The organism is Streptomyces sp. NPDC005820 (assembly GCF_040630255.1).
Taxonomy (GTDB): Bacteria; Actinomycetota; Actinomycetes; order Streptomycetales; family Streptomycetaceae; genus Streptomyces.
Genome location: NZ_JBEXXE010000035.1, coordinates 1 through 114,554, shown reverse-complemented (window position 1 = coordinate 114,554; position 114,554 = coordinate 1). Strand labels below are relative to the sequence as shown.

Sequence of the window (114,554 nt, the reverse complement as noted above, 5' to 3'; positions counted from 1 at the left end):
CTCAAGCTCATCCATGTGCAGCCGGTTCCCGGGCGGGACGACCTCGCTCCGGGCGCGCTGGCCGTCGGCAAGAACAGCGTCCACGTGGGGACGGGCTCGTACGCCGTCGAGCTGCTGTGGGTGCAGGCCCAGGGCAAGAAGCCGATGCGGGCCGCCGACTGGGCGCGCGGGGTGCGCATCGGCGAGGGCGAGCGGGTCGGGGCGTAACGCTCCTGCACCGGCCCGGCGCGCACGTCGTACGCTGGACGCGACTTCCATCCTGCAATCCGGAGCACCTTTTTCGTGAGCGACCAGCCCAGCCGTCCCCGCAAGCCCGCCCGGCCCTACCGCAGGCCCCAGAAGGACCCGGTCCGCATGCTCGCCTTCGAGGCGCTGCGGGCCGTGGACGAGCGGGACGCCTACGCCAACCTGGTGCTGCCGCCGCTGCTGCGCAAGGCGCGGGAGAAGGAGGGACCCGACAAGTTCGACTCGCGGGACGCGGCGCTCGCCACCGAGCTGGTGTACGGCACGCTGCGGCGGCAGGGGACGTACGACGCCGTCATCTCCGCCTGTGTGGACCGGCCGCTCCGGGACGTCGATCCCCCCGTGCTCGATGTGCTCAGCCTCGGGGCGCACCAGCTGCTCGGGACGCGGATCCCGACGCATGCCGCCGTGTCCTCCGCCGTCGAACTGGCACGGGTCGTGCTCGGGGACGGGCGGGCCAAGTTCGTCAACGCCGTGCTGCGGAAGATCGCCCAGCACGATCTCGACGGATGGCTGGAGCAGGTCGCCCCGCCCTACGACGACGATCCCGAGGAGTATCTCGCCGTCGTGCACTCGCATCCGCGCTGGATCGTCTCCGCGCTGTGGGACTCGCTCGGCGGCGGGCGGGCCGGGATCGAGGACCTGCTCGAAGCCGACAACGAGCGGCCCGAGGTGACCCTCGTCGCCCGGCCCGGCCGGGCCACGGCCGAGGAACTGCTCCGAGAGGAGGCCGCCGTACCGGGGCGCTGGTCGCCGTACGCCGTGCGGCTCACCGAGGGCGGGGAGCCCGGGGCCGTCGACGCCGTACGGGAGGGGCGTGCCGGTGTGCAGGACGAGGGGAGCCAGCTCGTCGCGCTCGCCCTCGCCGCCGCGCCGGTGGACGGGCGGGACGAGAAGTGGCTCGACGGGTGTGCCGGGCCCGGCGGCAAGGCCGCGCTGCTCGCCGCCCTCGCTGCCGAGCGCGGGGCCGTGCTGCTCGCCTCCGAGAAGCAGCCGCACCGGGCGGGCCTCGTGGCCAAGGCGCTGCACGGCAATCCCGGGCCCTACCAGGTCATCGCCGCCGACGGGACCCGGCCGCCGTGGCGCCCCGGCTCCTTCGACCGGGTGCTGATGGACGTGCCGTGCACGGGCCTCGGTGCCCTGCGGCGGCGGCCCGAGGCACGCTGGCGGCGCCGGCCCGAGGACCTCGAAGGGTTCGGGCCGTTGCAGCGCAGGCTGCTCGGGACCGCCCTGGAGGCCGTGCGGGTCGGGGGTGTCGTCGGGTACGCCACCTGCTCACCGCATCTCGCGGAGACGCGGGCGGTCGTCGCCGACGTGCTCAAGCAGTACCCGCAGACCGACCTCGTCGACGCGCGGCCGCTGCTGCCGGGCGTATCGGCCCTGGGCGACGGGCCCGACATCCAGCTGTGGCCGCATGTGCACGGCACCGACGCCATGTATCTGGCACTCATCCGCCGGACCGGCTGAGGCCGACATGACGGCACGTCATATCCCAAGCCGGACAACGGAGTTGAAGTCGGGAACCTTAAGCCGATGACCCTCGGGCACAGCATCGCATAGGCAAACCCGATTGTTTCTTGATGTCGGCCACAGTGGTGGCTGGTTGCCTTTATCTCACCAAAACAACGGCGCGGAATCCGGGAAATCCAATTCCTCCGGAATGGATTTCCGGAGTTCCGCGAAGCTTCTTTGGAAGGGATCGAAAAGGTGCCAGAGAACAACACTCACCGCAGGTCGAAGAATCGGTGGAAGAAGGCCGGTGCAGCTTTCACCGCGGGAGCGGCTCTGCTCTTCGGGGCGGTGTACGTCAACGCCAATGCCGCGTCCGTCCCGGGCGGCCCCTCCGCCGGCGGGGCGGCGACCGCGAAGGCCTCGTCCGCCGCCTCGTCCGCCGCCGCCTCGGACGTGGTCACCGCGGCCGACACCTTCCTGGACACCCTCGACGACGACCAGCAGTCGTCCGTGCTCCTCGACTTCACCCAGGCGAACGCCACCGCCTGGTCGAACCTCCCGTGCGGTTCGACCTGCCGGGTCGGCATCGCGTTCAGCTCGCTCAGCGACACACAGCTGACCGCCGCCAAGGCGGTGATCGAGGCGGCGACCGGCACCGGCACCAAGACGGGCTACGACCAGATCACGCAGATCCTGGCCGCCGACGACTACCTCGGCGAGTCCGCCAGCGGCTACGGCAGCGGCAACTACTACCTGGCGTTCCTCGGCACCCCGAGCACGGACGGCACCTGGCAGCTGCACTTCGGCGGTCACCACCTCGCCCTGAACCTCACCTACAAGGACGGCGAGGTCGAGGGCTCCACGCCGTACTTCGTCGGGGTGGAGCCGACCAGCTGGACCGAGGACGGCACCTCGTACGCGCCGATGTCCGGGATGTACGACGCGATGTCCGCCATGGTCGCCGGCCTGAGCACCGACGAACTCACGCAGGCGAAGCTCTCCGAGTCGTTCAGCGACGTGCTGCTCGGTCCGGACGACGACGGCGACTTCCCGACGACGAAGGAGGGCCTCAAGGTCGGCGAACTCACCGACGACCAGCAGGAGCTGGTCCTGAACGCCATCGAACCGTGGGTGGACGTGGCGGACGACACCGCCGCCGCCTCCGTGCTGAGCACCTACGAGTCGGAACTGGACGAGACCTACATCTCGTACTCCGGCTCGACCGATCTGAGCGCCCAGGGCGACTACGTGCGCATCGACGGACCGGGTGTCTGGATCGAGTTCGTCTGCCAGGACGGCGTGGTGTACTCGGACCAGATCCACTACCACACCGTCTACCGGGACCACACCACCGACTACGGTGGAGAGTTCTCGTTCTGATGAACCGCCAGCCGATCTCACTGTCACATGTGCTGCGCATGCTGGCCGGGATCGCGGTGACGGTGACGGCGGCGCTGCTTCTGGCAGCGCCGCCTGCCGCCGCCCATCCCATGCCCCACTCGGTGCTGCTGCTCGACGTGCACGAGACGTCGGTGACGGCCGAACTGCAGCTTCCGGTCGGCGACTTCTCCCGGGCCAGCGGCATCGCCCTGGACGACTCGACCACGGCGAAGCAGCTGTCGGCGCGCAGCGCCGCGATCCGCCGCTACCTCGCGGCCCATCTGCACCCCACCACCGGCCGGGGCACGGCCTGGACCGTCACCTTCGGCGGCCCGGCCCTCGGCCGGGCGGAGCAGACCTCCACCGGCACCTACCGCGAACTGACCGTCCGGGCCACGCTCACCCCGCCGGCCGGCGGGGACCCGCGCCGGTTCGTCCTCGACTACGACGCGATCGTCCACCAGGTCGTCACCCACACCGTCATGGTGTCCGTCCGGCAGGACTGGGCCACCGGCCGGGTGGCCCAGGAAGGGCAGGCCGACGCCACCGAGGTCGGGGTCATCCGGATCGACACCCGGACCATGACCGTCGCCCCCCTCACCGTCGACCTGGAGAGCGGAAGCGTCTGGAGCGGGACGTACGCCATGTTCCGGCTCGGCGCCGATCACATTCTCGAAGGCACCGACCATCTGCTGTTCCTGCTCATTCTTCTGCTGCCCGCTCCCCTTCAGGCAGTCGGAAAGCGCTGGCGCGGAACGGTGAACAATCGGGCCGCGATCGGCAGAATCGGCCGGACGACCCTCGCTTTCACCATCGGGCATTCCCTCGCGCTCGCCCTGAGTGCTTTCGGCCGTCTCGACATTCCGGCCCAGCCGGTCGAGGCCTTTATCGCCTTCAGCATTCTCGTCGGTGCCGTCCATGCCATGCGCCCGCTCTTCCCCGGACGGGAAGCCCTCGTCGCCGGCGTCTTCGGCCTCGGGCACGGACTGGCCTTCTCGCTCACGCTCGCCGAGATGAACCTCTCCACCACCCAACTGGCCCTCAGCCTCGCGGGATTCAACCTCGGCATCGAGTGCATGCAACTCGTCCTCGTCCTGCTCGCGCTGCCGGGCCTGATCTGTCTGACCCGGCTGCGCAGGCACGCCGCCCTGAGGGGCGCGTGCGCGGCGCTGACCGCCGGCGCGGCCCTCGGCTGGCTGCTGGACCGGCTCGGCCTGCCCAACCCCGTCGCCCGCGCCGCGGACAGTGCCGGGACGCACACCTCCCAACTGCTCCTCGTCCTCGTCGCCACGGCTCTGCCGGCCACCCTCCGGCTGATCACCGCCCACCGCCGCGACCGGGGTCCCGGGAAAGCCGCCGGTCCGAGCCCTGTACTCACCACCAGACTCGAGTAGGGGGCGTGGCCGTCCGTCGAGGGGCGTGGCCTCCTGCGGTCATCGACCCTCGGCGGCCGGGCACAGCTCTTCGACCGCCGGTCACCCACCCTCGACGGCCGTGAGCAGCCGTCGTATCGCCTCGTCGACCGTGGCACGCGGGCATCCCAGGTTCACCCGCATGTAGCCGTGGCCCTCGAGACCGAACTTCTGGCCCCTGTCCAGCCACAGGCGGGCCGTGGTGAGCAGGAACCTGTCGAGGTTCTCCGCGTCCATCCCGAGGCCCCGGCAGTCCATCCACGCCAGGTAGAGCGAGTCGGCCGGGAGGACCCGCACCTTCGAGGTGGCGGCGTTGACGGTCTGCGCGAAGTGCGCGTGGTTGGCGCGCAGGTAGGTGAGCAGTTCCTCGAGCCACGGTTCGCCCTGTGTGTAGGCCGCCTCGGCGGCGACCATCCCCAGCACGTTGACCAGGGGGAACACATTGCGGTCGTACTGGCGGGCCAGCTCCTCGCGCAGCCTGCGGTCGGGGACGAAGACGTTCGCGCACTGCAGGCCCGGGAGGTTGAAGGTCTTGCTCGGGGCCGTGCAGGTGATGCTGTTCCGCGCGAACTCCGCGCCGAGGGAGGCGAACGGGATGTGCTTCTTCGTGGGGTCGATGACCAGGTCCTGATGGATCTCGTCGGAGACGACCAGGACGCCGTGCCGGGCGCAGATCTCGCCCATGGTCCTGAGCTCGTCCTCGGACCAGACGTTGCCGGTCGGGTTGTGGGGGTGGCTCAGGATGAACAGCTTGGTGTCCGGGCGGATGGCGGCCTCGAACACGCGCGCGTCGAAGCGGTAGCCGTCCTCGGTGCGTGCCAGGGGAGCGAGGGCGAGGCGGCGCCCGTTGAGCAGGACGTCGTCGTGGAAGTGCGCGTACACGGGCGGCTGGATCAGGACCGAGTCGCCGGGTGCGGAGAAGGCCTGCACCGCCGTCTTGAGCGTGGTGATGATGCCGGCGGTCTGGAGCACCCACTCCCGCGACGGCTCCCAGCCGAAGCGCCGCGCCTGCCAGCCGGTGACGGCGTCGAGGTAGCTGTCGGTCGCGCCGCCGGGGTATCCGAAGACGCCGTGGTCCACGGCTTCGTGGAGCGCGTCGAGCACCGGCCGGGGCGCCTTGAAGTCGGTGTCGGCGACCCACATCGGGAGCGGGTCGGCCGCGGCCTCGTCCGGAGCCAGGTAGTCCTCGGCGAAGGTCCACTTCATGGAGTTCGAGCGCGTCCGGTCGACGGGTTCGTCGAAGTGCGAGCGCCGCGGGCCGTGCGGCGCGGTGCGGAAGGGGGTGTCGTCGCTTGCCATGCCGGGAGGCTAGCCACGATACGGGGCAAAGTGTTCGCGAACTTTGCCCGGAATCAGGCTTGCGGCGCTAATATTCCAGGTATGGACGCCGTGGACCGCCAAATTGTTGCCATCCTGCAGGCGGAGGGGCGCATCACCTTCACGGAACTGGCCGACCGGGTCCGGCTGAGCATGTCCAGATGCCAGCGGCGCGTGCGGGAGCTGGAGGCGGAGGGCACCATCCGCGGCTACAGCGCGCTGGTCGACGGCGCGTCCCTGGGATACGGCTTCGAGGTCCTCCTCTTCGCCACCCTCACCCGACCCGACGCGGTGGAGGACTTCGACACCGCGCTCGCCGGGATCCCCGAGGTCGTCGAGGCCCAGCGGCTGTTCGGTGAACCGGACTACCTGATCCGGGTGGTCAGCGCCGACCTGCCCGCGTACCAGCACCTCTACGAGACCGTCCTCGTCCGGCTCCCCGGCGTCCGCGGCCTCAACTCGACCATCGTCATGAAGCAGGCGGTCGGGCCCCGCCCGTTCCCCGGCCGGTCGCCCCGCGAGCGCTCGCCCAAGGGGTCCGCCGGCGGGACACGGCGAGCCGGGGGCGGTGCGGCGAGGGCCTCGGACGCTTCGTAGGGTGGCCCCATGCCTCGGACCTCCCCCGCAGTCGCCCTCGACGCTCTCCTCTCCGGGAACGAGCGCTTCGTCGCGGGCGCGCCCAGCCATCCCAACCAGGACGCCGCCCGCCGGGCCGAGCTCGCGCCCGGCCAGGAGCCCTTCGCAGTCATCCTGGGGTGCTCGGACTCCCGGCTGGCCGCGGAGATCATCTTCGACCAGGGGCTCGGCGACCTCTTCGTGGTCCGGACCGCCGGGCATGTGCTCGGGGCGGAGGTGCTGGGCAGCGTGGAGTACGCCACGGCCGTGCTCGGCTGCCGGCTGGTCGTCGTCCTGGGGCACGACTCCTGCGGAGCCGTGGCGGCGGCCCGCGACGCCGTGGAGAACGGACTGCCCTCGAAGGGATTCGTCCGGGACGTGGTCGAGCGCGTCACCCCCAGCGTGCTGGCCGCCCGCGCGGCCGGCCTGACCTCCGCCGACGACATCGTCGACGAGCACATAAGGCACACCGTGCATCTGCTCCTCGACCGCTCCCGCACCCTCTCGGACCAGGTGGACGCGGGTGAGGTGGCGGTCGTGGGCATGGCGTACCGGCTGGCCGAGGGCAGCGCCCGCATCCTGATCTCAGGGGGGACCACCGGGAGCCCGGTCGCGGCCACGGGCAGTACCAGCGCCCCCGCCGCGGCCACCGGCACCTCCGGCGCCCCGGTGTCGGTCATGGGCGGCGACCAGGACTCCTGACGGGCGGGTCCCGGCGGGCGTCGGCTCAGCCGCCCGACCGCGTGGCGGGTTCCGGTGCGCTCTCGGGCAGCGCCCGGCCGTCTTCCCGGGCCAGCCGGTGCGGCCACCACACCTTCGGTCCCACGTCCAGGAACAGCGCCGTGACCAGCACCGACCGTACGACGAAGGTGTCCAGGAGGACGCCCAGGGCGACCGCGAAGCCGATCTCGGCGAAGCCGACCATGGGGAGTGTGCCGAGGGCGGCGAAGGTGCCCGCGAGCACCAGGCCCGCGGAGGTGATGACCGAGCCCGTCGCGGCGAGGCCCGTCACCACGCCCGCACGGGTGCCCTGCCGCAGCGCCTCCTCGCGGACACGGGTGGTCAGGAAGATGTTGTAGTCGATGCCGAGGGCCACCAGGAACACGAAGACGAACAGCGGGAAGTCGGTGGACTCACCCGCGTAGTCGAACACGTGCCGGAAGGCCAGCGCGCTGATGCCGAGGGCCGCCGCGAAGGACAGGATCACCGTCCCGACCAGCAGCAGCGGGGCGATCAGGGCGCGCAGCAGACCGCACAGGATCAGCAGGACCACGCCCAGCACCAACGGGATGATCAGGATGTTGTCGTGGGTGGTGGCCCGGTCCGCGTCCAGCAGGGCCGCCGTTCCGCCGCCCACCTGCGCGTCGGCGTCGGGCACCGCGTGCACCGCGTCCCGGACCCGGTCCACCGTCTGTTTGGCGGCCTCGCTGTCGGACGGGGCGGTCATCGTCGCCTCGAACAGCACCTTGCCGTCGTGGAGGGGTTTCGTACCCGGTGGCAGACCGAGCGAGGTCGGTACGACGCCGTCCGTGGCGGCCACCGTCGCGCCCACCTGACGGGCCTGGGCCTGGTTGGAGACGATCACCAGCGGATCGCCGCTGCCCGCCGGGAAGTACTTCTCGGACACCTCCTGGCCCGTGATCGAGTCCGGTTTCCCGGTGAAGGCGTCGGCGTTGCCGATGCCCGCCGCGCGCAGCTGGATCAGCCCGAGCGAGCACACCGCCAGGACCAGCGCGGTCACGATCCAGATCATGCGCGGGCGGCGGGCGATGCCACGGCCGGTGCGGGCCCAGAACCCGTTCCCGGTCGGATCGGGGGAGCCGTAGTGGGGGATCACCGGCCAGAAGATCCAGCGGCCGCAGATCACCAGCAGGGCCGGGAACAGGGTCATCATCGCGAGCAGCGCGACCGCCACGCCGATGGCCGCCACCGGCCCCAGACCGGCGGTGGAGTTCATCTCGGCGGCCGTCAGGACCAGCATGCTCAGCACCACCGTGGCGCCCGAGGCCAGCACCGCCGGGCCCGCCCGGTGCAGGGCCAGGGCCATCGCCTCGTGCCGGTCCTCGTGTCTGCGCAACTCCTCCCGGTAGCGGGCCACGAGCAGCAGGGCGTAGTCCGTCCCGGCGCCGAAGACGAGGACCGTGAGAATGCCCGCGCTCTGACCGTTCACGGTCAGCCCCGCGTAGTGGGCCAGGAAGTAGATCAGCGCCTGTGCCGTGAACAGCGCGACCACCACACCGATCAGCGGGACCAGCAGCAGGGTCGGACTGCGGTAGGTGATCAGGAGCATCACGATGACGACACCCATCGCCGCCACCAGCAGCGTCGAGTCGATGCCCTCGAAGGCCTTGGCGAAGTCCGCGGAGGTGCCGCCGGGGCCGGTGATGTGCACGGCCGGCCCCGCGTCGCCCTTGCCGACGACGTCACGGATCGAGTCGACGGCCGGCGAGATCCGCGACCAGCCCTTCTCGTCCATGGTGATCGGCACGTAGATCTGCGCGGCGCGCGGATCCACCGGCCGGTCGTACACCGGCCCGCGCGTCTCGGCCCCCCGGATCCCATGGTCCGTGAGCCGTCCGAGTTGCACCGCGTCCGCCGTGATCTGCGCCCGGTCCCGCGCCGTCAGCCCGTCGTCCCGGGCGTACACCACGACCGCGGGAATCTGCTCCGGCCGGAACCCCTTCGAGATCTCCAGCACCTGCGTCGACTCGGCCGACCCCGGCAGCCAGGACGCCGCGTCGTTGTCCTGGGCCCCGGTGAGCTTGGAGGCGAAGGGCGCCATCACGAACAGCACGGCCACCCACAGCACAAGCACCAGCCACTTGGCCCGCCGCCCACAGACAAGATGCGCGGTGCTCTTCATACCGACCCCGGCTGTCCGGGGGCGCGGGGAACTGCGCGATCAGCCCACCACGCACCCGCACCCGACAACGAAAGGGGACCAATGCGGCTCACCCCCGGAGGGCATGGCACGCTTGGGGCATGGCCGCGCAGATCAACCCCAGCATTCTGTCCGCCGACTTCGCCCGCCTCGCGGACGAGGCGAAGGCGGTCGAAGGAGCCGACTGGCTCCATGTCGACGTCATGGACAACCATTTCGTCCCGAACCTCACGCTCGGTGTGCCGGTCGTAGAGTCCCTGGCCCGTGCGACGGACACTCCGCTGGACTGCCATCTGATGATCGAGGCCCCCGATCGCTGGGCCCCGCAGTACGTCGAGGCGGGTGCCTCGTCCGTCACTTTCCACGTCGAGGCGGCCGCCGCGCCGGTGCGACTCGCCCGCGAGATCCGCGCGAAGGGCGCCCGTGCCTCCATGGCGCTCAAGCCCGCGACGCCCATCGAGCCGTACGAGGACCTGCTGCCCGAACTCGACATGCTGCTGATCATGACGGTCGAGCCGGGCTTCGGGGGCCAGGCGTTCCTCGACATCATGCTCCCGAAGATCCGCCGTACCCGCGAGTTGATCAGCAAGCACGGCCTCGAGCTGTGGCTCCAGGTCGACGGCGGCGTCTCGGCGTCGACGATCGAGCGGTGCGCGGAGGCCGGCGCGGACGTGTTCGTCGCCGGATCCGCGGTGTACGGCGCCGAGGACCCCGCCGAGGCGGTCCGCGCCCTGCGCGCCCAGGCGGAGGCGGAGACCGCGAGGGCGAGCTGGGCCTGCGCCCACTGAGCTGCGGCCCGCTGAACAGCGGGCTGACGCGCTGCGTAACCCACTGAACACGCAGCTCGTGCGGACACTGGGCCACAGGAACGTGAACGGCTCCCATCAGGGCTGATCAAGTGCGCCGGATCTGCAAGGATGAACCGCGTATCCAGAGTGTGAACAGCAGTGAGGAGATCGCCGTGTCGGGTATGTCGGCGGGCCGGTCAGCCATGCGGATGGGACCCGCAGAGCTGGTGCAGGCGGCGGCCATGGCCCGCCGCTTCTACCTTGAGGGCAAGTCCAAGATCCAGATCGCGGAGGAGTTCGGCGTCAGCCGCTTCAAGGTGGCCAGGGTCCTGGAGACCGCCCTCGAACGGGATCTCGTACGGATCGAGATCCGCGTGCCGGCCGAGCTGGACGCCGAGCGCTCCGACGCGCTCCGCGCCCGCTACGGCCTCAGGCACGCCGTGGTCGTCGAGTCCCCGGCGGAGGCCGAGGACTCGCCCGACCCCGAGAACCTGGGAGAGGTGGCCGCCGACCTGCTCGGCGAGCTGGTGAACGAAGGGGACGTCCTGGGCCTTGCCTGGGGCCGCTCCACCATCCACATGGCGGCGGCCCTGGACCGGCTGCCGCCCTGCACGGTGGTGCAGCTGACGGGCGTGTACGACGCGGGGACCGCCGAGCGCGGCTCCGTCGAGGCCGTCCGCCGCGCCGCCCAGGTGTCCGGCGGCGACGCGCACCCCATCTACGCGCCGATGCTGCTCCCGGACGCGGCCACCGCGGCCGCGCTGCGCCACCAGACCGGGATCGCCCGGGCCTTCGAGTACTTCGACAAGGTCACGGTCGCCTGTGTCTCCATCGGCTCCTGGGAGCCCGGCATCTCGACGGTGCACGACATGCTCAGCGACGAGGAGCGGGCCCACTACGCCTCGCTCGGTGTCGCCGCCGAGATGTCCGCGCACCTCTTCGACGCCGACGGCCGCCGGGTCGGACGGGACCTGGGCGAGCGGTGCATCACGGTCAAGGCCGACCAGCTCCGCCGGGTCCCCGAGGTCGTCGCGATCGCGGGCGGGCAGCGCAAGGCGGCCGCGATCGACGCGGTGCTGCGGTCCGGACTCGTCACCAGTCTGGTCACGGACACCTCCGCGGCCGACTATCTGATGACGGCGGGACCGACGCCGAAGCCCGCCCTCAACCGGGCGGACCCGGACGGGATCTGAGAGAAGATCAGAAGGGGGCGGTCCTCTCGGCCGCCCCTTTCCGCAATCACGACTGCTCAGGACGGTGCCTGGATGACGGAGCACGTGCTCACGCTGGATCTCGACGGGGTCATGGACAAGGCGGCCCTGATGGACCGCTGTGTACGGGACCTCGAACTGCCCGACTGGTTCGGCCGCAACTGGGACGCCCTCGCCGACAGCCTCACCGATCTGCCGGACCGGCCCGAGTCCGGGCCGGTGCTGGTCGTCGTACGGAACTGGCAGTCGTACGCGAAGGCGCGTCCGGAGGAGTGGGAGATCGCGCAGGAGGTGTTCTCCTCGGCGGTGAACCATGTGCCGGAGCTCTCCGTGGTGCTGGCCCTCGGAGGATCCTCCTAACCGCCTCTGAGCTGCTTGGACGTTCTGTCCGGGCCCCGCGTCGCGGTCGTCATGGGACAATGAAGTACGTGCTCTTCCCCCTGGCTGACCTGTCAGGGGGTCACCTCTGAACGACTGGGATGTGCAGCACGTGCGTTTCCTCAACGACATCCAGCCCGCGTACGACCTCACCTACGACGACGTCTTCATGGTGCCGAGCCGCAGCGCGGTCGGGTCGCGGCAGGGGGTGGACCTCTCCTCCCCGGACGGCACGGGCACCACGATCCCGCTGGTCGTCGCCAACATGACGGCCGTCGCCGGACGCCGGATGGCCGAGACGATGGCGCGGCGCGGCGGACTCGTCGTGATCCCGCAGGACATCCCGAACGACGTCGTCACCGATGTGATCACCTGGGTCAAGAGCCGCCACCTCGTGCTGGACACGCCGATCGTGCTCGCCCCGCACCAGACCGTCGCGGACGCCCTCGCCCTGCTGCCCAAGCGGGCGCACAACGCGGGCGTCGTCGTCGACGAGGACCACCGGCCGGTCGGTGTCGTCACCGACCAGGACCTCAGCGGCGTCGACCGCTTCACCCAGCTCGAGGTCGTCATGTCCCGCGACCTGCTCCTCCTCGACGCCGCCATCGACCCCCGCGAGGCCTTCAACATCCTCGACGCGGCCAACCGGCGCTACGCGCCCGCCGTGGACGGGAACGGCCGCCTCGCCGGCATCCTCACCCGCAAGGGCGCCCTGCGCGCCACGCTGTACACGCCGGCCGTCGACGCGCGCGGCAGGCTGCGCATCGCCGCCGCCGTCGGAATCAACGGCGATGTCGCGGGCAAGGCCAAGGAACTGCTCGACGCGGGCGTCGACACGCTCGTCATCGACACCGCGCACGGCCACCAGGAGTCGATGATCAGCGCCATCCGCACCGTGCGCGCGCTCGACCCGCAGGTGCCGATCGCGGCGGGCAACATCGTCTCCGCCGAGGGCGTCAAGGACCTGATCGAGGCGGGCGCGGACATCATCAAGGTCGGCGTCGGCCCGGGCGCCATGTGCACCACCCGGATGATGACCGGCGTGGGCCGGCCGCAGTTCTCGGCGGTGCTGGAGTGTGCCGCCGAGGCGAGGAAGTACGGCAAGCACGTCTGGGCCGACGGCGGGGTCCGGCACCCGCGTGACGTCGCCATGGCGCTGGCCGCCGGTGCGTCCAATGTGATGATCGGGTCGTGGTTCGCGGGGACGTACGAGTCGCCGGGCGACCTTCAGCACGACGCCAACGGGCGGCCGTACAAGGAGTCCTTCGGGATGGCCTCGGCGCGGGCCGTGCGCAACCGTACGGCCGAGGAGTCGGCCTACGACCGGGCCCGCAAGGCGCTGTTCGAGGAGGGCATCTCGACGTCGCGGATGTTCCTCGACGCGGCGCGGCCGGGGGTGGAGGATCTGGTGGACTCGATCATCGCGGGTGTGCGGTCTTCGTGCACCTACGCGGGTGCGGGGTCTCTGGAGGAGTTCGCCGAGAAGGCCGTGGTGGGTGTGCAGAGCGCTGCCGGTTATGCGGAGGGGAAGCCGTTGCACGCCAGCTGGTAGGCCGGATGACGGGTGCGGGTGCTGGGGCGAGTACCTGAACGAGCTGCTCGACGGGACCCTCGGGGTGACCAACTACGCGCACTTCATGCCGCTGGGCATGGCGGGCGTCAGCGCGGCCGGGGCCACGCTGTTCTTCTCGTACATCGGCTTCGACGCCGCCTCCACCTTCGGCGAGGAGGCGATACCCTCCGGGTGCCGCTGTCGCCGGGGCTGCCCGCCCTGGGCCTCGCCTTCTGCGTCTGGATGGCCGTCGGGCTCGTGTTCTACTTCGTGTACGGCCAACGCCGCTCCCGACTCGCCACACCCGCACCAGCTGAGAAGTGAACCACCCATCGTGCTGAACGATCTCGACGAACGCATCGTGCACGCCCTCGCCGAGGACGCCCGCCGTTCCTACGCGGACATCGGCAACCTGGTCGGTCTGTCCGCGCCCGCCGTGAAGCGGCGCGTGGACCGGCTGCGGGCGACCGGCGCCATCACCGGCTTCACCGTGCGGGTGGATCCGGCGGCGCTCGGCTGGGAAACCGAGGGGTTCGTCGAGATCTACTGCCGGCGCAACACCTCGCCGGAGACGATCCAGCGGGGCCTGGAGCGCTACCAGGAGGTCGTGGCCGCCTCCACGGTCACCGGTGAGGCCGACGCGGTCGCCCAGGTCTTCGCCGCCGACATGCGCCACTTCGAGCGGGTCCTGGAGCGGATCGCGGGGGAGCCGTTCGTGGAACGGACGAAGTCCGTGCTGGTGCTGTCCCCCCTGCTGCGCCGCTTCTCCTCCGGCTCGCCCACCTGAGCCCTTCAGCCGGCCGTCTTGCGCGCCAGCGCGTTGTTGCCGATCGAGTTGTGGACGCTGAAGCTCACCGCGTCCGAGCGGTAGCGGTCGTCGGACCATTCCACGGGGCGGCCCTCGTGGGTCGTGGTGACCCGGCGGACCCGCAGCAGCGGGCTGGTGCGGCGGACGCCGAGGAGTTCCGCGTCCTGGGCGCCCGCCGCCACCGCGTCGATGACGTGCTCGCCGTAGGCGAAGACCAGCCCGGTGTCGTCCAGCAGCCGCTGGGTCACCGAGGGGCAGTCCGGCTCGATCGGCTCGACGGCGGGGGAGATCCAGTCGGCGTAGACGGTCCGCTCGAGGAGGACCGGTTCGCCGTCCAGACCGCGTACCCGTAGGACGTGCAACACCTGTGTGCCGAGGGGGAGCTGGAGGCGGACGGCGTCCTCGTGGGTGGCCGGGTGGTACTGCTGGACCACCACCTGGCCGGTCGCCTCGCGGCCCATGGCCCGCGCCCACTGGGCGAAGCTGCGCAGTTCCGCGAAGCTCTGGCTGCGGCGGCTGGCCAGCACCACCCGCCGGGCGCCCTGGCGGGAGCCGATGAGCCCCTCGGCGGTCAGCGCCGCCACGGCCTGGCGGACCGTCCCGCGCGAGACTCCGTAGCGGGCCGCGAGGTCGGTCTCGGCGGGCAGCCGGGCGCCCACCGTGTACTCCTCGCGGTCGATCGCCCGACGCAGCTCGTCGGCGATCTCCTCGTGTCGGGCCGCCATGCTTCCCCTTCGCTCTCAGCTGCTGTGCACAGCTTGACCAGCCTAGTCGACATCGAAACGTGATGAAGAGCAGCCCGGAGTGTGCGCGAAATAAGGGACCAGGGTTTCGCCGGAGTTAACCGGGGGGACATCAGCGGCGTGGTTACTGAGGCCAACTTGTTCAGACAAGTTTGCCCCGTCTCCTGATCTCCCGCACCCTCGCGCGTCCCCTGGAGAAGCCGTGACCGTGTCCCTGCCGAGAACCGCCGCCCTCGGTGTCATCGCCACCCTCGCCCTGAGCGCCTGTGGCGCCGCCCCCGACAACTCCACCACCACCGCCGACGGCAAGAACGCCGCCACGGCCACCTCCGCCGCCGACTTCGGGGGCCTCGACGCCCTGGTGAAGGCCGCGAAGAAGGAGGGCAAGCTCAACGCCATCGCGCTGCCCCGCGACTGGGCCAACTACGGCGCCCTCATCGACGGCTTCGAGAAGAAGTACGGCATCAAGATCGCCGTCGAGAACCCGGACGGCTCCAGCCAGGACGAGATCAACGCCGTGACCTCCCGCAAGGGCCAGGACCGCGCGCCGGACGTCCTCGACCTCGGCAGCTCCTTCGCCCTCAGCGCCGCCCAGCAGGGGCTGCTCGCGCCGTACAAGGTCGCCTCGTACGCCGACATCCCCGAGGGCCAGAAGGACGCGCAGGCCCGCTGGTACAACGACTACGGCGGCTACATCTCCATCGGCTGCGACGCCAAGCGCGTCAAGACCTGCCCGACCACCTTCGCCGACCTGCTCAAGCCGCAGTACAAGGGCCAGGTCGCCCTCAACGGCAACCCCACCAAGTCCGGCTCCGCCTTCGGCGGCGTCTACGCGGCGGCGCTCGCGAGCGGCGGCTCCTTCGACGACATCCAGCCCGGCCTCGACTTCTTCGCCAAGCTGAAGAAGAACGGCAACTACACGCCCGTCGAGTCCACCCCGGCCACCGTCGAGAAGGGCGAGACCCCGATCAGCATCGACTGGGACTACCTCAACGCCGGGTACGCCGACGAGTTCAAGTCCAAGGGCGTCGACTGGAAGGTCGCCGTCCCGACCGACGGCCAGTTCTCCCAGTTCTACTCCCAGGCCATCAACAAGGACGCCCCGCACCCGGCGGCCGCCCGCCTGTGGCAGGAGTACCTCTACAGCGCCGAGGGCCAGAACCTGTGGCTCAAGGGCTACGCCCGCCCGGTCCTGATGACCGCCATGGAGAAGGCCGGCACCCTCGACAAGACGGCCGCCGCCAAGCTGCCCCAGGTCTCCGGCACGCCGACCTTCCCGACCGAGGACCAGCAGAGCAAGGCCAAGACGGTGCTCGGCCAGGGCTGGGCGAAGGCCGTCTCCGGATGACGGCCACCGCCGTACGGGTCGACTCGGCGCCCGCCGCTGCGGTGAAGCGGCGGCGCCGGTCGCTCGGCTGGCTCGCGGTCGTCCCGCTGCTCGCCTTCACCGCGCTCGCCTTCGGGCTGCCCGCCCTGGCCATGCTCGACGGCGCGTTCACCGCCAAGGACCCGGCCACCGGCGCCACCTCCTACACCACCGGCAATCTGACGGCCTCGCTGCAGGGGGCGTATCTGACCGCCCTGCTCGGCAGCGTGAAGCTGTCGGCCGTCTCCGCCGCCCTCGGCACGCTGCTCGGGCTGCCGCTCGCCCAGGCCGTCGTCACCTCCCGCTTCCGCGCCCTGCGCGAGGCCGTGCTCACCGCGTCCGGGGTCCTCGCCAACTTCGGCGGCGTCCCGCTGGCCTTCGCCTTCGTCGCCACCCTCGGCAACGCGGGCGTGCTCACCCGCCACCTGGGCCTCACCGACAAGGGCTGGGACCTCTACAGCTTCTGGGGCCTGGTGATCGTCTACCTGTACTTCCTGATCCCGCTGATGGTCCTCACCATCACCCCGGCCCTGGAGGGCCTGCGCACCCAGTGGCGCGAAGCCGCCCAGAACAACGGCGCGACCCCCGTGCAGTACTGGCGGCACGTGGCCCTGCCCGTGCTGCTGCCCTCGCTGCTCGGCGGGCTCGTGCTGCTGTTCGGCAGCGCCTTCGCCGCGTACGCCACCGCCGCCGCGATGGTCGGCAGCTCCATCCCGCTGGTCACCCTCCAGATCGCCGACGCCATCTCCGGCAACGTCCTGGTCGGCCAGGAGAACGTGGCGCTCGCCCTCAGCCTCGACATGGTCCTGGTCGCCGGCCTGGTCATGGCCGTGTACCTGCCCCTGCAACGGAGGAGCGCGCGATGGCTCGCCTGACCCTGTGGCGGTGGGGCGTCCTCGGCCTCGCCGGGCTGTACTTCCTGGTCCCGCTCGCCGCGTCCGTCGTCTTCACCGTCGACGTGCCCGGCCAGGGGGTCACCTTCGACGCCTACACCCAGATCTTCTCCACCGACGGCTTCACCTCCAGCCTGCTGCTCTCGCTGGAACTGGCCGCCGCCACCATCGCCGTCGTCCTGCTGCTGATGGTGCCCGCCATGGTCGCGCTCCGGCTCGGCGCGCCCCGGCTGCGGCCGGTCGTCGAAGTGGTGTGCTCGCTGCCGCTGGTCGTCCCGCCGATCGCGTTCGTCGCCGGCATCGGGACCGTGCTCAAGTGGGGGCCCGAACACCTCTCCCGCACCCCGCTGTTCCAGACCTTCGTGGCGATCCAGAACCCGGACTTCCCCGTCGTGCTCGTCCTCGCGTACGTCGTGATGGCGCTGCCGTTCGTGTACCGGGCCCTGGACGCCGGTCTGCGCGCGGTCGACGTCCGCACCCTCGTCGAGGCCGCCCGCAGCTGCGGCGCCGGCTGGCCGCAGGCGCTGCTCCAGGCCGTGCTGCCCAATCTGCGCGGGGCCCTGCTCAACGCCTCCTTCCTCACCCTGGCCCTGGTGCTCGGCGAGTTCACCGTGGCCCAGCTGCTGGGCTTCCAGCCCTTCGCCGTGTGGATCGTGAACGTCAGCGGGTCGCAGGCCCAGCTGTCCGTCGCCGTGTCCGTGCTGAGCCTGCTCGTGACATGGGTCCTGCTCCTCGCGCTCGCCGGTGCCGGCGGGCGTACCCGAACCGCATCCCGGGGATGAACCATGACCGTGACCGCGCCCGACAAGACGGCGACGACCGCAGCCACCGTGGAATTCCGGGGCCTGCGCAGGGAGTTCGGGGCCACCGTCGCCCTCGACGGACTCGACCTGACCGTCCGCCCCGGTGAACTCCTCGCCCTGCTCGGCCCCTCCGGCTGCGGCAAGACCACCGCGCTGCGCATGCTCGCCGGGTTCGAACACCCCGACTCCGGCGAGGTGCTGATCGACGGCGAGGACGTCACCCGGGTCCCGGCGCACCGCCGCGACGCCGGGATGGTCTTCCAGTCGTACAGCCTCTTCCCGCACCTCGACGCGCTCGACAACGTGGCCTTCGGACTGCGCATGCGCAAGGTCCGCACCGCCGAACGACGGGCGCGCGCAGCCGAGTTGCTGGAGCTGGTGGGTCTCACCGACAAGGGCGGCCGGTTCCCGCACCAGCTCTCCGGCGGCCAGCAGCAGCGCGTCGCCCTGGCCCGCGCCCTCGCCCTGCGCCCGCGCGTGCTGCTCCTCGACGAGCCGCTGTCCGCGCTCGACGCCAAGGTGCGGCTCAGCCTGCGCGAGGAGATCCGCCGACTCCAGCAGGACCTCGGCATCACCACCCTCTTCGTCACCCACGACCAGGAGGAGGCCCTGTCCATGGCGGACCGGGTCGCCGTGATGCACGCCGGACGGCTCGAACAGTGCGCGCCGCCCGCCGAGCTGTACGGCCGGCCCGCCACCGCCTTCGTCGCCGAGTTCGTCGGCACGATGAGCCGCATACCCGGGCGGCTCGCCGACGGCCGGGTCGAGGTGCTCGGGCAGCGGCTGCCCGTCGACGGACCCGTGCCGGCCGACCCGGACGTCGACGTACTGGTACGGCCCGAGGCGGTCGGCGTGCGCGCCGACGGCGACGGGGACGCCCGCATCGTCGCCACGTCCTTCCTGGGCGCCGCCGTCCGCGTCACCGTCCGGCTCGCCGACGGCACCGAGGTGAAGGCCGACCTGCCCGCCCACGAGGCCGGCGGCCTCGGCGCCGGGACCGCCGTCACCGTGTCACTGCCCGAGCGGCCGGTCCTGGTCGCCGAACGTACCCCCTGATCCCCCCTCCTGTTTCCCCCCACTGCGCAGAAAGAGAGTGACCGTGACGCGACTCCCGCTCCAGGCCGTCCTGTTCGACATGGACGGCACGCTCGTCGACACCGAGCGGCTGTGGTGGGAGGCGGTGGAACAGGTGGCCGGCCGGGCCCTGACCGAGGCGGACCAGCCGGAGGTGCTCGGCCGGGCGGTGGAGCACACCGCCGACTGGCTGGCCACGACCACGGGCCGAACGGCCGCGGACCTCGCCGACACCCTCCACCGGGAGTTCGCCGACCGGGTGCGCACCGGCATCGTGCCCCGCCCCGGCGCGCTCGCCCTGCTCGACGCCCTGGCCCGCGACGGCGTGCCCACCGCCCTGGTCACCGCCTCCCCCCGCACCGTCGCCGACACCGTCCTCGAAGCACTCGGCGCCCACCGCTTCGCGATCTCCGTGACCGCCGACGACACCGAGCGCACCAAGCCCGCCCCCGACCCCTACCTCGCCGCCTGCCGCGCCCTCGGCGTCCACCCCTCGGCCTGCGTGGCCGTCGAGGACACCGAGACCGGGGTCGCCTCCGCCGAGGCGGCGGGCTGCGCGGTCCTCGCGGTCCCCTCGCTCGCACCCATCGGCCCCGCCCCCGGCCGGACCGTGCTGACCAGCCTGGAGGGCGTGACCCCCGAGCGGCTGCGCACGCTGACTCCGCCCCGGCTGCGGGTCATGACCTGGAACCTCTGGTACGGCGGCACCAAGGTCCACGACCACCGGGCCAAGCAGCTCAAGGTCATCACCGAGACCGAGGTGGACGTGGTCGGGCTGCAGGAGACGTACGGCACCGCCGCCGAGGAGCTCGCCGAGGCGCTCGGCTGGCACCACCACCGGGCCGGGGGGAACCTCGGTGTGATCAGCCGCCACCCGATCACCGCCGTCCTCGGCGACCCGGACGTGGGCTTCTACGGGGCGGCCGGGGTCCGGCTCGACGTGGCCGGCACCGAGGTCGACGTCTGGACGGTCCACCTCGACTACACGCCCTACGGGCCCTACGAGGCGGCCTTCGACGGGCTGCCGGCCACCGAGCTGATCGCGCACGAGGAGGTGCGGCTCGCCCAGCTGCGGGACGCCCTGCGCCGGCTCGACCCGGCGCTGCCGGTCGTCCTCGTCGGCGACTTCAACAGCCCCTCCCACCTCGACCGGCCGGACGTGGCCTGGCCGGTGACCGGCGCGGCCGAACGCGCCGGCCTCGCCGACTCCTACCGCGAGGCCCACCCCGACCCGGCACGGGAACCCGGACACACCTGGTCCCCGGTGCACACCGAGCACGAGGACGGCAGCGGCCGCCCCGAACCCCAGGACCGGATCGACTTCGTACTCCACCGGGGCGGCCTGCGGGTACTGGACTCCCGGACGTACGTCAGCGGCGACCCCCGGCCCTGGCCGGACGTCGAGGACAACGACTGGCCCTCCGACCACGCGGCGGTGATCACCACCTTCGCGGTCCCCGGAAACCCGCTGGGCACCGAGCCGGACGGTGTCTAACATCGGTGGCATGACCTGGCGACATTGATCCACGACCGCCCCCGGCACCCGTCGACTGACCGCCACGCTCTACGCGTACGCGTTCCTCGACGAGTTCGTGCTGCTCTACCCGGTGTACGCGCTGCTGTTCGCGGACACCGGGCTGTCCGTCGGACAGATCTCCTCCCTCTTCGTCCTGTGGTCGCTGACCGGCGTCCTGCTGGAGGTGCCCTCCGGCGCCTGGGCGGACGCCGTCTCCCGCCGACTGCTGCTCTGGCTGGGCCCGCTGCTGGGCGGCGCCGGCTTCGCCCTCTGGGTGCTCGTCCCGTCGTACTGGGCCTTCGCCGCCGGATTCGTCCTGTGGGGCGTGCGCGGGGCGCTGGGCTCCGGCGCGCTGGAGGCGCTGGTCTACGAGGAGCTGGACCGGCTCGGCGCGGCCGACCGGTACGCGCGCGTGATGGGCCGCTCCCACGCGGCCGGCCAGGTGGCCGTGACGGCGGCGACGGGCCTGGCCGGACCGGCCCTCGCGGCCGGCGGCTACCCGGCGGTCGGCGCGGCGAGCGTGCTGGCCTGTCTGCTGTGCGCCGCGACGGCGACCCGCTTCCCCGAGCACCGGACGGCCCCGGACCACGGCGAGAGCTGGGCCACGACCCTGCGGACCGGACTCGGCGACGCCCGCCGCGACCGCTCGGTGCGGGGCGCCCTGCTGCTCGTCCCGGCCGTGGCGGCGGTGTGGGGCGCGCTCGACGAGTACACACCCCTGCTGGTGCGGGACACCGGAGTGCCCGAGCCGGCCGTCCCGTACTGGCTGATGCTGATCTGGGCCGGAGTCACGGCCGGCAGCCTGCTGTCGGGCCCCGCGGAACGCCTCGGCCCGACCGGACTCGCCACCCTCCTCACCGGTTCCGCGCTCGCCCTGGCCCTCGGCGGGCTCACCGGCGCCCCCGCCGGCATCGCCCTCGTCGCCCTGGCCTTCGGCGGCTTCCAGCTGGCGACCGTCGTCGCCGACGCCCGCCTCCAGCGGCGCATCGAGGGCACCGGCCGGGCCACCCTCACCTCCGTCGCGGGCCTCGGCACCGAGGTCCTGACCATCGGCGTCTACGGCGCGTACGGCGCCCTCGGCTCGGCATTCCCGCACGGCACGGTGTTCGCGCTGTGCGCGGGGCCGTACCTGGTGACGGCGGTGGTGGTGGCCCGGGGGAGCCGTCGGTGAGGGAGCGGCGCCGGTGTGGGGGAGGCGCTGTTGGGGGCGCGCAACGATTCGCCGCGCCGCCGCCGTCGTACGCAACGATTCGCTCACCGGCGCGCAACGGCTCCTCCTTGTCCGGCCGGAGCGCCCGACCGTACCGTCTAGTAGGCGCCCCCGAAACCGTCCGGGAGGCCCCCCAACCCCCCCTTCGCCAGGTGAGGACCCCGCATGCGCACAGCCCTGCTCCAGAGCTCCGGCCGCCCCGGCTCGGTCGTCGAGAACCTCAAGGTCCTCGACGAGGCCGCGGGCCGGGCCGCCGCCGCGGGCGCCGGGCTGCTGGTCGCGCCGGAGCTGTTCCTCACCGGATACGCGATCGGCGACGACATCGCGCGCCTCGCCGAGCCCGCCGACGGCGACTCCGCGGAGGCGATCGCCGAGCTGGCCGCCCGGCACGGGGTCGCGGTCGCCTACGGCTACCCGGAGCGGGCCGACGGGACGGTGTACAACGCGGCGCAGCTGATCTCCGCCGACGGCACCCGGCTCGCCGGCTACCGCAAGACCCACCTGTTCGGCTGCTTCGAGCGCGACCACTTCACCCCGGGCGAGCAGCCGGTCGTCCAGGCCGAGCTGGGCGGGCTCACCGTCGGCCTCATGATCTGCTACGACGTCGAGTTCCCGGAGAACGTCCGCGCCCACGCCCTGGCCGGCACGGACCTCCTGCTCGTCCCGACCGCGCAGATGCACCCGTTCCAGTTCGTCGCCGAGACGATGATCCCGGTGCGCGCCTTCGAGAACCAGATGTACGTCGCCTACGTCAACCGGGTCGGCCGGGAGGGCGAGTTCGAGTTCGTCGGGCTCTCCACCCTCGCCGGTCCCGACGGGGTGGCCCGGGCCCGCGCCGGACGCGCCGAGGAACTGGTCCTCGCCGACACCGACCCCGTCGCCCTCGCCGCCTCCCGCGAGGCCAACCCGTATCTGCGGGACCGGCGTCCCGAGCTCTACGTCTGAGCCCCCCCGAACCTTCCCGTCGTACGTCGTAAGCCGCAAGGAGCCCCTACCCCATGACGTCCATGGTGCCCAACGCCGTCGAGCACACCGACGAGCCGCAGCAGCCCCCGATCACCATGTTCGGCCCGGACTTCCCGTACGCCTACGACGACTTCCTCGCCCACCCGGCGGGCCTCGGCCAGGTCCCCGCGACCGAGCACGGCACCGAGGTCGCCGTCATCGGCGGCGGACTGTCGGGCATCGTGGCCGCGTACGAGCTGATGAAGATGGGCCTCAAGCCGGTCGTGTACGAGGCCGACCGGATCGGCGGTCGGCTGCGGACCGTCGGCTTCGACGGCGCCGGGGCCGAGGGGCTCACCGCCGAGATGGGCGCGATGCGCTTCCCGCCCTCCTCCACCGCCCTGCAGCACTACATCGACCTGGTGGGCCTCGAGACCAGCCCCTTCCCCAACCCCCTTGCCGAGGCGACCCCTTCGACGGTCGTCGACCTCAAGGGCGAGTCCCACTACGCCGAGACGATCGACGACCTCCCGCAGGTCTACCGCGATGTCGCCGAGGCCTGGAACAAGTGCCTCGAAGAAGGCGCCGACTTCTCCGACATGAACCGCGCGATGCGCGAACGCGACGTGCCGCGCATCCGGGAGATCTGGGCGAAGCTCGTCGAGAAGCTCGACAACCAGACCTTCTACGGCTTCCTCTGCGACTCCGAGGCCTTCAGGTCGTTCCGGCACCGGGAGATCTTCGGCCAGGTCGGCTTCGGCACCGGCGGCTGGGACACCGACTTCCCCCACTCCATCCTGGAGATCCTCCGCGTCGTCTACACCGAGGCCGACGACCACCACCGCGGCATCGTCGGCGGCTCCCAGCAGCTGCCGGTACGGCTGTGGCAGCGCGAGCCGGAGAAGATCGTCCACTGGGCGTACGGCACCTCGCTGGCGAGCCTGCACGAGAGCGGCGAGCCCCGCCCGGCCGTGACCCGGCTGCACCGCACGGCCGGCGACCGGATCACGGTGACCGACGCGAACGGCGACATCCGCACCTATCGGGCGGCGATCTTCACCGCCCAGTCCTGGATGCTCCTGTCGAAGATCGACTGCGACGACTCCCTCTTCCCGATCGACCACTGGACGGCGATCGAGCGCACCCACTACATGGAGTCGAGCAAGCTCTTCGTCCCCGTCGACCGGCCGTTCTGGCTGGACAAGGCCGTCGACGACAAGGGAAATCCGACGGGCCGGGACGTGATGTCGATGACGCTCACCGACCGTATGACGCGCGGCACTTACCTCCTCGACGACGGTCCGGACAAGCCCGCCGTCATCTGCCTCTCCTACACCTGGTGCGACGACAGCCTGAAGTGGCTGCCGCTGTCCGCGAACGAGCGGATGGAGGTCATGCTGAAGTCGCTCGGCGAGATCTACCCGAAGGTCGACATCAGGAAGCACGTCATCGGCAACCCGGTGACCGTCTCCTGGGAGAACGAGCCCTACTTCATGGGCGCGTTCAAGGCCAACCTGCCCGGCCACTACCGCTACCAGCGGCGCCTGTTCACCCACTTCATGCAGGACCGGCTGCCCGCGGAGAAGCGGGGCATCTTCCTCGCCGGCGACGACATCTCCTGGACGGCGGGCTGGGCCGAGGGCGCCGTCCAGACCGCGCTCAACGCGGTCTGGGGCGTGATGCACCACTTCGGCGGCGCGACCGACGCGACCAACCCGGGCCCGGGTGACGTGTACGACGAGATCGCCCCGGTCGAGCTGCCGGAGGACTGAACGCGAGGGCTGACCTCTCAGTCCCGCAGGGGCGTGAGCAGCATGCGCCCCGCGAACCCCACCGCCGTGTCCAGGCGTTCGCCGAACTCCTCGGCGACATCGGGGAGCCGGCGCAGCGCCCACAGCGCCCGGGCCGCCGTCCAGGTGGCGTCCCGGGCCCGCTCCAGGCTCCAGGAGCCCAGCAGATGGGTGAGCGGATCGGCGATCTGGAGGAGGTCGGGGCCCGGCATCAGCTCCTCGCGGATGCGTTCCTCCAGCGCGATGAGCAGGTCTCCCACCTGCTCGTACTCGTCCACCAGATCGGCGGGTTCGCAGCCGAGGTCACGGCAGGCGTCCACGACGGCGAGCGCCAGGTCGTGCCCGATGTGCGCGTTGATCCCGGCGAGCGCGAACTGCAGCGGCCGTACGCCGGGATGGCGGCGCATCTGGAACAGCGGACGCCAGCAGGCGGGCGGGCGCCGGTCGGCCACGGCCGCGTCCACCGCGGCCAGATAGCGCTCCGCGAACCGCACGTCCAGCGTGCGGGCGGCCTCCGCGTCCGGGAAACGGCCCGTGTCGATCCGCCGGTCGACCTCCTGGGTCACGGTGAGGTACACCCGGTTGAAGACCGCGAGCCCGTCAGCGACCGGCAGAGCCGCGTCCAGGGCCCGCATCCGGGCGATCACGTCGTGCACGGTCGCGTCGAGAGCCACGTCGACGGCCGGGTCCACGGATGGGATGAACTGCTCCAATTGCGGCATGGGGGAAGGGTCGCAGCCCTGGACCACCCCGCACGTCGACGAGCCGGGCGCTTCCCCGGAACGGGGGAACGGGGCCGCCGCGCGGGTGCCGGGACGAGGCCGACAGGGCACAGGCCGCGCACCGCCGGGGCTACCAACCGGCCTCGTCGTAGGAGCTGCTGCGCTGGGCGACCTCGCCCAGGCCGAGGAACGCGGTGGCGACGCCTACGAGGGCCTCCCACGGGACGCCGGGGAATCGCGCTACGAGGACGGGAGCGACGTAGCCGAGCAGACCAAGCAGGCGGACATCATGACGGGAAACCAATTCCTTCATGAGGACTCCTAAGGGATCGCTCGCAGGTGGACTTGGCGGCGGTGACCTTCGGCCGGATTGGCCGGAACGGTGATGGTCTGGCCGGGGTGGATGGTGTCCGGGCCCTTGATGCTCGGGTTGGCGGTGAGGACCGCAGCTACTGAACCTGAACGAGTGATGTCGGGGCGTTCGGCAGATCCGGGACTTCGGGTCCGGTACTGCTGGGGCTGTGAGGTACGCGCAAGGTGGGGCTGCTCTGCCGCGGAAAGGTCCGCCCGCGAGCGGGTGCGTCTGGATGCGGTAGCCCGGTTCGAGGCTGGGCAGACGAGCAGAGCTATCGCGACCGCGCTCAGGGTGTCGGAGCGGTCGGTGGAGCGATGGCGACCTCGGTGGCGCGAGTAAGGGCTTCGGCTGGCGCGACTTCCGCGACCTGCTGATCCGCGCCCGCGTCCAGCTCGGCGGCCCGATCGTCCTTGTCTGGGACAACGTCCGCTTGCACCTGACCAAGTCCCTGCGGGAGCTCATCGAAACCAACGCGGACTGGCTCACGGTCTTCCAACTGCCCACCTACGCCCCTGACCTGAACCCGCAAGAAGGTATCTGGTCTCTGGTCAAGCGCGACATCGGCAACCTCGCCGCCGCTGACCTCAGCCAGATCACCCGCGCTGTGAAGCGCAAGCTCAAGATGTTGCAGTACCGACCGGAGGTCATCGACGGCTGCCTCGCCGGCACCACCCTCGTCCTGGACGATTGAGCCGGCCGGCCGAACGGTGCTGGGCTGGGCACAGTCGTCATCTAAGGCCGCTGGTCAGATACGGTGACGGGATGATCGAGAGCCTGCCTGCCGACCTGGCCGACGTGCTTGCGCTGGTCCTGAACAGGGAGGATCCGGTTCATGTCGCGCTCCGAAGGCAGGTTCCGTACCTCAGCGTGCGGGCGCGCTGCACATGCGGGTGCGGTACTGCCTACTTCGAACTCGACACCAGCGAGGTGGAGCCCGCGCCCGCTGGCCCCGGCACCGTCGTGGCGGCCGAAGCGCAGGTGGTCGTCGAAACCGGCGAGTGCCCCGGTGAGGTCCTGGTCTTCACGCAGGGCGGCTACCTGTCGTGGCTGGAAGTCTGCTCATGGAGCGACGACGTCGAGGTGACACTGTCCGCCGCACGTCACTGGCTCCAGCCCCGCTCTTGATCCCGACCGGCGAGTGTCCAGCGGTCTCCGATCGTCACGGCACCACGAGCCGACCGACATCACGAGTTCAAGTTCAGTGGCGACCTTGGCCTGATCGCTGTCCCGGCCGTGGATCCGCCCCCCACTGCCATCAGGGATCCGGCTGGCCTTCTTCATATCCAGGTGCACCATGTGTCCGGGCCAGCGGGCGGTGATCTTCCCCGGCTTCCGGTTGTTCTCGCCGCCTGGGTCGATGAAGCGGCGTTTGCCGAGGCTGAGCCGGGTCAGGTGTCGGCTGACAGTCCGCCGGTCGGTCACAAAACCGATGCTCACAAGTTCGTCGGTGATCCGTTGCGCGGACCACTTGTGCTCGCGGCGCCAGGACTCGATCTGCTCGATGCCCCATGCAGGTGTCGCGTTCGGACTCCGGTGCGGGCTCCACGGCCGGTCTTGCAGTCCCGCATCACCGTGTAACCGCCAGCGATTTACCCACTTGCTGGCGCATGCACGGGATGCCCATTTCAGCGGCGACGTGGGCGATGGGATGTGTCTGGCACCGCTTCACGAGCCGCCTACGGCCCTCGACGCTCAGGGGCGCGTTCGCGTGTGGTACTCGTCGTCCTCTCGAAGTCAGACGACGGCAGGCGCGACACCTGTCGTTGGCGCCTGCCGCGTTGTGGACTTTCAGCCCTTCGGTGCGACGCGGATACGGTTCCCGTCAGGATCGGCTGCGAGGAAGGTCAGCCCGAACCCTGCGTCATGAGGCTCGTGCAGGATCGTGACGTCCTTGGACTGCCACTGCTCGAAGATCGCGTTGATCTCGTCGGGCCCACCGTCGATGGCCAGGCAAACCTCACTGGTACGCGGGACGTCCGGTGACAGATCCTCGAACTGGCCAGACCACACAGCGAGGTCGGCGCCTGGCCCGAGGCCGAAGGTGATGTATCCCGGAGTCTCGAACGAAGGGCTCATGCCGAGGAGGCCGCCGTAGAAACGAGCTGCGGCGGGCGCGTCGTTCACGTAGACGATGGACACGACGGATGTGGTCATGGTTGTTCCTTCTCACAGGTCGTAGGTACGCATCCACCAGCCTGATCCGAATATGCGCCGCATCGTGTCGTAATTTCCTGAAAAACTTGGGGCGTGACGCCAGACCGCTTTTTCACCCTGATGCTGCTCCTCGAATCGAGGGATGCAGTGACCACACAGGAACTTGCCTCGGCGCTCGGGGTGTCCCTTCGAACCATCACCCGGGACCTGAACTGGCTCCGCGACGCCGGTCTGCCGGTGACGGCACACCGGGGCCGCCTCGGAGGCGTGACCATGCTGCCCGGGTCCGGGCTCGATCTCACGCGACTCACGCCTGGCGAGCGTGATCATCTCTCGCTGACCGGGCTGGATGAGAAGCAACGTGCGGAGCTCAACGCATCGGTCGAAAGCCGGCGCGCGCTCTCCAAGATCGCCGATACACAGTCACGTCGAGTTCATGAGCTCCTCCCGCTCACCGACGTAGTGCACGTGGACAGCCGCCCCTGGCTCCAGACACGAGCTTCCGGCACGACTCCGGCTTCGCTGATCGCCTCGGTGCGGCGAGGTCGCCGGCTACGGATCGCGTACGACAGCCCACGCGAGTCATGCCCACGCGACCTGGTCGTGGATCCGTACGGGCTGTTCGCCAAGGCCGGCATCTGGTATCTCGTCGCCGACTGTGCCCAAGTGCCACAGATTTACCGACTCGAACGGATCACGACGTGGAAAGAAGTCGACCAGCCACGACGGACCCGCGAGAACCAAACCCTGGCCACCGTCGCTGCAGCGCTCATTGATCAGTGGGAACACAGCCATGCGATAGAGGTCAGCGTCACCATCGACCAAACCCAGATCGAGCGAGCGCGACGGATCTTTGGCCAACGACTCGTCCGGGACGACCATGGGGCATCCGCCACCGGCCACAACGTGACGATCCGATTCCTGCATCTGGAGGACGTGCGAGCACTACTGCCGTTCGGGAGCGCCATCACTGTGCACGGCCCCACCGAAGCCAGGGCTCACCTCCGCGCCCTCGCCACCAACCTCGCCCACCACTATGCGCCGTCACCAACGTCCTGACCCGCAACAACTAGAGGTACGACTACGACCACCTGGGTCGGTGGCTCAGTCGGCGAGGCATCCCCCACCGCATCGCCCGCAAGGGCATCGAATCCTCCACACGACTGGGCCGTCACCGCTGGGTTGTCGAACGGACGGTCTCCTGGCTGGCCGGCTGCCGACGTCTGCACCGCCCCTACGAACGCAAGGCCGAGCCTCCTGGCCTTCGTCGGCATCGCCGCAGCCCTCATCAGTTACCGCCGCATGACAGGGCGGCTCAGGGCCTGAGCCCGTTTTCCTGTATGTCGAAGCAGACCAGACCCATCGAATTCGCCATGGAAGCCACATGGACGGAGGCTTCCTCGGCCCTGTCCCACCGCAATGGCAAGTAGACCAGCGGACCGCCGGCCCCATGGATCAAGGGCCCTGCGGCCCAGGGCGAGGATTCCTCCACGTCCTCCGTCGCATCACACCACCGCCCGAGAAGCGCCCCTACGAAAGCCGCTATCCGCTCGGTTGGAGGATGCTCCGCATGTTCATCGTCCAGGAAGCGCTCGTAAAGATCCTCGAAGACACGGCCAGCGGACCTGTTATCCACCGGCCGCTGCCCTTCCCATACAGCCATGTCGTAGCTCACGCGAAGAGGCTCTCACGAGGCGATAACACGCCAACGCTGCTAGCCGAGTGAGCCAAAAGAAGCGCTGTCCAAAAGGGGGAGCGACACGGGCCCGTCGCCGGTCGATCGGGGCCGGGCCGGCTCAAAGCGCCACTTGATCACCGACGGGCACGGCACCTCGCTCGCGGCCCTGCTGACCGCTGGCAACCGCAGCGACGTCACCCAGCTGCTGCCCTGCTCGACGCCATCCCACCGGTCCGCAGCCGTGTCGGCCGTCCCCGCCGGAAACCCGACTCTGTGTTCGCCGACCGTGGCTATGACCACGACGTCCACCGCGACCAGGTCCGCGATCGCGGCATCGTGCCGGCGATTGCCCGCCGTGGCCCGCGCCCCGGCACAGGCTAGGCACCTACCGGTGGGTGATCAAGCGGAGTTTTCGCGTGGCTGCACGGTTTCCGACGCCTGCGGATCCGCCGGGAACGTCGGGCCGACATCCATGAGGCCTTCCTCAGACTGGCCTGCTGCCTCATCACCTACCGACAAGTGAAATCCTTGTGTTAGCCGTTGTGCGCTGCCCGACGGAGTTCAAGCATCTCGGACCGCAGCCGCCCGGTGCCCATGTTTGACCTCTCGAGGCGGTCGCCGAGGCCGGCCACCCGCGGCGACAAGGAAGGAACTCCGATATGGCTCAGCTTGCTGTCGCTCGCCTGCGTCAGCTACTCCCGCCACCTGTCTCCGGAGGGGACGTGGCGGACTGGGAAGGGCTCACCGGCGCGGCCCAGTTGCAACTCCCGGCGGACTACCGTGAGTTCGTGGAGCTGTACGGCGGGGGAGAGATCGACGAGTACCTGTCCATCAGTACTCCTCCCATCCAAGGTTCGCCCTACGGGGATCTCCTCGCCGGAGTCGAACCCGCACTCTCAGACCGGGACTGCCAGGAACTGAGCGCTCTTCTTGGAGGGCAAGACTTGCCGCTCATGTTGCCCTTCGCGGACTCGGCGAGCAGCGATGTCACCTTCTGGCTACGGAAGGGCGCACCCGACAGTTGGAAGGTGGCCACCTTTCGAAGGCAGGCACAGCACGGGGCGAACCGCTGGACGATCTTCAACGGTGGCATGGCACAGTTCTGCCCGGCCGTCCTGACCGGCGTAGTGGATCCGTTCAGCGAGCAGATCGCGGGACCAGGCTCGCACACCTTCGTGAACTGGCGCGAGATGTAACCACGAGACCCGCACGACCACCCGAACGTACTGCTGTGCTTGCAGGCGCCGGTAGGCGACTCACCTCATTGTGTTAGCCGTTGCCAGAGGAAGGACCGCTCGGGCCGTGATGTCTGGGGATCCTGACGCTAGTGACGCACGCTCGGGGTGACGAACGAGGCGCCGAACATCGCCACCACGTGCTGGGCGCCGAGCCCGATCGTGCGGGGCCAGGAGAGCCGCTCGTCGGGCCGGACCACCGCGCCGGGCGCCGGGGTGCGTCCGTCGCCGTGCAGTTTCCAGCGGACGCCAAGATCCATGGTGCGGTATCGCTCTCGCTCGTACGGGTGCTGAGGTCCGGATCATTCTCACCTGCGAACGGAAGGTGAGCGACCGCTTAGCGACCCCGTACGATGGTGTCGTTGCCCCATACATGCACAGGAGCCCCGCCCGTGACCGCCGAAGCCCCGATCGCCCCCGCCCTGTCGTACGGCCGGCTGATCCCCGTCAGCGTCCATTTCGACGACCTGGACGCGCTCGGCATGCTGCACAACGCCCGTTACCCACTGCTGGTCGAGCGCGCGTGGACCGAGTTCTGGGAGGCCAACGGCGTCCGCTTCGAGGGCGACTGGGCGAGCGCCGGCGACGCCTGCAACGTGGTCAGGGAACTGCTCATCGGCTACGAGGCCCCGGTCACCCGCACCGGCACGTACGCCGTCCACCTCTGGCTGGAGCGGCTCGGCACCACCGGGCTGACATACGGCTTCCGCCTCTGCTCGGTCGACGGGGCCACGACGTACGCGCGCGGCACCCGGGTCCTCGTCCGGCTCGACGCGGCCACCCTGCGGCCCGCGCCGTGGAGCGAGGGCTTCAGGGCCGCGGGTCGGGCACTGCTGCGGCCCGCGGACTGACCTTCGCACCGGTCCGCTCGCCGGTGCGCAGCACCCCCGCGAACGCCGCGAGCCCGCACGCCAGCACCGTCACCACGCCGAACGACACCACCAGGCTCGTCGCCTGCGCCACCCCGCCGATCAGGCTCGGCGCGATCAGCCCGGAGGTGTACGTGATCGTCGCGACGCCCGCGATGGCCTGACTGGGGTTCGGCCCGCTGTGCCCGGCCGCGGCGAAGCACAGCGGTACGACGACGGCGATCCCCAGGCCCATCAGCCCGAAGCCGGTCATCGCCACCGCCGGATGCCCGGCGAGGACGATCAGCAGCCCGCCCAGCGCGGCCAGCACCCCGCCCGCCCGTACGGTCCGCACCGCGCCGAAGCGGTTCACCACCGCGTCGCCCACGAGCCGGGCCGCCGCCATGGTCAGCATGAACCCGGTGGTGCAGGCCGCCGCGAGCCCCGCCGAGGTCTCCAGCTGATCGCGCAGATAGACGGCCGACCAGTCCAGGCTCGCGCCCTCGGCGAACACCGCGCAGAACCCCACCGCGCCGATCAGCAGGGCCGAGCGGGGCGGCAGCGCGAAGCGCGGCGGCGGCTCCTCGTCGTCCTGCGGACGCAGATCCGGCACCCAGTGGCAGGCCAGCAGACCGAGCGCGGTGAGGACGGCGGCCGCCAGCGCGTGATGCACGCGCGCGTCCGCGCCCAGGTGTGCCGCGAGCGTCCCGCCCGCCGAGCCGATCAGCGCCCCGGCGCTCCACATGCCGTGCAGCCCGGACATGATCGACTTCTCGAGCAGCCGCTCCACCTCCACGCCGAGCGCGTTCATCACCACGTCGGCCATGCCCGAGGTCGCGCCATAGGCGAACATCGCCAGGCACAGCGTCAGCAGGTTCGGCGCGAGCGACGGCAGGGTGAGGGAGAGCGTCCACAGGGAGATCAGCAGGCTCAGGGCCGTCCGGGTGCCGAGGCTGTGCGCGATCCGGCCGGCCAGCGGCATCGAACACGAGGCGCCGAACGCCGTGAAGGCGAGGGCGAAGCCCAGCTGGCCCGCGCTCACCCCCGCGTGGTCCTGGATCCACGGCACCCGGGTGGCGAACGAACCGGTGACCGCGCCGTGCACGGTGAACACGGCCGCCACGGCGTACCGGGCGCGCCGCACCTGAGACGGTACGTGGACCACTTCGCTCATTCTTCCGCCCCTTCCGGCCGCGCACCGCTCCGGCGCGATGCGCGTCGTAAACTATCAGGAACCCTGCCTGATAAAAAGAGAGCGCTCTCGGACCGGCGCTCGTCCGGCCCGTGGGAGGATTCCCCGCATGCCCGCATCCCCTCGCACCGCCCGGGCCATCAACGACCGGCTGGCCCTGCAACTGCTGCAGGACGAAGGCCCGTTGACAGCCGGACGGTTGAAGGAACTCACCGGCCTGTCCCGGCCGACGGTCGCCGACCTCGTCGAACGCCTCACCGTCGCCGGACTGATCGAGGTCGCCGGGGAGGCGGGGGAGCAGCGGCGCGGCCCCAACGCCAAGCTGTACGGCCTGGTCGCCGACCGCGCTCAGCTGGCGGCGCTGGACGTGCGCACCGAGGGGGTCGCCGTGCGGGTGTCCGACCTGGTGGGCCGGGTCCTGGCGGAGGCGTCCGTGCCGATCGCCGGTGACATCGGCACCGGCCCGGCCGTGGAGCAGGCGGTGACGCTGGTCGAGCGGACCGTGAAGGAGGCCGGCGTCGAGCGGCTGCACACCGTCGGCATCGGCGCGCCCGGGCTGATCGACCCGGCCGGGGGAGAACTGCGCAACTCCATCGGCCTGCCCGAATGGCACCGCCGTCTGGTGGCGGCCCTTCAGGAACGGTTCCCGTACGCGCGCGTGAGCGTCGAGAACGAGACCAACCTCGCCGCCCTCGCCGAACAGCGGGAGGGCGCCGCCCGGGACCGCGACACCTTCGTCCTGCTCTGGCTCGGCCACGGCACCGGCGCCGCCGTCGTCCTCGACGGCACCCTGCGCCGCGGCGCCTCCGGCGGTACCGGAGAGATAGGTTTCCTTCCGGTCCCGGGCACGGCCGGGCTCCCCTCCGCCGCGGACTGTGAGGGAGGTTTCCATTCCCTGGCCGGTTCGGCGGCGATCACCGCACTGGCCGCGGAGCACGGGCTGACGGCCCGCGCGGAGGGGGAGGAGCCGTCCGGGGCGGCCGTGGTGCGGGCGGCGCTGGAGCAGGGCGACTTCGGGGGGCCTTTCCTCGCCGCTCTCGCCGACCGCGTCGCGATCGGCGTCGCCTCGGTCGTCGCCGTCCTCGACCCCGGGTGTGTGGTCCTCGGGGGCGAGATCGGGCAGGCGGGCGGGCCGGAGCTGGCCGGGCGGGTGGCGGAGCGGCTCCGCAGGATGACGCCCCTGCCGACCGAGGTCCGGCCGAGCGCGCTCGGCGGCGCGGCGGTCCTGCGCGGCGCCCTGCTCACCGCCAGGGAGTCCGCGCAGGAGGAACTCTTCGGGACGCTCTGAGCACGCGGGCCCCCGCGCCGCACCGACCTCCGCACGCCGCTTACCGAAGGCCTGCGGCGCCGCGCCACCCGGCACACCATTACGCGCGCGTGCCGCTCGTCGGTCCTTGCGCGCCCGTGCCGCTCATCGAGCCTTGCGCGCCCGTGCCGGTCACCGTGTCCCACGGGCGCGTGCCGTTCGTCGAGCCTTGCGCGCCCGTGCCGCTCATCGCGTCCTACGCGCCCGTGCGGTTCGTCGGGCATTGCGCGCCCGTGCCGGTCACCGTGTCCCCCGGGCGCGTGCCGTTCGTCGAGCCTTGCGTGCCCGTGCCGCTCATCGCGTCCTACGCGCCCGTGCGGTTCGTCGGGCATTGCGCGCCCGTGCCGGTCACCGTGTCCCCCGGGCGCGTGCCGTTCGTCGAGCCTTGCGTGCCCGTGCCGCTCATCGCGTCCTACGCGCCCGTGCGGTTCGTCGGGCATTGCGCGCCCGTGCCGGTCACCGTGTCCCCCGCGTGTGTGCCGCTCACCGCGTCCTACGCGCGCCCGTGCCGCTCACCGTGTCCTACGCGCCCGTGCCGCTCATCGGGCCCCGCGCGCGTGCCGTCAGGTACTCCTCGAACGTCCCCTTCCCCACGGCCCGTTCCGGTGCCAGGTGGCCGCCCTCGCGGAACGCCCGGTAGGCCGCGCCGAACAGCGGCACGTTCACCACCCGGCGCCGCTTGCCGCTCGCCTTCAGATACGCGCGGGCCAGCGACTCGAACGTACGGACCTCGGGTCCCGCCATGTCCTCGACGCGCCCCGCCGGAGCCCCGGCCGCCAGCTCCGCGAGCCGGTCGGCGACCTCGGCCACCTCCACCGGCTGGTCGCTCACCCCGGCCGGCAGCACCAGCACCGGCACCCTGGCCAGCGCCTCGAACATCTGGAGCAGCAGATCGTGGAACTGCGTCGCGCGCAGCACGGTCCAGCCGAGCCCCGAGTCCGCGACCAGCCGCTCCACGGCCAGCTTCGCCCGGTAGTAGCCGAACGGCACCCGGTCCACCCCGACGATCGAGATGTACACGAGGTGCCGTACCCCCGCCTTCCGGGCCGCCGCGATCAGCCGGTCGGCCGCCTTCTCGTCGCCCCCGCGCGGGGTGCTCGCGCAGTGCACGACGGTGTCCACGCCGGCCAGGGCCGTGTCCAGCCCCGGCCCGCCCTCCCGCAGATCGACGGCGTACGGCCGGCTGTGCCGGCTCAGCACCCGCACCTCGTGCCCGTCCGCCCGCAGCCGCTCGGTGACGAGCCTGCCGAGGGTTCCGGTACCGCCGGTCACCAGGATCGTGGTCATGCTCTTCAGCTCCTTCGGACACCTGGGCGCTCCCGTGCGGAACGCCCTTTCGCCCGCTGGGACCGAGCGGTGCCCGCCGTATGTGACAGAGCTCCGCGATCACGCGAGCTGACGCCGTACGAAGTCCAGCTTGTCCGGGTTGAGCACCGCGCGCAGGCCGGTGATCCCGTCGGGGCCGCAGTCGAAGCCGATCGCGGCCACCAGCGTGCCGCCGTCCCGGGCGAGCAGCGCCGGCGCGCCGTTGAGCTCGACGGCGGTGTACGTGAACCCGGCCGCGAAGCTCCGGGACCCGCCGGCCAGGAACCGCAGTACCTTCTCGCGCCCCTCGATCGGCCGCAGCGCCGCGCCGACCCTGCCCCCGCCGTCGCTCCACCACGTCACATCGGCCGCGAGGATCCGCTCCAGCCCGGCGAGGTCACCGTCCCGGGCCGCCGTGAGGAACGAGGCCACCAGTTCCTCCCGCCGCCGGGCGGGGACCTCGAAGCGCCCTTCCCCGGCCGCCAGCCGCCGCTCCGCGCGCCGGTACAGCTGGCGGCAGTTGGCCTCGCTCAGATCCAGCGTCCCGGCGATCTCCCGGTGGCTGTAGGCGAACGCCTCCCGCAGCACGTACACCGCCCGCTCGGTCGGCGTCAGCCGCTCCAGCAGCACCAGCATCGCGAGCGACACGGCCTCCCGTTGCTCGGCGGAGTCCAGCGGGCCGAGGGTGCCGTCGGAGGTGACCACGGGCTCGGGCAGCCAGGGTCCGGTATAGCGCTCGCGCCGCGCCCGTGCCGAGGTCAGCCGGGTGAGGCAGAGGTTGGTGACGGTTTTCGCGAGCCAGGCCGCCGGATGGGTGATCGCGGTGCGGTCGGCCCCGCTGAACCGCAGATACGCGTCCTGGACCGTGTCCTCGGCCTCCTCGGCCGAACCGAGCATCCGGTACGCGAGCCCGAACAACCGGGGGCGGTGCGTCTCGAACTCGTCGGCGGTCGCGGGCGTCGTCATGGGGCCACCCTGTCAGAGCCCCACGGAGGGAGGTCCGGCGACGGGCAAGGGCCGTCGTCACCGCCGCCGGACCGTACCCGTATGACCCTAAGAGGACTAGACCAGTGGGTCAATAGGTCTGGACCAGCCGTCAGATGCGCTCCGCGTGCCGTCAGTTGGGGTGGCCGAATCCATGCGACAAGTCCAGGGATGCATCCTGTGAGCGAGCCCACACACTTCGCTCGTATGGACGACCATCGGGCGTGGCACACTGGCCCTGTACCTAAAGCAGCGCACTCCGGGGTCGGTGAAAGTCCGAACCGGCGGTTACAGTCCGCGACCCGGTCACTTCCAGTGGCCGGTTGACCAGGTGAAATTCCTGGACCGACGGTTAAAGTCCGGATGGGAGGCAGTGCGCGGCGGGCGGGCATTCGTGCGCGCCGCCGTATGTGTACTCGTCCAGGCGGACGAGTCTGTCGGCGTCGCCCCCCGATGTCCCCGCTCGTGTCTGCTGTCGTCATCGACAGGCCCCGGAGTCCGTGCCCGAATGAGGCAGGAGGACCCGGGAAGTGTTCACCGGAATCGTCGAAGAACTGGGTGAGGTCACCGCCGTCGAGAATCTCGGCGACGCCTCCCGCTTCCGGCTGCGCGGCCCCGTCGTCACCGACGGCGCGAAGCACGGCGACTCCATCGCCGTGAACGGGGTCTGTCTCACCGTCGTCGAACACGAGGGCGACGAGTTCACCGCCGACGTCATGGCCGAGACCCTCGACCGCTCCAGCCTCGGTGCCCTCGCCGTCGGCTCCCGCGTCAACCTCGAACGGCCCACCGCCGTCGGCGCGCGCCTCGGCGGGCACATCGTGCAGGGACACGTGGACGGCACCGGGCAGGTCCTGGAGCGCAGGCCCTCGGAGAACTGGGAGATCGTCAAGGTCTCCCTCCCCGCCGACCTCGCTCGCTACGTCGTCGAGAAGGGCTCCATCACGGTCGACGGCATCAGCCTCACGGTCGTCGAGGCCGGCCCCGACTTCTTCACCGTCAGCCTCATCCCCACCACCCTCGCGCTGACCACGCTCGGCCTCAAGCAGCCCGGCGACCCGGTCAACCTCGAGGTCGACATCGTCGCCAAGTACGTCGAGCGCCTGCTGACCACGACCCAGCAGGGAGCAGCCCGGTGAACTGGCTGAACTCCGAGGCGTTCGTCGCCTTCGACCAGCACATCATCTGGTCGGACATGATCGGCAACATCCTCGGCCTGATCACGCTCGCCCTCGGCTGGCGCCGCTCCCTGATGACCTGGCCGGTCCAGTTCCTCTCCGGCCTGGTCCTGTTCATCGCCTTCTACGGCCACCTGGCGGGCAGCGCCGGCAAGCAGGTCGTCGTCATGGTCGTCGCCCTGTACGGCTGGTGGCAGTGGAACCGCAACAAGGGCCAGTCGGGGGACGGGCACATCGTCCCGCGCTTCGCCACCTGGACCGAGCGCGCGGCCATGCTCGGCGCCGCCGCCCTCGGCACGGTCGCCGTGGCCCTGCTCTTCAAGGCCTACCCGTCCCTGTCCTGGGACCCCTGGCCCGACGCCTACATCTTCGTCGGCACCATCGTCGCCATGTACGCCCAGGCGCGCGGCATGGTCGAGTTCTGGATCGCCTGGCTGCTCGTCGACCTGGTCGGCGTCCCCCTCAACTTCGCCAACGGCTACGCCTTCTCCGGCTTCGTCTACGTCATCTACGGCGCGCTCGTCCTGTGGGGCATGCGCGACTGGTGGCTGCGCTCCCGCAAGGCCGCGCGGCCCACCCTGGAAGGAGCGCCGGCATGAGCACGGCACCGATCCTGTACAGCACCGACGGCCTCGACGACCTCAGCCTCGACCCCGTCGAGCAGGCCATCGCCGACATCGCGGCCGGCCGGCCGATCGTCGTCGTCGACGACGAGGACCGCGAGAACGAGGGCGACCTCGTCATCGCCGCCGAGAAGGCCACCCCCGAGATCATCGCCTTCATGATGAGCGAGTGCCGCGGCCTGATCTGCGCCCCCATGGAGAGCGACGAACTCGACCGGCTGAAGCTCCCTCAGATGGTCGAGGACAACACCGAGTCGATGAAGACCGCCTTCACCGTCTCCGTGGACGCCTCCGGCGCGCACGGCGTGACCACCGGCATCTCCGCCGCCGACCGCGCCGCCACCCTCCGGCTCCTGGCGAGCGGCGACTCCGAGCCGACGGACTTCGTCCGCCCGGGCCACATCTTCCCCCTGCGCGCCCGGTCCGGCGGGGTCCTGACCCGCAACGGCCACACCGAGGCCGCCGTCGACCTCGCCCGCCTCGCGGGGCTGCGCCCGGCCGGCGCGATCGTCGAGATCGCCGGCGAGGACGGCCGGATGCTCCGGCTGCCCGAACTGATCCCGTTCGCCCGCAAGCACGGCCTGACGATCATCTCCATCGAGGACCTGATCGCCTACCGCCGCAGCGCCGAGCCGACCGTCCGCCGCGAGGCCGAGACCCGGCTGCCCACCGTCCACGGCACCTTCACCGCGTACGGCTACCGCTCCACCGCCGACGGCGTCGAGCACGTCGCCCTCGTCCACGGCGAACTCGGCGACGGCGAGGACGTCCTGGTCCGGGTCCACTCCGAATGCCTCACCGGCGACATCTTCGCCTCCCAGCGCTGCGACTGCGGCCCCCAGCTCGACGCCTCCCTCCGGCGCATCCAGGACGAGGGCCGGGGAGTCGTCGTCTACCTGCGCGGACACGAGGGCCGCGGCATCGGCCTGCTGTCCAAGCTGCGGGCGTACGAGCTCCAGGAGCAGGGCCACGACACCCTCGACGCCAACCTGGAGCTGGGCCTGCCCGCCGACGCCCGGGACTACGGGGCGGGCGCGCAGATCCTCGCCGACCTCGGCGTGCACAGCGTCCGGCTGATGACCAACAACCCCGACAAGAGCGACGCGCTCGTCCGGCACGGCATCGAGGTCACGGACCGCGTGCCGATGCCCGTCCAGGCGGGCGAGCACAACATCCGCTACCTGCGCACCAAGCGGGACCGGATGGGACACGACCTGCCCTGGCTGGACACGGCCCCCGTGTCCCCCTGCGGCAACCAGTAAGCAAGAAACACCTCTAGGAGAGACGTGAGCGGCAAGGGCGCACCGGAACTGTCCGTACGCAATGTGGGTGACCTCAGGGTCGCCGTCATCGCGGCCCAGTGGCACGAGAAGGTGATGGACGGTCTGGTCGACGGCGCGCTGCGCGCCCTGCACGACCTGGGCATCGACGAGCCGACCCTGCACAGGGTCCCCGGCAGCTGGGAGCTCCCGGTCGTCGCCAAGGTCCTCGCGGGCCGCGGCTACGACGCGATCGTCGCCCTCGGGGTCGTCATCCGCGGCGGCACCCCCCACTTCGAGTACGTGTGCCAGGGCGTCACCCAGGGCCTGACCCAGGTGTCGGTCGAGACGGGCGTCCCCGTCGGCTTCGGCCTCCTCACCTGCGACACCGAGGAGCAGGCCCTCGACCGGGCCGGTCTGGAGGGCTCCAACGAGGACAAGGGGCACGAGGCGGTGACCGCCGCCGTGGCCACCGCGGCCACCCTCCGCTCAGTATCTGAACCCTGGAGGTAGGCGGCCCGGCATTACGGCTAGGGTGGGACGCACCATGTCCAAGAAGACGTTCGAGGAGCTCTTCGCCGAGCTCCAGCAGAAGGCCGCCACCGGCGACCCCGCCACCTCCCGCACCGCCGAACTCGTCGGCAAGGGCGTCCATGCCATCGGCAAGAAGGTCGTCGAAGAGGCCGCCGAGGTCTGGATGGCCGCCGAGTACGAGGGCAAGGAGGCGGCCGCCGAGGAGATCTCGCAGCTGCTCTACCACGTCCAGGTGATGATGGTCGCCCGCGGAATCTCGCTGGACGACGTCTACGCCCACCTGTAACACCTGATTCCGACCGACACCCACTTCTCACGCGAAGGAAGCCGACCTCATGCTGCGCATCGCCGTCCCCAACAAGGGTTCCCTGTCAGGCCCTGCGGCGGAGATGCTGCATGAGGCCGGCTACCGGCAGCGCCGCGAGTCCAAGGAACTGCGGATCGTCGACCCGGTCAACGAGGTCGAGTTCTTCTACCTCCGCCCCCGCGACATCGCGATCTACGTCTCCTCCGGCAAGCTCGACATCGGCATCACCGGCCGCGACCTGCTGATCGACTCCGGTGCGAAGGCCGAGGAGATCCTCCCGCTCGGCTTCGCCCGCTCCACGTTCCGCTTCGCCGCCAAGCCGGGCACGGCAGGCGGCGTCGAGGACCTCAAGGGCCGCACGGTCGCCACCTCGTACGAGGGCATCGTCGAGGGCCACCTCGCCGAGCACGGCATCGACGCCTCCGTCGTCCACCTCGACGGCGCCGTCGAGACCGCCATCGAACTGGGCGTCGCCGAGGTCATCGCCGACGTCGTCGAGACCGGCACCTCGCTGCGCAACGCGGGCCTGGAGGTCTTCGGCGAGCCCATCATGAAGTCCGAGGCCGTCGTGATCCGCCGCACCGACGCGGAGTCCGACGAGGCCGAGCCCAAGGTGCAGCAGTTCCTGCGCCGCCTTCAGGGCGTCCTGGTCGCCCGGACCTACGTGATGATGGACTACGACTGCCGGGTCGAGCAGCTCGAGAAGGCCGTCGCGCTGACCCCGGGCCTGGAGTCGCCGACCGTCTCCCCGCTGCACAACGAGGGCTGGGTCGCCGTCCGCGCCATGGTCCCCGCCAAGGAGGCCCAGCGGATCATGGACGACCTGTACGACATCGGCGCCCGCGCCATCCTCACCACGGCCATCCACGCCTGCCGCCTCTGACCTCGACCTCGACCACGACCTCCACCGGGAACATGTCCGATCTTCCGGGCAGCGAGCTGCCCACCCTCCCCGTCACCTTCCGGCCGGGCCGCACCCGCGCGGTGCTGCTCTCGGCCGGGGTGGCGATCTTCCTCGTCATCTCCGGCGTCGCCATGCTGCTGGAGAAGCTCGGCCCGGGGGAGCGGCTCAGCTTCGTCGTCACCGGCGCCCTCATCTTCTGGGCGCTGGCCCAGCTCGCCCGGGTCCGGGTCGTCGCCGACGACAGCGGAGTCACCGTCGTGAACATCGCGAGCAGGCGGCGGCTCGACTGGGCCGAGATCATCCAGGTGAACCTCCGTCCGGGCGACCCCTGGGTGTTCCTCAACCTCACCGACGGCACCAGCCTGCCCGCGCTCGGCATCCAGCCCGGCATCAACAAGCAGCAGGCCATCACGGACGCCCGGGCCCTGCGCGGACTCGTCGAGGCCCGCTCGGTCCGGGACCCCGAGACCTCCACCGAGCAAGATCAGGGCTGACTCGGGGGCGCCGCCCCTGCCGCTCAAGGCCCTGTCTTGATTAATCTGGTGACGGAGGCGTTCCCTTTGTGCCTCCACCCCTGTGGTGCCCTGCCGGTGCACAGGGGTTTCCTGCTACCCGAGGAGTGACCCTCTCCGGCGATGGACGGTTCGTCCTGTAGTACCTGCGCCGCCCCCATCCGGCATGTTCCGGAGGCGGCGGCATCATGACCATCCCCTTGCTGCTCCTGGCAGCCGCGTTCCTGCTCATCCTGGCCAACGGCTTCTTCGTGGCCGCCGAGTTCGGCCTCGTCACGGTCGAGCGGCCGGAAGCGGAGAAGGCCGCCGCCGAAGGCGACAAACGAGCCCATACGGTCGTGGAGTCGCTCAAGGAACTGTCCTTCCAGCTCTCCGGCACCCAGCTCGGCATCACCATCACCTCGCTCGTCGTCGGCATGCTCGCCGAACCGGCGCTCGCGGAGCTACTGCACACCCCGTTCACCGCGATCGGCATCCCCGAGGGTGCCGTCTCCGGTGTCGCCGTGGTCGTCGGCATGCTGCTCGCCTCCGCCGTCCAGATGGTGGTCGGCGAACTCGTGCCCAAGAACTGGGCGGTGTCCAAGCCCCTGCAGGTCGCGCGGTTCGTGGCCGGCCCGCAGCACGCCTTCTCCCGGCTGTTCCGGCCGGTGATCTCGGCACTCAACACCGTCGCCAACCGGCTGGTGCGCGCCCTGGGCGTCGAGCCCACCGAGGAGCTGGCCTCCGCCCGCACCCCCGGCGAACTCGTCTCCCTGGCCCGCCACTCGGCCCAGGCCGGCGCCCTCGAGCAGGACACGGCGGATCTCTTCGTCCGGACCCTGTCCCTGGCCGAGCTCACCGCGCAGCATGTGATGACCCCGCGCGTGAAGGTCAGCGCCCTGCAGTCCTCGGCCACCGCCGAGGACGTGGTCAATCTGACCCGGGCCACCGGCCTGTCCCGCTTCCCCGTCTACCGCGAGAAGATCGACGAGATCGTCGGCATGGCCCATCTCAAGGACGCCCTGGCCGTCCCCGTCCAGGACCGGCTGCGCACCCCGGTCGCCCGCATCGCCCGCCCGGCGCTGCTGGTGCCCGAGACCCTGCCCGTCCAGCCGCTGCTGGCCCGGCTGCGCAGCGAGCAGCCCATCGCCGTCGTCGTCGACGAGTACGGCGGCACCGCGGGCGTGGTCACCCTGGAGGACATCGTCGAGGAGATCGTCGGCGAGGTCCGCGACGAACACGACGGCCACGACACCCCCGAACTGGCCGCCGCCCCGCCCGAGGAGGGCAAGCCCGCCTGGGACGTCGACGGCAGCTGCCGGGTCGACACCCTCCAGCGGATAGGCCTGGAGGTGCCCGAGGGGCCGTACGAGACGGTCGCGGGCCTCGTCGCCGACCTGCTCGGACGGATCCCCGCCGTCGGCGACCGGGCGGAACTGCCCGGCTGGCGGCTGTCGGTGCGCCGGGTCGGCCACTACCGGGCCGAACGGATCCGGCTGGTCCACGTCGGCCGGCTCGGTCAGGCCGCGGCGGCCCAGGTCGCGGAGGTCGCCCGATGAGCGTCGTCCAACTCGTCTTCGCCGCGCTGCTCGTCCTGGCCAACGGCTTCTTCGTGGGCGCCGAGTTCGCACTCGTCTCCGTGCGCCGCAGCCAGATCGAGCCCCTGGGCACCGCGCGCGCCCGCCAGGTCCTCCACGGCCTGGAGCGCCTGCCGCAGATGATGGCCGCCGCCCAGTTCGGCATCACGCTGTGCTCCCTGACCCTCGGCGCGGTCGCCGAACCGACCGTCGCCGAGCTGCTGGAACCGTTCTTCGAGTGGATCCACCTCCCGCACGGCATGATCCACCCGCTGGGTTATGTCATCGCCCTGGCCGCCGTGGTCTTCTTCCACCTCGTCATCGGCGAGATGGTCCCGAAGAACCTCGCGATGGCCGCCCCCGAGAAGGCGGCCCTCTGGCTCAGCCCGGGGCTGGTCGCCTTCGCGCGGCTCTGCCGGCCGATCACGGTCGCGCTCGGCGCCTGCGCCCAGGCCATCCTGCGGCTCTTCCGGGTCGAGCCCAAGGACGAGGTGGAGGCCGTCGTCACCAGCGAGCAGCTCAACCGGCTGCTGGAGGACTCCGGCCAGGCGGGTCTCCTCGACCCCGAGGAGCAGGAGCGCCTGGAGGACGCGCTGGAACTGGGCTCGCGTCCGGTGACCGACGTCCTCCTCAAGCGCGAGTCGCTGATCACGGTGCCCCCGTCGGTCACGCCCGGCCAGATCGTCGAGCTCACCGCCCGCACCGGGTACTCCCGCTTCCCCGTCGCCGCCGAGAACGGCGCCTTCATGGGCTATGTCCATGTGAAGGACGTCCTCGACGTGGAGGACTCCGAGCGGGCGGTGCCCCAGCAGCTGTGGCGCCCGATGACGACCCTGCGCTCCGACCTCCCCCTGGACGACGCCCTGACGGTGATGCGCCGCGCGGCCACCCACCTCGCCCAGGTCGCGGACGTCTCCGGCAAGGTCCTGGGCCTGGCCGCCCTGGAGGACGTCCTGGAACTCCTGGTCGGTGAGGTCACCGACCCGGCGCACCGGGAAGTCCCGGAGGTCCGACTGACGGAGCCACGGGCGAGCGGCGAGCCGGAAGAGGCGCTGGCCGGCTAGCCCGGTCAGGTCTCTGGCCGGCGGGGCTGGTCGTCCCCCGGTCGGCAACGCGTACCAGCCGTCGATGAGCTCAGGCGGCGACAGTGAACCCGTGCCGGCTGCCGAGCTCAGTGAGGGTGGACTCGCCCGGGATGCCGTCGGCGTTCGCTCCGGTGAACCCCTGGCGACGCTGGAAAGCCGCGTAGGCGTCGACGGTACGGGACCCGAAGGATCCGTCATCGCCGAACGTCGGGTCCAGCAGCCCCTCCGCGACCAGGGCGGCCTCCACGGGTCTGACGTCCGCCGGGAAGGTCGTGTGCCCCTGGACGGCACCCGGGTCGGTGCGTGCGGCAGTGACGACGTGCGAGAGGCTGACACGGACACCGGTGGGTGCGGCACCAGGCCGTGGAGCGCCCTTCTTCACCCACTCCTGGAGCGGGTCGCCGGGGCAGGCGGTGGCGAAGCCGTCGCGGTGGCCTTTGACTTCCGCTCCGGCGCCGCCCTTCGCCCGCAGCAGGTCGATGGCGTCGCGCATGCCCGCCAATTGAGCTCTGGTCGGACGGGTGAGTCCGGAGTCGCCCACCATGGCGCACACCGAGTAGTGGTTCACGTTCAGTTGGTGGTTGCCATTCGCGGCTTGCAGTTTGTGCAGGCCACGCCCTTCGAAAACATGTCCGTGCGGACAGACCACGAAGCTGTAGGCGATGTCGGAGTAATTCTCCTTGCGGTCCGCCAGATGGTCAGCCTGGATCGCCCGCACTCGGCCGGTGCACTTGGTGTGGTTTTCCGGCTTGGCGAGATCGGACGGTACACGAGTGCCCTCATAGTGGACCTTCACGCCACGAGTGGACGCGATGTGCACGAGGGGTGATCGGGGCGGTTTGGCCCCCCAAACGGCGCGAGTGACGAGATGCATTCCTCACTCCCTTGCGAGTGGAAAAGCGCGGTGGCGCCGAGAACCTGCGGTTCTTGGCGCATATGTATCGTCTTTTTCAGAGTGCATCTGCACACTGGGACAAGTCAAGCAATGCGCCCCGTTTGCCCCGTTGGCGACACGGTCATACGGTCGAAGTAGCGAATCCTCCGCGAGACACCGCGATTCGTCATTTGTATATGCGTCAATAAAGTGAGAAGGCATCGGAATGGCAATGAAACTGGCCGAGCTGCGATCCCTCGCCACACAGGTGGGGTTCACCGGCAACGACATCAACATCGCGGCGGCCGTCGCCATGGCGGAATCCCGAGGTGACCCGGCCGCCGTCGGGGACCAGAAGCTGGCCGACAACAAATGGGGGCCGTCCTTCGGCCTCTTCCAGATACGCTCCCTCAGACACCCGGAGCAGTTCTCCCCACCGGACACGCTCAGGATCGCCGGAAAGCTCAAGGACCCGCGTTACAACGCCAGGACGGCAAAGGCCATCAAGGACGCGCACGGCTGGAATCAGTGGTCCACGTTCAGGAACGGGGCCTACCGCAAGCACATGGACGGCGGCACCGCCACATTCGAGCCCTTCCCCGGTGCTTCGTTCTTCCACACCGGGCAGAAATCACCGGTCATCACCGCGATGCACAAGAGGCTCGTCAGCGAAGGATGCAACCGATACGAGTCCAGCCACGGCACCGACGTGTGGGGGTCGGGGGATGTGAAGTCCTATGCCGCCTGGCAGCGGAAGCTCCACCTGGCAGGCGGCGACGCCGACGGCATCCCCGGCAGGTTCAGCTGGGACATGCTGCACGTCCCCAACGTCTGATCCTGCGAGTGGCCGGTGGTCACCCCCGCTACAGGGCCGACGGATCCTGCGGCCCCCTACCCGACAGCACCTCGCCGTACGCCTGCATGAGATCCGGGAGCCGCAGGGTCGACAGGTCGTCCCGGGTCAGTGCCGTCGGGTAGGTCGACAGCCGCAGATCCCGGTACGCGCAGCTCTTCTCGTACAGGGTCCGCAGAAACCGCCCGTTGCCCAGTTCGTCGATCCATCCCTGGTCGACGACGTGCCCGGCGATCGAGCGCAGCTCGTCCAGTGCCTCCTCGTCCCACACGTCACCGTTCTCGGCGGCCAGCACCTCGCCGATGGAGGTGAGTTCGAGAGGCCGGTACGAGGGGAAGTCGACGCGGGTCGTGAAGCGGGAGGACAGCCCGGGGTTGGCGGCGAGGAGGCGGTCCATGCCCTCCGGATAGCCGGCCAGGATCACCACCAGATGGTCCCGGTTGTCCTCGGCCCGCTTCAGCAGCACCTGGAGGGCCTCGTCGCCGTACGCGTCGCCCTTGCCGTACCCGGAGTTGGAGAGCGAGTACGCCTCGTCGACGAAGAGGACGCCGCCGAGGGCGGAGTCGATCAGTTCATTGGCCTTGACGGCGGTCTGGCCGAGATATTCGCCGACCAGGTCGGCCCGCTGGGCCTCCACCAGATGGTCGCCGCCGAGCAGACCGAGGGCGTAGAAGACCCGGCCGAGGATGCGGGCCACCGTGGTCTTGCCGGTGCCGGAGGGGCCGGAGAAGACGAAATGCCGTTTGGGCGGCTGGACCGGGAGGCCCTGCCCGGCCCGCAGCCGGGCCATGTTGAGCTGCGCCGACAGCGCCTTGACCTGGCGTTTCACGGGTTCCAGGCCCACCATGCGCTCCAGTTCGGCGAGCGCCTCCTCGAGTAAGCCGGGGTCGGTGGGCCCGGCCGGCAGCGGGGAGCCCACGACCGTCTTCGCGCGGACCGCCGGATCGGTGACCGACGGCAGCGGCCCCACGGGCGGCAGATCGGACGGCTCGGTGAGCTTCAGATCCCGGCCCTCGGTGCCGAACAGCGGATCGAGGGCGTCCGGGCCGTCCCCCACGTCCTGCCCGATCCCGGTGAGGGTGATCGCCGCGAGGTCGGCGGGGTCGTCGTAGCCGTCGCCCTCGGCGATCGCGGCGAGCCGGGCCGAGGTGTCCATGAAGGCGGGGTCGACCCGGTGCACCGCCCGGTACAGGGGGAGCGCGGCGGCCGAGCGGCCGGTGCCCTCGTGGGCCCGGGCCAGCCAGTACCGCAACTCCTTGCGCTGGGGCTGCTCGCTGCGGCAGCGCATCAGGGCGGCGGAGAGGAGTGGTTCGGCCTGGCCGTACATCTCCAGCCGGACGCGGGCCATCCCGCCGAACAGCCCGGCCTCGATACCGAGGAGCGGGTCGTCGAGCAGCGGGTCGGTGTGCCGGACGAGCTGTTCCCAGTCCTTGACCAGATAGGCGCGGCAGGCGTGCAGAAAGCGGACCTGGTGGTCGGTGTCGACGGGCGGGAGCCCGGCGAGCGCCCGGTCCAGCTCGGGCACATGCCGCCCGTCCAGCCAGTGCGAGGCGTGCGCGAGCAGCAGATCGCGCGGGCTCTCCAGCACGGGCTGCACCCACCAGCCAAGCCAGTACCAGGAGTTGAGCGTCCGGCGGTGCCGGGTGCGCTGTTCGCCGAACCGGTCCCGGTGCCGGTACATCCGCAACAGCGCGGTCGTCGTGTCCACCCGCAGCGCGTGCAGCCCGAGCCAGCCGTCGGCCATCCCGGGATCGATCCGTACCGCGGTGCGGAACTCCTCTTCCGCCTGCGGATACGCGCCCATGGTGTAGGCGTCCACGCCTCGTAGCCAGGCGAGGTCGGCCGGGGCCTCCAGGCCCTGCGTGCCGAAATCCATCACGTCCCCCACAAACCGTGCCCCCGTCGGTTTGCCACCGGGCCCTCGCCCGCCGGCTGCCTTGGTCGAACCGCTGTGCCGCGGACCGGAGTTGCAAGGTGCGCGAAGCAGCTGTCCGTAGGTCGCACCGAGGGCATCGTACCTGCGGAGGAGTGCCTGCCGAAGGGTGCCGCCCAGGCCGTTTGACGAGGTGGGAGCGGATGGGGCGCATCCCGGCACGGTGACCCTCGGTGAGCGGATGGCGCCGTGGCGCGTCCGGGAAGAGGGGTGCGGAGCGGCACGAGGGCAGAACGAAGCCCCCGATCACGGGGGAACAACCGGGGGCTTCGCGACTTGGGGCGGCTGCGATTGCCGCACATTGAGAACGTAAGTCCTGTACGGGCCGTCGGTCAAGCGAAGTTGGGGCACTTGGCGAAGTTCGAGCGCACGGCCCTTCACAGGTTCACCACATCGCGGGTGGTCCCTCACGGTGGGTGACATCGGGGTGGGCCGAGGGGTCTCCCAGCGGCCCCGGCAGTACCTCGTACCCCTCGCCCAACTGCCGTACCAGCAGCCCGGCATAAGGGCGCGAAGGGTCGTCCGAGAAGTGGTGTGCTTCCGCCCGGACCCAGCCGTCCCAGAACTCCCGCTGCTCCTCCCCGTCCCGCGCCCGCCCGCGCGCCCAGGCCTCCTCGGGTGCCATCTCCAGCCACAGCAGACGGGCGAGATACGGACGCAGGGCGCGACGGCCCGCGCCGACCCCCTCGATCAGGACGACGGGGGCCGCGGGCAGCGGCCGGGGCGGGCCGAAGTGGTGCGCGCGCCAGTCGTAGGGGGCGTAGTGCGCGGTCTCGCCGCGGCCGAACGGCTCGATCACCTCCGTCAGCAGCCGCCCGGTCCACGCGAACAGTTCCGCGTGGCTGGCGATGTCGTCGAGGTGCAGCACCGGCGCCCCGCCGAGCGCCTCGGCCAGCCGGCCCGCGAAGGTGGACTTCCCGGAGCCCGCGTGTCCGTCGACCCCGATCAGACGGACCGGGCCGCAGGACGGGGGGAGGCGGCGGAGCCGGGCGGCGAGTCGGCGGACGGCGGGTCCTGGCGGCTTCACAGGACGCGATACGGGATACGGACGGGCACGGCGCGGAAGTCTAGTGCGACACGGGTGACGTACGGGGCTGCGGTGCTGGTGGGCGTGGCCGCCCGCGCTCATAGTGGGCGCACAGTCGCGTACCGGACATCCTGGGGGTCCTTCCGCCCATGAGCAGCTCAGACCAGCCCACCCGCAGAACCGTTCTTGCCGCCGCGGTAGCCGCCGCGGTGGCGGGCGGCGCGGTCCCGGCCCATGCCGCTCCGGCCCCCGGCATGACCCCGGACGCCGCGGCCCCTGCCGAGACCGCGGACGCCGCGGACGCCGAGGCCATGGCCAAGACCCCGGTCGCCGGGTCCGCCACCGCCCGCCCCGTCGACCACCGCTCCTGGCTCACCTACGCCGACTGGAGCTCGGGCTCCGCGCAGGGCACCCGGGCCGTCGCGGGCGAGCGGCCCGGTCTGGTCCTCGGCAGCCCCGCCGGCACCCTGGCCTACGCCGATCCGCACGCCAGGACCACCGCCGACTGGGAGTACGCGACCTGGACGTCCCCCGTCCACCGGCTCGCCGTCCCCGCCACCGAGGCGATCGCCTCCTGGAACGCGGGCACCCCGGCCGGCACCTGGCTCCAGGTGGAGCTGCGGGCCACGTACACGGACGGCACCGACACCCCCTGGTACGTGATGGGCCGCTGGGCCTCAGGCGACCAGGACATCAGGCGGACCTCGGTCGACGGCCAGACCGACGGCAGGAGCACCGTCTGGACCGACACCCTCGCCGTCGACGACGCCTCGACGGGCCTGCGCCTCGCCTCGTACCGGACCCGGCTGACCCTGTACCGCCGCCCGGGCACGACGCTCACCCCGACCGTGTGGCGGCTGGGGGTGATGGGCTCCGACATCCCGGACCGCTTCACCGCCCCGGCCTCGGTGCCCGGCCCCGCACGCGAGCTGGCGGTCCCGCGCTACTCGCAGGAGATCCACCAGGGCCAGTACCCGGAGTACGACAACGGCGGCGAGGCCTGGTGCAGCCCCACCTCCTCCCAGATGATCATCGAGTACTGGGGCGGCCGGCTGACCCCCGCGCAGCTGAAGTGGGTCGACCCGGCCTACGCCGACCCCCAGGTGTGCCACGCCGCTCGGTACACGTACGACCACCAGTACGCCGGCTGCGGCAACTGGCCCTTCAACGCCGCCTACGCGGCCACCTTCGACGGACTCCAGGGCGTGGTCACCCGGCTGACGTCCCTCACCGACCTGGAGACGCTGATCGCGGCGGGCATCCCGGCCATGACGTCCCAGTCCTTCCTCAAGGAGGAACTCACGGGCGCGGGGTACGGCACGGCCGGTCATCTGATGACCGTGATCGGGTTCACGGCCGAGGGCGATGTGATCGCCAACGATCCGAACTCGGCGGACGACGCCTCGGTGCGGCGGGTGTACGCGCGGCGGCAGTTCGAGAACGTCTGGCTCAGGACCAAGCGCTACAACGCGGCGGGCAAGACGGTCTCCGGCAGCGGGGGCGTGTGCTACCTGTACTTCCCGGTGCGGCCGAGCGCCCGCCAGTGCGCGGCACTGGAGGCGGTGGGGATCGCCGTGTGAGCAAGGTCTCGGCGGCAAAAGCCCTGGCCGGTGGCAAAGTGGACATCATGACCGCACACGCAGCCACCGTCACCCGCACCCGTACCGGCGGCCCGCGCGAGGACGGCCCGAAGGTCGCCGAGCATGTCCTGGGCTGGGTCCTCGTCGCCGTCGTGGCGATGCTGGTGACCCGGCTCGGACTGCTCTGACCTCCGCTGTTGGGCTGTCGCCGGGGTGAGCTGACGCACGTTTCGACCTGACATACTGACGTCGTCCCGCCGACCGTTGGAGACCAGGTCGAAATTGAATATCAGCCAACAGCGCGATGCCGTCCGTCCCCGGGCGCGGGGAACCGAGCGCTCACTGGCGCGTCGCGCCGAACTCATCACCATCGGGCGCAAGTTGTTCGCCGACACGTCCTACGACGCGCTCTCGATGGACGACATCGCCCGCCAGGCGCATGTCGCCAAGGGGCTGATCTACTACTACTTCCAGTCGAAGCGCGGTTACTACCTGGCCATCGTCCAGGACTCCGTCGCCGATCTGGTCTCCTTCGCCGCGAGCGGTCTGGAACTGCCCCAGGTGGACCGGGTCCAGCGGACCATCGACGGCTATCTCCGCTACGCCGAGCACAACCAGGCCGCCTTCCGCACGATCGTCAGCGGCGGGGTCGGCTTCGACACCGAGGTGCACGCCATCCGGGACGGGGTGCGCGCGGCGATCGTCGCGACCATCGCCGAGGGAGCCTACGGCGAGAGCTCCATCCCGCCGCTGCCCCGGATGGCCCTGCTCTCCTGGGTGTGCAGCGTCGAGGGTGCCACCCTCGACTGGATCGACCGCCCCGAGCTCTCCCGTGACGTCATGTGCGACCTGCTGGTGAAGACCCTGGGCGGGACCCTCCGCGCGATCGAGGAGACCGACCCCTCCTTCCCGGCGCCGAAGCCGGCCCGCAGGGACTGAGGACGCGGAAGGGGCGGAGGCCCGTGGTCCTCCGCCCCGAGAGCCCGGCGAACCGGCGATCAGGTCAGTTGATCGCGTGGATCAGCTCGCCGTTCGCCGTGTCCCCGCTCAGTTCCCAGAAGAACGTGCCGCCCAGGTGCTGGGCGTCCTTGTACTTCATCTTCCCCTTGACGGTCTTCGGGGTGTCGTAACTCCACCAGTCGTTGCCGCACTTGGCGTAGGCGGTGCCGCCGACCGTGCCGGTCGCCGGGCACTTGGCCTTCAGGACCTTGTAGTCCTCGTTGCCGTCCTCGTACGTCCCCGCCGCGGGACCGGTGGCCGTGCCGCCCGGCTTGGCCTGGGTGACACCGGTCCAGCCGCGCCCGTAGAAACCGATGCCGAGCAGCAGCTTGTGCGAGGGGATGCCCAGGCTCTTGAGCTTGGCGATCGTGGTGGCGGTGTCGTAGCCCTGCTGCGGAATGCCCGGGTAGGAGTGCAGCGCCGAGTGCGGTGCCGTGGGGCCGGTGGCGGCCCAGGTGCCGAAGTAGTCGTACGTCATCGGGTTGTACCAGTCGACGTACCGGGCCGCACCCGCGTAGTCCGCCGCGTCGATTCTGCCGCCGGCGGTCGCGTCCGCCGTGATCGCCGCCGTGAGCAGCTCGCGCTTGCCGAACTTCTCGCGCAGCGCCTTCATGACGTCCCGGAAGGCCTCGCGGCCGCTGGTGTCGCAGGTCAGACCGCAGGCGTTGGGGTACTCCCAGTCGATGTCGATGCCGTCGAAGACATCCGCCCACTTGGAGTTCTCGACCAGGTCGTAGCAGGACTGCGCGAAGGCCGCCGGGTCCTTGGCCGCCTCGCCGAACCCGCCGGACCAGCTCCAGCCGCCGAACGACCAGATGACCTTGAGGTTCGGGTGCAGCTTCTTCAGTTTGCGCAGCTGGTTGAAGTTGCCGCTGAGCGGCTGGTCCGCCGTGTCGGCGACCCCGTCCACCGACTCCTCGGCGGTGAAGGGCTTGTCGGTGTCCGCCCAGGAGTCGCCGAGGGCGCACTTGCCGTCGGTGACGTTGCCGAAGGCGTAGTTGATGTGGGTGAGCCGGTCGGCGGAGCCGGAGGTCTCGATGTTCTTGACGTAGTACTGGCGGCCGTAGATGCCCCAGTCGGTGAAGTAGCCCACGACCTTGGACCCGGGGCGGGCCTGGGCGTGGCCGGGCGCGTCGGCGCTGGCGGTGCCCGCGCCGGCGAGCAGGCCGGCGCCGAGTGCGGCACAGCAGCCGGCGGCCAGAAGCGTCCGGACGCGGGGGCGGAGCGGGGTGTGCATCGGGTGTCTCCTCGCAGGGACAGGGAGGGGATCGCACGCCGATCGGCATGAACGCGGGGAGGCGTTGGAGCGAAACGGTAGGAGGACTAGACCAGTTCGGTCAATGGTTTGGACCAATCCTGGTGTCGCCCCGCCGTGCGAGGAGAGCGCCCCGCGGGCATACTCACAGCGCGAAGCCGCAGGTCGGCAGTGAGGAGGCGCACCATGAGCGAGCGCGCGCCGACGACGGTGGACCGACTCCTGCCCACGGAGGAGGCGCGGGAACTGCTCGCCCTTGTCCGGGACATCGCCCGCCGGGAGATCGCTCCGACCGCCGCCGAGGAGGAGGACGCGGGACGCTTCCCGCGCGAGCTGTTCACCCTCCTGTCCGTATCGGGGCTGCTCGGACTGCCGTACGACTCCCGTCACGGCGGCGGCGACCAGCCGTACGAGGTCTACCTCCAGGTCCTGGAGGAACTCGCCGCGGCCCGGCTCACCGTGGGGCTGGGGGTCAGCGTCCACACCCTGGCCGCCCATCCCCTCGCCACGCGCGGCACCGACGCCCAGCGGGCCGCGCATCTGCCGGGCGTGCTCGGCGGCGGGCTGCTCGGCGCGTACTGCCTGTCCGAACCGTCCGCCGGATCGGACGCGGCCGCGCTGCGGACCAGGGCCGTGCGCGACGGCGGGGACTGGGTGATCGACGGCACCAAGGCCTGGACCACACACGGCGGGATCGCCGACTTCTACACCGTCCTGGCGCGCACCGGCGGCGAGGGTCCGCGCGGCATCACCGCCTTCCTCGTGCCCGGTGACGCCGCCGGCCTCACCGCCGCCCCGCCCGAGCGCAAGATGGGGCTGAAGGGCTCGCCCACCGCCCAGCTCCACTTCGACGGCGTCCGGGTGCCCGACGACCGCCGCCTCGGCGCGCAGGGCGAGGGCTTCGCGATCGCGCTGGCCGCGCTGGACTCCGGGCGGCTCGGCATCGCGGCCTGCGCGGTCGGCCTCGCCCAGGCGGCCCTGGACGAGGCCGTCGCCCACGCCGTCGAGCGCCGGCAGTTCGGGCGTCCCCTCGCCGACTTCCAGGGGCTGCGCTTCCTGCTCGCCGACATGGCGACCCGCGTCGAGTCGGGCCGCGCCCTGTATCTGGCGGCGGCGCGGCTGCGGGACGCCGGCCGGCCGTTCGCCCGGCAGGCGGCGATGGCCAAACTCCACTGCACGGACGCCGCGATGCAGGTCACGACCGACGCCGTCCAGGTGCTCGGCGGATACGGCTACACCGCCGACTTCCCCGTCGAGCGCCATCTGCGCGAGGCCAAGGCCCTGCAGATCGTCGAGGGCACCAACCAGATCCAGCGGATGGTCATCGCCCGTCATCTGCTGGGCCCGCAGACCCGCTGAACTGCCCCGGCCGCACCTGGGGAGCCGCCAGCCGCACCCACTCGGGGTCGTGTCGACCCGGCAGTGTGCGGCCCCGGTCCGCCCAGGTGCGGATCAGGTCGCGGTAGATGGGCGGGTCCGGTGGGGGAGTCGGGGCCGCTGGGGCCGGTGGGGGCGGAGGAACCGATTCTGCGGGTCTGTGTCCGGTGCCTCCGGGGTCCGCGGAGGCACCGGGCTGGCGATGCCGTCCACGCGCCGTCGTGTGGGTGAGGGTCATACCGGGGCCAACGCGAGGGCGTGAGGGCAGGTCACGGCCGCTTCACCCGAGCGTGCGTTCGGCGGGGCCCCGGCCCCGGTTTCGGCCGGTCCCGCATCTGGCCGCCGCGCCTCCCCTGACGTACCGTCAAATTCCTTGCGTCCAGGGAGGAATGCCCATGGCCGACGACCGCCCCGTGCCGCTCGACGAGTACCCCGTCCACCAGGTGCCCCTGTCGATGAAGCACGTGGCGACCGGGGACCGCAACGCCTACGACCGCTGCATCTTCCACGTCCTCGACCACCGGGGCCACACCCTGCTGATCGCCGGCCTCGGCGTCTACCCCAACCTCGGGGTGATCGACGCCTACGCCACCCTCCGGCGCGGGGACACCCTGTACGCCGTCCGCGCCTCCGACGCCCTCGGCGAGGACCGGATGCGTCTGGAGGTCGGCCCGCTGCGCATCCGCGTCGAACGCCCGCTGCGGGACTTCGTGCTGAGCTGCGCCGCCGACCCGGACGACCCGGACGGACTGTCGTACGAGATCCACTGGTCGGCGGACTTCCCGGCCCTGTGGGAACCGCACCACCAGCAGCGGCGCGGCGGCCGGCTCACCCTGGAGGGGAAGCGGTTCGTGCAGGCCGGCCGGTGTGCGGGGTGGCTGCGGTCGGGCGGGGAGGTGATCCGGCTGACGCCGGGCGCCTGGACCGGGACCCGGGACCGCAGCTGGGGCGTGCGCCCGGTGCCCGGGGAGGAGGGCGGGCGGTTGGCGCAGGAGCATCCGACCGAGGGCTTCCACTGGATCTGGTGCCCGGTCCGCTTCGACGACCGCTTTCTGATGGTCATCACCCAGGAGGACGCCGACGGCCACCGCTCCCTCAACGACGCCACCCTCGTGCGCCCCGGCCGCCGCGACCGCCAACTCGGCTGGCCCCAGGCCGAGATCGGCTACCGGCCCGGCACCCGCCACCCCGAGCACGCCCTCATCCATCTCGGGGACGTCCGCAAACCCCTGGAGCTGGAGGCGGAGATCCTCACCTCCTCGCCGCTGGCGATCGGCGCAGGCTATCCACCGGCCGACGATTGGCAGCACGGCACCTGGCAGGGCCCGCACTGGACCGACCGCCGCATCTATGACCTGACGGCCCCGCACCCCCGGGCCGCCTACGGGGTGACCGATCACGCGGCCCGCTTCCGGCTCGACGGCCAGACCGGCTACGGCATCTTCGAACACGGCTCCTTCGGCCGGCACGATCCGAGCGGCTTCTCCGGCTTCGACTCGGTGGCCCCGCAAGGAGGTTGAGACAGTGCCTACCGCGCCGCGACCGCGCACCACCACCCGGGACCCCGAGGAGCTGGCCCGCCGGCTGACCACCTGGCTCGGCACCCGGCTGCCCGGCGCCCGGGCGACCGGTGTGACCGTGCCCGCCTCCAACGGCCTGTCCAGCGAGACCCTGCTCTTCGATCTCGAGCACCCCGAACCACCCGTGCGCCGCTGCGCGTTGAGGCTCGCGGCGGACCCGGCGGCGTACACCGTCTTCCCCGTGTACGACATGGTCCGCCAGTACCGCACCCTGCGGCTGGTGGCCGCGCACACGGACGTACCCGTGCCGCGCGTGCTGTGGCTGGAGGAGGACCCGGGACCGCTCGGCGCCCCGTTCTTCGTCATGGAGCGCGTCGAGGGACGGGTCCCGCCCGACGTGATGCCCTACACCTACGAGGGCAACTGGCTGCACGCCGCGAGCGAGGCGGAGCGCGAGCGGGTGGAGGCCGCGTCGATCGGCCTGCTGGCCCGGCTGCACGACCAAGTGCCCCTGCACGAAGCCGAGTTCCTTGCGTTCCCCGGTGCGGGCGACGCCCTGCGCCGCCATGTCAAGGCCCAGCGCGCCTACTACGACTGGGTGATCGCCGGACTCGCCCCGTCACCGCTGATCGAGTCCGCCTTCGACCGGCTGGAGGACCTGTGGCCCGAGGACCCGGGCCCGGCCGTCCTCAGCTGGGGCGACGCCCGGATCGGCAACATCGTCTACGCCGGTTTCGAGCCCGCCGCCGTACTCGACTGGGAGATGGCGGCGCTCGCCCCGCGCGAGGTCGACCTCGGCTGGACCGTCTATCTGCACCGCTTCTTCCAGGACCTGACGGTCGCCTCGGGACAGCGCGGACTGCCCGGCTTCCTGCGCCGCGACCGGGTGGAGGAGCGGTACGCGCAGCTCACCGGGCATCCGCCCCGCGACATGGACTTCCACACCCTGTACGCGGCGCTGCGGCACGCGATCGTCATGCTGCGGATCGCCTACCGCCAGGCGTACTTCGGCGAGGTGGCCGTCCCGGCGGATCCGGACACACTGATCCTGCACCACGGCAGCCTGCGGGCCATGGTGCAGGGCAGTTACTGGGAGACGGGCTCCTGAGCGCGGGCGACGCGGCTCAGGCGGCCTGGCGGCGCATCGCCGGTACGCGCATCGGGCGCGAGCTCGGGCCGCCGACGTGCGAGAAGGGCTGCATACGCCAGTCCAGCCCCTGGGGGAGCGTCAGCAGGATCGCGGTGTCCTGCTCCTGGGCCGTGTCGGACTCGTCCGCCGACCGGGCCTCGGACGCCGAACGCCCGGTGCCGGCACAGACCGTGAGCCCGAACGGGTTCCACGGCGAGGCGCACAGCGCGTGCTCCGGCAGGACCTGCTCGTCCGCCAGCAGCGCGATCGACTGCGCGCAGTCCGGGCAGATCACCCGGTACATCTCGAAGGTGTCGTACGCGTCGAGTTCGTCGGCCTCGAACGCGTCGGGTTCGACGCCCTCCGGCTCGGGCTCGACCACGGAAAGCCGCTTGGGCACGGTGCGGCCAGGGCGCTTCAGACTCTGCATGGGATTCTCCCCCTCGGGCTGGGCCGTAAGGCACTGCGGCCTCGACCACAGCAAGCACTTCCCAGCCCGTCTCGGCGGTAATCACGAGGACATCACGAAGCCTCCACGCGTGCTGTGGTCTTCGTCACATGCCATCCGCAGGTGCCAACCCCCACCGGTTCCCCGGCAGATCACAAACCGGGTATGACCTGGGCTGCATAGGTATCCGAGGAGATCACGCGCACTGTAGGTTCTTGCGTCATGGAGGAGCTGGACCGCCAAATCGTGCAGCTGCTCGTCAAGGACGGGCGGATGAGTTACACCGACCTGGGCAAGGCCACCGGCCTGTCCACGTCGGCCGTGCACCAGCGGGTGCGCCGGCTGGAACAGCGCGGCGTCATCCGGGGCTACGCGGCCGTCGTCGACCCGGAGGCCGTCGGGCTGCCCCTGACCGCCTTCATCTCGGTGAAACCCTTCGATCCCAGCGCCCCCGACGACATCTCCGAGCGGCTCGCCGGAGTGCCCGAGATCGAGGCCTGCCACAGCGTCGCGGGCGACGAGAACTACATCCTCAAGGTGCGTGTGGCCACCCCGCACGAGCTGGAGGAACTGCTCGGCCGGATCCGCGCCCTCGCGGGGGTGTCGACCCGGACGACCGTCGTCCTGTCCACGCCGTACGAGGCGCGCCCGCCGCGCATCTAGCGTGTTCCCGGGCGTCGGCCCGCCCCGTGTGCGGCTCCGGTGCCGCGGCGCGAGAAACTGTCGGTCATGAGTGAGCGCACGCCCGAGCCGAAGACCGTCCTGCTCCGCCGTGGAGAGGTCCACAGCCCCGCCGACCCGTTCGCGACCGCGATGGTCGTCGAGCGCGGCCAGGTCGCCTGGGTCGGCTCGGAGGGCGCGGCCGACGCCTTCGCGGACGGCGTCGACGAGGTGGTCGACCTGGACGGCGCCCTCGTCACCCCGGCGTTCACCGACGCCCACGTCCACACCACCTCGACGGGCCTCGCCCTGACCGGTCTCGATCTGTCGGACGCCCCCTCCCTCGCGGCGGCCCTCGCCCTCGTACGGTCATTCGCCGCCGCCCGCCCGCAGGACACGGTGCTGCTCGGACACGGCTGGGACGCCTCCCGCTGGCCCGAGGGGCGCGCGCCCCGGCGGGACGAACTGGACGAGGCCACCGGCGGCCGGCCGCTCTACCTCAGCCGGATCGACGTCCACTCGGCCGTGGTCAGCACCGCCCTGCTGGACCTGGCGCCCCGCGCCCGGACCCAGCCCGGCCACGCCGAGGGGGAGCCGCTCACCCGTGACGCCCACCACACCGTCCGCGCCGCCGCGTTCGCAGCCGTGACGCCCGCCCGGCGCGCCGAGGCCCAGCGGGCCGCCCTCGCGCACGCCGCCTCGCTCGGCATCGGCTCCGTCCACGAGTGCGGCGGCCCCGAGATCTCCTCCGAGGACGACTTCACGGACCTGCTGCGGCTCGCCGCCGAGGAGAGCGGCCCGCGGGTCGTCGGCTACTGGGCCGAGCGCGACACCGACCGGGCCCGGGAGCTCGGCGCGCTCGGCGCCGCCGGGGACCTCTTCGTCGACGGGGCCCTCGGCTCCCACACCGCCTGTCTGCACAGCCCCTACACCGACGCCGCCCACACCGGCACCGCCTATCTGACCGCCGCCGATGTCGCCGCCCATGTGGCCGCCTGCACCGAGGCGGGCCTCCAAGCGGGCTTCCACGCCATCGGCGACGCCGCCGTGACCGCCGTCGTGGACGGCGTGCGGGCCGCCGCCGAGAAGCTCGGCCCCGCCCGGATCCGCGCCGCCCGCCACCGGGTCGAGCACGCCGAGATGCTGACGCCCGAGACCGTCGCCGCCTTCGCCGAGCTGGGCCTGACCGCCTCCGTGCAGCCCGCCTTCGACGCCCTGTGGGGCGGCGAGGACGGCATGTACGCCCAGCGGCTGGGCGCGGAGCGGGCCCGCGCCCTCAACCCCTTCGCGGCCCTGCTGCGGGCCGGCGTCCCGCTCGCCTTCGGCTCCGACAGCCCGGTCACCCCGCTCGACCCGTGGGGCACGGTCCGCGCCGCCGCCTTCCACCGCACCCCCGAGCACCGCGTCTCCGTGCGCGCCGCCTTCACCGCCCACACCCGGGGCGGCTGGCGGGCGATCGGCCGCGACGACGCGGGCGTCCTCGTCCCCGGCGCCCCCGCGGACTACGCGGTCTGGCGCACCGACGAACTGGTCGTCCAGGCCCCCGACGACCGGGTCGCCCGCTGGTCCACCGACCCCCGCTCCGGCACCCCCGGCCTGCCCGACCTCACCCCCGGCACCGACCTCCCGGTGTGTCTGCGCACGGTGGTCGCCGGCAGGACGGTGTTCGTACGGCCGGGCGAGTGATCTCCGGGTCCGGTGCGGGGAAGATCACCCGTCCGCACGTCCGGGTGTGTCCGGTGCCACCTCCCCGCTGACCAGGGCATTGACCGGAAAGCCGCAGGTCGAACGGCTGTTGACAGCCGACGGCCGGGGGCCGGTAGGTTCTGCCGGGTCCACCACCGGACGCCCCGCCGCAGAACGTCCGCGCACTCGCGGCGGCGCCGCTGGGTCAGGGACGGTGTGCCGCACCGGGGCACCGCCACTGGCAGCCAGGCTCAGCGCCTGCGCCGCGTCGAGGGAACGTTCCGTCCGGCCGGGGAGGTGTGACCCGGGTGGGGCCCGGGCGCTCAGTAGACAACGGCTCTCGGTCGACCCGCAGCCAGCGGGCCCCAGGTCGGCCCGAAGGGCGCCGGGCCCCCATCCGCAGCACGCTTCGACCACCCGGGCGGGGTACGTTCGTACATACAAGGTCAAAACCTAGTTCTTACCCCGCTCTTGTGGAATCGACACCACCATTCGATCCTCCTGTCACGTCATCGCAGGCGGTGGCCACTATGGTGGTGGCCTGCGTACGGACACGAAGGGGCAGCAGTGAACGACGGCGACGGGACCCTCGCGGCACAGAAGCGGGGGAGGCAGTTCGGCCCGCTCGGCACCGCCTTGGTGATCATTCCGACCTACAACGAGGCGGAGAACATCAAGGGCATCGTCGGCCGGGTGCGCGAGGCCGTCCCCGAGGCCCATGTCCTCGTGGCCGACGACAACAGCCCCGACGGCACCGGCAAGCTCGCGGACGAGCTGGCCGTCGAGGACGACCACGTCCAGGTCCTGCACCGCAAGGGCAAGGAAGGCCTCGGCGCCGCCTACCTCGCGGGCTTCCGCTGGGGCCTGGAGAACGGCTACGGCGTCCTCATCGAGATGGACGCCGACGGCTCCCACCAGCCCGAGGAACTGCCCCGGCTGCTCACCGCGCTCAAGGGCGCCGACCTGGTCCTCGGCTCCCGCTGGGTACCGGGCGGCCGGGTGGTGAACTGGCCCAAGTCCCGCGAGTTCATCTCCCGCGGCGGCAGCCTCTACTCGCGCCTCGCCCTGGATCTGCCGCTGCGCGACATCACCGGCGGCTACCGGGCCTTCCGCCGCGAGACCATCGAGGGCCTCGGCCTCGAGGAGGTCTCCTCCCAGGGCTACTGCTTCCAGGTCGACCTCGCCCGCCGCGCGGTCAAGGCCGGCTTCCACGTCGTCGAGGTCCCCATCACCTTCGTGGAGCGCGAACTCGGCGACTCCAAGATGAGCCGGGACATCCTCGTCGAGGCGCTGTGGCGGGTCACGGCGTGGGGCGTGGGGGAGCGCGTGGGCAAGATCACGGGCCGAGCCGCGGACCAGCCCGAACCCCCGCGGGCGCCGGCCAAGGCTTCCGCCCAGGCGTCCGCGGAGGTCTCCGCCGAGGCCTCCGCGAAGCCCCACAGCGAGGGCTGATCGTCCTTTTATGCCGCTCTGAGCCGGGTCCGGGCACACTGGGAGCATGACGACTGGCGCTCCGATCCCGACCTACCCCGTTTCCGGCTCCGACTCCGCTCCCACCCGCCCCCGGCGCTCCCGCCTGCGGACGTTCCTGCCGCTCGGGCTCGCCGCCTGGCTGGTGCTGGAGATCTGGCTGCTGTCCACGGTCGCTGCCGCGACGAACGGCTTCGTGGTCTTCCTGCTCCTCGTCGCCGGTTTCGTCCTCGGTTCCGTGGTCATCAAGCGCGCCGGCCGCCGTGCCTTCCGGAACCTCAACGAGGCCCTCCAGCGCGGCGGCTCCCCGTCGAAGGGCTCCGGCAACGGTCTGATGATGCTCGGCGGCCTGCTCCTGATGATCCCGGGCCTGGTCTCCGACGCCGTCGGCCTGCTCCTGCTGCTTCCGCCGGTCCAGAAGGCGGTCGGCTCCTACGCCGAGCGCAAGCTGCTCGCCACCGCCGCCCCCGGCTCCCTCGGCGACGCCTTCCAGCAGGCCCGCATCCACCGCCCGGACGGCAAGGTGGTGCAGGGCGAGGTCATCAAGGAAGGCGACTGAGCCGGGGGTGAATCGGGGGGTGGGGGGGTGGTTCGGGGGTACGCCAAAGACCGCGGGCGCCGTACGTATGTCTCACGTACGGCGCCCGCGGTCATCAACGTGGGCCGATGGGCCGGTCCCAGCCCCGCAGGGCTACGCCGACTTGCGGCTGTCCCGGGGATGCACCGCAAGGTTCATCGCCCCGGACCGCAGAACGGCCAGCCGCTCCTCGAGGACCTCTTCGAGTTCCTCGCGGGTCCGCCGCTCCATCAGCATGTCCCAATGCGTACGCGCGGGCTTGGCCTTCTTCTCCTCAGGGCCGTCGCCGTCCACGAGGAGTGCAGTGGCACCACAGACCTTGCACTCCCACTCCGGCGGGATCTCCGCCTCGACCGAGAAGGGCATCTCGAACCGGTGCCCCTTCTCGCATGCGTACTCCACGGCCTGGCGCGGGGCCAGGTCGATGCCGCGGTCCGTCTCGTAGCTGGTCACCACGAGGCGCGTGCCGCGAAGAGCTCGCTCACTCATGAATCGTGCCTCCCGGGCTTGTCGCCCACAGGACAGGTGTCGCTGTCGTCGTCATCCGGTCAACGTCCGGTCGGCGGTAAAGATTCCCGTTCCGAGTCCCGTTCCGGGTCATGCGTCGCCGTCGTAGCCGCAGCCTTGTCAACCAGTGCAGTACCCACCGGCGCCCGGTTTGTCACATCTGCAAGGAGATGTCACCCAGCGTTTCGGCATCTTTGACGCGCAGTAACGGTACGCCTGGCAGGCCAAACGCGTACACTACCGCCCTTTCGCCTTGAGCGCTAAATCTTCTCGGGCACCGGATTTCCGGCGGCCCCGATCGCCCGCCGCACCGGAACCCGCGCGAGCAGCACGAACCCTATGACGAAGAAGGCCACCAGGGAGATGATCGCGTCCCGATAACTTCCGGTGAACTGGTAGGTGATCCCGAACAGCAGCGGCCCGAGCCAGCTCATCCCGCGGTCGCTCATCTCGTACGCGGAGAAGTACTCGGCCTCCTTGCCCGGCGGCACGAGATGGGAGAACAGGGACCGGGACAGCGCCTGACTGCCGCCGAGGACCAGGCCGATCGCGGAGGCCAGCAGGAAGAAGCCCACCGGCGCCCCGGCCGGCAGGAAGTACCCGGCCCCCAGCGTGAGCGTCCACGCCACCAGCGAGCCGAGGATCGTCCGCTTTGCGCCGTACGTCCGGGCCAGCCGCCCCATGGCGAGGGCGCCCGCGACGGCCAGCACCTGGACCAGCAGGACGGCGCCGATGAGGGTGGACTGGCCGAGGCCGAGTTCCTCGGAGCCGTAGACCGACGCCTGGGAGATCACGGTCTGGATGCCGTCGTTGTAGATGAGGTACGCGAGGAGGAAGGAGAGGGTGAGGGGGTGCCGGCGCATGTCGCGGATCGTCGCCGCGAGCTGGCGCAGCCCCGGAGCCGTCGCCTCCCGTTCCGCGGCCGGCTCGGCACGGCCCCGGTCGCGCAGCCGCCGCAGCGGGATGATCGCGAACCCGCCCCACCACACACCCGCCGAGGCCAGACAGATGCGCACGGCCGTCGACTCCGAGACGCCGAAGGCGTCGTGGGCGAGATAGAGGACCAGGTTCACGATCAGCATCAGCGAACCGGCCGCGTAGCCGAAGGCCCAGCCGCGCGAGGAGACCGCGTCGCGTTCCTCGGGCGGGGCGATCTGCGGGAGATAGGAGTTGTAGAGCATGGTGCCGACCGCCATGGACGCGTTCGCCACGACCAGCAGTACCCCGCCGAGCAGATAGCGGTCGCCGTCGAGGAAGAACATCCCGGTGGTGGCCGCGGCGCCCACGTAGGCGGTGACGCCCAGCAGCGGCTTCTTGCGCCCCGTGCGGTCGGCGGCGGCGCCCACCAGGGGCATCACCACCACCGCGAGGATCACCGACAGGGACACGGAGTACGCGAAGAACGATCCCGCGCGCACCGGTATGCCGAGCGGATGCACATATCCGTCGGCGTCCGCCGCGTCCTTGGCGACGGACGTCAGATACGGCCCCAGGAACACGGTGAGCACGCTCGCCGAGTAGACGGAGCACGCCCAGTCGTAGAAGTACCAGCCGCGCTGCTCGCGCCGCCGCCCGGCGGCCTCGTCGGACGCCGCCGTCCGCACGGTGTCGGTGCCCACCCGTGCCCTCGCTTCCCACTGGTGCGAAGGTGTGTGCGATGACGGTGTGCGGCGGGTCAGACCCAGACGCCCCGGTCCTCCATGACCTTGCGCAACGTGTCGATGTGATCGGTCATGATGCCATCGACCCCCAGGTCCAGGAGCCGGTGCATGGCATCGGGATCATTGATGGTCCACACGTGCACCTGCAACCCGCGCGCGTGGGCGACCCGGACGAAACGCCGGTCCACGACCTGGATGCCCGACTGGGCCTCGGGTACCTGCGCGGCCACCGCCGAGGGGCGCAGCGCCGCGGGCACTCCCCAGGACCGCAGCCGCAGATTGAGCACACCCCGGGTGCCGTACGACGTCGCCAGGCGCGGTCCGGCCAGCCGCTGGGCGCGCACGACCCGCGCCTCGGAGAACGAGCCCACGCAGATCCGGTCCCAGGCACCGGTGCGCGCGATGAGGTTGAGCAGGGGATGCAGCGCCGGTTCCGCCTTGATGTCCACGTTCCAGCGCACATCGGGGAAGGTCTCCAGCAGCTCCTCGAAGAGCGGCACCGGCTCCTTGCCCGCCACGCGCGCGTGCCGTACGTCCGCCCACGGCAGGTCGGCGATCCGGCCGGCGCCGTCGGTGACCCGGTCCAGCGTCCCGTCGTGGAAGGCGACGAGCTTGCCGTCCCGGGTGGCGTGCACATCGGTCTCGATGTAGCGGTAACCCGTCTCCACCGCGCGCCGGAACTGCGCCACGGTGTTCTCCAGACCGTCCGCGGCCCCGCCGCGGTGTGCGAACGGGATGGGCCCCGGATGGTCGAGGTAGGGGTGGCGTATGAGGGTGGTCACCTGCGCAGTATCGCCCCATGGGGTGTCCCCGTGGCAACGACCGTGCTGCCGTCGGATGCCGCCGCAACGGCGAACGCCCGCAGGAAGAACTGGGCGAGGGGGCCGATGGACAGGGCGTAGAGCAGGGTGCCGACGCCGATGGTGCCGCCGAGCGTGAATCCGGTCACGACGACGGCCAGCTCGATCGCCGTCCGCATCAGCCGGATCGAGCGGCCGGTGCGCCGGTGCAGACCGGTCATCAGCCCGTCGCGCGGACCCGGCCCGAAGCGGGCGGCGATGTACAGACCGGTGGCCACCCCGTTCAGCAGGACACCGGCCAGCAGGAGCGGAACGCGGACACCCAGGGCGTGCACCTCCGGGACCAGGGCCAGGGTGCCGTCCATCGCGAGGCCGACCACGAAGACATTGGAGACGGTGCCGAGGCCGGGGCGCTGGCGCAGCGGTATCCACAGCAGCAGCACCACCGCGCCGACGGCGATCGACACGACACCGATCGTCAGACCGGTGAGCTCGGCCAGGCCCTGGTGCAGGACACCCCACGGCTCCAGGCCGAGGCCCGCCTCGACGAGCAGCGCGGCGCTGGCACCGTACAGGGCGAGCCCGGCGTACAGCTGGAGCAGTCGGCGGACGAGAGGTCCCCTGGTGGACCGGGCCGGCGTGGACAAGGGAAGCCCCCTGGTGGTGGTAGTGGCCTGACCCGTGACACTCTGTGGCTTGGAAGGAATCGTCATCCATGGCCAATTCGGGGAAGGTGGACTGGTAACCATGGCGCAGTGGACCTCCGCGGTGGGGGCCGCCCAGCTCGCTCGGCTGCTCAAGTCCCAGCAGGACCGCCCGGCGGGCCCGGGCACCCGTCGCCCGCCCGCCTACCGGGCGCTCGCCGACGGCATCCGGCTGCTGGTCCTGGAGGGCAGGGTCCCGGTCGCCGCGCGGCTGCCCGCCGAACGCGAACTGGCCCTGTCGTTCTCGGTGAGCCGTACGACGGTCGCCGCCGCCTACGAGGCGCTGCGCGCGGAGGGCTTCCTGGAGTCCCGGCGCGGGGCCGGCAGCTGGACGGCCGTCCCGGCCGGCAACCCGCTGCCCGCGCGCGGCCTGGAACCCCTGCCGCCGGAGGCCCTCGGCTCGATGATCGACCTGGGCTGCGCGGCCCTCCCGGCACCCGAGCCCTGGCTCACCCGCGCCGTGCAGGGCGCCCTCGAGGAACTGCCCCCGTACGCCCACACCCACGGCGACTATCCGGCGGGCCTGCCCGCGCTGCGCTCGATGATCGCCGACCGCTACACCGCGCGCGGGATCCCGACGATGCCCGAGCAGATCATGGTGACGACCGGTGCCATGGGCGCCATCGACGCGATCTGTCATCTCTTCGGCGGGCGCGGCGAACGCATCGCCGTCGAGTCGCCCTCCTACGCCAACATCCTCCAGCTCATGCGCGAGGCGGGGGCCCGGCTGGTGCCCGTGGCCATGGCCGAGGGGCTCGCCGGCTGGGACATGGACCGCTGGCGCCAGGTGCTGCGCGAGGCCGCGCCGCGGATCGCGTACGTCGTCGCCGACTTCCACAACCCGACCGGCGCCCTGGCCGACGAGGACCAGCGGCGACGGCTGGTGGAGGCCGCCCGGTCCGCCGGGACCGTGCTGGTCGCCGACGAGACGATGACCGAGCTGCGGCTGGACGACGACGTCGAGATGCCCCGGCCCGTGTGCGGGTTCGACCCGGCCGGGTCGACGGTGATCACGGTCGGTTCGGCGAGCAAGGCCTTCTGGGCGGGGATGCGCATCGGCTGGGTGCGGGCCGCTCCGGACGTGATCCGCAGCCTGGTCGCGGCCCGCGCCTACGCCGACCTGGGCACCCCCGTGCTGGAGCAGCTCGCGGTGAACTGGCTGTTCAGCACCGGTGGCTGGGAGCAGGCCGTCGACCTGCGGCGCGACCAGGCCCGGGAGAACCGTGAGGCGCTGGTCGCGGCGCTCCGGCGGGAGCTGCCCGACTGGGAGTTCGCCGTACCGCAGGGCGGGCTGACGCTCTGGGTCCGGGCCGGCGGCCTGTCCGGCTCGCGCATCGCGGAGGCGGGCGAGCGCGTCGGCGTCCGCGTCCCCTCGGGCCCGCGCTTCGGGGTCGACGGCGCTTTCGAGGGATACGTACGCCTGCCGTTCACGGTGGGCGGCGCGGTGGCGGACGAGGCGGCTTCACGGTTGGCGGCGGCGGCGAAGATCGTGCGGAGCGGGGGCACAGCGGGCGGCGAGGCCCCGCGCACGTTCGTCGCCTAGCAGGGCCGCCCCCGTGGCTGCCGCAGTCACGGGGGCGAGCGAACCCACCCGCGCCGGCGACCGCTCACGCTTCGGCCACGACAGCCGCCTCCACCGGCACCGCCCCCTCGTCCGCCGGTGTACTCCGAGGCGGCAACAGCTCCAGCACCGCCTGCCGCTGCGCCTCGCTCGTCGCGTCGTCGTACGGATCCGGAGTCGCCGGCACCTGAAGCCGATGCACCGGCCCCGCCCCCAGCCGCGCATACCCGCGCCCGGGCGGAACCTGCTCGACGGGAGTGGTGTGCGGAGGCGCCCCGAGGACCGCGGCCAGCCGCCCGGCCGAGGCGGGCCCGAGCACGACACGCGCGCGTGTGTGCTGCCGTACGGCGTCGTCCAGCAGGTCCAGGCTGTCGAACTGTTCGGCCACGACCACGGTCACCGAGGCCGCGCGGCCGTGCCGCAGGGGCGCCTGGAGCAGCGACTGCGGGTCCGTGCGGCCGTCCGCCTCGGCGAGCGGGGTGAAGGCGGTGGGCCGGTCGAGGAGGATCCACAGTGGGCGGCGGGTGTCGTCGGGCGGTGTGTGCCCCGCCTGACGGGCGTGGTTGGCCGCGATCAGCCGGCGTTCGGTCTCCTGGGCCGCCCATTCCAGTCCGGTCAGCGCCCCGGCGAGCCCGACCTCGACGCCGAGGACGCCGTCCCGGCCGGTGAGGCAGGCGTACTCGCCGGTACCGCCGCCCTCGACGATCAGGACGTCGCCGTACCGGAGGGCCTGGAGGGCGATGGAGCGCAGCAGGGTGGAGGTGCCGCTGCCGGGCTGGCCGACGACCAGCAGATGCGGCTCGGTGGAGCGGACGCCGGTGCGCCAGACGACCGGCGGGACGTCGCGCTGTTCCTCGCCGTGGGTGAGGGGGAGCGTGCGCTGGACGCGGATGGGGTCGGTGAAGCCGAGGACGGTCTCGCCGGGCGCGGTGACGAACCGCTGGGCGGCGATGTCGGTGGGGAGCGGGGCGAGGACGCCGACCGTGAGTTCGTTGCCCTCCTCGTCCCAGGTGAAGAGGTACTCGCGGCCACGGCCCGACTTCGCGGTGAGCAGCAGCTCGATCCGCGCGCGGGGCTCCCGCTCGCCGTCCGGGAAGTAGGCCGGGTAGCGGATCACGAGATGGGTGATGCGCCCGGAGGCGTCGAACTCGAACGCCGGGAAGGCCTTCTCCCACTCGCCGCCGTGGGCGTAGAGGGGAGAAGGGTCGTCGGCCGTCGAGAAGTACGGGACCAGGGCCTCGTACAGGGACTGGAGCCGCTGGGTCTGCGACTCGTCGGGGCCGTCGGGATCCGGTGGGGTGCGGTCCCGGCCCTGCCAGGCCGCCGCCGCCATCAGGGTGATGACGGCGAGCAGCGGGCCGTACGGCACGAGCACCACGACCAGGATCACCGAGGCCGCCAGGAACAGCAGCGGGCCCCGCTTGTCCTTCGGGGTCTCGGCCCATCTGCGCCGTCCGGCCGAGGCCAGCCGGCGCAGACCGCGCGTGATCGTGATCAGTGGATGGAGGACGTCGGTGGCGCTGTCGGCCGCCGTCCGGGCCAGCTCCCGGCTCCGGGCGATCTGCGCGCTGCCTGTGCTCAGGATGCGGGGGAGGGGGCGCCGGGCCACTGCTGTCTCCTGATCGTGCGTACGGAAGGGACGGTCGGCGGGTGGGGCGGCGTCAGAACTTGATGCCGCCCAGCAGGCCGGCCAGGCTCTCGCCGCCGGCCTTGATGCTCGGGGCGATGGCCGTGCTCGCCAGGTAGAAGCCGAACAGGGCCGAGACGCAGGCGTGCGACGCCTTCAGTCCGTCCTTCCGGAAGAACAGGAAGACGATGATGCCGAGAAGGACGACGCCTGACATGGACAGGATCATTTGGTTCTCCTGGTTCGGTGGGGACAGTCACCATGAGTACTTCCAGGATCACAGGATGTATCCATACGATAAAAGGTGCAACTGAGTGATTTTCCGTAAATTTCCCTCAAGTGGCGGAACATCCGTAGGGTCGCCCGAGTAGGAGAATTGCGGCGAACGGGTCGCTCCGTGATCTTTGCCTCGGACGGGACCACCCATGTGCCCGACGAGCCAGTACGCTGGCGATTCACCTGAACGGTTGAGTGGAGCTGTGAGCGAGAGGCGGTCCAGGCCGATGACTGAAGCCCCCGACCCCGAGGTCGTGGAGCTGGCGACCAAGATCTTCGATCTGGCCCGTCAGGGGCGGACCGAGGAGCTGGTGGCGTACGTGGACGCGGGCGTTCCGGCCGACCTCACCAACGACCGCGGTGACGGTCTGGTGATGCTCGCCGCCTATCACGGCCACGCCGACGCGGTACGGGCCCTGCTGGCCCGCGGCGCCGAGGCCGACCGGATCAACGACAGGGGGCAGACCCCGCTCGCCGGGGCCGCCTTCAAGGGGGAGACGGATGTGATCAAGGTCCTTCTGGAGGCGGGCGCCGACCCGTCCGCGGGCACCCCCTCGGCCGCCGACACGGCCCGGATGTTCGCCAGGACCGAGCTGCTGGAACTGTTCGGCGCCCGGTGAGCCACACCGACTCCGATCAGGTAATGAGAAGTTCCTGAACAGGTAAATCGACGACCACGGGGGAGGCGGTACAAGGCCGCCGGAAATATCGGTCGCGGCAGGCAGAAGCGCCGGGTCATCATGACGACGTGATTCACGGACGCGATGGCTGGGCAGGTGTTGCCGCACCGCGCGGGCCGTGATGCGGTCCGCATGGGCCACCGACGAGAGGCAGAGGAAGATGGTCTACAGCAAGCAGGAAACGGCGGGCGCCCCGACGTGTTGTCACGCGGCCAGGTAGTGCACGTCCCCGGTTGCGTCGACGCTTGATGTGAGGCTGTTTCCCATGTTCGATCCGGTCATAGCGCCCAGCGGTACCCTGCTCGGCCTCCTCCAGAGGGGTCGAGGCGACGGTACGCTGCACGCGCTCACCGCCCCGCGCGCCGAAGCGCTCGCGGCACTGAACCACTGTGTGTTGCGCGATCCCCGCCACGACTGGCAGGTGGAGAACCGCTCCCTCTACTACGCCCGTCTCTACCTCGACCTCAGCGGCGAGCTGGACGAGATCGAGGCGCATCTCTTCGACGTCGAGGACGCCTTCGACACCGAGGAGTCACGCACGGGCCTCGCCCTGGCCGTCCTCGGCCACCTGGCCTCCTACGGCCGGCGGGACGCCCTCGACCTGCTGCGCAGGTACGCCGCCACGGGCGCCAACTGGGCCTGGGCCCTGGACGAGCTCGCCCTGCGCGACGACGACGCCGGGCTGCGCGCCCTCGCCACACCGGTGCTCGCGCGGTTCGCCACCGACGCCGAGGGCGAGGCCGAACTGGCCGCCGCCGTCCGGGACGCCTTCGAACCACGGCCCTGGCGCCTGTGGGCCGAGGATCCCCGCGAATACGTCGCCACACGCGTGCGTGCCGCCCACGAAGCCGGCTGTTTCGACCGCTGGCAACGCCAGATGAGTCCCGGCGGACCGCGCCCCGGCTGGAGCGTCCGGGCCGTGTTCGAATGGGCCCAGCAGGGTTTGGAACGCGGCGCGGCCCTCCATGTCCCCGCCGCCCGCTGCCTCACCGCCGTGGCCGGCCCCGAGGACCGCCCGGAGATCGTGCAGGCCGCCAAGGACGGCACCGACGGAGCCCGCTGCACCGCCCTGCGCTACCTCGCCGACTGCAACGACCCCGACGCCCTGACCCTGGTCGAACAGGCCGTGGCCACCGGATCCACCACCGTCGTGGACGCCGCCGTCGACGCCTTCGAACGCATGCGCAGCATCGCCGCCGTCGAACAGGCCCGCGGCTGGGCCCACCGGCCCGACGCCCTGGGCGCCGCCGCCGGACGCATGCTCGCCTGCCGCGGCGCCACCAAGGACAGCGACCTCGTCCTCGGCGCCCTGCGCGAGGCCGTACGCGGCGAAGGCTGCGACGCACCGACCCTGTGGACCCTCGTCGACGGCACCGGACGCCTCGGCATCGTCTGCGCGGCCCCCGTGCTGCGCCACATCTACCGCGAGACGGCCTCCTCCCACCTACGCGGGCGCTGCGCCCGCGCCCTCGCCGCCACCGACCCCTCCTTCGCCACCGGGTTCGCCGTCGAATGCCTGTGGGACTGCGAGGAGGCCACCCGCGAGATCGCCGCCCGGCACGCCGAGACCGGCGACGCCCGGGTCGTGGAACGCCTCCGGCGGCTCGCCGCCGACCCCGCCGAGGAGGCCGAGGTCCAGACGGCCGTACGCAGCCGCATCGGACCGGACCCGGCGTCCGCGATGTAGCCCCAGGACCGGCCCGGCGCCGCCGGGGCGGCCGACGTCCGCCCGCCCGGTGAACACCGGATGACCCACGGGTCAGGCGCGCATGGACACCGTCTGACCTGCTCGGGCACCGGCGGCGCGGGCCGTCCGGAGTGCGCCGGCGCACGCAGCGCAACGCTCATGGGACGTTTGTCGTCAGGAAAGATCCACGTTGACGCGGCCACGTCCAGGGCGGCGACAACACCGGTATGCGTGTCGTCATCGTGACCGAATCCTTTCCCCCCGACGTGAACGGCGTGGCCCACTGCGCGCTCCAGACCGCCCGGCACCTCGTAGATCGCGGTCACTCCCCGCTCGTCGTCGCACCGGCCACCGCGGCCGGTACCGGGCCCGACGCCTCCGCGCCGTGCCCCGTCGTCCGTGTCCCCTCCCTCCCGCTCCCGGGCTATCCCCAGGTCCGCGTCGCCCTCCCCAGCCGGCGTGTCGCCGCGGCCATGGCCGAGCACCGCGCCGACGTGGTCCACCTGGCCAGCCCCTTCGTCCTCGGCGTCCGCGGCATGGCGGCCGCCGCCAAGCTCGGCATCCCGGCTGTCGCCGTCTACCAGACCGACCTGGCCGGATACGCCCGCACGTACATGGGCGTCGGCGAGGCCACCGCCTGGCGGCGCATCCGCTCCGTGCACGCCGCCGCCGACCTCACCCTCGCGCCCTCCAGCGCCGCCCTGCACGACCTGGAGACGCACGGCATACCCCGGGTCAAGCTCTGGCAGCGCGGTGTGGACACCGTCCGCTTCCGCCCCGAGCACCGCGACGAGACCCTGCGCCGCGAACTCGCCCCCAACGGCGAACTGATCGTCGGCTACGTCGGCCGCCTCGCCCCCGAGAAGCAGGTCGAACTGCTGTCCGGAGTGTGCGGACTCGAGGGCGTACGGGTCGTGGTCGTCGGCGACGGGCCCAGCCGCGCCCACCTCGACGAGGCCCTGCCCGGCGCCGTCTTCCTCGGCCGCCGCACCGGCGACGAGCTGGCCCGGATCTTCGCCTCGCTGGACGTCTTCGTCCACACGGGCCCCTTCGAGACGTTCTGCCAGACCGTGCAGGAGGCCATGTCCAGCGGCGTGCCGGTCGTCGCGCCCGCCGCCGGCGGCCCGCTGGACCTGGTCGCCCACGGCCGCACCGGCCTGCTCTTCCCGCCGCGCCACACGGCCGCCGTACGGGACGCGGTGGCGACCCTCGCCGCCGACCCCGCCCTGCGCAGGGCGTACGGCGACGCCGGGCGCGCCACGGTCGAGGGGCGCACCTGGGCCGCCGTCGGCGACCAGCTCATCGGCCACTACGGGGACGTGCTGGCCGCGCGCCGACTGGCGGTGGCGGCGTGAGCGGCGGGCCGACCGGCGGCGTGACCGGCGGGCCGACCGGCGGCGCGTGCGGCGGGCCGCTGCGGATCGTCCGCCTGGCCAACTTCGTGGCCCCCGCCTCGGGCGGACTGCGCACCGCGCTGCGCGAACTCGGCAAGGGCTACCGCGCGGCGGGCCACGAACCCGTCCTGATCGTGCCGGGCGAGCGGGCGAGCGACCGCGACACCGAGCAGGGCCGGGTGATCACCCTGCCCGGACCGCTGCTGCCCGGCACCGGCGGCTACCGCGTCCTCACCGACAAGCGCCGGCTCGCCCGCCTCCTGGAGGACCTCGCCCCGGACCGCCTGGAGGTCTCCGACCGTACGACGCTGCGCTGGACCGGCAAGTGGGCACGGCGCGCCCGGGTCCCCGCCGTGATGGTCTCCCACGAGACCGCCGACGGGGTGCTGCGCACCTGGGGCCTGTCCGAGGCCACCGCCCGGCGCACCGCCGACGCGCTCAACATCCGTACGGCGCACACGTACGCGCGCGTGGTGTGCACCACCGAGTTCGCCGAACGGGAGTTCGTACGGATCGGGGCGCGCAACGTGGTGCGCGCCCCGCTCGGCGTCGACCTCGTCGCGCGGCATCCCTCGCTGTACGACGCGGGCGTACGGGCCCAGCACGCGCGCGAGGACGAGATCCTGCTGGTCACCTGCACCCGGCTGTCCGTGGAGAAGCGGCCCGGTACCGCGCTGGACGCCCTGGAGGCGCTGGTGCGGCGGGGCACGCGGGCGGTGCTGGTGATCGCCGGGGACGGGCCGCTGCGCCCGCGCCTGGAACAGCGGGCCCGGGAGCGCGGGCTGCCGGTGACCTTCCTCGGGCATGTCGCCGACCGGGACGCCCTGGGCGCGCTCCAGGCCTCCGCCGACGTGTGCCTGGCGCCGGGGCCCGCGGAGACGTTCGGGCTGGCCGCCCTGGAGGCGATGGCCTGCGGGACGCCGGTCGTCGTCAGCGCGTCCTCGGCGCTGCCCGAGGTGATCGGCGAGGCGGGCGCGGTCGCGGCCGACCGGGGCGCCGCGTTCGCGGACGCGGTGGAGAGCCTCCTGGAGCGCTCCGTGCCGGAGCGCCGGGAGGCGGCACGCGCGCGTGCGGAGTGCTTCGGGTGGGCGACGTCGGTGGAGGCGTTTCTCGCCGCGCACGACGCGACGGTACGGGTGCGTTCCGTCGTGACCGGAGGGGCTCGATGAGACGCACCCGTTTCGTCGCCCTCGGTGACTCCCTCACCGAGGGGGTGGGCGATCCGGCCGGCGACGGGTGGCGCGGCTGGGCCGCGCTGCTCGCCGGGGGGCTCGGCGAGGCCTCGTCCCTGGACTTCACCAACCTCGCGGTGAGCGGGGCGCAGACGCGGGACGTGCTGGAGCGGCAGCTTCCGGCGGCGCTGGCGCTGCGGCCCGACGTGGTGTCCGTCGTCGTCGGCGTCAACGACACGCTGCGCTGCACCTTCGACATCCACACCGTCGCCGCCCGGCTCGACACGGTGTACGCGGCCTTCGCCGAGCAGGGCGCGGTACTGCTCACCGCGTGTCTGCCCGACCCTGGGGCCATGCTCGGCCTGCCCGGGGCCCTCGCCCGTCCGCTGGCCCGGCGGCAGCGCGCGGTCAACACCGTCGTCCACGCGCTGTCCGAACGGTACGGGGCCGTCCATCTGCACGCGGCGGAGGGTGCCTGGCTGACCGACCGCGCGATGTGGAGCGCGGACCGGCTGCACCCGGGTGAGCGGGGACACCGGCAGCTGGCCGTGCGCTTCCACGCGCTGCTGGCCGAGGCGGGCCTCGCCACCGGCCCCGCGCCTTCGCCCGAGCCGGAGCATCCGGCGCCGACGACCTCCGCGAGCCTGTGGTGGCTGGCGACGGCGGGCACCGGCTGGGTGGCCCGGCGCTGCACCGACCTGCTGCCGCAGTTGCTCACGCTGGCCGCCGACGAGCTGCGCCACCGCGCGCGGGGGACGAGCGCCCGGCTCGACCTGCGGGCGTCGGCGGCGGTCTCCGCGGCACTGGCCGCCCTGTCGGCGACGGAACCACAGCCGGACGCCGCCTGAGCGCGGGCGCCTGGCGAGCCCGGCCGTCAGTGCCGTCGTACCGCCACGAAACGGACCGGTGTGCCCGGTACCGCCTGGGCGGCGGCCGGGAGGTCGGTCGTACGGACGACTCCGACCACCGGGTAGCCCCCGGTGGTCGGATGGTCGGCGAGGAAGACCACCGGCCGGCCGTCGGGGGGCACCTGGACGGCGCCCAGCACCATGCCCTCGCTGGCCAGTTCGCCGGACCGGGCACGCTCCAGGACAGGCCCCTCGGTGCGCAGCCCGATGCGGTTGCTCGCCGGGGACACGCGGTACGCGCGCGTGGTGAAGACCCGGACCGCCTTCGGCGTGAACCAGTCGTCGCGCGGGCCGAGTGTGACGCGCAGGACGAGTTCCGCCGGGGGAGCGGCCTGCGGGGCGACGTCCACACGTACGTGCGCGGCGGGTTCGGGACCCAGGGGCAGGACCGTGCCGTCCGTGAGGGGGGCGGGACCGAGCCCCGAGAGCAGGTCCGTGGAGCGGCTGCCGAGGACCGGTTCGACGGTGACGCCGCCGGACATGCCCACATAACTGCGCAGCCCGGACACGGCGGACCCGATGTCGAGGACCGCCCCGGCGGGCACACGTACGGGCGCTCCCCAGGCGACCGGGCGTCCGTTCACCGTCACCGGGCAGGGCGCGCCCCCGACCGCGACGGTCACGGCGGACCGGGGCCGCAGGGCGCAGCCGTTGACGGTGGTCTCCAGGACCGCCGCCCCGGGCGCGTTGCCGACGAGCCGGTTGACGAGGGCCGCCGCGGGCGCGTCCAGCGCGCCGGAGCGGGGCACGCCGAGGTGGGCGTGCCCGGGCCGCCCCTGGTCCTGCACGGTGGTGAGGGCCCCCGCGCGGACGACGGAGAGAGCGCGGTCGGTCACCCGGCACCCACCGGCTCCGCCGCGACGAAACGCACACGCGTGCCCGGCGACAGCAGGGCGGCCGGCACGCGCGCGTGATCCCACAGCACCACGTCCGTGCTGCCGATCAGCTGCCAGCCGCCCGGCGACGAACGCGGGTACACGCCCGTGTACGGCCCCGCCAGCGCCACCGAGCCGGCCGGCACCGCCGTGCGCGGAGTGGCCCGGCGCGGGACGTCGTAGCGCGGGGGCAGCCCGGTCAGATAGCCGAATCCGGGCGCGAAGCCGCAGAACGCGACCCGGAACTCGGTGTCCGCGTGGATACGGGCCACCTCGCGCGCGGAGACGCCCCAGTGGGCGGCGACCTCCGCGAGGTCGGGGCCGTCGTAGCGCACCGGCAGCTCGATCACCTCGCGTGCCCGCGCCGGAGCGGCCGGGATGTGGGCGGCCGTCAGTTCGGAGGTCACACGGACCGGGTCCGGCACGCCGTCCAGGAGCACCGTCCGGGCCGCCGGGACGATCTCCCGGACCGCCAGCAGCCCGGCCGCGCGACGCCGTACCAGCTCCGCGTGCAGGGCCTCCGCCTCGGCGCCCGAGGCCACCTCGACGAGCAGGGCGTCGTCGCCGACCGGCAGGACACGCAGGCTCATGCGAAGGCCTCCACGCGCACCCCCGACGCCTCCAAGCGCCTCCGGACCCGGCGCGCCAGCTCCACCGCGCCGGGCGTGTCACCGTGCAGACACAGGGAACGCGCGCGTACCTCGATGACCGACCCCGCCGCGGAGGCGACCGTACCGGAACGGGCCAGGCTCACCGACCGCTCGACGACGGTCACCGGATCGGTGACCACGGCCCCGTCCACGCCGCGCGGCACGAGCGTGCCCTGCTCGGTGTACGCGCGGTCCGCGAACGCCTCCGTGACGGCCGGCAGACCGGCCTTCCGGGCCGCGTCCAGCAGCCGCGAGCCGGGCAGCCCGAGCACGGGCAGCGAGGCGTCGGCGAGGAGCACCCCGTCGACCACCGCGCCGGCCTGCTCCTCGTCGTGCACGACCCGGTTGTAGAGCGCGCCGTGCGGCTTGACGTACGCCACGCGCGCGCCCGCCGCCCGGGCGAAGACCTCCAGGGCGCCGATCTGGTACGCCACCTCGGCGGCCAGTTCGGCGGGCGGCACGTCCATGGCGCGCCGCCCGAACCCGGCCAGGTCCCGGTAGGACACCTGCGCACCGATCGTCACGCCCCGCTCGGCGGCCAGCTCGCACACCCGCCGCATGGTGGCCGCGTCCCCGGCGTGGAAGCCGCAGGCCACGTTGGCGCTCGTCACGACGGACATCAGCTGCTCGTCGTCGGTGAGCCGCCAGCGGCCGAAGCCCTCTCCGAGGTCGGCGTTCAGATCGATCGCGGTCATGGTTCCTTCCTGATTTCTGGGTGTGTCCTGTTTCAGGCCACGCGGTACTGCTCGTCGCGGGCGTCGGTCAGGAACATCTGGCCGGGGGCGTGAGTGAGGGCGAACGGCGGGCGCGAGGCCATCACGGCGGCCTGCGGGGTCACACCGCAGGCCCAGAACACCGGGATGTCGTCCGGTTCGGCGTCGACCGGATCGCCGAAGTCGGGCCGGCCGAGGTCGTCGATGCCCAGTCCCGAGGGATCGCCGCAGTGTACGGGGCTGCCGTGCACCGCCGGGAGCAGACTGCTCTCGCGGATGGCGGCCGCCAGGTGCCGCGGCGGCACCGGACGCATGGACACCACCATCGGGCCGTGCAGCCGGCCCGCCGGCCGGCACTGGCGGTTCGTCACGTACATCGGCACGTTGCGCCCCTGTTCGAGGTGGCGGATCGGGACGCCCGCCCCGGACAGCGCCCACTCGAAGGTGAAGCTGCAGCCGATCAGGAACGACACCAGGTCCTCGCGCCAGTACGCGCGCACGTCCGTCGGCTCGTCCACCAGCTCACCGTGCTCCCACACCCGGTAGCGCGGCAGATCGGTGCGCAGATCGGCGCCCTCGGCCAGGACGGTCGTCCACGCCCCGGCGTCCGTGACGTCGAGGACCGGACACGGCTTCGGATTGCGCTGGCAGAACAGGAGCATGTCGTACGCCCAGTCCGCGGGCACCGAGATCAGGTTGACCTGGGTGTGGCCCGCCGCGACCCCGGCCGTGGGGCCCGCGAGGCCCTCCCGGAAGCGGGTCCGGGCGGTTTCGGGGCTCCACGCGTGCGCGTGCTCGTCGATGAGGGTCAGGGGAACGTCCTGGGGGACGCCCGACGGTCTGCGGGGCGACGGCAGATGGGCCGAGAGGCGGTCCTCGGTGAGGATCGGACGGTTCACTCCAGTTCCTTCCCACGTGTCTCCGGCAGCCCGAGCAGCGCCAGGGCGGCGATCCCGTAACCGATCGCGCCGAAGACCAGCGCCCCGCCCACCCCCCAGCTGTCGGCCAGGAAGCCGACCGTGGTGGGGAAGACGGCGCCGACGGCGCGCCCGGTGTTGTACGTGAAGCCCTGCCCGGTGCCGCGCACGGCCGTCGGGTACAGCTCGCTCAGGAAGGACCCGAAGCCGCTGAAGATCGCCGACATGCAGAACCCGAGCGGGAACCCGAGGACCAGGAGCAGGGTGTTGGCGCCGTCGGGGATGTGGGCGTACGCCAGGACGCAGATCGCCGACAGCAGCGCGAACAGCCAGATGTTGCGGCGCCGGCCCAGCCGGTCGGTGAGAAGGCCGCCGGTCAGGTAGCCGAGGAAGGCGCCCGAGATCAGGAAGCTCAGATAGCCGCCCGTGCCGACCACCGACAGGCCCCGCTCCGACTTCAGATACGTCGGCACCCAGGTCGCCAGGGTGTAGTAGCCGCCCTGGACGCCGGTGGACAGCAGCCCGGCGAAGAGCGTGGTGCGCAGCAGAGGGCCCCGGAAGATGGCCGGGAACGATCCCTTCACCGCGCTCTGCCGGCGGGCGGCGGCCGCCTCCGGCGCGTCCTCGACCCGGCGCCGCATCCACACCACGAGCAGCGCGGGCAGCGCGCCCGTCCAGAACATCACGCGCCAGGCCACGTCGTCGCCGAAGAACGAGAAGACCAGCGTGTACACGATCGCTGCGAGGCCCCAGCCGACGGCCCAGGAGCTCTGGACCGCGCCGAGGGTACGGCCCCGGTGCCGGGCGCTCGCGTACTCGGCGACCAGGATCGCTCCGACCGCCCACTCGCCGCCGAAGCCGAGGCCCTGCAGCGCGCGGAAGACCAGCAGCGTCTCGTAGTTCGGCGCGAAGCCGCAGGCGACGGTGAACACGGCGTAGGTGATCACCGTGAACATCAGGGCCCTGACCCGGCCGATCCGGTCGGCCACCACGCCCGCGACGGCGCCGCCGACCGCGGACACGACCAGGGTGACGGTGGTGAACAACCCGGTCTGGCCGTTGTCCAGGCCGAAGTACGCCGTGAGGGCGACCATGCTCAGCGGCAGCGTGAAGTAGTCGTAGGAGTCGAGGGCGTAGCCGCCGAACGCGCCGGCGAAGGCGCGGCGGCCACGCGGCCCGAGGGCCCGCAGCCAGGCGAACGCCCCGTCATCGGGGGCGTGGGCGGCGGTGGCGGGGCGCTTGTCGTGGCTCGGGGCCTGCGGTGGAGGGGTCGTGCTCATGGGGCACCTCGCAGAGGGATGACGAAGGGTGCGGGAGTGAGCGTGCCGTGCTTGCCGTGCGTGCCGGTGCTTGCCGTGCTTACCGTGGACAGGAAGGTAGAGGATCGTTGAACGATCCTTCAATACCCGTGTTGTTTCGTTCTCGTGTTCTGCGGTTGAATTCCGGGCATGGCAGAGCAGCTGGTGGGACTGGCCGACGACCGCGCCCTCCTGGGGCGCACCAGCACGGCCGAACGGGTTTCGGACATCCTCAGGAGCCGTATCGCCGAAGGCTTCTTCCCTCCCGGGACACGCCTGTCGGAGGACAGCATCGGCGGCGCGCTCGGGGTCTCTCGCAACACCCTCCGCGAGGCGTTCCGGCTGCTCACGCACGAGCGGCTGCTCGTCCACGAGCTCAACCGGGGCGTGTTCGTCCGGGTCCTGACCGTGGAGGACGTCGAGGACATCTACCGCACGCGCGCGCTCGTCGAGTGCGCCGTCGTACGGGCCCTGGGCGAGCCGCCGTACGCCTTGGACGGACTGCGCGCGGCCGTCACCGAGGGCCAGGTGGCCTCCGTCGAGAATGACTGGAAAGTGGTGGGTACCGCCAACATCCACTTCCACCGCGAACTGGTCGCCCTGGCCGGCAGCGCCCGCACCGACGAGCTGATGCGCAGCGTCTTCGCCGAGCTGCGCCTCGCCTTCCACATGGTCGACGACCCGCGCCGGCTGCACGAGCCGTACCTCATGCGCAACCGCCAGATCCTCCAGGCCCTGGAGGCCGGCGACCGGGTCGGGGCGGAGCGGCTGCTGGAGGTGTACCTGCAGGACTCCCTGTCCCGGGTCGTCGAGGTGTACAGGCGCCGGGTGGGCGAGGGCGCCGCGGGCGAGGACGGCGCCCGAGGCCGTCCCGCGGCCCCGTGACGGCGGTCCCCGCCCCCGGTCGCATCTGCGGTCGTTTGGGTCGTTGTCAGACCGAGGACCTACTCTGTGCACCGTGACTTCGCCTGCATCGACGGACCGTGTTCCCCAGCTCGGCGCGGCGCCGCGCCCGGCTCCGGGCCCGGCCGCCGACGAGGGGCTGGCACGACGGCTGCGCGCGCTCGCCTGCACCGCGCCCATCCACGACCTCGACGCGCGCAAGGCCAACCTCGCCGGTGAGTACTCGGTCTACGGCATGGCGGAGATCGCCCTCGCCGCCATCGACCTCGTCACCCTGAACATGGACTTCGACACCGGCGCCGACCACGACCAGATCGTGGCCCGCCTCATCCCGCGCATCGCCGCACAGGCCCCCGGGCGGCCCGTCGCCGAACACGAGCGCGTGGCCCGCTGGGTCCTGGAGAACCTGATCAACGTCGGCAGCGTCGACCGCGGCTTCCGCGCCGTGTACGGCACCTTCGCGGCGGACGGCACCTATGTGCGCCGCGACTACGACTTCAAGCTGATCGAGGAGGTCCCCGGCTACGGCGGCACGGTCTATCTGCGGACCACCGACGAGGCGGTCAACGTCCTCGTCGGAGCCCTCGACACCGACGTCACCAGCGCCCAGATCGCGGCCGAGGTCAAGCTCGAGGTACTCATCCGCCGCGGCCGCCTCGCCGACGCCCAACTCGCCGCCGAGCAGGCCCGCTACCGCACCGTGCAGTACTCCGAGACCCTCCGCCGGGCCCTGGAGGCCACCCGGCGCAACGTCCGCGCGGTGGACTGGCTCAACGCCGTCCCCGACATGATCGCCGAGGCCCTCGACCACGTGGCCGACCGCTACCGCCACGAGAACGCGATCCTCACCAACATCCGCCGGGCCCGCGACGAGATCGAGGACGCCGAGAACAAGCGGCGCGCCGCCGAACTCGTCGACATCGTCAAGGACTGCATCCGCCGCCACACCCAGCTCCAGTCCCGCCTCCTGGAGGCCGGCCCGCTCTTCCGCGCCGAACAGGACCGGCAGGCCTTCGCCACGCCCATGACGTCGTCGGGGATCGACCTCTACGGCCACCTCGTCACCCCCGTCCTCCCGCTGCCGTTGGCACAGGCGGCCCGGGTCACCGGCGCGTTCTTCGCGCGCGGGACGGGATTCCGGACCCCGGCGACCGTGCGGCTGGGCGACCTCGTCGACCTGCTGCTGACGCCACCGGTGGAGCGCGAGCACCTCGGCGCGGAGATGCCGGAGCCCGACCTCATCGCGACCCCGGACGACAGCCGCTTCAGCGAGGAACAACTGGCCGCCGCGATGGAACTGCTCGACCTCCCGGCGGACGCGCCCCGCAGACTCTCCGGACTGCTGGCCGAGGCCCGGCGGACCGATCCCGACCTGCCGTACCTGGTGGCGCTGCTGGCCGTGCACGCGGCGAGCCCCGCGGTCGGCACCGCCTACCGGCAGGGCGAGGAGAAACTGCTGTTCGCCGTGGACGACGGGACGGAGCTGGACGACCCCGAGTTCGGCGGCGCCGACCTCATCGTCGGCACCGCCCTGCTGGACGCCGCGGGGATGGCGGCCGACCGCACGGAGGCGGCATGAGCCGGCCCGGACTTCACCCGAACGACCACGAGAACACCGAGGAGTCGAACCCGTGAGCGAGCACGTCGAGTGGAGTGAGCCGGACGCCGGACCCGCGCCGGCGTCCGCGCCCCTCACCCCCGCCGACGCCGCCGACGCGGCGCGGCTCGTCGCCTTCGGCCTGCAGCCCAAACTGCAGCCCGCGCGCGACCAGGAGTACGCCGACCTGCTGCGCCGCCACCGCGAGGACCCGGCGTTCGCCCGGCTCGCCGACGCCGTCGCCGCCGGACTCGGACTGATCGTGCTGGAGGTGTCCCCGCGCGCGGGCATGGCCGTGACCGCCGCCGAGGACTCGGTGTTCGCCGTCCGGATGGGGGACTACGCGCGTCGCACGTCCGCCGACGGCGGCGACCGCTTCCTGCACGGACTCGCCCATCTCGCGGTCGCCGCGATGGCGTTCCCCCGCCCCGAGGACCTCGCCGACGACGGATACATCGGGCGGGTCAGCGTCAACGGCGTCGACGCCTTCGTCCGCCAGGCCTGCCGACGGCTGGAGGAGCGCGCCGAGGAACAGGGCGAGAACACCGACCCGGCCACCGACGCCCCCGGCCTGGAGGCCGCCTGGCGGATCTGGGCCAGACGCAGCGCCGCCGGAGCCACCAAGGACGCCCGCAGACTCGCCGGCTCGACCACCGGGATCGTCGGCAAGGCCGTCGCCTTCCTCACCGACTCCGGCTTCCTCCAGCGCACCGGCGACGACAACGGCGGGACGTACCGCACCACGGCCCGCTACCAGCTCCAGGTCCGCGACATGGCGGGCAGCGCAGCCCTGGCCGAGCTGCTGGAACTGGGCGTCGTCCCGGTCACCGACGGCACGGCGACCCTGCTGCCCCCGGACGACACGGACGATCTGGAGCTGGTGGCCGACGCCGGACTGCCCTTCCACTCCTGACGGCTGCCCGCCTGACGGCCGCCCGCAGCCCCCGAACCCCCTGAACTGCCGAAGACTTACGAGAGTCCGCCATGTACGAGCTGTCCCGGGTCCGCCTCTACTCCATCGGGCCCGCCGGTGCGCGCTACGCCGACACCGTGCTTGACCTGCGGGGCGTCGGCGACGTCGTGCCCGACCCCGCCCCCACACAGGCGGAGTTCTTCGAGGAGGAGCCCGTCGGCCCGCCGCGCCGGCCCGCGCCCGCCGGCGTGCTCTTCCTGGAGAACGGCGGCGGCAAGTCCGTCCTGCTCAAGCTGATCTTCTCGGTGATGCTGCCGGGCCACCGCAACACCCTCGGCGGCGCCAGCTCCGGCGTGCTGCGCAAGTTCCTGCTCGCCGACGACTGCGGCCACGTGGCCCTGGAGTGGCAGCACGTCCTCACCGGCGAGTGCGTCGTGGTCGGCAAGGTGAGCGAGTGGCGCGGACGGCAGGTCTCCAACGACCCGCGGAAGTTCGCCGAGGCCTTCTACTCCTTCCGGCCCGGCCCCGGGCTCAGCCTGGACAACCTCCCCGTCGCGGAGTCCACCGCCGTACGGCCGCCCGTCGAGGGCGCCTCCGGGGCCCAGGGGCGACGGCGCACCATGAAGGGGTTCCGGGACGCCCTCACCGAGTCGGGCAAGGCGTATCCGCACCTGGAGGTGCACTGGGAGGAGATCCACGACCGGTGGGTCGAACACCTCACCGAACTCGGCCTCGACCCCGAGCTCTTCCGCTACCAGCGGGAGATGAACGCCGACGAGGGCGAGGCCGCCGGCCTCTTCGCCGTCAAGAAGGACTCCGACTTCACCGATCTGCTGCTGCGGGCGGTCACGGACACCCGCGACACCGACGGACTCGCCGACCTCGTCAGCGGCTTCGGCAACAAGCTCGGCCGACGCGCCGAGCTGATCGCCGAACGGGACTTCACCGCCGGCTCGGTGGACCTGCTCGGCCGGATCGTGGAGGCCGCGGAGGGCCGCTCACGCGCGCGTGACATCCACGCGGGCGCCGAGCGCCGTACCCGCACCCTGGCGCGCCGGCTGTCCGCGCGGGGCGTGCAGGAGCGGATGCGGGCCGCCGACCTCGCCCAGCGGGTCACGGCCGCCGCCTACGCCGTCACCCACTCCGAGGGAGGACGCGAGCGCAGCGCGCTGATCGCCGCCGAACTCGCCTTCCGGCACGCCTCGCTCGCACTCGCCGCCGCCGAGAAGTCCGCCGCCGCCCAGAAGCGCGAACTCGCCGACGCGCGCACCCTGCACTCCGCCTGGCAGGCCGCCGAGGCCGTCCTGCGCCACCGTGCCGCCGCGGACCGCAGCGCGCGCGTGTCCGCCGCGATCCAGGAGGCCGAGCGCGACGCCGCCCCGGCCCTCGCCGCCCGCGCCAAGGCCGCCGTCGACCTCGTACGCGCCCTGCACGCCGCCGCCGAGAGCGCCGAGGCCCTCGCCAACGAGGGGGAGGAACGCTCGGCCGCCCTCCAGGAGGTCGGCGAGACCGCCCACCGGGACGCCACCTCCGCCGCGACCGAGGCCCAGCGCGCCCGCAGCGAGATCGGGCATCTGCGCCAGCGGCTCGCCGAGGTCGAACAGGAGACCGCGGAGGCCGTCCGGGCCGGCTGGCTGGACGACAGCGCGCCCGACGCCGACCCCGCGCGCGCGGCCCTCGCCGCCAGCGACGCCGAGAAGACCGCCGTGGCCGCCTGGGACACCGTCCGGGAGGCCTCCCGCCGGGCCACCGAGCACGCGCGCGAGGCCGCCTCCGCCGAGTCCCGCGCCGAGCTGACCGCGGCCCGCGCCGCAGACGCGGCCGCGGCCGCGCAACGCTCGTACGAGGCCGAACGCCGGCTCGCCGAAACCCTGGCCGCCGAGGAACGGCTCACCGAACTGCTCGGCCTGACCGGCGGCACCGTACGCGGACCCATTCCCCAGCCCCGGCATGACACGGACGACGACGGGGCCGCGGACGGCGGTACCCCCCTCACCCCCGAGGACCTCGACCGCTGCGCCGACGATCTGCGCGCACTGCTCGACGACGCCGTCTCCTCCGCCGAACGGCAGCTCTTCGACCTGCGCACCGCCGCGGCCGACGACTCCCGCATCCTCGGCGCGCTCGGCGACGGCGGGCTGCTGCCGCCCGGCCCCGACGTGCTGGCCACCGTGGAGTTCCTCGGCGAGCACGGCATCCCCGCGCTGCCCGGCTGGCGCTACCTCGCCCAGGCCGTCGACCCCGCCGACCACGCGCGCGTGCTCGCCGCCCGCCCCGAACTGGTCGACGGCGTGATCATCACCGACCCCGCCTCGCACGCACGCGCGCGGGACGCCCTCAGCGACGCCGCCCTGCTGCCGCGCTCCGCCGTCGCGGTCGGCACGGCCGCCGCCCTGCTCGCACCGACCCCGGCCGCCGACGTGCAGAACGGTGACGTCTTCCTCGTCCCGCCGAACCCGGCCATGCACGACGAGCACGCCGCCGACGAGGAGCGCCAGGCGCTGCGCGCCCGCGCCACCGAACGCGACGAGGACATCCGCCGGCTCGCCGCGCGGCTCGGCAAGGACCGGGAACTGTCCGCCCGGCTCGCCTCCTGGCGCACCGGCTGTCCCGCGGGACGGCTCGCCGAACTGGCCCGGGCCGCCGTGGACGCGGGCGCCTTCGCCGAGGAGTCCGAGGCCGAACTCGCCGAGGCCCGCACGGTGCGCGCCGAGGCGGAGGAGGCCGCCGCCGAGGCCGCCCAGGTCCGTGACGAGAAGCAGGAAGCCGCCCAGAAGGCCCGCCGCGCCGCCGACGCCCTCGCCGGGCTCGCCTTCCGGCTGCGCGAGCGGGCCGGCTGGCAGGTCAAGCTGCGCGAACTCGCCGACGAGGCCACCGAGTCGGAGGCTCGCGCCCACGCCTGCCTGGAACGCGCCCGCGCCGCCGACGAGGACCGCCGCGCCGCCCAGCGCGCCGCCGACGACGCCCGCCGCACCGCGCGTGCGCTGCGCGCCGAGCGCTCCGAGATCGCCGGCGCCCCCGACGACGTACCGGAGGACGACGCCGCCGCGTCCCAGTCGTCCCTGCCGGCCCTGCGCGAGGCCTACCGGGCCGCCTCCCAGGTCTACGAGAAGGTCGGCGTCGGCGCCGACCTGCGGGCCGAGCAGGCGCGCGCGGAGAGCGACGAGAGCGCCGCCCGCGCCGAACTGGACCGCCTGAGCAACAAGGTCCGCACCCGAGCCGAGCAGCTGCTCCAGTCGCCCGACGGCTCCGACGGGCCGTCCCGGCAGGCTGCCGCGGTCCGTGCCGAGGAGCTCGTACAGCTCCTGGAGACCCGTATGTCCACCGCGAGCGAGCAGCTCGGGCGGCTGCGCGGTGAGGCCGAACGGCACGCCCCCGAGGACGGCGAGGCCCACACCGAGCTGTCCGAGGAGCTCCAGCCGCGCGACGCCGAGCACGCCCAGGCCCTGCTGCGCACCGCGACGGCCGAACTCGCCTCCCGCACCGAGGCGCTGGCCCAGGCCCGGGAGGCGCACGCCGAACTGCTCGACGCGCACCGGGCCGCAGAGGACGCGGCCGGCGGCTTCGACGAGATCGCCGCGATGCTCCGCGACCTGATGCGTGAGCAGACCCGCGAGCACCCCGAGGAGGAGCAGGAGGCGCCGGAGCCCTACCCCGGGACGCTGGAGGAGGCCCGCCAGTCGGCCGCCGAGGCCCGCCGCTCGCTGCGCGGCTGCGCCGCCGACCTCTCCGCCGCCGAGTCCGCCGTGCGCGAGGCCGGCGACGTGCTCGTCCGGCACGCCAACTCCACGCGCTACGAACAGGTCCGTACACCCGCCCGGCAGCAGATCCGCGAACTGCCCGCCTCCGCGCTGCCCGAGCACGCCCGGAAGTGGGCGGACGCCTTCGCCCCGCGGCTCCGGGTGCTCACCGACGAGCTGGAGCAGCTGGAACGCAACCGGGACTCGATCGTGGACCGGCTGCGCGGACTCGTCGAGTCGGCGCTCGCCACCCTCCGCTCGGCCCAGCGGCTGTCGCGCCTGCCCGAGGGGCTGGGGGAGTGGTCCGGCCAGGAGTTCCTGCGCATCCGCTTCGAGGAACCCGACCAGGCCTCCCTCACCGAGCGGCTCGGCGAAGTCATCGACGAGGCGACCCGGGCGGCCGTGAAGAAGAACTCCGACCTGCGGCGTGACGGCATGTCACTGCTGCTGCGGGGCGTCGGCGCAGCTCTCCAGCCCAAGGGGGTCGCGGTCGAGATCCTCAAACCGGACGCCGTGCTGCGCGCCGAGCGGGTCCCCGTCGGACAGATGGGCGACGTGTTCTCCGGCGGTCAGCTGCTCACCGCCGCCATCGCCCTGTACTGCACGATGGCGGCGTTGCGCTCCAACGACCGGGGCCGGGACAAGCACCGGCACGCCGGCACGCTGTTCCTCGACAACCCCATCGGCCGGGCCAACGCGACCTACCTGCTGGAACTCCAGCGGGCCGTGTCCGACGCGCTGGGGGTCCAACTGCTGTACACCACCGGCCTGTTCGACACGACGGCGCTGGCCGAGTTCCCGCTCGTCATCCGGCTGCGCAACGACGCCGACCTCAGAGCCGGCCTGAAATACATCAGCGTCGAGGAGCACCTCCGCCCGGGTCTGCCCCGTCCGTCCCAGGCGGGTGAGGCGGTGCACAGCGAGATCACTGCGACCCGGATGTACAAGCGCGCGACCACCAGCGCCCCGTAGGGGCCGCGGCCTTGGGGCCTCGTCGCCGACGGGCCTCAGTGGCGCCGAGGGCCCTCAGGAACGACCGTGAGCGCCCTCGAGGAACTGCCGCGCCGGGTTGTCCGGCGCGGCGGGCCCTCAGGGGTGCGACAGTTGCCCCGCACCGCCCTGCCGGCGTATCCGCTCCTGCGCCCGCTCCGCGGCCCGGGCCTGGCGCCGCGCCCGGCGGCGCTCACGGCGCAGTGAGCGGGCCGTGCTGCTGGGCGCCGACACCACGCCGTTGCGCTGGTTCCACACCTGCCGGGTCACCCAGACGTCCAGCACCGACCAGGTGGCCACCACGGTGCTGACCACACTGCTGATCACCATCGGGAAGGCCAGCCAGGATTCGGCGAGGGTGCACAGGAACGCCACCATCGCCTGAAGCAGCGTCAGGGCGATGATCAGAACCGCTCGCACGGCCGCCGTCCGCACCGGATCCGGCAGCCGACGCCGACGCGCAGGCTCCTCGACCCACAACGGCCGGTAGGACAACCGCTCTTGTGCCGTGGTCGCCGCACCCTCTTCGGAGGCTCTGCTCCGCTGCGCCGTGCCCATCACCGTGTCACTCCCCACCGCCGGCAGACCGCTCACCTCCGGGTCGAAGACCCGGCTCCCCAGTGGCTGCCCGGCTTGCTCTGTTTTACGCCGCCGGGGGACGGCCTGCGGCTCCTGTGTCCGATTCCGCCCCCGATTCCCAATGATGAGGACGCGTGAGAAGCCGCGAAGATTCCCAACTTCCGAAAAATTCTGGCCAAGTCGCCGACGCCTCCGATCGGATCCGGTCTTCTTGCGAAGGCGGGTTTCGGGGCCACAATCCACCGTATTGCCCCGACAACTCCCCATGTCCGGGCTCCGGTGCGGAAGTTCGGCTTCCGGACTGCTCTTCGAGTTAACTGTGCGTCGGTAGTAGGCTCGCGCCGTTTGTTGACGCATATGCGTACCCCCTGACGGAGGGGGTTCGAGCTGGGGGAGGCCATGCGCTTTCGCGGGAAGTCGATCCGCCGGAAGATCGTGGCGCTGCTTCTCGTGCCGCTGGTGTCCCTGACCGCGATCTGGGGCTTCGCCACGGTACTGACGGGCCGTGAGGCGAGCCGTCTGTTCACCGTGTCGTCCATCGTGGAGAAGGTCGGCTACCCGATCGAAGACACGGTCCGCGTGGTCCAGCAGGAGCGCCGCCAGACCCTCGTCTACCTCGCCGACCCCCGTGCCTCCGACGCGCTCTCCGCGCTTCGTCGCACCAGGACCGCCACGGACGAGGCGCTCGCCGAGATCCGCCGCAACGCCCAGGACTCCGATGTCCGTGACGTCCTGGACCAGGACGACACCGAGGGCCTGACCGCGGTGCTCGACGCCTTCGACGGGATCGACTCCCTGCGCGGCAGCGTCGAGGAGGGCACCGTCACCCGGGCCCAGGCGCTGGACCTCTACAACCAGCTCATCGACCCCTGCTACGCCCTGCTGGCCAAGCTCGACGTGGTCGACAGCGTGGAGATGGACAAGCAGTACCGCGCGCTGGTCAGCGTCGCCCTCGCCCGCGAGCTGCTCTCCCGGGAGGACGCCCTGCTCGGCTCCGCCCTGGTCGTCGGCCGGCTCACCCGCGACGAGATCCGCGACGTCTCCGACTTCCGCTCCCAGCGTGACGTCGTCTACGACATCAGCCTCGCCCAGCTGCCCACAGCGGAACGCGAGCGCTACGAGAGCTTCTGGAAGAACGCCACCACCGCCCCCCTGCGCACCGCCGAGCAGGCCGTCGTGGCCGCCACCCCCGGCGACCTGCCCAAGGGCGTCACCGCCAGGAACTGGGACACGGCGGCCGGAGACGTCCTCCAAGAGCTCGGCACCCTGGACGAACAGGCCAACGACCGCTACCAGGACCGCGTGCGGCCGGTCGCGATCGAGGTCATCGTCAAGGCGTCCTTCGCCGGCGTCTTCGGACTGGTCGCCCTGATCGTCTCCCTCGTCCTGTCCGTGCGCATCGGCCGCGGCCTCATCCGTGACCTGCGCCAGCTGCGGCTGGAGGCCCATGAGGCGTCCGGCGTGCGGCTGCCCAGCGTGATGCGCCGCCTCTCCGCGGGCGAACAGGTCGACGTGGAGACCGAGGTACCGCTGCTGGAGTACGACAAGAACGAGATGGGCGAGGTCGGCCAGGCCCTCAACACCCTGCAGCGCGCCGCCGTCGAGGCCGCCGTGAAACAGGCCGAGCTGCGCGCCGGCGTCTCCGAGGTCTTCGTCAACCTCGCCCGCCGCAGCCAGGTCCTCCTGCACAAGCAGCTCACCCTGCTCGACACCATGGAGCGCCGCACCGAGGACGCCGAGGAACTCGCCGACCTCTTCCGGCTCGACCACCTCACCACCCGGATGCGCCGCCACGCCGAAGGCCTGGTGATCCTCTCCGGCGCGGCCCCCTCCCGCCAGTGGCGCAAACCCGTCCAGCTCATGGACATCGTCCGCGCCGCCGTCGCCGAGGTCGAGGACTACGAGCGCATCGAGGTCCGCCGTCTGCCGCGGCTCGCCGTCACCGGCCCCGCCGTCGCCGACCTCACCCACCTCGTGGCCGAACTCCTGGAGAACGCCACGGTGTTCTCCCCGCCGCACACCGCCGTCCAGGTCCTGGGCGAGCGGGTCGCCAACGGGTTCACCCTGGAGATCCACGACCGCGGCCTCGGCATGGCCCCCGAAGCGCTCCTGGAGGCGAACCTGCGCCTCGCGGAGACCCCGGAGTTCGAACTGTCCGACACCGACCGCCTCGGACTGTTCGTCGTCAGCCGCCTCGCCCAGCGCCAGAACGTCCGCGTCTCCCTGCAGCCCTCCCCCTACGGCGGGACGACCGCCGTCGTGTTCATCCCCGACGCCCTGCTGACCGACGACGTCCCCGACACCAACGGCATCGGCTTCCGCCTCGACCGCCCCCGGGCCCCGAAGGCCGCCGAGTCCACCGAGACCCACCGGCCCGCGCTCGCCCCCTCGGCGCAGCTCCCCGGCCTGCCCGTGCTGGACGGCCCGGTCGAACTGGAGGCGCCCGTCGGCCTCGACGCCCTCGGCGGCTTCCCGCCCGCCCTGGACGACGAGGACGACAGCGGCGTCCTGTTCCGCCCGCGCCGCTCCCTGACCCGCCCCGAGGACGCCCCGGCCGTCACCTCCGTCGACCAGCACCGCAGGCTGCCCGACACCCGAGGCGAGCCGGGCCACGGCGCCGACGACCCGGGCGCCCTCCTGCCGCTGCCCAGCCGCCCGGCGCCCAAGCTGGTCAGCTCGCACGGCCGCCCGGTCGTCGACCCGCGGTCCCCGCACACGGAGACGGGCCAGGAATCCGCCCACCGCACCCCGGCGCACCGGGCGGACGCCGCCGGGCCGGCACCGCTGCCCTCGCGCCGCCGGGGCAGCGGGGCGCAGATCCCGCGGAGCACCGGCGCGACCGAGCCGCCCGCGCTGCCGGTCCGCCCCGGACACGGCACCGACGGCCCGTCGCAGCCCCCCGCCCTCCCGCAGCGCACCCGCCAGGCCCCGTCCGGCGACCAGGACGGCCCGGCCGCACACACGCACCAGACGTCCGACCCACGCCTGAGTGGCACGGGCGGCCCGGTGGAGCGCACGCTGGAATACGGTCCGCGGGACAGCACCCTCGGCAACCGGCCTCATGACACCGGCTCCGCGCCCGCGGCGCTGCCCCGCCGGGTACGGCAGGCGAACCTCGCCCCGCAACTGCGGCAGGGACCCGCGCCGCGCACGGGCAACCGGGCCGACGTCGAGGACCGGGACGCAGACGAGGTACGCAGTCGCATGGCCTCGCTCCAGCGCGGCTGGCAGCGCGGCCGCGAGGAGAACGCCGCGGGCGACGAGACCCACAGCGGCACAGCACCACAACGAACGACAAAGGGGGACGGTCGATGACCGCACCGCAGGCGACCGGCCACATGAGCAACAACGGCGAACTGAACTGGCTCCTCGACGAACTCGTCGACCGGGTCGCCAGCATTCGCAAGGCCGTCGTGCTCTCCGGCGACGGTCTGGCGACCGGCGCGTCCAGGGACCTGACCAGGGAGGACAGCGAGCACCTGGCGGCGGTCGCCTCCGGATTCCACAGCCTCGCCAAGGGCGTGGGCCGCCACTTCGAGGCCGGCGACGTCCGTCAGACCGTCGTCGAGCTCGACGAGGCCTTCCTGTTCGTCACGGCAGCCGGAGACGGCAGCTGCCTCGCCGTCCTCTCGGACGCCGACTCGGACGTGGGGCAGGTGGCCTACGAGATGACCCTGCTCGTCAAGCGCGTCGGCGCACATCTGACCACCGCTCCGCGCACCGATCTGTCCTCGGGCGGGTAGTGGGATGGCATGAGCACAGACGGTCAGGGAAGCAGCCACTGGTTCGACGACGACGCCGGACCGGTCGTCCGTCCCTACGCCATGACACGGGGCCGCACCACCAGTGCGGTCCAGCACCGTCTCGATCTGATCGCACTGGTCGTCGCCGAGCCCCACGCGGACGAGGCGGAAGAAGACCCCTCGCTGTCCCCGGAACACGTGCACATCGTGGACCTGTGCCGCGGGGCGCCGCAGTCGGTCGCCGAGCTCTCCGCGGGGCTCGACCTGCCCATCGGCGTGGTACGGGTCCTCGTCGGAGACCTCGTGGACACGGAATTCGTCCATGTGAACCGGCCCGTACCCCCCGCAGAGCTGGTGGACGTGAGTATTCTGCGCGACGTGATCAACGGCCTCCGAGCGCTGTGAGCAGCGCGGAAGCGAGGTGAGGACGTGACCGGCTGGCAGTTCTGGGTGGACCGGGGCGGGACCTTCACGGACATCGTCGCGCGCCGCCCGGACGGCCGGTTGCTGACGCACAAACTGCTGTCGGACAGTCCGGCACGGTACGCCGACGCGGCCGTCGCCGGGGTCCGGGCCCTGCTGGCGGACTCGGACGACCCCGTCGAGGCCGTCCGCATGGGCACGACGGTCGCCACCAACGCCCTGCTGGAACGCAAGGGCGAACGCACCCTGCTCGTCGTCACCCGCGGATTCCGCGACGCCCTGCGGATCGCCTACCAGAACCGCCCGCAGATCTTCGCCCGCCGGATCGAACTCCCCGAGCTGCTCCACGAGCGGGTCGTGGAGGTGGACGAGCGCATCGCCGCCGACGGCACCGTGCTGCGCGCCCCCGACCTGGACTCCCTCGCCGGTGCCCTGCGGGAGGCGTACGACGACGGGATCCGGGCCGTCGCCGTCGTCTGCATGCACAGCCATCTCCACCCGGAGCACGAGCGGGCCGTCGGACAGCTGGCCGCCCGGATCGGCTTCCCACAGATCTCGCTGTCCAGCGAGGTCAGCCCCCTCATGAAACTCGTCCCGCGCGGAGACACCACCGTCGTCGACGCCTACCTGTCGCCCGTACTGCGCCGCTACGTCCGCCGGGTCGCCGACGAACTGCGCGACGTACGGCTGATGTTCATGCAGTCCAACGGCGGGCTCGCCGAGGCGAGCCAGTTCCGCGGCAAGGACGCCGTCCTGTCCGGGCCGGCGGGCGGCATCGTCGGGATGGCCCGCATGTCCCAGCTCGCCGGCTTCGACCGCGTCATCGGCTTCGACATGGGCGGCACCTCCACCGACGTCTCCCACTTCGCGGGGGAGTACGAACGCGTCTTCACCACACAGCTGGCCGGTGTCCGGCTGCGCGCCCCCATGCTGGACATCCACACCGTCGCCGCGGGCGGCGGTTCCGTCCTGCGGTTCGACGGCTCCCGCTACCGCGTGGGGCCGGACTCCGCCGGGGCGGACCCGGGGCCGGCCTGCTACCGCGCGGGCGGCCCGCTCGCCGTGACCGACGCCAACGTGATGCTCGGACGCATCCAGCCCGCCCACTTCCCCGAGGTGTTCGGCCCCGACGGCGACCAGCCCCTGGACGCCGCCCTGGTCCACGCCCGCTTCACCGCCCTCGCGCGCGAGATCCGCGAACGGACCGGGGACGACCGCACCCCCGAACAGGTCGCCGAGGGGTTCCTGCAGATCGCCGTGGCCGACATCGCCAACGCCGTGAAGCGGATCTCCGTCCAGAAGGGCCACGACGTCACCCGCTACGCCCTGACGACCTTCGGCGGCGCAGGAGGCCAGCACGCGTGCATGGTCGCCGACTCGCTCGGCATCCGCACCGTCCTCGTGCCGCCCATGGCCGGTGTGCTGTCCGCGCTCGGCATCGGCCTCGCCGACACCACCGCCATGCGTGAACAGTCCGTCGAGGCGCCGCTCGAATCGGGCGCGATGCCCGGCATCCGCAAGACCGCCGACGACCTCGAATCGGCGGCCCGCGCCGAACTCCGCGCCGAGGACGTCCCCGACGGCCGCGTCCGCGTCACCCGCCGCGCACAACTGCGCTACGACGGCACCGACACCACCCTCACCGTCGAACTCACCGAACCCACCGCGATGGCACGCGCCTTCGAAGAACGTCATCGCGCCACGTACTCCTTCACGCTCGACCGCCCGATCGTCGTCGAAGCGCTCTCCGTGGAAGCGACCGGCATCACACAACCCCCCGATCTGTCCGCCCTCGCCCCGTACGAGGGCCGCACCGCCGCGCCCCGGACCGTCCGCCTCCATACCGGCGGCGCCTGGCGCGACGTACCCCTTCACCGCCGCGAGGACCTTCCTCCCGGTGAGTCCGTCACCGGCCCCGCGATCATCACCGAGGCCAGTGCCACGACCGTGGTCGACGACGGCTGGGAGGCGGCGGCGACCCACGACGGGCATCTGGTCATGGAACGCACGGCGATCACGGAGAGTTCCGACCTCGTCACAGAAGTCGATCCGGTTCTTCTCGAGGTCTTCAACAACCTGTTCATGTCCATCGCCGAGCAGATGGGCGCCCGACTGGAGTCCACGGCCCAGTCCGTCAACATCAAGGAACGCCTCGACTTCTCCTGCGCCCTCTTCGACCCGGACGGAAACCTGGTGGCCAACGCCCCGCACATCCCCGTCCACCTGGGCTCGATGGGCACCAGCGTCAAGGAGGTCATCCGCCGCCGCGGCGCGAGGATGCGGTCCGGGGACACCTACGCCGTCAACGACCCGTACCACGGCGGCACCCATCTCCCCGACGTCACCGTGATCACCCCGGTCTTCGACGCCCGCCACGGCGACGACACGGAGAGTGACACCGAGCTCCTCTTCTATGTGGCCTCCCGTGGCCATCACGCCGAGATCGGCGGCATCGCCCCCGGCTCCATGCCCGCCGACAGCCGCACCATCGACGAGGAGGGCGTCCTCTTCGACAACTGGCTGCTCGCCGAGAACGGACGCTTCCGCGAGGAGGAGACCCTCCGCCTCCTCACCGAGGCCGCCCACCCCTCCCGCAACCCGATGACCAACCTCGCCGACCTGCGCGCCCAGATCGCCGCGAACCAGAAGGGCGTCGACGAAGTCGCCCGCATGATCGAGCACTTCGGGCTCGACGTCGTACAGGCCTACATGCGCCACGTCCAGGACAACGCCGAGGAAGCGGTACGCCGTGTCATCGACGCCCTCGACGACGGCGCGTACGCCTACGAGACCGACTCGGGCGCCGTCATCCGGGTGCGCGTACGCGTGGACCGCGAGAGCCGCTCCGCGACCGTCGACTTCACCGGGACCTCACCCCAGCTCGCCACCAACTTCAACGCCCCCTACGCGGTCGTCAACGCGGCCGTCCTGTACGTCTTCCGTACCCTCGTCGCCGACGACATCCCCCTCAACGACGGCTGTCTGCGCCCCCTCAGGATCGTCGTGCCGCAAGGCTCCCTGCTCGCCCCCGAACCGCCCGCCGCCGTCGTCGCCGGCAACGTGGAGACGTCCCAGGCGATCACCGGCGCCCTCTACGCGGCTCTCGGCGTCCAGGCCGAGGGCTCCGGCACCATGAACAACGTCACCTTCGGCAACGAACGCCACCAGTACTACGAGACCGTGGCCTCCGGATCGGGCGCGGGCGACGGCTTCCACGGCGCCCCCGTCGTCCAGACTCACATGACCAACTCCCGGCTGACCGATCCCGAGGTGCTGGAGTGGCGGCTTCCGGTACAACTGGACGAGTTCGCCGTGCGGTACGGCAGCGGCGGGGCCGGACAATGGCACGGCGGGGACGGCGCCGTCCGCCGGATCCGCTTCCACGAACCCATGACCGTCTCCACCCTCTCCCAACACCGCAGGGTTCCCCCGTACGGTATGGCCGGAGGAGCCCCCGGTGCGCCGGGGGCCAACCGGGTGGAACGCGCCGACGGGACGGTCGTCCGGCTCGGCGGGAGCGGTTCCGTGGATGTCGGTCCCGGTGACGTACTCGTCGTCGAGACCCCTGGCGGCGGGGGCTACGGCCCACCGCCCCACACCCCCAGTCACACCACCAAGCAGGAGAAGTGAACGATGATCTTCGGGCGTCCTGAGCGCGGCAAGCCCCCGGTGGAGCCCGTCACGCTCAAGATCCTGGTCGCCGGCGGTTTCGGGGTGGGCAAGACCACCCTCGTCGGCGCCGTGAGCGAGATCAGGCCGCTGCGCACCGAGGAGTACCTCACCGAGGCCGGCCGCCCGATCGACGATCTCACCGGCGTCGAGCGCAAGCACACGACCACCGTCGCCATGGACTTCGGCCGCATCACCCTGCGCGAGGACCTGGTGCTGTACCTGTTCGGCACCCCCGGACAGGAGCGGTTCTGGTTCATGTGGGACGAGCTCTCCGAGGGCGCGCTCGGCGCCGTCGTGCTCGCCGACACGCGCCGCCTGGAGGACTGCTTCGCCGCCGTCGACTACTTCGAGCGCCGAGACATCCCCTTCCTCATCGGCGTCAACTGCTTCGAGGGAGCCGACCGTTACCCCGAGGCGGATGTGCGCGGGGCCCTCGACCTCGACGACGACATCCCGGTGATCCTGTGCGACGCGCGCGACCGGCGCTCCGTCAGGGACGTCCTGGTCGGTGTCGTCCAGCACGCGATGGACTACGGCACCGAGCGCCGTCAGACCGTCACCACCTGAGCCCCGCACGGCCCGTACCCCGCCGTGCCGGGGTACGGGCCGCCGCCGGCGGCTCGGAGGGAACGCACACGCGCGTGCTAGCCCTCGCCGTCCTCCACCCAGCCGAGGCTCTTCTCCACCGCCTTGCGCCAGTTGTGGTACTCGCGGTCCCGCACCGGAGCCTCCATCGAGGGAGTCCACTCGGCGTCCTTCTGCCAGTGCGCCTTCAGCTCGTCGAGGTCGTTCCACACCCCGGTGGCCAGCCCGGCCGCGTACGCCGCGCCCAGGCAGGTCGTCTCGGAGACCCTGGGCCGGATCACGGGCACCCCGAGGACGTCCGCCTGATGCTGCATGAGCAGGTTGTTCTTCGTCATGCCGCCGTCCACCTTCAGGGTGGTGATCTGCACCCCGGAGTCCTGGAACATCGCGTCCACGACCTCGCGCGTCTGCCAGCTCGTCGCCTCCAGCACCGCCCGCGCGAGATGCGCCTTCGTGACGTAGCGGGTCAGCCCGGTGACGACGCCGCGCGCGTCCGAACGCCAGTACGGTGCGAACAGCCCCGAGAACGCCGGCACGATGTACGCCCCGCCGTTGTCCTCGACACTCGCCGCCAGCGTCTCGATCTCGTCAGCCGATCGGATGATGCCCAACTGGTCCCGGAACCACTGCACGAGCGCACCCGTTATCGCGATCGAGCCCTCCAGACAGTAGACCGGCGCCTCCTCGCCGATCTTGTAGCCCATCGTCGTCAGCAGACCGTTCTTCGACGGCACCGGCCGGGTGCCGGTGTTGAGCAGCAGGAAACTGCCCGTCCCGTACGTGTTCTTCGCCGTCCCCACGTCGTAGCACGCCTGCCCGAACACCGCCGCCTGCTGGTCGCCCAGCGCCGAGGCGACCGGCACCCCGGCCAGCTGGCCCACGGCGGTCCCGTAGACCTCGGCCGAGGACCGGATCTCCGGCAGCACGGCCTCGGGCACGTTCATCGCCGACAGAATGGAGGTGTCCCACTGAAGGGTCTCCAGGTTCATCAGCATGGTCCGGCCGGCGTTGGTCACATCGGTCACGTGCCGGCCGCCGTCGGTGCCGCCGGTGAGGTTCCAGATCAGCCAGGAGTCGATCGTGCCGAAGGCGATCTCGCCCTGCTCGGCCCGGTCCCTGAGCCCGGGCACGTTGTCCAGCAGCCAGGCCGCCTTGGGCCCCGAGAAATAGCTGGCCAGCGGCAGCCCCGTCTGCTCACGGAACCGGTCCTGTCCGTCCGGGCCGCCGAGTTCGTTGCACAGGGCCGCGGTCCGGGTGTCCTGCCACACGATCGCGTTGTGCACGGGCTTGCCCGTGGCGCGGTCCCACAGCACGGTCGTCTCACGCTGGTTGGTGATGCCTAGCGCGCTGATCTGGTCGGCCCGCAGCCCCGCCTTCGCGATCGCCCCGGCGACCACGGCCTGCACCTTCGACCAGATCTCGGTGGCGTCGTGCTCCACCCACCCCGGCTTGGGAAAGATCTGGCGGTGCTCACGCTGGTCGACGGCGACGATCGCGCCGCTGTGGTCGAACACGATGCAGCGGCTGGAGGTGGTGCCCTGGTCGATTGCGGCGACGTACTTCTCGGCGTTGTCCGTCATGGCTACCCCTTGGGCTGGGTTCAGAAGTCTGATCAGAAGGCCACGTTGTAGACGAGACCCGCGAGCACTCCGCCGACCAGCGGGCCGACGACGGGGATCCAGGCGTAACTCCAGTCGGAGGTGCCCTTGTTCGGGATCGGCAGGAAGGTGTGCACGATCCGCGGGCCCAGGTCGCGCGCCGGGTTGATGGCATAGCCGGTCGGCCCGCCCAGGGAGAGTCCGATGCCGACGACCAGCAGCGACACGATCAGCACGAGCGTCCCCGACTCGCCCAGACCCTTCGTCAGCCCGAAGGCGAGGATCGGCAGGACGAGCGCCATCGTCGCGATGATCTCCGTGATCAGGTTGGCGACGGGATTGCGGATCTCGGGGATGGTGGAGAAGATGCCCAGCGTCGGCGTCGGCTCCTCGGCCGTGCCCTCCGTGGTGCCCGTCTGCCGTACGTTCGCCTGGAACTGGGCGAGATAGACGAGATACGCCAGGACGGCACCGAGCATCGCACCGACCATCTGGCCCAGCAGGTAGATCCAGACCTTGTCCCACTTGCCCGTGTCGACGGCGATCCCGATGGTCACGGCCGGGTTGAGCTGCCCGCCCGACAGCGGAGCGGCCGTGTACGCCCCCGCCAGCACGCCGAACCCCCAGCCGAAGGCGATCACCACCCACCCCGACGCCCGTGCCTTGGAATATCTGAGGGTGACGGCGGCGCAGACCCCCGCGCCGAAGAGGATGAGGATCGCGGTACCGATGACTTCGCCGACGAATATGTCTCCGTTACTCATGGCGGCTCCTGGGCCCGGCCCGGGGCGATCGGCCCCGGTGCGCTGTGCAGGGTGCGGTTCGCGTGGCTGTTTCGGCCATGGCAGGGAGATCCCGCGCCCCGCCCGGCGTCCGTGACGAGCGTGCCGTCAGAGCCGAATCGCCCGTGGAGAGGGGGCCGCGGTGAACGAAGTCCGCGTGGCGCGTGCCTGGATACGCCGAGAATGTACGGCGATGTCGGCTGACACCGGGAAGTGTTCACCGGCGCCCAGGGAGCGTCAAGGAGGCGGACGGCAATGGTTGGTCAGTGCCGCCCTCCGCTCATCCCACCCCCGGCTCGGCCCCCACCGCCTCCGCGGCCAACGGCGACCCCCGCCGAACCTCGTGGCCGGAGAACCCGGCCCGCCCCACCACCCAACTCGCCCCGCGCATCGCCTTCGCGGCCTTCTTCAGCGGCGCCAGGCACGCGGCCGCCTGCCGGTGGTCGGTCACGCTGCCCGGCGGGCACAGGACCGTGGCCAGCGACAGCGTGACCGCACGCCCACCCGCCGACCAGGCGGTGTCCAGCACGGACACCGCCAGCGGATCCAACCCCTCCGGATCGGCCAGCACCAGGAAGTCGTCCCCGCCGATGTGCCCCACCCGGGTGCTCCCGGACGCCGCGACCTGCAGCGCCCGTCCCACCGACCGGATCAGCTCGTCGCCCGCCGCGAAGCCCGCGCCGTCGTTCACCTGCTTGAAGTGATCCACGTCCAGCCAGCTCAGCGCGAAGGCCCGGCCCTCCGCGATCCGCCGGTCCACCTCCGAGGTGATCGCGTCCGAACCCGGCAGCCGGGTCAGCGGATTGAGTCCCACCGCCTCCTCGACCCGGCTCTCGGCCAGCGCCCGTACGAGATCCGCCAGCCGAACCACGCCCACGCACCGTCCCTGACGGTCGACGACCGCCACATCGTCCGAGGTACGGTCCCGGTCGCCGACCGCGACCACGTCCAGCACCTCCCACGCCGTCGCGTCGATGCCCACCGTCCGCGGCGGGTCGCCGAGTTTGGCCGCGGGCCGGTCGGCGTACAGGGCATGGCCGTAGCGCCCCGACATCGACAGCAGGAAACGCGACCGGTGCACCGAACGGACCGGGACCCCCGCCCGGTCGACCAGCAGCACCCCGGAGACCTCCGGCGAACCGGTCAGCAGCGCCCGCACCTGCCCGGCGGAGGCGACGGCGGGCAGCAGCGCGGCCGGCCGGACGAACTCCCGCACCGACGGCCCCGAACGCGGCACCGGCAACGAGCCGGGAACCCGCGGCGGCACGTACACCTCGGCGACGGGCAGCCGGGCCGGCGGCGCGAACAGCATGCCCTGCGCCAGCTGCGCCCCCGCCGACAGCGCCGCCGCACACTGCAGTTCGGTCTCCACCCCCTCCACCCCCAGCAGCGCGCCCGTCTCGTCGCACCACATCCGCATCGCCCGTACCGCGGCAGGCCGCGCGAGCAGGGACGGATCGAGCTTCACCAGGTCCGGTGCGAGGTCGACGAGCAGCCGCAGGGGTACGTCTCCGTCCCCGACCCCGTCGGCGCTGATCCGGAAGCCCTGCTCCCGCAGCGCCCCCACCGCCTCGAGCAGCGCGCGCTGCGGCACATGCGTGTAGGGCGGCACGACGTCGAGCGTCACCTCCCACGGGAGCCGCCCCACCGCACGCACCGCGTCGTGCAACGGGGTGAGCCCGCCGAGGTCGGCCAGGGTCCCCGCGAACACGTTGACGTGCAACGGCAGCAGCGTCTCCCTGCGTGCCGCCGCCCGGACCGCCGCCACGGCGAGCCGGCCGTCGAGTTCGGGGTCCCGCCGGGCCTCCGCGAGAATGTCGCCGGACTCCGGGCGAGCGAGTATCTCCAGCCCCGCCACCCCTCCCGTGGTCAGATTGACCACCGGCTGGAAGGCGAAGCGGAGAGTATCCGTCCAGGACTGCACGGGAGCATGATGGCGCTGCCGGCGGATGCCCAGGCCCAGTTCACGAGACGTTCACGCAGGATTCCGGCCCCTCACGGACGGTGTCCGCACCCGGCCCGGAGCCCGCGTCGGACACCCCGGCCCGGCGCACTCCTCACCGCACCGCGATCACCGCCGACCCGTGCCCGAACAGCCCCTGGTTCGCCGTGACGCCCACGCGTGCGTGCGGGATCTGACGCTCTCCCGCCTGCCCCCGCAACTGCCAGGTCAGCTCGCACACCTGGGCGATCGCCTGCGCCGGCACCGCTTCCCCGAACGAGGCCAGCCCCCCGCTCGTGTTCACCGGTATGCGACCGCCCGGCGCCGTCGCGCCCTCCCGCAGCAGCTTGGCGCCCTCGCCGTCACCGCACAGACCCAGATCCTCGTACCACTGCAACTCCAGGGCGGTGGACAGGTCGTAGACCTCCGCCAGTGACAGGTCCTCGGGGCCGATGCCCGCCTCCTCGTAGGCCGCGCGGGCGATCGACGCGCGGAACGGCTCGTCCGGTGGGTCCACCGCGACCGCGGAGTCGGTGGCGATGTCCGGCAGATCCAGGACGGTGCTGGGATAACGGGGCGTCACGGTGGACACGGCCCGGATCCGCACCGGCTGCGCCGCACCGTGGCGGCGGGCGAACTCCATGCTCGACAGCACCAGGGCGGCTCCGCCGTCCGAGGTCGCGCAGATGTCCAGCAGCCGCAGCGGATCGGCGACCACCGCGGAGGCGGCGACCTCCTCGGCGGTGACCCGCCTGCGGTAGCGCGCATACGGGTTCAGCGCCCCCATGGCGGCGTTCTTCACCTTCACCTGGGCGAAGTCCTCCGGAGTGTCCCCGTGCACCGCCATGCGCCTGCGTGCGTACAGGCCGAAGTACGTCGGGTTGGTGGCGCCGAGGACCCGGAACCGCAGCCAGTCCGGGTCGTCCGGCCGGTCCCCGCCCGCGGGCCGGAAGAAGCCCTTGGGCGCCGCGTCGGCCCCCACCACGAGCGCCACGTCCGTCAGACCCGCGAGGATCCGCGCCCGCGCCGCGTCGACGGCCTGCGCGCCCGACGCGCACGCCGCGTACACACTCGTCACTCGGGCGCCCTGCCAGCCCAGGGCCTTGGCGAACGTCGCCCCGGCCACATACCCCGGGTAGCCGCCACGCACCGTTTCCGCGCCGACGACCGCGCCGACGTCCCGCCACTCCAGACCGGCGTCGGCCAGAGCCGCCCGCGCGGCCGCCACGCCGTACTCCACGAAGCCGCGCCCCCATTTGCCCCACGGATGCATACCCGCGCCGAGCACCGCCACCTCTGTCGTCATCCCGCCACCCCCGTCGGCCGCCACTGCCAGGTCGTCCAGGTCGTCTCCGCGTCCTCACTCAGCACGCCCGCGACGACCTCCACCTCCATGCCCACCGTCAGATCGGCGACGGAGACCCCGGGAGCCGCCTGTCCCAGCACCACGATCCGCTCGGACTCCAGCTCCACAGCGATCAACGCGTACGGCTCCCACGGAAGTTCCGGATCGGTCACATAGGGTGACGGAGGCCGGTAGCGGCTGTCCGTGTACGACCAGACGCGTCCCCGCCGCGACAGCGGGACCTCCGCCAGCTCTCCGCCCCGGCACCCCGGGTTGCGGCAGTGGCTGTCCTCGCGCGGGAAGAACACCGACCGGCACGCCGAGCAGCGCGTGCCGAGCAGCGTGAAACCGTCCCCGTCCCCGGTGAACCACCCGGCCACCACGGGTGTGCGTGTACGTGACAAGGCGCCTCCTCCGTACGCAATCTGACGGAACGTCAGGAGTGTGGCACGCGCACCGGGAAATGGGCAGGGAGGAGACATGACACGACTCTCCCGAGCAGTCCGCGGTCTCGTCACCGTGCTCGCCGCCCTGCTGACCGCGACCGCAGCCCCCACCACCGCCCGGGCGGACACCGAACCCGAGGCCCCCGCGGACTTCGTCGCCCTGAGAACCGTGGACCCCACGATCCGGCAGGAGATGCGGTACTTCACCCCGCACAACTTCGTCGGCGAACCCGTCGACGGCTACCTGCAACCGGTCTGCATCCTCACCCGACAGGCAGCCGAAGCCCTGCACCGGGCCCAGGAGGAGCTGCTGCCCCAGGGGTACTCGCTCAAGGTCTACGACTGCTACCGGCCCCAACGCGCCGTGGACCACTTCGTCCGCTGGGCCGAGGACCTGGACGACCAGGCCATGAAGGAGGAGTTCTACCCGAACGTCGACAAGACCCGGCTGTTCGAGGACGGCTACATCGCGGAGAAATCCGGCCACAGCCGCGGCTCCACCATGGACCTCACCATCGTGAAGCTCCCGGCCCTTCCGACCAGGCCGTACGCACCCGGTGAGACCCTCGTGCCCTGCTACGCGCCCCAAGAGGAGCGCTTCCCGGACAACTCCGTCGACATGGGCACCGGCTACGACTGCTTCGACACCCTCGCCCACACCCTGGACCCGCGCATCCAGGGCCGGCAGCTCGCCAACCGGCTGCTCCTCAAGAACACCCTGGAAGGGCTCGGCTTCGTGAACCTCGCCGAGGAATGGTGGCACTACACCTTCAAGCCCGAGCCCTACCCGGACACCTACTTCGACTTCCCCGTCTCCACCGAGTCCCTCACCACCGCGTACTGAGCCGCGTGCACGACGCCCTCCCCAAGATCGGATACGCTCCGCCGCGTGTCCGAATCTCTGCACTCCATTTCGAACTCCGCGCGCGACTCCCACTGTTCGAGCTGCGGAGCGCCCTACGGGGAGGGCGTCAGCGGCTGGCCCCGCACCTGCCCGGCCTGCGCCACCACCGCCTACCGCAACCCCCTGCCGGTGGCCGTGGCACTCCAGCCCGTGTACGACCCGAGGGGCACCGGCCTGGTCGTCATCACCCGAACCATCGCTCCCGCGCGCGGGGGCATCGCCCTGCCCGGCGGCTTCATCGACGACCGCGAGGACTGGCGGCAGGCCGTCGTCCGCGAACTCAGGGAGGAGACCGGCATCGACGCCGCGAGCCGCGACGTACGCCTGGCCGACGCCATGAGCTCGCCCGACGGCCACCTGCTGCTGTTCGGGCTCCTCCCGGAGCGCCCCGCCGACCACCTCCCGGAGTCCGCGGCCACCGACGAGACGGAGGGCTGGCACGTCCTGCGCGGGCCCGAGGAACTCGCCTTCCCGCTGCACACACACGCGGTACGGGCGTTCTTCGAGGGCCGCTACATCTGAGCCCGCCGCTCGAACTCGGCGGCGGAGCGGACGCTAACCGAGGCCGCGCACCCGCACGGGGTGGGACGGTTCACGCAGGCCGTCCTCCCCCTCCCGCTCGACGACGACCTGCCGGCCCTCCCACCGGGCGACGTACCGTTCGACCTCGGGCTCGTCCCAGCCGTCGCCCGCGTCCCGCACCACCAGGCCGCCACCGGTCCGTCCCCGGGCCGGCGTCCACACCTCCAGCTCCAGCCCCCCGTCGTCCCCGCGCACCGGTATGACGGCACCCGCGCGCGCGAAGACCGGGATCCGCGACAGCGGCGCGTCCACGAGCACCTGCCCCGGCCCCCGGTGCCGCCGACCCGTCGCCGTGTCGTACCAGAGCCCCCTGGGCAGCTGCACCGCACGCCGCTCGGCACCCGGATCGAGCACCGGCGCCACCAGCAGACAGTCCCCCAGCAGGAAGGCGTCCTCGCAGTCCCGCAGCGCCCGGTCCTCGGGCGCGCCCCACCACACCGGGCGCACATAGGGAGCCCCGGTACGCCGGGCCAGATGCGCCAGCGTCATGAAGTACGGCAACAGCCGCCGACGCTCGACGAGCGCCACACGCGCGTGCTTCAACACCTCCGGACCGAACTCCCACGGCTCACGGCGCCCCGCCCGCAGACTCGCGTGCGTACGGAACAACGGCAGATACGCGCCCAGCTGGAACCACCGCAGATACAACTCCGGCGACGGACTCCCGTCGAAGCCGCCCACGTCCGGCCCCGAGTACGGCACCCCGCACAGCCCGAGCCCCATCACCAGCGACAGCGACGCACGCAGCCCGGGCCAGCCCGTCGCGACGTCCCCCGACCAGGTCCCGCCGTAGCGCTGCAGGCCCGCCCAGCCGGAGCGGGAGAACAGGAACGGCCGCTCCTCGGGCAGCAGCTCCCGCAGCCCCTCGTACGCCGCCCTGGCCATGCACAGCGCATAGACGTTGTGAGCCTCCCGGTGATCGCCGCCCCGCCCGTCCAGCGCGTGGCGGGCCGACCGCGGCAGCGTCGGCTCACCGAAGGCCGTGAACGACGTCGGTTCGTTCATGTCGTGCCAGAAGCCTGCGAACCCCTGCCCTGCGCGCTCCGCGTACAGCCCGCCCCACCAGCGCCGCACGCGCGCGTCCGTGAAGTCCGGGAACACCGCCTCACCCGGCCACACCACGCCCTCGACCAGCCGCCCGGACGCGTCCTTGACGTACGCGTCCTCGGCGAGCCCGCTGTCGTACACCGCGTTGCCCGGCTCGGCCCTGACCGCCGGGTCGACGATCGACACCAGCCGGATGCCGTCCCGCCGCAGCTCCTCGGCGAGCACCGGCAGCTTCGGGAAACGCTCCTGGTCGACGGTGAACACCTGATGCTCGTCGTAGTGGTCGATGTCGAGATGGACGGCGTCCAGCGGCAGACCGTGCTCGTGATAGCCCGCGACGATCCGCCGCACCTCCTGCTCGCTGCCGAAGCCCCAGCGCGCGTGATGGTGCCCCAGTGCCCACGCGGGGGGCAGCGCCGGAGCGCCCGTGAGCGAGGCCCAGGCGAGCAGCACGCGCGCGGGGGTGCCCACCATGACCCAGCAGCGCAACGGCCCGCCGTCCATCCGCAGCTCGCTCGAGCCGGGCCGGTCGTGGCCCGACCCGGCCCCCTCCTCGCCCTCGCGCAGGGTCACCGTGCCGTCCCAGGAGGTGTCGTGGAACACCAGATGGGTGGCCGCGTCGGACACCACCAGCTGCACCGGCATCGTCAGATACAGCGGATCGTCCTCGCGGCCGAACGCGTGTCCGGGATCCGTGTTCCACAGCCGGTACGTCCCGCCCCGCAGCCGGGGCCCCGACGCCCGCCCGCCGAGCCCGAAGAAACGGGCGTCCGCCGCCACCTCCGACCGCTGCATCCAGCGCGCCGGGCCTCCGTCCCTCGGCTCCCACCAGCGCGGCGGCAGATCACGGCGCAACGTCACCCCGCCCGGTGTGCACACCTCGACCGCACCATGCCGCGAGACCACGACCGTCACCCGCTCGGCCACCACCCGCCAGCCGCCGTCCTTGTCCGGCTCCAGCACCGCCCGGGGATCGGGCTCCGGGCACCGCCCGGCCAGCGCGTACGACGGCTCCGGTTCGGCCCCGTCCCAGCCCCAGAAGACCGCCCCGTTCACCGCCACGAGGATCCGCAGCTCAGCGCGGCTGAACCGGAGCGTGCCCCCACCGGGCCCCGGCTCCACGTCCAGCACCGGCCCCGGCACCCGGGCACGCTCGGCACCCCGCGCCGGCAACCCGGTGGCGTCGGCGCGGCTTCGGCGCCAGGCGGCCCGTACGGTACGCAGCCCCCGGGCCGCCCCCGAGGAACCCACCGTCTTCATCGAACGCACCAGGTCACGACCGTCCATGCTGTTCACCCTGCCACTGACCGCTCCACACGCGCGTGTCGTTCAACTGCCGTTCACCCATGTCGGGACCACATCTTCACGACACGGACTGTGTGGGGCACACCCTGGTGCAGAAGTCGATCACATGGCATCGTCCCTGTCAGCCGCGTCACGCGCACAACCCCGCACGTGCGCGGACGACGCACACGACGCGCCACAGTCCGGGAGCCGCCCCAATGACGACCGTGAACCCCGAGCCGCTCTGGCGGCCAGATCCGCAGCGCATCGCGAAAGCCCAGGTCACCCGGTTCCAAGCCTGGGCGGCCGAGCACCACGGAGCTCCCGCGGACGGCGGGTATCCGGCCCTGCACCGCTGGTCCGTGGACGAGCTGGAGACGTTCTGGAAAGCCGTCACGCAATGGTTCGACGTACGGTTCTCCACCCCCTACGCGCGCGTGCTGGGCGACCGCTCCATGCCGGGTGCCGCCTGGTTCCCCGGGGCGACGCTGAACTACGCCGAGCACGCCCTGCGCGCGGCCGCCACCCGCCCGGACGAACCGGCCCTGCTGTATGTCGACGAATCCCATGAACCACGCCCGGTGACCTGGTCCGAGCTGCGCCGCCAGGTCGGCGCGCTGGCCGCAGAGCTGCGCGCCCTGGGCGTGCGCCCCGGGGACCGCGTCAGCGGCTACCTCCCGAACATCCCGCAGGCCGTCGTCGCCCTCCTCGCCACCGCCGCCGTGGGCGGGGTCTGGACCTCCTGCGCGCCCGACTTCGGCGCCCGCAGCGTCCTCGACCGCTTCCAGCAGGTCGAACCCGTCGTCCTGTTCACCGTCGACGGCTACCGCTACGGCGGCAGGGAACACGACCGCCGCGGCGTCGTCGCCGAACTGCGCCGCGAGCTGCCCACCCTGCGCGCCGTCGTCCACATCCCGCTCCTCGGCACCGGCGCCCCCGAGGGAGCCCTGGAATGGTCGGCACTCACCGCCGCGGACGAGGCGCCCGTCTTCGAACAGGTCCCCTTCGCCCACCCTCTGTGGGTCCTCTACTCCTCCGGTACGACCGGCCTGCCCAAGGCCATCGTCCAGTCCCAGGGCGGCATCCTGGTCGAACACCTCAAACAGCTCGGCCTGCACTGCGACCTCGGCCCCGAGGATCGTTTCTTCTGGTACACCTCGACCGGCTGGATGATGTGGAACTTCCTCGTCTCCGGCCTCCTCACGGGCACGACGGTCGTCCTCTACGACGGCAGCCCCGGCCATCCCGACACCGGCGCCCAGTGGCGCATCGCCGAACGCACGGGAGCCACCCTCTACGGCACCTCGGCGGCGTACGTCATGGCCTGCCGCAAGGCCGAGGTGCACCCCGCCCGCGACTTCGACCTCTCCAGGATCCAGTGCGTGGCGACCACGGGGTCCCCGCTGCCGCCCGACGGCTTCCGCTGGCTGCACGACGAGGTCCGCGAGGATCTGTGGATCGCCTCCGTCAGCGGGGGCACCGACGTGTGCTCCTGCTTCGCCGGCGCCGTCCCGACGCTCCCCGTGTACACCGGTGAGCTGCAGGCGCCCAGCCTCGGCACCGATCTCCAGTCGTGGGACCCGAACGGCCACCCCGTCGTCGACGAGGTCGGCGAACTCGTCGTCACCAACCCCATGCCCTCCATGCCGGTCCACTTCTGGAACGACCCCGACGGCAGCCGCTACCACGACAGCTACTTCGACACCTACCCCGGCGTCTGGCGCCACGGCGACTGGATCACTGTCACCTCACGCGGCTCCGTCGTGATCCACGGCCGCTCCGACTCCACGCTCAACCGCCAGGGCGTCCGGATGGGCTCCGCCGACATCTACGAGGTCGTCGAACGGCTGCCCGAAATCAAGGAATCCCTGGTCATCGGCATCGAACAGCCCGACGGCGGCTACTGGATGCCGCTCTTCGTGCAGCTGGCCCCCGGAGCCGTCCTCGACGACGCCCTGCTCGGCCGGATCAAGCGGGCCATCCGCGAGCAGTTGTCGCCGCGCCATGTCCCCGACGAGGTCATCGAGGTGCCCGGAGTCCCGCACACCCTCACCGGCAAGCGCATCGAGGTCCCCGTCAAGCGCCTCCTGCAGGGCACCCCGCTGGAGAAGGCGGTCAACCCGGGCTCCATCGACAACCTGGAACTGCTGCACTTCTACGAGGAACTCGCGCGCAAGAAGGCCTGACACCCGCCGGACGTCCCTCCAGAGCCGCTCAGCCGCCGTACGTGGCCTCGGACTCGCCCAGCACCGCGGCGAAGTCCGAGGCCAGCCGTACCGCGTCGGCCGGGGCGAGCTCGGCCACGGAGATCCGCACGCCCGGCTCCGACGCCAGCCGGAACCGGGCGCCCGCCGCCACCCACCAGCCCTGCGACCGCAACCCGTTCACGACGGCCGACTCGTCCCGCACCGGCACCCACACGTTCATCCCGCTCGCACCGTGCGCCGCGATGCCATGGGCCGCCAGTTCCCGGAGCAACGCCGCCCTGCGCTTGGCGTACGTCTCACGCGCGCGTGTCACCAACGCGCGCGTGCCGTCATCGGTCAGCAGCCCGTACACCGTCTCCTGGAGGAGATGACTGACCCAACCGGACGTCAGCAGCAGCCGCCCGTCGTGCCGGGCCAGCGTCGTCGGATCACAGGCCGCCGCCGCCCACCGCAGGTCGGTCCCGAGGAACTTGCTCACCGTCCGCACATGCACCCAGCGCGACAGCCCGCCCGACGTCAGCGTCAGCAGCGGCGCGTCCGCGACCGCCGAGGCATGGTCGTTCTCGACGACCAGCAGATCCGGCTCGCCCCGCAGGACCTCGACGAGCTCGTCCCGCCGCGCCTCCGAAAAGCAGCCCCCATAAGGGTTCTGCGCCCGGGGGCTGCACACCAGCGCGCGCACCCCCGCCCGTACGGCGGCCCGCAGCGCGTCGGGACGCAGCCCCTGATCGTCCACGGCGACCGGGACGATCCGCAGTCCCAGGGCCGTGACCAGATCCAGCAGATGGTGGTACCCGGGATCCTCCATGGCCACGGCGTCCCCGGGCCGAAGCTCCACGGACAGCAGCCGGCCGACCAGATCCAGCGCACCATGCGCGAACGTCACCTGCTCCACCGGTACGCCGTCGGGCCGCAGCCACTCCCGTACGGCCTCCTCCAGCCGCTCCAGCCTGGGCGTCGCACGATGTGAACGGGCGCCGGGGGACAGGCGCGTGGGAGGCACCAGAGCGGGCAGCAGCTCCGGATCGGGATGCCCGCCGGCCAGATCTCGCAGCCCCTCAGGCACCCTCGGCGGCCTCCGTGAGGCCACGGCGGGAACCGGCGCCACCACTGTGCCGCCCCGCCCGCGCGTGACGACGATGCCCCGCCGCCGCAGCTCCTTGTAGGCCGTGGCGACCGTTCCGGGACTCACCCCCAGCTCGTCCGCGAGCCGCCGCACCGGAGGCAACGCGGCCCCCGGCCCCAACGTGCCTTCGGCCACGCCCCGTTCGACGGACGCGGCAATCCCCTTGGCCGTCGTACCACTGATCCCATATTGTGTTGCCACATTGCCAAGTATGTATCAATACATAATTCGAGGCAAGGGGGAGCCCGTGCAACCGATCCGCCGCGCAGTCGCCTGGACCCACAGCACGCCCGGAGGACGCGACGGACGCAGGATGCTGACCATCGCCTTCGTCGACCGCGTCGGCAGCGGACTCTGGGCATCCGTCAGCGTCCTGTACTTCACCTACGTCTCAGGCCTGTCCGTCGCCCAGGTCGGCACCCTCGTCGCCGTGGCCGGGGCCGCAGGAATCGCCGGAGCCCCTCTCGGCGGCCGCCTCGCGGACCGCTTCCCGGTCACCCGCGTCCTCATCACGGTCCAACTGCTGCGCGCCCTCGCCTCCTTCGCCCTGCTGACCACCGACCACTACGCGCTCCTCGTCGCCTACTGCTCCCTCGGCAGCCTCGGCGACCGCGCCGCCAACGTCCTCACCAAGCTGTATGCGACCCGCATCGCCGGCCCCGACCGCGTCCGCTACCAGGCACTCCAACGCACCGTCGCCAACGCCGGCTGGGCCCTCGGCGGCCTCGCCGCGGCAGCCGCCCTGGCCCTCGGCACCACCGCGGCCTACCGCTGGCTCCTCGCAGGCGACGCCCTCTCCTTCCTCGCCTGCGCCCTGCTCACCCTTCGCGTCGACGAACCCCGCTCGCACACCCGCACGGTGACCAGCTCCAAGGACCCCAGGCCCCCCGCCGCACCGACCAGCCCCTGGCGCGACCGCACCTACCTCGCCTACGTGGCCACCGACACCGTCCTCTTCCTCGACGACGCCGTCTTCAAGGTCGGCCTGCCCCTCTGGATCGCCCACACCAGCAGCGCACCCCACGGCCTCGCACCCCTGCTGATGGTCCTCAACAACGTGATGGTCGTGGCCCTCCAGGTCCCCCTGGCCCGCTTCGGCGCCACCACGGCCGCCGCCCGCACCCTCCTCGCCCCGCTCGCCGCGGCCTTCGCCCTCGCCGGCATCGCCATGGCGGCCTCGGTGACCGGCGGAACCGTCACCACCACCCTGTTCCTCACCGCGGCGGCCGCCCTCTTCACTTTCGCCGAGATACTCCATGCCACGATCTCCTGGGAACTCTCCGTCGCCCTGGCCCCCGACACCGCCCAGGGCGCCTACCTCGGAGTCCACGGCCTGGCCCAGTCCGCCCAGCGCAGCATCGGACCACTCGCCGTCACCGCCGCCATCGCCACCGGCCCCCTCGGCTGGCTCACCTTCGGCACCACCATTGCCCTGACCTGCGCAATTCAGCACCGCCTGGTCCGCGAACGACTCACACGAGGACCATTGTCAGTGCCGCCGATTACTGTGAGTGAGCATTGATCGACCATGCACACAGGGGGAAACATGGCACTCACCGACCGCCAGCTCATGCGCCGCGTCCTGCGCCGCGAAATCGCCGGCACCATCGGCCTGCTCACGGACGAACACGACTTCCGAGCCATGAAGCGCTACCGCAGCTTCACCTTCGACGACCACACCACCTACCTCCGCCAGGTCGAAGACCTCCTCAAGGTCCGCGCCCTGCAAGGCACCCACACCACCGTCGCCCTCTTCGACCCGCAGGAGTACGCCGACTACTGCACCGCCGGCAACCTCGACCCCGACCTCCCCGCCAGCCGCAGCCGCTTCACCGCCCAACTCGCGACCACCGGCCCCACCATCCCGTACGACGGTCAGCCCCTCGCCGACCTGGTCCCCGCCCTCGTCGACGAAGCCGTACGCCAGGCCACCTGGGAGTACGCCGCCACCCTGCTGTCCCGCCTCGGAGCCTGCGCCACCTGCGGCGAGGACATCGGCCGCGCCGCGTTCCAACGCGCATCCGGCCTCATCGACCGCATCCTCGACACGGCACCACCCGGCGACCGGCACCTCGTCTGCAGCGTCACGGGGACACCCGAGACCCTCGTCGCCGTACTCCACGCCGACGACGAGACCGACAGCGCGACCCGCGTCGACGAGGCCGAAGCCCTGGAGTTCACCACCGTCCTCGCCCTCGGCCTCGCCACCCGAGGCCCCGGCGGCCTGGTCATGCGCACGAGCGCACCCGACAGCCCCGACCGGATCTACGGCTGGCGCATGCGCGGCGACGGCCTCGAACCCCTGACCGCCGGCGAGGTCTTCGACGCCTACTGCACCGACGCCGAATCCGGCGACCTCATCGCACCCGAGTCCGGAGTCGACTACTGCGTCCCACCGGACCTGGACGACGAGAACCGCCTGCCCGACCACCACCACTGAACCGACACCCGACACCCGGCGGCCGGACGGCAACCGGACGACAAGGGGCGCTCCACCCGGAAGCGGAGCGCCCCTGCCCACCGACCGGAGGCCGGCCCGACCGTCTACTCCCCGGACAGCACGGCCTGCGCCGCGCTCCGCGCCTCTTCGGCACTGTCCGTCGCCCGCGCGGCCGCAGCGGCACGCTCGCACTGCGCCAGCGTGTGCTTCGCCAGAGTCGCCCGCACATAAGGAATCGACGCCGCACCCATGGAAAGAGAGGTGACGCCCAGACCGGTCAGCACACAGGCGAGCAGCGGGTCGGACGCCGCCTCACCACACACACCGCAGCTCTTGCCCTCCGCCCTGGCCGCCTCGGCCGCCAGCGCGACCAGGTCGAGCAGCGCGGGCTGCCACGGATCCTGCAGCCGGGACACCGCACCCACCTGCCGGTCTGCGGCGAACGTGTACTGCGCGAGGTCGTTCGTCCCCAGCGACAGGAACTCGACCTCCCGCAGAATCGAACGCGCCCGCAGCGCGGCGGACGGGATCTCCACCATCGCACCGAACTTCGCCCGCAGCCCCGCCTCGCGGCACGCGTCCGCGAACGCCTTGGCGTCGGCACGGTCAGCCACCATAGGGGCCATCACCTCGAGGTGGACCGGCAGACCCTCGGCCGCCTTCGCCAACGCCGTCAGCTGGGTCCGCAGAACCTCCGGGTGATCCAGCAGGGTACGCAGACCACGCACGCCCAGCGCCGGGTTCGGCTCGTCGGCGGGAGTCAGGAAGTCCAGCGGCTTGTCCGCACCCGCGTCCAGCACCCGCACGACGACCCGCCCCTCGGGGAAGGCTTCGAGCACCTGGCGATAGGCCTCGACCTGCTTCTCCTCGGTGGGCGCGTTCTTGCTGTCGTCGAGGAACAGGAACTCGGTCCGGAACAGACCCACGCCCTCCGCCCCCGCCTCGACGGCGGCCGGCACGTCCGCCGGCCCGCCGACGTTGGCCAGCAGCGGCACCTTGTGACCGTCGGCGGTCGCACCCGGACCGGTCGACCCGGCCAGCGCGGCCTTGCGCTCCGCAGCCGCGGCCCGCAGCTGTGCCTGCTTCTCCTCGCTCGGATGCACGAAGATCTCGCCCGTGCTGCCGTCGACCGCGATCATCGTGCCCTCGGCCAGCTCACCCGCGCCCGGCAGCGCCACGACCGCCGGCACACCCAGCGCCCGCGCCAGGATCGCGCTGTGGCTGGTCGGCCCGCCCTCCTCGGTCACGAAACCGAGCACCAGGGTCGGGTCGAGCAGCGCCGTGTCGGCCGGCGCCAGATCCCGGGCCACCAGCACGTACGGCTCGTCGCTGTCCGGGACGCCCGGCATCGGGACGCCCAGCAGACGGGCGACGATACGATTCCGCACGTCGTCGAGGTCGGCCACCCGGCCGGCGAGGTACTCACCGGCTCCGGCCAGCAGCTCGCGGTATGCGGCGAACGCGTCGTACACGGCACGCTCGGCCGTGCTGCCGACGGTGATGCGTCGCTCCACGTCCACCATCAGCTCGGGGTCCTGGGCCATCATGGCCTGCGCCTCGAGCACCGCCTGGGCCTCGCCGCCCGCCAGATTGCCGCGCGCCATCAGATCGGCCGCGACAGCCTCCACGGCCTTGCGGGCGCGCCCTTGTTCGCGCTCCGCCTCCTCCGACGGTATCTGCTTGGCAGGCGGCTCGAGCACCGCCGTTCCCATGTGCCGAACCTCGCCGATCGCCACACCGTGACTCACGCCGACGCCTCGCAGCGTTGTCTCCATCTCACCCGTCTCCGATAGAGCGGCGGGTCCCGCCGCCGCGTTGGTTGTCCTCTGTGCCGTTGTGTGTGCCGTCGTGCCGTCCAGCACGACGGCACACGACATCACTGCCAGGTAAAGAGAAGGTCGCCGGCCTTCACGTCGCCGTCTTCACGGAGCTCACCGAGGGCGTCGGCCGTTGCCTCCAGCGCCACGACGGGACACACGGGGGACTTGCCACTCTCTTCTACCGCTGCCGGGTTCCAGCGCACGATGCCCTGACCGCGGGTCACGGTGTCGCCCTTGTTCACGAGGAGTTCGAAGCCCTCGCCGTTGAGCTGCACGGTGTCGATACCGAGATGGGTGAGCACACCGTGTCCCTCGGAGTCGACCACGACGAACGCGTGCGGGTGGAGAGAGACGATCACTCCGTCCACGGGCGCCACGGCCTCGGAGGGTTCGCGCACCGGGTCGATCGCCGTACCGGGGCCGACCATTGCCCCGGAGAAGACTGGATCGGGCACTGCGGCCAGTCCGATGGCGCGTCCTGCAAGAGGGGACGTCACGGTGGTCATGGGAAGCCTCCCAGGGGTGGAGATGTACATGGGCCGTTACTGCTTGTCCCGGACGGCGCACTGTGCAGCAGGGTATGTCAGATGAAGTACCGGTTCCGCACGAGAGTCCGATCCGTGGTCTAGACCACTAGCCTAACGGATTTGCGTGCGCTCTGCCGCCCCGTGTACAGTCGTACTCCTGCCTGAGGGTGGGCGACGCGATCAAGCGCGCTTGCCGGGCAGCATCAAACTCTGTCGGATCCTCACTCTGGATCGCCTTCTGCATGCCTGCAGGACGGTGGTCAGGAGGCCGGAAAAACCCTGATAGAGTTTGAAACACCGAAGGGAAGCCCGGAGGAAAGCCCGAGAGGGTGAGTACAAAGGAAGCTTTCGTTCCTTGAGAACTCAACAGCGTGCCAAAAATCAACGCCAGATTAGTTGATACCCCGTCCTCGGCAGTGATAGCCGA

102 protein-coding genes, 6 pseudogenes and 1 riboswitch (1 of these 109 running past the window's edge) are annotated in these 114,554 nt (G+C 71.8%); of the genes and pseudogenes, 69 read left to right on the top strand and 39 right to left on the bottom strand.

Annotation, left to right across the window (positions count from 1 at the left end):
• The 4 genes from fmt to ABZ464_RS35670 form a co-directional block, all read left to right on the top strand.
• Window positions 1–207, top strand: partial view of a methionyl-tRNA formyltransferase gene (fmt, locus tag ABZ464_RS35685; protein WP_359284225.1) — the end only. 726 nt of this gene lie to the left of the window's left edge; 207 of the gene's 933 nt are visible here — the last part of the coding sequence; its start codon lies off the left edge, out of view; it ends in the stop codon at window positions 205–207.
• 75 nt (window positions 208–282) lie between these two features.
• Window positions 283–1,710, top strand: a complete 1,428-nt coding sequence (locus tag ABZ464_RS35680) for a transcription antitermination factor NusB (protein ID WP_359284223.1) — start codon at window positions 283–285, stop codon at window positions 1,708–1,710.
• 240 nt (window positions 1,711–1,950) lie between these two features.
• On the top strand, window positions 1,951–3,075 hold the full coding sequence (locus ABZ464_RS35675; protein WP_359284221.1) for a DUF3500 domain-containing protein: 1,125 nt from the start codon (window positions 1,951–1,953) through the stop codon (window positions 3,073–3,075).
• The gene (locus ABZ464_RS35670) at window positions 3,075–4,469 is read left to right on the top strand and encodes a HupE/UreJ family protein (protein ID WP_359284219.1); all 1,395 of its coding nucleotides are present in this window, start codon (window positions 3,075–3,077) and stop codon (window positions 4,467–4,469) included. Before ABZ464_RS35675 ends, ABZ464_RS35670 begins: the two co-directional genes overlap by 1 nt.
• A gap of 81 nt (window positions 4,470–4,550) precedes the next feature.
• Here the strand turns inward: ABZ464_RS35670 and ABZ464_RS35665 are convergent, their stop codons facing one another.
• On the bottom strand, window positions 4,551–5,786 hold the full coding sequence (locus tag ABZ464_RS35665) for a MalY/PatB family protein (RefSeq protein WP_359284218.1): 1,236 nt from the start codon (window positions 5,784–5,786) through the stop codon (window positions 4,551–4,553).
• 81 nt (window positions 5,787–5,867) lie between these two features.
• On the opposite strand from ABZ464_RS35665, the pseudogene ABZ464_RS35660 reads away from it, so the two are divergent.
• Window positions 5,868–6,281: pseudogene (locus ABZ464_RS35660) on the top strand (Lrp/AsnC family transcriptional regulator); the annotation flags it as partial.
• A 129-nt stretch (window positions 6,282–6,410) separates the two neighbouring features.
• The gene (locus tag ABZ464_RS35655) at window positions 6,411–7,121 is read left to right on the top strand and encodes a carbonic anhydrase (protein ID WP_359284217.1); all 711 of its coding nucleotides are present in this window, start codon (window positions 6,411–6,413) and stop codon (window positions 7,119–7,121) included.
• A gap of 25 nt (window positions 7,122–7,146) precedes the next feature.
• Here the strand turns inward: ABZ464_RS35655 and ABZ464_RS35650 are convergent, their stop codons facing one another.
• Entirely contained in the window at window positions 7,147–9,282 is a 2,136-nt protein-coding gene (locus ABZ464_RS35650; RefSeq protein ID WP_359284216.1) for an MMPL family transporter, read from the bottom strand.
• A 119-nt stretch (window positions 9,283–9,401) separates the two neighbouring features.
• On the opposite strand from ABZ464_RS35650, the gene rpe reads away from it, so the two are divergent.
• From rpe to ABZ464_RS35620, 6 genes are all read left to right on the top strand, one after another.
• On the top strand, window positions 9,402–10,088 hold the full coding sequence (gene rpe, locus ABZ464_RS35645; RefSeq protein ID WP_359284213.1) for a ribulose-phosphate 3-epimerase: 687 nt from the start codon (window positions 9,402–9,404) through the stop codon (window positions 10,086–10,088).
• 149 nt (window positions 10,089–10,237) lie between these two features.
• On the top strand, window positions 10,238–11,281 hold the full coding sequence (locus tag ABZ464_RS35640; RefSeq protein WP_359284210.1) for a sugar-binding domain-containing protein: 1,044 nt from the start codon (window positions 10,238–10,240) through the stop codon (window positions 11,279–11,281).
• 72 nt (window positions 11,282–11,353) lie between these two features.
• Window positions 11,354–11,659 carry a barstar family protein gene (locus ABZ464_RS35635; RefSeq protein ID WP_359284207.1) on the top strand — a complete coding sequence of 102 codons (306 nt, stop codon included), beginning with the start codon at window positions 11,354–11,356 and terminating at the stop codon, window positions 11,657–11,659.
• Window positions 11,660–11,789: 130 nt separating this feature from the next.
• Window positions 11,790–13,229 (top strand): GuaB1 family IMP dehydrogenase-related protein, encoded by a 1,440-nt coding sequence (locus tag ABZ464_RS35630; protein ID WP_359284276.1) that lies wholly within the window; start codon window positions 11,790–11,792, stop codon window positions 13,227–13,229.
• A 192-nt stretch (window positions 13,230–13,421) separates the two neighbouring features.
• On the top strand, window positions 13,422–13,553 hold the full coding sequence (locus ABZ464_RS35625; protein ID WP_359284205.1) for a hypothetical protein: 132 nt from the start codon (window positions 13,422–13,424) through the stop codon (window positions 13,551–13,553).
• A 10-nt stretch (window positions 13,554–13,563) separates the two neighbouring features.
• The gene (locus ABZ464_RS35620) at window positions 13,564–14,016 is read left to right on the top strand and encodes an Lrp/AsnC family transcriptional regulator (protein ID WP_359001030.1); all 453 of its coding nucleotides are present in this window, start codon (window positions 13,564–13,566) and stop codon (window positions 14,014–14,016) included.
• A 5-nt stretch (window positions 14,017–14,021) separates the two neighbouring features.
• On the opposite strand, the gene ABZ464_RS35615 is transcribed toward ABZ464_RS35620, so the two are convergent.
• Complete coding sequence (locus tag ABZ464_RS35615) at window positions 14,022–14,762, bottom strand: GntR family transcriptional regulator (RefSeq protein ID WP_359284203.1); 741 nt, start codon at window positions 14,760–14,762, stop codon at window positions 14,022–14,024.
• A gap of 220 nt (window positions 14,763–14,982) precedes the next feature.
• On the opposite strand from ABZ464_RS35615, the gene ABZ464_RS35610 reads away from it, so the two are divergent.
• From ABZ464_RS35610 to ABZ464_RS35575, 8 genes are all read left to right on the top strand, one after another.
• Entirely contained in the window at window positions 14,983–16,128 is a 1,146-nt protein-coding gene (locus tag ABZ464_RS35610; protein ID WP_359284200.1) for an extracellular solute-binding protein, read from the top strand.
• Window positions 16,125–17,021, top strand: coding sequence for an ABC transporter permease subunit (locus tag ABZ464_RS35605; protein ID WP_359284197.1), 897 nt, complete (start codon window positions 16,125–16,127; stop codon window positions 17,019–17,021). Before ABZ464_RS35610 ends, ABZ464_RS35605 begins: the two co-directional genes overlap by 4 nt.
• Window positions 17,009–17,821, top strand: coding sequence for an ABC transporter permease subunit (locus tag ABZ464_RS35600; RefSeq protein WP_359284195.1), 813 nt, complete (start codon window positions 17,009–17,011; stop codon window positions 17,819–17,821). The genes ABZ464_RS35605 and ABZ464_RS35600 overlap by 13 nt, the downstream gene beginning before the upstream one ends.
• Before the next feature lie 3 nt (window positions 17,822–17,824).
• Window positions 17,825–18,898 carry an ABC transporter ATP-binding protein gene (locus tag ABZ464_RS35595; RefSeq protein ID WP_359284192.1) on the top strand — a complete coding sequence of 358 codons (1,074 nt, stop codon included), beginning with the start codon at window positions 17,825–17,827 and terminating at the stop codon, window positions 18,896–18,898.
• Window positions 18,899–18,941: 43 nt separating this feature from the next.
• Window positions 18,942–20,411 carry an HAD-IA family hydrolase gene (locus ABZ464_RS35590; RefSeq protein WP_359284189.1) on the top strand — a complete coding sequence of 490 codons (1,470 nt, stop codon included), beginning with the start codon at window positions 18,942–18,944 and terminating at the stop codon, window positions 20,409–20,411.
• A gap of 55 nt (window positions 20,412–20,466) precedes the next feature.
• Window positions 20,467–21,603: an MFS transporter gene (locus ABZ464_RS35585; protein ID WP_359284273.1), complete on the top strand. Its 1,137-nt coding sequence runs from the start codon at window positions 20,467–20,469 to the stop codon at window positions 21,601–21,603.
• A gap of 204 nt (window positions 21,604–21,807) precedes the next feature.
• Window positions 21,808–22,587 carry a carbon-nitrogen hydrolase family protein gene (locus ABZ464_RS35580; RefSeq protein WP_359284186.1) on the top strand — a complete coding sequence of 260 codons (780 nt, stop codon included), beginning with the start codon at window positions 21,808–21,810 and terminating at the stop codon, window positions 22,585–22,587.
• A gap of 53 nt (window positions 22,588–22,640) precedes the next feature.
• The gene (locus ABZ464_RS35575; protein WP_359284184.1) at window positions 22,641–24,359 is read left to right on the top strand and encodes an NAD(P)/FAD-dependent oxidoreductase; all 1,719 of its coding nucleotides are present in this window, start codon (window positions 22,641–22,643) and stop codon (window positions 24,357–24,359) included.
• Between the two features lie 17 nt (window positions 24,360–24,376).
• On the opposite strand, the gene ABZ464_RS35570 is transcribed toward ABZ464_RS35575, so the two are convergent.
• Together ABZ464_RS35570 and ABZ464_RS35565 are read right to left on the bottom strand one after the other, a co-directional pair.
• A complete protein-coding gene (locus ABZ464_RS35570; RefSeq protein WP_359284181.1) occupies window positions 24,377–25,099 on the bottom strand; it encodes a DUF5995 family protein in 723 nt (240 codons plus the stop codon).
• 130 nt (window positions 25,100–25,229) lie between these two features.
• On the bottom strand, window positions 25,230–25,412 hold the full coding sequence (locus tag ABZ464_RS35565; protein ID WP_359284179.1) for a hypothetical protein: 183 nt from the start codon (window positions 25,410–25,412) through the stop codon (window positions 25,230–25,232).
• 72 nt (window positions 25,413–25,484) lie between these two features.
• Here ABZ464_RS35565 and ABZ464_RS35560 point away from each other — a divergent pair, with 72 nt between their 5' ends.
• From ABZ464_RS35560 to ABZ464_RS35550, 3 genes are all read left to right on the top strand, one after another.
• Window positions 25,485–25,793, top strand: a complete 309-nt coding sequence (locus ABZ464_RS35560) for a helix-turn-helix domain-containing protein (RefSeq protein WP_359284270.1) — start codon at window positions 25,485–25,487, stop codon at window positions 25,791–25,793.
• Window positions 25,708–26,145, top strand: coding sequence for a transposase (locus ABZ464_RS35555; RefSeq protein WP_359284268.1), 438 nt, complete (start codon window positions 25,708–25,710; stop codon window positions 26,143–26,145). Before ABZ464_RS35560 ends, ABZ464_RS35555 begins: the two co-directional genes overlap by 86 nt.
• A 71-nt stretch (window positions 26,146–26,216) precedes the next feature.
• A complete protein-coding gene (locus tag ABZ464_RS35550) occupies window positions 26,217–26,579 on the top strand; it encodes a hypothetical protein (RefSeq protein WP_359284177.1) in 363 nt (120 codons plus the stop codon).
• Between the two features lie 84 nt (window positions 26,580–26,663).
• Here the strand turns inward: ABZ464_RS35550 and ABZ464_RS35545 are convergent.
• A pseudogene (locus ABZ464_RS35545) lies at window positions 26,664–27,192 on the bottom strand (leucine zipper domain-containing protein); the annotation flags it as partial.
• Between the two features lie 50 nt (window positions 27,193–27,242).
• Entirely contained in the window at window positions 27,243–27,608 is a 366-nt protein-coding gene (locus tag ABZ464_RS35540) for a VOC family protein (RefSeq protein ID WP_359284174.1), read from the bottom strand.
• A 93-nt stretch (window positions 27,609–27,701) separates the two neighbouring features.
• Between ABZ464_RS35540 and ABZ464_RS35535 the strand changes: the two genes are divergently transcribed.
• On the top strand, window positions 27,702–28,667 hold the full coding sequence (locus ABZ464_RS35535) for a WYL domain-containing protein (RefSeq protein ID WP_359284171.1): 966 nt from the start codon (window positions 27,702–27,704) through the stop codon (window positions 28,665–28,667).
• 68 nt (window positions 28,668–28,735) lie between these two features.
• Window positions 28,736–28,934: pseudogene (locus ABZ464_RS35530) on the top strand (transposase); the annotation flags it as partial.
• Here the strand turns inward: ABZ464_RS35530 and ABZ464_RS35525 are convergent.
• On the bottom strand, window positions 28,924–29,283 hold the full coding sequence (locus ABZ464_RS35525) for a hypothetical protein (RefSeq protein WP_359284169.1): 360 nt from the start codon (window positions 29,281–29,283) through the stop codon (window positions 28,924–28,926). The pseudogene ABZ464_RS35530 and the gene ABZ464_RS35525 overlap by 11 nt on opposite strands.
• A gap of 85 nt (window positions 29,284–29,368) precedes the next feature.
• Between ABZ464_RS35525 and ABZ464_RS35520 the strand changes: the two are divergent.
• Window positions 29,369–29,823: pseudogene (locus tag ABZ464_RS35520) on the top strand (IS5 family transposase); the annotation flags it as partial.
• 185 nt (window positions 29,824–30,008) lie between these two features.
• A complete protein-coding gene (locus ABZ464_RS35515) occupies window positions 30,009–30,482 on the top strand; it encodes an SMI1/KNR4 family protein (protein ID WP_359284166.1) in 474 nt (157 codons plus the stop codon).
• A gap of 149 nt (window positions 30,483–30,631) precedes the next feature.
• Here the strand turns inward: ABZ464_RS35515 and ABZ464_RS35510 are convergent.
• Window positions 30,632–30,781 (bottom strand): annotated as a pseudogene (locus tag ABZ464_RS35510) (nitrate reductase); the annotation flags it as partial.
• A gap of 132 nt (window positions 30,782–30,913) precedes the next feature.
• Between ABZ464_RS35510 and ABZ464_RS35505 the strand changes: the two are divergent.
• A complete protein-coding gene (locus ABZ464_RS35505; protein ID WP_359284163.1) occupies window positions 30,914–31,372 on the top strand; it encodes a thioesterase family protein in 459 nt (152 codons plus the stop codon).
• On the opposite strand, the gene ABZ464_RS35500 is transcribed toward ABZ464_RS35505, so the two are convergent.
• On the bottom strand, window positions 31,332–32,543 hold the full coding sequence (locus tag ABZ464_RS35500) for an MFS transporter (RefSeq protein ID WP_359284160.1): 1,212 nt from the start codon (window positions 32,541–32,543) through the stop codon (window positions 31,332–31,334). The genes ABZ464_RS35505 and ABZ464_RS35500 overlap by 41 nt on opposite strands.
• 127 nt (window positions 32,544–32,670) lie before the next feature.
• On the opposite strand from ABZ464_RS35500, the gene ABZ464_RS35495 reads away from it, so the two are divergent.
• The gene (locus tag ABZ464_RS35495) at window positions 32,671–33,849 is read left to right on the top strand and encodes an ROK family transcriptional regulator (protein ID WP_359284159.1); all 1,179 of its coding nucleotides are present in this window, start codon (window positions 32,671–32,673) and stop codon (window positions 33,847–33,849) included.
• A gap of 540 nt (window positions 33,850–34,389) precedes the next feature.
• On the opposite strand, the gene ABZ464_RS35490 is transcribed toward ABZ464_RS35495, so the two are convergent.
• Window positions 34,390–35,154 carry an NAD(P)H-binding protein gene (locus ABZ464_RS35490; RefSeq protein ID WP_359284157.1) on the bottom strand — a complete coding sequence of 255 codons (765 nt, stop codon included), beginning with the start codon at window positions 35,152–35,154 and terminating at the stop codon, window positions 34,390–34,392.
• A gap of 99 nt (window positions 35,155–35,253) precedes the next feature.
• Window positions 35,254–36,138, bottom strand: coding sequence for an RNA polymerase sigma-70 factor (locus tag ABZ464_RS35485; protein WP_359284156.1), 885 nt, complete (start codon window positions 36,136–36,138; stop codon window positions 35,254–35,256).
• A gap of 268 nt (window positions 36,139–36,406) precedes the next feature.
• Window positions 36,407–36,537: riboswitch (FMN riboswitch) on the top strand.
• Window positions 36,538–36,686: 149 nt separating this feature from the next.
• Here ABZ464_RS35485 and ABZ464_RS35480 point away from each other — a divergent pair.
• The 9 genes from ABZ464_RS35480 to ABZ464_RS35440 all read left to right on the top strand — a co-directional run bounded on the left by ABZ464_RS35480 (window position 36,687) and on the right by ABZ464_RS35440 (window position 44,093).
• Window positions 36,687–37,295: a riboflavin synthase gene (locus tag ABZ464_RS35480; RefSeq protein WP_359284153.1), complete on the top strand. Its 609-nt coding sequence runs from the start codon at window positions 36,687–36,689 to the stop codon at window positions 37,293–37,295.
• Window positions 37,292–37,933 carry a nicotinamide riboside transporter PnuC gene (gene pnuC, locus ABZ464_RS35475; protein WP_359284150.1) on the top strand — a complete coding sequence of 214 codons (642 nt, stop codon included), beginning with the start codon at window positions 37,292–37,294 and terminating at the stop codon, window positions 37,931–37,933. Before ABZ464_RS35480 ends, pnuC begins: the two co-directional genes overlap by 4 nt.
• Window positions 37,930–39,219, top strand: a complete 1,290-nt coding sequence (locus tag ABZ464_RS35470) for a bifunctional 3,4-dihydroxy-2-butanone-4-phosphate synthase/GTP cyclohydrolase II (RefSeq protein ID WP_359284147.1) — start codon at window positions 37,930–37,932, stop codon at window positions 39,217–39,219. Before pnuC ends, ABZ464_RS35470 begins: the two co-directional genes overlap by 4 nt.
• Before the next feature lie 24 nt (window positions 39,220–39,243).
• A complete protein-coding gene (ribH, locus tag ABZ464_RS35465) occupies window positions 39,244–39,729 on the top strand; it encodes a 6,7-dimethyl-8-ribityllumazine synthase (protein WP_359284144.1) in 486 nt (161 codons plus the stop codon).
• A 34-nt stretch (window positions 39,730–39,763) separates the two neighbouring features.
• Window positions 39,764–40,036 (top strand): phosphoribosyl-ATP diphosphatase, encoded by a 273-nt coding sequence (locus ABZ464_RS35460; RefSeq protein WP_055636932.1) that lies wholly within the window; start codon window positions 39,764–39,766, stop codon window positions 40,034–40,036.
• A 49-nt stretch (window positions 40,037–40,085) separates the two neighbouring features.
• A complete protein-coding gene (gene hisG, locus ABZ464_RS35455) occupies window positions 40,086–40,940 on the top strand; it encodes an ATP phosphoribosyltransferase (RefSeq protein ID WP_359284141.1) in 855 nt (284 codons plus the stop codon).
• Window positions 40,941–40,972: 32 nt separating this feature from the next.
• A complete protein-coding gene (locus ABZ464_RS35450) occupies window positions 40,973–41,455 on the top strand; it encodes a PH domain-containing protein (RefSeq protein WP_359284138.1) in 483 nt (160 codons plus the stop codon).
• Window positions 41,456–41,661: 206 nt separating this feature from the next.
• Entirely contained in the window at window positions 41,662–43,011 is a 1,350-nt protein-coding gene (locus ABZ464_RS35445; RefSeq protein ID WP_359284137.1) for a hemolysin family protein, read from the top strand.
• Window positions 43,008–44,093: a hemolysin family protein gene (locus tag ABZ464_RS35440; protein WP_359284135.1), complete on the top strand. Its 1,086-nt coding sequence runs from the start codon at window positions 43,008–43,010 to the stop codon at window positions 44,091–44,093. Before ABZ464_RS35445 ends, ABZ464_RS35440 begins: the two co-directional genes overlap by 4 nt.
• 70 nt (window positions 44,094–44,163) lie before the next feature.
• Here the strand turns inward: ABZ464_RS35440 and ABZ464_RS35435 are convergent, their stop codons facing one another.
• The gene (locus ABZ464_RS35435; RefSeq protein ID WP_359284134.1) at window positions 44,164–44,910 is read right to left on the bottom strand and encodes a peptidoglycan-binding protein; all 747 of its coding nucleotides are present in this window, start codon (window positions 44,908–44,910) and stop codon (window positions 44,164–44,166) included.
• Between the two features lie 304 nt (window positions 44,911–45,214).
• On the opposite strand from ABZ464_RS35435, the gene ABZ464_RS35430 reads away from it, so the two are divergent.
• Entirely contained in the window at window positions 45,215–45,823 is a 609-nt protein-coding gene (locus ABZ464_RS35430; RefSeq protein ID WP_359284131.1) for a peptidoglycan-binding protein, read from the top strand.
• 28 nt (window positions 45,824–45,851) lie between these two features.
• Here the strand turns inward: ABZ464_RS35430 and ABZ464_RS35425 are convergent, their stop codons facing one another.
• A complete protein-coding gene (locus tag ABZ464_RS35425; RefSeq protein ID WP_359284129.1) occupies window positions 45,852–47,717 on the bottom strand; it encodes an AAA family ATPase in 1,866 nt (621 codons plus the stop codon).
• Window positions 47,718–48,159: 442 nt separating this feature from the next.
• Window positions 48,160–48,801, bottom strand: coding sequence for a hypothetical protein (locus tag ABZ464_RS35420; protein ID WP_359284126.1), 642 nt, complete (start codon window positions 48,799–48,801; stop codon window positions 48,160–48,162).
• A 149-nt stretch (window positions 48,802–48,950) separates the two neighbouring features.
• Between ABZ464_RS35420 and ABZ464_RS35415 the strand changes: the two genes are divergently transcribed.
• From ABZ464_RS35415 to ABZ464_RS35405, 3 genes are all read left to right on the top strand, one after another.
• Window positions 48,951–50,381 carry a peptidase C39 family protein gene (locus ABZ464_RS35415; RefSeq protein WP_359284125.1) on the top strand — a complete coding sequence of 477 codons (1,431 nt, stop codon included), beginning with the start codon at window positions 48,951–48,953 and terminating at the stop codon, window positions 50,379–50,381.
• Window positions 50,382–50,428: 47 nt separating this feature from the next.
• Window positions 50,429–50,569, top strand: coding sequence for an SCO1431 family membrane protein (locus ABZ464_RS35410; protein WP_359284122.1), 141 nt, complete (start codon window positions 50,429–50,431; stop codon window positions 50,567–50,569).
• Window positions 50,570–50,663: 94 nt separating this feature from the next.
• Window positions 50,664–51,320, top strand: coding sequence for a TetR/AcrR family transcriptional regulator (locus tag ABZ464_RS35405; protein WP_359284119.1), 657 nt, complete (start codon window positions 50,664–50,666; stop codon window positions 51,318–51,320).
• Between the two features lie 64 nt (window positions 51,321–51,384).
• On the opposite strand, the gene ABZ464_RS35400 is transcribed toward ABZ464_RS35405, so the two are convergent.
• A complete protein-coding gene (locus ABZ464_RS35400) occupies window positions 51,385–52,617 on the bottom strand; it encodes a glycosyl hydrolase family 18 protein (RefSeq protein ID WP_359284117.1) in 1,233 nt (410 codons plus the stop codon).
• A 204-nt stretch (window positions 52,618–52,821) separates the two neighbouring features.
• On the opposite strand from ABZ464_RS35400, the gene ABZ464_RS35395 reads away from it, so the two are divergent.
• The 3 genes from ABZ464_RS35395 (at window position 52,822) to ABZ464_RS35385 (ending at window position 56,640) form a co-directional block, all read left to right on the top strand.
• The gene (locus ABZ464_RS35395; protein ID WP_359284115.1) at window positions 52,822–53,994 is read left to right on the top strand and encodes an acyl-CoA dehydrogenase family protein; all 1,173 of its coding nucleotides are present in this window, start codon (window positions 52,822–52,824) and stop codon (window positions 53,992–53,994) included.
• 413 nt (window positions 53,995–54,407) lie between these two features.
• The gene (locus ABZ464_RS35390; RefSeq protein WP_359284112.1) at window positions 54,408–55,532 is read left to right on the top strand and encodes a hypothetical protein; all 1,125 of its coding nucleotides are present in this window, start codon (window positions 54,408–54,410) and stop codon (window positions 55,530–55,532) included.
• A gap of 4 nt (window positions 55,533–55,536) precedes the next feature.
• Complete coding sequence (locus ABZ464_RS35385; protein WP_359284110.1) at window positions 55,537–56,640, top strand: phosphotransferase family protein; 1,104 nt, start codon at window positions 55,537–55,539, stop codon at window positions 56,638–56,640.
• Window positions 56,641–56,656: 16 nt separating this feature from the next.
• On the opposite strand, the gene ABZ464_RS35380 is transcribed toward ABZ464_RS35385, so the two are convergent.
• The gene (locus ABZ464_RS35380) at window positions 56,657–57,091 is read right to left on the bottom strand and encodes a hypothetical protein (protein WP_359284107.1); all 435 of its coding nucleotides are present in this window, start codon (window positions 57,089–57,091) and stop codon (window positions 56,657–56,659) included.
• A gap of 240 nt (window positions 57,092–57,331) precedes the next feature.
• On the opposite strand from ABZ464_RS35380, the gene ABZ464_RS35375 reads away from it, so the two are divergent.
• From ABZ464_RS35375 to fxsA, 4 genes are all read left to right on the top strand, one after another.
• Window positions 57,332–57,772: an Lrp/AsnC family transcriptional regulator gene (locus ABZ464_RS35375; protein ID WP_359284105.1), complete on the top strand. Its 441-nt coding sequence runs from the start codon at window positions 57,332–57,334 to the stop codon at window positions 57,770–57,772.
• Window positions 57,773–57,838: 66 nt separating this feature from the next.
• Window positions 57,839–59,455, top strand: coding sequence for an amidohydrolase (locus ABZ464_RS35370; RefSeq protein WP_359284103.1), 1,617 nt, complete (start codon window positions 57,839–57,841; stop codon window positions 59,453–59,455).
• A gap of 567 nt (window positions 59,456–60,022) precedes the next feature.
• Window positions 60,023–60,907, top strand: a complete 885-nt coding sequence (locus ABZ464_RS35365) for a polyprenol monophosphomannose synthase (protein ID WP_359284101.1) — start codon at window positions 60,023–60,025, stop codon at window positions 60,905–60,907.
• 46 nt (window positions 60,908–60,953) lie between these two features.
• Window positions 60,954–61,484: an FxsA family membrane protein gene (gene fxsA / locus ABZ464_RS35360; RefSeq protein WP_359284098.1), complete on the top strand. Its 531-nt coding sequence runs from the start codon at window positions 60,954–60,956 to the stop codon at window positions 61,482–61,484.
• A gap of 132 nt (window positions 61,485–61,616) precedes the next feature.
• Here the strand turns inward: fxsA and ABZ464_RS35355 are convergent, their stop codons facing one another.
• The 4 genes from ABZ464_RS35355 to ABZ464_RS35340 all read right to left on the bottom strand — a co-directional run bounded on the left by ABZ464_RS35355 (window position 61,617) and on the right by ABZ464_RS35340 (window position 65,183).
• Window positions 61,617–61,991: an RNA polymerase-binding protein RbpA gene (locus ABZ464_RS35355; protein WP_055637205.1), complete on the bottom strand. Its 375-nt coding sequence runs from the start codon at window positions 61,989–61,991 to the stop codon at window positions 61,617–61,619.
• A gap of 278 nt (window positions 61,992–62,269) precedes the next feature.
• Window positions 62,270–63,628, bottom strand: coding sequence for an MFS transporter (locus ABZ464_RS35350; protein ID WP_359284097.1), 1,359 nt, complete (start codon window positions 63,626–63,628; stop codon window positions 62,270–62,272).
• 56 nt (window positions 63,629–63,684) lie between these two features.
• The gene (locus tag ABZ464_RS35345) at window positions 63,685–64,452 is read right to left on the bottom strand and encodes a glycerophosphodiester phosphodiesterase (protein WP_359284094.1); all 768 of its coding nucleotides are present in this window, start codon (window positions 64,450–64,452) and stop codon (window positions 63,685–63,687) included.
• The gene (locus tag ABZ464_RS35340) at window positions 64,449–65,183 is read right to left on the bottom strand and encodes a hypothetical protein (RefSeq protein WP_359284092.1); all 735 of its coding nucleotides are present in this window, start codon (window positions 65,181–65,183) and stop codon (window positions 64,449–64,451) included. Before ABZ464_RS35340 ends, ABZ464_RS35345 begins: the two co-directional genes overlap by 4 nt.
• A 34-nt stretch (window positions 65,184–65,217) precedes the next feature.
• On the opposite strand from ABZ464_RS35340, the gene ABZ464_RS35335 reads away from it, so the two are divergent.
• Window positions 65,218–66,717 carry a PLP-dependent aminotransferase family protein gene (locus tag ABZ464_RS35335; protein WP_359284089.1) on the top strand — a complete coding sequence of 500 codons (1,500 nt, stop codon included), beginning with the start codon at window positions 65,218–65,220 and terminating at the stop codon, window positions 66,715–66,717.
• A gap of 64 nt (window positions 66,718–66,781) precedes the next feature.
• On the opposite strand, the gene ABZ464_RS35330 is transcribed toward ABZ464_RS35335, so the two are convergent.
• Together ABZ464_RS35330 and ABZ464_RS35325 are read right to left on the bottom strand one after the other, a co-directional pair.
• The gene (locus ABZ464_RS35330; RefSeq protein ID WP_359284087.1) at window positions 66,782–68,344 is read right to left on the bottom strand and encodes a hypothetical protein; all 1,563 of its coding nucleotides are present in this window, start codon (window positions 68,342–68,344) and stop codon (window positions 66,782–66,784) included.
• A 52-nt stretch (window positions 68,345–68,396) separates the two neighbouring features.
• Window positions 68,397–68,591, bottom strand: a complete 195-nt coding sequence (locus ABZ464_RS35325; RefSeq protein WP_055638461.1) for a hypothetical protein — start codon at window positions 68,589–68,591, stop codon at window positions 68,397–68,399.
• Between the two features lie 274 nt (window positions 68,592–68,865).
• On the opposite strand from ABZ464_RS35325, the gene ABZ464_RS35320 reads away from it, so the two are divergent.
• From ABZ464_RS35320 to ABZ464_RS35300, 5 genes are all read left to right on the top strand, one after another.
• Window positions 68,866–69,258: an ankyrin repeat domain-containing protein gene (locus tag ABZ464_RS35320; protein ID WP_359284085.1), complete on the top strand. Its 393-nt coding sequence runs from the start codon at window positions 68,866–68,868 to the stop codon at window positions 69,256–69,258.
• Between the two features lie 325 nt (window positions 69,259–69,583).
• Window positions 69,584–71,005 carry a HEAT repeat domain-containing protein gene (locus tag ABZ464_RS35315; RefSeq protein ID WP_359284083.1) on the top strand — a complete coding sequence of 474 codons (1,422 nt, stop codon included), beginning with the start codon at window positions 69,584–69,586 and terminating at the stop codon, window positions 71,003–71,005.
• Window positions 71,006–71,232: 227 nt separating this feature from the next.
• On the top strand, window positions 71,233–72,360 hold the full coding sequence (locus ABZ464_RS35310; RefSeq protein ID WP_359284081.1) for a glycosyltransferase family 1 protein: 1,128 nt from the start codon (window positions 71,233–71,235) through the stop codon (window positions 72,358–72,360).
• A gap of 20 nt (window positions 72,361–72,380) precedes the next feature.
• The gene (locus ABZ464_RS35305; RefSeq protein WP_359284265.1) at window positions 72,381–73,568 is read left to right on the top strand and encodes a glycosyltransferase; all 1,188 of its coding nucleotides are present in this window, start codon (window positions 72,381–72,383) and stop codon (window positions 73,566–73,568) included.
• Window positions 73,565–74,419: an SGNH/GDSL hydrolase family protein gene (locus tag ABZ464_RS35300; RefSeq protein ID WP_359284078.1), complete on the top strand. Its 855-nt coding sequence runs from the start codon at window positions 73,565–73,567 to the stop codon at window positions 74,417–74,419. Before ABZ464_RS35305 ends, ABZ464_RS35300 begins: the two co-directional genes overlap by 4 nt.
• 26 nt (window positions 74,420–74,445) lie before the next feature.
• Here the strand turns inward: ABZ464_RS35300 and ABZ464_RS35295 are convergent, their stop codons facing one another.
• From ABZ464_RS35295 to ABZ464_RS35275, 5 genes are read right to left on the bottom strand one after another with little or no spacing between them, the layout of a single operon-like run.
• Window positions 74,446–75,315, bottom strand: coding sequence for a biotin-dependent carboxyltransferase family protein (locus ABZ464_RS35295; RefSeq protein WP_359284076.1), 870 nt, complete (start codon window positions 75,313–75,315; stop codon window positions 74,446–74,448).
• Entirely contained in the window at window positions 75,312–75,938 is a 627-nt protein-coding gene (pxpB, locus tag ABZ464_RS35290) for a 5-oxoprolinase subunit PxpB (RefSeq protein ID WP_359284263.1), read from the bottom strand. The genes ABZ464_RS35295 and pxpB overlap by 4 nt, the downstream gene beginning before the upstream one ends.
• Window positions 75,939–75,940: 2 nt before the next feature.
• Entirely contained in the window at window positions 75,941–76,699 is a 759-nt protein-coding gene (locus tag ABZ464_RS35285) for a 5-oxoprolinase subunit PxpA (RefSeq protein ID WP_359284074.1), read from the bottom strand.
• Window positions 76,700–76,731: 32 nt separating this feature from the next.
• Window positions 76,732–77,574, bottom strand: coding sequence for a putative hydro-lyase (locus tag ABZ464_RS35280; RefSeq protein ID WP_359284261.1), 843 nt, complete (start codon window positions 77,572–77,574; stop codon window positions 76,732–76,734).
• 38 nt (window positions 77,575–77,612) lie between these two features.
• A complete protein-coding gene (locus ABZ464_RS35275; protein WP_359284071.1) occupies window positions 77,613–78,914 on the bottom strand; it encodes an MFS transporter in 1,302 nt (433 codons plus the stop codon).
• A 168-nt stretch (window positions 78,915–79,082) separates the two neighbouring features.
• Between ABZ464_RS35275 and ABZ464_RS35270 the strand changes: the two genes are divergently transcribed.
• The 4 genes from ABZ464_RS35270 (at window position 79,083) to ABZ464_RS35255 (ending at window position 87,057) form a co-directional block, all read left to right on the top strand.
• Window positions 79,083–79,817: a GntR family transcriptional regulator gene (locus ABZ464_RS35270; protein WP_359284069.1), complete on the top strand. Its 735-nt coding sequence runs from the start codon at window positions 79,083–79,085 to the stop codon at window positions 79,815–79,817.
• Window positions 79,818–79,890: 73 nt separating this feature from the next.
• Window positions 79,891–81,414 carry a hypothetical protein gene (locus ABZ464_RS35265; RefSeq protein ID WP_359284067.1) on the top strand — a complete coding sequence of 508 codons (1,524 nt, stop codon included), beginning with the start codon at window positions 79,891–79,893 and terminating at the stop codon, window positions 81,412–81,414.
• A 52-nt stretch (window positions 81,415–81,466) separates the two neighbouring features.
• On the top strand, window positions 81,467–82,345 hold the full coding sequence (locus ABZ464_RS35260; protein ID WP_359284065.1) for a hypothetical protein: 879 nt from the start codon (window positions 81,467–81,469) through the stop codon (window positions 82,343–82,345).
• A gap of 71 nt (window positions 82,346–82,416) precedes the next feature.
• Entirely contained in the window at window positions 82,417–87,057 is a 4,641-nt protein-coding gene (locus tag ABZ464_RS35255; protein WP_359284063.1) for a hypothetical protein, read from the top strand.
• A gap of 117 nt (window positions 87,058–87,174) precedes the next feature.
• Here ABZ464_RS35255 and ABZ464_RS35250 read toward each other — a convergent pair whose 3' ends face one another.
• Window positions 87,175–87,651, bottom strand: coding sequence for a hypothetical protein (locus ABZ464_RS35250; RefSeq protein ID WP_359284258.1), 477 nt, complete (start codon window positions 87,649–87,651; stop codon window positions 87,175–87,177).
• 402 nt (window positions 87,652–88,053) lie between these two features.
• Here ABZ464_RS35250 and ABZ464_RS35245 point away from each other — a divergent pair, with 402 nt between their 5' ends.
• The 5 genes and pseudogenes from ABZ464_RS35245 to ABZ464_RS35225 all read left to right on the top strand — a co-directional run bounded on the left by ABZ464_RS35245 (window position 88,054) and on the right by ABZ464_RS35225 (window position 96,059).
• Window positions 88,054–90,969: a nitrate- and nitrite sensing domain-containing protein gene (locus ABZ464_RS35245; RefSeq protein WP_359284061.1), complete on the top strand. Its 2,916-nt coding sequence runs from the start codon at window positions 88,054–88,056 to the stop codon at window positions 90,967–90,969.
• Window positions 90,966–91,397 carry a roadblock/LC7 domain-containing protein gene (locus tag ABZ464_RS35240; protein WP_359284058.1) on the top strand — a complete coding sequence of 144 codons (432 nt, stop codon included), beginning with the start codon at window positions 90,966–90,968 and terminating at the stop codon, window positions 91,395–91,397. Before ABZ464_RS35245 ends, ABZ464_RS35240 begins: the two co-directional genes overlap by 4 nt.
• Before the next feature lie 9 nt (window positions 91,398–91,406).
• Entirely contained in the window at window positions 91,407–91,802 is a 396-nt protein-coding gene (locus ABZ464_RS35235) for a DUF742 domain-containing protein (protein WP_359284057.1), read from the top strand.
• Between the two features lie 24 nt (window positions 91,803–91,826).
• A pseudogene (locus tag ABZ464_RS35230) lies at window positions 91,827–95,473 on the top strand (hydantoinase B/oxoprolinase family protein).
• Window positions 95,454–96,059, top strand: coding sequence for an ATP/GTP-binding protein (locus ABZ464_RS35225; protein ID WP_359284055.1), 606 nt, complete (start codon window positions 95,454–95,456; stop codon window positions 96,057–96,059). Before ABZ464_RS35230 ends, ABZ464_RS35225 begins: the two are co-directional and overlap by 20 nt.
• Before the next feature lie 77 nt (window positions 96,060–96,136).
• On the opposite strand, the gene glpK is transcribed toward ABZ464_RS35225, so the two are convergent.
• The 5 genes from glpK to ABZ464_RS35200 form a co-directional block, all read right to left on the bottom strand.
• Window positions 96,137–97,657: a glycerol kinase GlpK gene (gene glpK, locus ABZ464_RS35220; RefSeq protein ID WP_359284052.1), complete on the bottom strand. Its 1,521-nt coding sequence runs from the start codon at window positions 97,655–97,657 to the stop codon at window positions 96,137–96,139.
• A 32-nt stretch (window positions 97,658–97,689) separates the two neighbouring features.
• The gene (locus ABZ464_RS35215; protein ID WP_359284050.1) at window positions 97,690–98,439 is read right to left on the bottom strand and encodes an MIP/aquaporin family protein; all 750 of its coding nucleotides are present in this window, start codon (window positions 98,437–98,439) and stop codon (window positions 97,690–97,692) included.
• A 298-nt stretch (window positions 98,440–98,737) separates the two neighbouring features.
• Window positions 98,738–100,381, bottom strand: coding sequence for a GGDEF domain-containing protein (locus ABZ464_RS35210; protein WP_359284047.1), 1,644 nt, complete (start codon window positions 100,379–100,381; stop codon window positions 98,738–98,740).
• A gap of 133 nt (window positions 100,382–100,514) precedes the next feature.
• On the bottom strand, window positions 100,515–101,705 hold the full coding sequence (locus tag ABZ464_RS35205) for a lipid-transfer protein (RefSeq protein ID WP_359284044.1): 1,191 nt from the start codon (window positions 101,703–101,705) through the stop codon (window positions 100,515–100,517).
• A complete protein-coding gene (locus tag ABZ464_RS35200) occupies window positions 101,702–102,127 on the bottom strand; it encodes a zinc ribbon domain-containing protein (RefSeq protein WP_359284255.1) in 426 nt (141 codons plus the stop codon). The genes ABZ464_RS35205 and ABZ464_RS35200 overlap by 4 nt, the downstream gene beginning before the upstream one ends.
• A 97-nt stretch (window positions 102,128–102,224) precedes the next feature.
• Between ABZ464_RS35200 and ABZ464_RS35195 the strand changes: the two genes are divergently transcribed.
• Window positions 102,225–103,034, top strand: a complete 810-nt coding sequence (locus tag ABZ464_RS35195) for a M15 family metallopeptidase (protein ID WP_359284043.1) — start codon at window positions 102,225–102,227, stop codon at window positions 103,032–103,034.
• Window positions 103,035–103,079: 45 nt separating this feature from the next.
• The gene (locus ABZ464_RS35190) at window positions 103,080–103,616 is read left to right on the top strand and encodes an NUDIX domain-containing protein (RefSeq protein WP_359284040.1); all 537 of its coding nucleotides are present in this window, start codon (window positions 103,080–103,082) and stop codon (window positions 103,614–103,616) included.
• A 33-nt stretch (window positions 103,617–103,649) separates the two neighbouring features.
• Here the strand turns inward: ABZ464_RS35190 and ABZ464_RS35185 are convergent, their stop codons facing one another.
• Window positions 103,650–106,010 (bottom strand): TIM-barrel domain-containing protein, encoded by a 2,361-nt coding sequence (locus tag ABZ464_RS35185; protein ID WP_359284037.1) that lies wholly within the window; start codon window positions 106,008–106,010, stop codon window positions 103,650–103,652.
• Between the two features lie 215 nt (window positions 106,011–106,225).
• Between ABZ464_RS35185 and ABZ464_RS35180 the strand changes: the two genes are divergently transcribed.
• Window positions 106,226–108,193, top strand: a complete 1,968-nt coding sequence (locus ABZ464_RS35180; RefSeq protein WP_359284034.1) for an acetoacetate--CoA ligase — start codon at window positions 106,226–106,228, stop codon at window positions 108,191–108,193.
• Between the two features lie 28 nt (window positions 108,194–108,221).
• Here the strand turns inward: ABZ464_RS35180 and ABZ464_RS35175 are convergent, their stop codons facing one another.
• Window positions 108,222–109,541, bottom strand: a complete 1,320-nt coding sequence (locus ABZ464_RS35175) for an aminotransferase class I/II-fold pyridoxal phosphate-dependent enzyme (RefSeq protein WP_359284031.1) — start codon at window positions 109,539–109,541, stop codon at window positions 108,222–108,224.
• Window positions 109,542–109,653: 112 nt separating this feature from the next.
• Here ABZ464_RS35175 and ABZ464_RS35170 point away from each other — a divergent pair, with 112 nt between their 5' ends.
• The gene (locus tag ABZ464_RS35170; protein ID WP_359284029.1) at window positions 109,654–110,862 is read left to right on the top strand and encodes an MFS transporter; all 1,209 of its coding nucleotides are present in this window, start codon (window positions 109,654–109,656) and stop codon (window positions 110,860–110,862) included.
• 24 nt (window positions 110,863–110,886) lie between these two features.
• The gene (locus ABZ464_RS35165; RefSeq protein WP_359284026.1) at window positions 110,887–111,780 is read left to right on the top strand and encodes a hypothetical protein; all 894 of its coding nucleotides are present in this window, start codon (window positions 110,887–110,889) and stop codon (window positions 111,778–111,780) included.
• A gap of 104 nt (window positions 111,781–111,884) precedes the next feature.
• Here the strand turns inward: ABZ464_RS35165 and ptsP are convergent, their stop codons facing one another.
• The 3 genes from ptsP to ABZ464_RS35150 form a co-directional block, all read right to left on the bottom strand.
• Complete coding sequence (gene ptsP, locus ABZ464_RS35160) at window positions 111,885–113,555, bottom strand: phosphoenolpyruvate--protein phosphotransferase (protein WP_359284023.1); 1,671 nt, start codon at window positions 113,553–113,555, stop codon at window positions 111,885–111,887.
• Window positions 113,556–113,656: 101 nt separating this feature from the next.
• Window positions 113,657–114,106 carry a PTS glucose transporter subunit IIA gene (locus ABZ464_RS35155; protein WP_359284020.1) on the bottom strand — a complete coding sequence of 150 codons (450 nt, stop codon included), beginning with the start codon at window positions 114,104–114,106 and terminating at the stop codon, window positions 113,657–113,659.
• Window positions 114,107–114,233: 127 nt separating this feature from the next.
• Window positions 114,234–114,554: hypothetical protein (locus ABZ464_RS35150; protein ID WP_359284017.1), on the bottom strand; the 321-nt coding region annotated here is incomplete at its 5' end.

Bases quoted from the DNA above. Each gene is read 5' to 3' on its own strand.
- ABZ464_RS35670 (WP_359284219.1), top strand. From the start codon at position 3,075: ATGAACCGCCAGCCGATCTCACTGTCACATGTGCTGCGCATGCTGGCC.
- ABZ464_RS35665 (WP_359284218.1), bottom strand. From the start codon at position 5,786: ATGGCAAGCGACGACACCCCCTTCCGCACCGCGCCGCACGGCCCGCGG.
- ABZ464_RS35655 (WP_359284217.1), top strand. From the start codon at position 6,411: ATGCCTCGGACCTCCCCCGCAGTCGCCCTCGACGCTCTCCTCTCCGGG.
- ABZ464_RS35650 (WP_359284216.1), bottom strand. From the start codon at position 9,282: ATGAAGAGCACCGCGCATCTTGTCTGTGGGCGGCGGGCCAAGTGGCTG.
- rpe (WP_359284213.1), top strand. From the start codon at position 9,402: ATGGCCGCGCAGATCAACCCCAGCATTCTGTCCGCCGACTTCGCCCGC.
- ABZ464_RS35635 (WP_359284207.1), top strand. From the start codon at position 11,354: ATGACGGAGCACGTGCTCACGCTGGATCTCGACGGGGTCATGGACAAG.
- ABZ464_RS35615 (WP_359284203.1), bottom strand. From the start codon at position 14,762: ATGGCGGCCCGACACGAGGAGATCGCCGACGAGCTGCGTCGGGCGATC.
- ABZ464_RS35605 (WP_359284197.1), top strand. From the start codon at position 16,125: ATGACGGCCACCGCCGTACGGGTCGACTCGGCGCCCGCCGCTGCGGTG.
- ABZ464_RS35600 (WP_359284195.1), top strand. From the start codon at position 17,009: ATGGCTCGCCTGACCCTGTGGCGGTGGGGCGTCCTCGGCCTCGCCGGG.
- ABZ464_RS35595 (WP_359284192.1), top strand. From the start codon at position 17,825: ATGACCGTGACCGCGCCCGACAAGACGGCGACGACCGCAGCCACCGTG.
- ABZ464_RS35580 (WP_359284186.1), top strand. From the start codon at position 21,808: ATGCGCACAGCCCTGCTCCAGAGCTCCGGCCGCCCCGGCTCGGTCGTC.
- ABZ464_RS35575 (WP_359284184.1), top strand. From the start codon at position 22,641: ATGACGTCCATGGTGCCCAACGCCGTCGAGCACACCGACGAGCCGCAG.
- ABZ464_RS35570 (WP_359284181.1), bottom strand. From the start codon at position 25,099: ATGCCGCAATTGGAGCAGTTCATCCCATCCGTGGACCCGGCCGTCGAC.
- ABZ464_RS35565 (WP_359284179.1), bottom strand. From the start codon at position 25,412: ATGAAGGAATTGGTTTCCCGTCATGATGTCCGCCTGCTTGGTCTGCTC.
- ABZ464_RS35560 (WP_359284270.1), top strand. From the start codon at position 25,485: ATGGTCTGGCCGGGGTGGATGGTGTCCGGGCCCTTGATGCTCGGGTTG.
- ABZ464_RS35550 (WP_359284177.1), top strand. From the start codon at position 26,217: ATGATCGAGAGCCTGCCTGCCGACCTGGCCGACGTGCTTGCGCTGGTC.
- ABZ464_RS35540 (WP_359284174.1), bottom strand. From the start codon at position 27,608: ATGACCACATCCGTCGTGTCCATCGTCTACGTGAACGACGCGCCCGCC.
- ABZ464_RS35500 (WP_359284160.1), bottom strand. From the start codon at position 32,543: ATGAGCGAAGTGGTCCACGTACCGTCTCAGGTGCGGCGCGCCCGGTAC.
- ABZ464_RS35495 (WP_359284159.1), top strand. From the start codon at position 32,671: ATGCCCGCATCCCCTCGCACCGCCCGGGCCATCAACGACCGGCTGGCC.
- ABZ464_RS35490 (WP_359284157.1), bottom strand. From the start codon at position 35,154: ATGACCACGATCCTGGTGACCGGCGGTACCGGAACCCTCGGCAGGCTC.
- ABZ464_RS35485 (WP_359284156.1), bottom strand. From the start codon at position 36,138: ATGACGACGCCCGCGACCGCCGACGAGTTCGAGACGCACCGCCCCCGG.
- ABZ464_RS35470 (WP_359284147.1), top strand. From the start codon at position 37,930: ATGAGCACGGCACCGATCCTGTACAGCACCGACGGCCTCGACGACCTC.
- ABZ464_RS35460 (WP_055636932.1), top strand. From the start codon at position 39,764: ATGTCCAAGAAGACGTTCGAGGAGCTCTTCGCCGAGCTCCAGCAGAAG.
- hisG (WP_359284141.1), top strand. From the start codon at position 40,086: ATGCTGCGCATCGCCGTCCCCAACAAGGGTTCCCTGTCAGGCCCTGCG.
- ABZ464_RS35450 (WP_359284138.1), top strand. From the start codon at position 40,973: ATGTCCGATCTTCCGGGCAGCGAGCTGCCCACCCTCCCCGTCACCTTC.
- ABZ464_RS35445 (WP_359284137.1), top strand. From the start codon at position 41,662: ATGACCATCCCCTTGCTGCTCCTGGCAGCCGCGTTCCTGCTCATCCTG.
- ABZ464_RS35440 (WP_359284135.1), top strand. From the start codon at position 43,008: ATGAGCGTCGTCCAACTCGTCTTCGCCGCGCTGCTCGTCCTGGCCAAC.
- ABZ464_RS35430 (WP_359284131.1), top strand. From the start codon at position 45,215: ATGGCAATGAAACTGGCCGAGCTGCGATCCCTCGCCACACAGGTGGGG.
- ABZ464_RS35425 (WP_359284129.1), bottom strand. From the start codon at position 47,717: ATGGATTTCGGCACGCAGGGCCTGGAGGCCCCGGCCGACCTCGCCTGG.
- ABZ464_RS35415 (WP_359284125.1), top strand. From the start codon at position 48,951: ATGAGCAGCTCAGACCAGCCCACCCGCAGAACCGTTCTTGCCGCCGCG.
- ABZ464_RS35410 (WP_359284122.1), top strand. From the start codon at position 50,429: ATGACCGCACACGCAGCCACCGTCACCCGCACCCGTACCGGCGGCCCG.
- ABZ464_RS35400 (WP_359284117.1), bottom strand. From the start codon at position 52,617: ATGCACACCCCGCTCCGCCCCCGCGTCCGGACGCTTCTGGCCGCCGGC.
- ABZ464_RS35395 (WP_359284115.1), top strand. From the start codon at position 52,822: ATGAGCGAGCGCGCGCCGACGACGGTGGACCGACTCCTGCCCACGGAG.
- ABZ464_RS35390 (WP_359284112.1), top strand. From the start codon at position 54,408: ATGGCCGACGACCGCCCCGTGCCGCTCGACGAGTACCCCGTCCACCAG.
- ABZ464_RS35380 (WP_359284107.1), bottom strand. From the start codon at position 57,091: ATGCAGAGTCTGAAGCGCCCTGGCCGCACCGTGCCCAAGCGGCTTTCC.
- ABZ464_RS35375 (WP_359284105.1), top strand. From the start codon at position 57,332: ATGGAGGAGCTGGACCGCCAAATCGTGCAGCTGCTCGTCAAGGACGGG.
- ABZ464_RS35370 (WP_359284103.1), top strand. From the start codon at position 57,839: ATGAGTGAGCGCACGCCCGAGCCGAAGACCGTCCTGCTCCGCCGTGGA.
- fxsA (WP_359284098.1), top strand. From the start codon at position 60,954: ATGACGACTGGCGCTCCGATCCCGACCTACCCCGTTTCCGGCTCCGAC.
- ABZ464_RS35355 (WP_055637205.1), bottom strand. From the start codon at position 61,991: ATGAGTGAGCGAGCTCTTCGCGGCACGCGCCTCGTGGTGACCAGCTAC.
- ABZ464_RS35340 (WP_359284092.1), bottom strand. From the start codon at position 65,183: ATGACGATTCCTTCCAAGCCACAGAGTGTCACGGGTCAGGCCACTACC.
- ABZ464_RS35335 (WP_359284089.1), top strand. From the start codon at position 65,218: ATGGCGCAGTGGACCTCCGCGGTGGGGGCCGCCCAGCTCGCTCGGCTG.
- ABZ464_RS35325 (WP_055638461.1), bottom strand. From the start codon at position 68,591: ATGATCCTGTCCATGTCAGGCGTCGTCCTTCTCGGCATCATCGTCTTC.
- ABZ464_RS35320 (WP_359284085.1), top strand. From the start codon at position 68,866: ATGACTGAAGCCCCCGACCCCGAGGTCGTGGAGCTGGCGACCAAGATC.
- ABZ464_RS35315 (WP_359284083.1), top strand. From the start codon at position 69,584: ATGTTCGATCCGGTCATAGCGCCCAGCGGTACCCTGCTCGGCCTCCTC.
- ABZ464_RS35310 (WP_359284081.1), top strand. From the start codon at position 71,233: ATGCGTGTCGTCATCGTGACCGAATCCTTTCCCCCCGACGTGAACGGC.
- ABZ464_RS35300 (WP_359284078.1), top strand. From the start codon at position 73,565: ATGAGACGCACCCGTTTCGTCGCCCTCGGTGACTCCCTCACCGAGGGG.
- ABZ464_RS35285 (WP_359284074.1), bottom strand. From the start codon at position 76,699: ATGACCGCGATCGATCTGAACGCCGACCTCGGAGAGGGCTTCGGCCGC.
- ABZ464_RS35275 (WP_359284071.1), bottom strand. From the start codon at position 78,914: ATGAGCACGACCCCTCCACCGCAGGCCCCGAGCCACGACAAGCGCCCC.
- ABZ464_RS35270 (WP_359284069.1), top strand. From the start codon at position 79,083: ATGGCAGAGCAGCTGGTGGGACTGGCCGACGACCGCGCCCTCCTGGGG.
- ABZ464_RS35255 (WP_359284063.1), top strand. From the start codon at position 82,417: ATGTACGAGCTGTCCCGGGTCCGCCTCTACTCCATCGGGCCCGCCGGT.
- ABZ464_RS35245 (WP_359284061.1), top strand. From the start codon at position 88,054: ATGCGCTTTCGCGGGAAGTCGATCCGCCGGAAGATCGTGGCGCTGCTT.
- ABZ464_RS35240 (WP_359284058.1), top strand. From the start codon at position 90,966: ATGACCGCACCGCAGGCGACCGGCCACATGAGCAACAACGGCGAACTG.
- ABZ464_RS35235 (WP_359284057.1), top strand. From the start codon at position 91,407: ATGAGCACAGACGGTCAGGGAAGCAGCCACTGGTTCGACGACGACGCC.
- ABZ464_RS35225 (WP_359284055.1), top strand. From the start codon at position 95,454: ATGATCTTCGGGCGTCCTGAGCGCGGCAAGCCCCCGGTGGAGCCCGTC.
- glpK (WP_359284052.1), bottom strand. From the start codon at position 97,657: ATGACGGACAACGCCGAGAAGTACGTCGCCGCAATCGACCAGGGCACC.
- ABZ464_RS35215 (WP_359284050.1), bottom strand. From the start codon at position 98,439: ATGAGTAACGGAGACATATTCGTCGGCGAAGTCATCGGTACCGCGATC.
- ABZ464_RS35205 (WP_359284044.1), bottom strand. From the start codon at position 101,705: ATGACGACAGAGGTGGCGGTGCTCGGCGCGGGTATGCATCCGTGGGGC.
- ABZ464_RS35195 (WP_359284043.1), top strand. From the start codon at position 102,225: ATGACACGACTCTCCCGAGCAGTCCGCGGTCTCGTCACCGTGCTCGCC.
- ABZ464_RS35185 (WP_359284037.1), bottom strand. From the start codon at position 106,010: ATGGACGGTCGTGACCTGGTGCGTTCGATGAAGACGGTGGGTTCCTCG.
- ABZ464_RS35180 (WP_359284034.1), top strand. From the start codon at position 106,226: ATGACGACCGTGAACCCCGAGCCGCTCTGGCGGCCAGATCCGCAGCGC.
- ABZ464_RS35170 (WP_359284029.1), top strand. From the start codon at position 109,654: ATGCTGACCATCGCCTTCGTCGACCGCGTCGGCAGCGGACTCTGGGCA.
- ABZ464_RS35165 (WP_359284026.1), top strand. From the start codon at position 110,887: ATGGCACTCACCGACCGCCAGCTCATGCGCCGCGTCCTGCGCCGCGAA.
- ptsP (WP_359284023.1), bottom strand. From the start codon at position 113,555: ATGGAGACAACGCTGCGAGGCGTCGGCGTGAGTCACGGTGTGGCGATC.
- ABZ464_RS35155 (WP_359284020.1), bottom strand. From the start codon at position 114,106: ATGACCACCGTGACGTCCCCTCTTGCAGGACGCGCCATCGGACTGGCC.